This is a genomic window from Candidatus Poriferisodalis sp. (assembly GCF_965214215.1).
GTDB lineage: Bacteria > Actinomycetota > Acidimicrobiia > Acidimicrobiales > Poriferisodalaceae > Poriferisodalis.
In genome coordinates this window covers 2,527,419-2,642,761 of the sequence record NZ_CBDCBD010000003.1, presented here as the reverse complement: position 1 = coordinate 2,642,761, position 115,343 = coordinate 2,527,419, and the positions used below count along the sequence as shown (strand labels likewise).

93 protein-coding genes, 3 tRNA genes and 2 pseudogenes (2 of these 98 cut by a window edge) are annotated in these 115,343 nt (G+C 67.1%); 48 read left to right on the top strand and 50 right to left on the bottom strand.

The window, feature by feature from the left end:
- The 7 genes from tatC to ACOOF5_RS14105 all read left to right on the top strand — a co-directional run.
- Positions 1-656 carry the 3' portion of a twin-arginine translocase subunit TatC gene (tatC, locus tag ACOOF5_RS14135; RefSeq protein WP_420440218.1) on the top strand. Its footprint begins 202 nt before the window's first position, so only the last 656 of its 858 coding nucleotides appear in the window; its start codon lies beyond the left edge, outside the window; its stop codon occupies positions 654-656.
- The gene (locus ACOOF5_RS14130; protein WP_420440216.1) at positions 653-3,067 is read left to right on the top strand and encodes a DEAD/DEAH box helicase; all 2,415 of its coding nucleotides are present in this window, start codon (positions 653-655) and stop codon (positions 3,065-3,067) included. The genes tatC and ACOOF5_RS14130 overlap by 4 nt, the downstream gene beginning before the upstream one ends.
- Positions 3,064-3,693, top strand: coding sequence for a hypothetical protein (locus tag ACOOF5_RS14125; protein ID WP_420440214.1), 630 nt, complete (start codon positions 3,064-3,066; stop codon positions 3,691-3,693). The genes ACOOF5_RS14130 and ACOOF5_RS14125 overlap by 4 nt, the downstream gene beginning before the upstream one ends.
- A gap of 93 nt (positions 3,694-3,786) precedes the next feature.
- Positions 3,787-5,244, top strand: a complete 1,458-nt coding sequence (locus ACOOF5_RS14120) for an FAD-dependent thymidylate synthase (protein WP_420440212.1) — start codon at positions 3,787-3,789, stop codon at positions 5,242-5,244.
- Positions 5,219-5,410 (top strand): hypothetical protein, encoded by a 192-nt coding sequence (locus ACOOF5_RS14115; protein WP_420440210.1) that lies wholly within the window; start codon positions 5,219-5,221, stop codon positions 5,408-5,410. The genes ACOOF5_RS14120 and ACOOF5_RS14115 overlap by 26 nt, the downstream gene beginning before the upstream one ends.
- Positions 5,411-5,438: 28 nt before the next feature.
- The gene (locus ACOOF5_RS14110) at positions 5,439-5,969 is read left to right on the top strand and encodes a GNAT family N-acetyltransferase (protein ID WP_420440208.1); all 531 of its coding nucleotides are present in this window, start codon (positions 5,439-5,441) and stop codon (positions 5,967-5,969) included.
- An 8-nt stretch (positions 5,970-5,977) separates the two neighbouring features.
- A complete protein-coding gene (locus ACOOF5_RS14105) occupies positions 5,978-6,373 on the top strand; it encodes an NUDIX hydrolase (RefSeq protein WP_420440206.1) in 396 nt (131 codons plus the stop codon).
- On the opposite strand, the gene ACOOF5_RS14100 is transcribed toward ACOOF5_RS14105, so the two are convergent.
- Entirely contained in the window at positions 6,326-7,819 is a 1,494-nt protein-coding gene (locus tag ACOOF5_RS14100; RefSeq protein WP_420440204.1) for a hypothetical protein, read from the bottom strand. The two genes, ACOOF5_RS14105 and ACOOF5_RS14100, sit on opposite strands and share 48 nt — an antisense overlap.
- A 223-nt stretch (positions 7,820-8,042) precedes the next feature.
- Between ACOOF5_RS14100 and ACOOF5_RS14095 the strand changes: the two genes are divergently transcribed.
- Both ACOOF5_RS14095 and ACOOF5_RS14090 read left to right on the top strand, forming a co-directional pair.
- On the top strand, positions 8,043-10,490 hold the full coding sequence (locus tag ACOOF5_RS14095; protein ID WP_420440202.1) for a DNA gyrase/topoisomerase IV subunit A: 2,448 nt from the start codon (positions 8,043-8,045) through the stop codon (positions 10,488-10,490).
- The gene (locus tag ACOOF5_RS14090) at positions 10,490-12,631 is read left to right on the top strand and encodes a DNA gyrase/topoisomerase IV subunit B (RefSeq protein ID WP_420440200.1); all 2,142 of its coding nucleotides are present in this window, start codon (positions 10,490-10,492) and stop codon (positions 12,629-12,631) included. The genes ACOOF5_RS14095 and ACOOF5_RS14090 overlap by 1 nt, the downstream gene beginning before the upstream one ends.
- A gap of 351 nt (positions 12,632-12,982) precedes the next feature.
- Here ACOOF5_RS14090 and ACOOF5_RS14085 read toward each other — a convergent pair whose 3' ends face one another.
- Together ACOOF5_RS14085 and ACOOF5_RS14080 are read right to left on the bottom strand one after the other, a co-directional pair.
- Positions 12,983-13,114 (bottom strand): hypothetical protein, encoded by a 132-nt coding sequence (locus tag ACOOF5_RS14085; protein ID WP_420440198.1) that lies wholly within the window; start codon positions 13,112-13,114, stop codon positions 12,983-12,985.
- A 222-nt stretch (positions 13,115-13,336) separates the two neighbouring features.
- Positions 13,337-13,927, bottom strand: coding sequence for a transglycosylase SLT domain-containing protein (locus ACOOF5_RS14080; protein WP_420440196.1), 591 nt, complete (start codon positions 13,925-13,927; stop codon positions 13,337-13,339).
- 455 nt (positions 13,928-14,382) lie between these two features.
- On the opposite strand from ACOOF5_RS14080, the gene ACOOF5_RS14075 reads away from it, so the two are divergent.
- Positions 14,383-16,134: an N-acyl-D-amino-acid deacylase family protein gene (locus tag ACOOF5_RS14075; protein WP_420440194.1), complete on the top strand. Its 1,752-nt coding sequence runs from the start codon at positions 14,383-14,385 to the stop codon at positions 16,132-16,134.
- Positions 16,135-16,247: 113 nt separating this feature from the next.
- On the top strand, positions 16,248-16,964 hold the full coding sequence (locus ACOOF5_RS14070; protein ID WP_420440192.1) for a DsbA family protein: 717 nt from the start codon (positions 16,248-16,250) through the stop codon (positions 16,962-16,964).
- Between the two features lie 48 nt (positions 16,965-17,012).
- Here ACOOF5_RS14070 and ACOOF5_RS14065 read toward each other — a convergent pair whose 3' ends face one another.
- Both ACOOF5_RS14065 and ACOOF5_RS14060 read right to left on the bottom strand, forming a co-directional pair.
- Positions 17,013-17,426, bottom strand: coding sequence for a hypothetical protein (locus ACOOF5_RS14065; protein ID WP_420440190.1), 414 nt, complete (start codon positions 17,424-17,426; stop codon positions 17,013-17,015).
- On the bottom strand, positions 17,423-21,007 hold the full coding sequence (locus ACOOF5_RS14060) for a DEAD/DEAH box helicase (protein ID WP_420440188.1): 3,585 nt from the start codon (positions 21,005-21,007) through the stop codon (positions 17,423-17,425). Before ACOOF5_RS14060 ends, ACOOF5_RS14065 begins: the two co-directional genes overlap by 4 nt.
- Before the next feature lie 298 nt (positions 21,008-21,305).
- On the opposite strand from ACOOF5_RS14060, the gene ACOOF5_RS14055 reads away from it, so the two are divergent.
- The 10 genes from ACOOF5_RS14055 (at position 21,306) to ACOOF5_RS14010 (ending at position 36,657) form a co-directional block, all read left to right on the top strand.
- Entirely contained in the window at positions 21,306-23,018 is a 1,713-nt protein-coding gene (locus ACOOF5_RS14055) for a proline--tRNA ligase (protein WP_420440186.1), read from the top strand.
- Between the two features lie 356 nt (positions 23,019-23,374).
- Positions 23,375-24,097: a corrinoid protein gene (locus ACOOF5_RS14050; protein WP_419839141.1), complete on the top strand. Its 723-nt coding sequence runs from the start codon at positions 23,375-23,377 to the stop codon at positions 24,095-24,097.
- Positions 24,098-24,109: 12 nt separating this feature from the next.
- Positions 24,110-24,979, top strand: a complete 870-nt coding sequence (locus tag ACOOF5_RS14045) for a DUF1638 domain-containing protein (protein WP_420440184.1) — start codon at positions 24,110-24,112, stop codon at positions 24,977-24,979.
- Positions 24,976-25,905 (top strand): dihydropteroate synthase, encoded by a 930-nt coding sequence (locus tag ACOOF5_RS14040; RefSeq protein WP_420440182.1) that lies wholly within the window; start codon positions 24,976-24,978, stop codon positions 25,903-25,905. Before ACOOF5_RS14045 ends, ACOOF5_RS14040 begins: the two co-directional genes overlap by 4 nt.
- 10 nt (positions 25,906-25,915) lie before the next feature.
- Positions 25,916-28,135 (top strand): ASKHA domain-containing protein, encoded by a 2,220-nt coding sequence (locus tag ACOOF5_RS14035; protein ID WP_420440180.1) that lies wholly within the window; start codon positions 25,916-25,918, stop codon positions 28,133-28,135.
- A gap of 67 nt (positions 28,136-28,202) precedes the next feature.
- A complete protein-coding gene (locus ACOOF5_RS14030; protein ID WP_420440179.1) occupies positions 28,203-29,738 on the top strand; it encodes a trimethylamine methyltransferase family protein in 1,536 nt (511 codons plus the stop codon).
- Positions 29,739-30,090: 352 nt separating this feature from the next.
- Complete coding sequence (locus tag ACOOF5_RS14025) at positions 30,091-30,792, top strand: hypothetical protein (protein ID WP_420440178.1); 702 nt, start codon at positions 30,091-30,093, stop codon at positions 30,790-30,792.
- Positions 30,793-31,170: 378 nt separating this feature from the next.
- Entirely contained in the window at positions 31,171-35,187 is a 4,017-nt protein-coding gene (locus ACOOF5_RS14020; RefSeq protein WP_420440176.1) for a hypothetical protein, read from the top strand.
- A gap of 695 nt (positions 35,188-35,882) precedes the next feature.
- Entirely contained in the window at positions 35,883-36,401 is a 519-nt protein-coding gene (locus ACOOF5_RS14015) for a zeta toxin family protein (protein ID WP_420440174.1), read from the top strand.
- Positions 36,394-36,657 carry a hypothetical protein gene (locus tag ACOOF5_RS14010; protein WP_420440173.1) on the top strand — a complete coding sequence of 88 codons (264 nt, stop codon included), beginning with the start codon at positions 36,394-36,396 and terminating at the stop codon, positions 36,655-36,657. Before ACOOF5_RS14015 ends, ACOOF5_RS14010 begins: the two co-directional genes overlap by 8 nt.
- A gap of 12 nt (positions 36,658-36,669) precedes the next feature.
- On the opposite strand, the gene ACOOF5_RS14005 is transcribed toward ACOOF5_RS14010, so the two are convergent.
- From ACOOF5_RS14005 to ACOOF5_RS13985, 5 genes are all read right to left on the bottom strand, one after another.
- On the bottom strand, positions 36,670-37,494 hold the full coding sequence (locus tag ACOOF5_RS14005) for an EamA family transporter (RefSeq protein ID WP_420440171.1): 825 nt from the start codon (positions 37,492-37,494) through the stop codon (positions 36,670-36,672).
- 70 nt (positions 37,495-37,564) lie between these two features.
- Positions 37,565-39,043: an MFS transporter gene (locus tag ACOOF5_RS14000; RefSeq protein WP_420440169.1), complete on the bottom strand. Its 1,479-nt coding sequence runs from the start codon at positions 39,041-39,043 to the stop codon at positions 37,565-37,567.
- Positions 39,044-39,049: 6 nt separating this feature from the next.
- Positions 39,050-39,994 (bottom strand): 2Fe-2S iron-sulfur cluster-binding protein, encoded by a 945-nt coding sequence (locus ACOOF5_RS13995; protein WP_420440167.1) that lies wholly within the window; start codon positions 39,992-39,994, stop codon positions 39,050-39,052.
- 13 nt (positions 39,995-40,007) lie between these two features.
- Entirely contained in the window at positions 40,008-41,792 is a 1,785-nt protein-coding gene (locus ACOOF5_RS13990) for an NADH-ubiquinone oxidoreductase-F iron-sulfur binding region domain-containing protein (RefSeq protein WP_420440165.1), read from the bottom strand.
- Positions 41,785-43,830, bottom strand: a complete 2,046-nt coding sequence (locus ACOOF5_RS13985; RefSeq protein WP_420440164.1) for a molybdopterin oxidoreductase family protein — start codon at positions 43,828-43,830, stop codon at positions 41,785-41,787. The genes ACOOF5_RS13990 and ACOOF5_RS13985 overlap by 8 nt, the downstream gene beginning before the upstream one ends.
- A 218-nt stretch (positions 43,831-44,048) precedes the next feature.
- Between ACOOF5_RS13985 and ACOOF5_RS13980 the strand changes: the two genes are divergently transcribed.
- On the top strand, positions 44,049-44,810 hold the full coding sequence (locus ACOOF5_RS13980) for an IclR family transcriptional regulator (protein WP_420440162.1): 762 nt from the start codon (positions 44,049-44,051) through the stop codon (positions 44,808-44,810).
- Between the two features lie 65 nt (positions 44,811-44,875).
- Here ACOOF5_RS13980 and ACOOF5_RS13975 read toward each other — a convergent pair whose 3' ends face one another.
- The 3 genes from ACOOF5_RS13975 to ACOOF5_RS13965 form a co-directional block, all read right to left on the bottom strand.
- Complete coding sequence (locus ACOOF5_RS13975) at positions 44,876-45,967, bottom strand: electron transfer flavoprotein subunit alpha/FixB family protein (RefSeq protein WP_420440160.1); 1,092 nt, start codon at positions 45,965-45,967, stop codon at positions 44,876-44,878.
- Between the two features lie 118 nt (positions 45,968-46,085).
- Entirely contained in the window at positions 46,086-46,850 is a 765-nt protein-coding gene (locus ACOOF5_RS13970; RefSeq protein WP_420440158.1) for an electron transfer flavoprotein subunit beta/FixA family protein, read from the bottom strand.
- A 28-nt stretch (positions 46,851-46,878) separates the two neighbouring features.
- A complete protein-coding gene (locus ACOOF5_RS13965; RefSeq protein ID WP_420440156.1) occupies positions 46,879-49,401 on the bottom strand; it encodes an FAD-dependent oxidoreductase in 2,523 nt (840 codons plus the stop codon).
- A 219-nt stretch (positions 49,402-49,620) separates the two neighbouring features.
- Between ACOOF5_RS13965 and ACOOF5_RS13960 the strand changes: the two genes are divergently transcribed.
- Positions 49,621-51,330, top strand: coding sequence for a formate--tetrahydrofolate ligase (locus ACOOF5_RS13960; protein WP_420440154.1), 1,710 nt, complete (start codon positions 49,621-49,623; stop codon positions 51,328-51,330).
- Positions 51,331-51,342: 12 nt separating this feature from the next.
- On the top strand, positions 51,343-52,314 hold the full coding sequence (locus ACOOF5_RS13955) for a methylenetetrahydrofolate reductase (RefSeq protein ID WP_420440152.1): 972 nt from the start codon (positions 51,343-51,345) through the stop codon (positions 52,312-52,314).
- A gap of 74 nt (positions 52,315-52,388) precedes the next feature.
- Here ACOOF5_RS13955 and ACOOF5_RS13950 read toward each other — a convergent pair whose 3' ends face one another.
- Positions 52,389-53,603, bottom strand: a complete 1,215-nt coding sequence (locus tag ACOOF5_RS13950) for an NAD(P)-dependent oxidoreductase (RefSeq protein WP_420440150.1) — start codon at positions 53,601-53,603, stop codon at positions 52,389-52,391.
- Between the two features lie 261 nt (positions 53,604-53,864).
- Positions 53,865-54,191: a hypothetical protein gene (locus ACOOF5_RS13945; RefSeq protein WP_420440148.1), complete on the bottom strand. Its 327-nt coding sequence runs from the start codon at positions 54,189-54,191 to the stop codon at positions 53,865-53,867.
- Positions 54,192-54,369: 178 nt separating this feature from the next.
- Here ACOOF5_RS13945 and ACOOF5_RS13940 point away from each other — a divergent pair, with 178 nt between their 5' ends.
- Positions 54,370-55,560, top strand: coding sequence for a CaiB/BaiF CoA transferase family protein (locus tag ACOOF5_RS13940; RefSeq protein ID WP_420440147.1), 1,191 nt, complete (start codon positions 54,370-54,372; stop codon positions 55,558-55,560).
- 7 nt (positions 55,561-55,567) lie between these two features.
- On the opposite strand, the gene ACOOF5_RS13935 is transcribed toward ACOOF5_RS13940, so the two are convergent.
- Positions 55,568-56,869 carry a dihydroorotase gene (locus ACOOF5_RS13935; protein WP_420440145.1) on the bottom strand — a complete coding sequence of 434 codons (1,302 nt, stop codon included), beginning with the start codon at positions 56,867-56,869 and terminating at the stop codon, positions 55,568-55,570.
- A 103-nt stretch (positions 56,870-56,972) separates the two neighbouring features.
- On the opposite strand from ACOOF5_RS13935, the gene ACOOF5_RS13930 reads away from it, so the two are divergent.
- Together ACOOF5_RS13930 and ACOOF5_RS13925 are read left to right on the top strand one after the other, a co-directional pair.
- Positions 56,973-57,869, top strand: coding sequence for a phytanoyl-CoA dioxygenase family protein (locus ACOOF5_RS13930; RefSeq protein WP_420440143.1), 897 nt, complete (start codon positions 56,973-56,975; stop codon positions 57,867-57,869).
- A 45-nt stretch (positions 57,870-57,914) separates the two neighbouring features.
- Positions 57,915-59,510: a phosphotransferase family protein gene (locus tag ACOOF5_RS13925; RefSeq protein WP_420440141.1), complete on the top strand. Its 1,596-nt coding sequence runs from the start codon at positions 57,915-57,917 to the stop codon at positions 59,508-59,510.
- A 66-nt stretch (positions 59,511-59,576) separates the two neighbouring features.
- On the opposite strand, the gene ACOOF5_RS13920 is transcribed toward ACOOF5_RS13925, so the two are convergent.
- The 7 genes and pseudogenes from ACOOF5_RS13920 to ACOOF5_RS13890 all read right to left on the bottom strand — a co-directional run bounded on the left by ACOOF5_RS13920 (position 59,577) and on the right by ACOOF5_RS13890 (position 68,456).
- Entirely contained in the window at positions 59,577-60,758 is a 1,182-nt protein-coding gene (locus ACOOF5_RS13920) for an ABC transporter ATP-binding protein (protein ID WP_420440139.1), read from the bottom strand.
- Positions 60,755-61,402 (bottom strand): annotated as a pseudogene (locus ACOOF5_RS13915) (oligopeptide/dipeptide ABC transporter ATP-binding protein); the annotation flags it as partial. The pseudogene ACOOF5_RS13915 and the gene ACOOF5_RS13920, both read right to left, overlap by 4 nt.
- Before the next feature lie 672 nt (positions 61,403-62,074).
- A pseudogene (locus ACOOF5_RS13910) lies at positions 62,075-62,467 on the bottom strand (ATP-binding cassette domain-containing protein); the annotation flags it as partial.
- A gap of 13 nt (positions 62,468-62,480) precedes the next feature.
- Positions 62,481-63,311 carry an ABC transporter permease gene (locus ACOOF5_RS13905; protein WP_420440137.1) on the bottom strand — a complete coding sequence of 277 codons (831 nt, stop codon included), beginning with the start codon at positions 63,309-63,311 and terminating at the stop codon, positions 62,481-62,483.
- A complete protein-coding gene (locus tag ACOOF5_RS13900) occupies positions 63,304-64,443 on the bottom strand; it encodes an ABC transporter permease (RefSeq protein WP_420440136.1) in 1,140 nt (379 codons plus the stop codon). The genes ACOOF5_RS13905 and ACOOF5_RS13900 overlap by 8 nt, the downstream gene beginning before the upstream one ends.
- Positions 64,444-64,453: 10 nt before the next feature.
- Positions 64,454-66,391 carry an ABC transporter substrate-binding protein gene (locus ACOOF5_RS13895; RefSeq protein ID WP_420440134.1) on the bottom strand — a complete coding sequence of 646 codons (1,938 nt, stop codon included), beginning with the start codon at positions 66,389-66,391 and terminating at the stop codon, positions 64,454-64,456.
- 31 nt (positions 66,392-66,422) lie between these two features.
- Positions 66,423-68,456, bottom strand: coding sequence for an ABC transporter substrate-binding protein (locus ACOOF5_RS13890; RefSeq protein ID WP_420440132.1), 2,034 nt, complete (start codon positions 68,454-68,456; stop codon positions 66,423-66,425).
- Between the two features lie 138 nt (positions 68,457-68,594).
- On the opposite strand from ACOOF5_RS13890, the gene ACOOF5_RS13885 reads away from it, so the two are divergent.
- Positions 68,595-68,667, top strand: a tRNA-Ile gene (locus ACOOF5_RS13885).
- A gap of 96 nt (positions 68,668-68,763) precedes the next feature.
- Positions 68,764-68,836, top strand: a tRNA-Asn gene (locus ACOOF5_RS13880).
- A gap of 5 nt (positions 68,837-68,841) precedes the next feature.
- On the opposite strand, the gene dnaG is transcribed toward ACOOF5_RS13880, so the two are convergent.
- The 3 genes from dnaG to ACOOF5_RS13865 all read right to left on the bottom strand — a co-directional run bounded on the left by dnaG (position 68,842) and on the right by ACOOF5_RS13865 (position 73,887).
- Complete coding sequence (dnaG, locus tag ACOOF5_RS13875) at positions 68,842-70,920, bottom strand: DNA primase (protein WP_420440130.1); 2,079 nt, start codon at positions 70,918-70,920, stop codon at positions 68,842-68,844.
- Positions 70,921-70,999: 79 nt separating this feature from the next.
- Entirely contained in the window at positions 71,000-72,547 is a 1,548-nt protein-coding gene (locus ACOOF5_RS13870) for a putative PEP-binding protein (RefSeq protein ID WP_420440128.1), read from the bottom strand.
- Positions 72,548-72,588: 41 nt separating this feature from the next.
- On the bottom strand, positions 72,589-73,887 hold the full coding sequence (locus tag ACOOF5_RS13865; RefSeq protein WP_420440999.1) for a glycine--tRNA ligase: 1,299 nt from the start codon (positions 73,885-73,887) through the stop codon (positions 72,589-72,591).
- Positions 73,888-74,064: 177 nt separating this feature from the next.
- On the opposite strand from ACOOF5_RS13865, the gene ACOOF5_RS13860 reads away from it, so the two are divergent.
- The gene (locus ACOOF5_RS13860; RefSeq protein ID WP_420440126.1) at positions 74,065-74,499 is read left to right on the top strand and encodes a hypothetical protein; all 435 of its coding nucleotides are present in this window, start codon (positions 74,065-74,067) and stop codon (positions 74,497-74,499) included.
- Positions 74,500-74,701: 202 nt separating this feature from the next.
- Here ACOOF5_RS13860 and recO read toward each other — a convergent pair whose 3' ends face one another.
- On the bottom strand, positions 74,702-75,418 hold the full coding sequence (gene recO, locus ACOOF5_RS13855; RefSeq protein WP_420440124.1) for a DNA repair protein RecO: 717 nt from the start codon (positions 75,416-75,418) through the stop codon (positions 74,702-74,704).
- A 40-nt stretch (positions 75,419-75,458) separates the two neighbouring features.
- A complete protein-coding gene (gene uppS, locus ACOOF5_RS13850; RefSeq protein WP_420440122.1) occupies positions 75,459-76,181 on the bottom strand; it encodes a polyprenyl diphosphate synthase in 723 nt (240 codons plus the stop codon).
- A gap of 124 nt (positions 76,182-76,305) precedes the next feature.
- Between uppS and ACOOF5_RS13845 the strand changes: the two genes are divergently transcribed.
- On the top strand, positions 76,306-78,276 hold the full coding sequence (locus ACOOF5_RS13845) for an ATP-dependent DNA helicase (protein WP_420440120.1): 1,971 nt from the start codon (positions 76,306-76,308) through the stop codon (positions 78,274-78,276).
- 11 nt (positions 78,277-78,287) lie between these two features.
- Here the strand turns inward: ACOOF5_RS13845 and era are convergent, their stop codons facing one another.
- From era to ACOOF5_RS13820, 5 genes are all read right to left on the bottom strand, one after another.
- Positions 78,288-79,169, bottom strand: coding sequence for a GTPase Era (era, locus tag ACOOF5_RS13840; protein ID WP_420440118.1), 882 nt, complete (start codon positions 79,167-79,169; stop codon positions 78,288-78,290).
- Positions 79,170-79,182: 13 nt separating this feature from the next.
- Positions 79,183-80,577, bottom strand: coding sequence for a hemolysin family protein (locus ACOOF5_RS13835; RefSeq protein ID WP_420440116.1), 1,395 nt, complete (start codon positions 80,575-80,577; stop codon positions 79,183-79,185).
- Positions 80,574-81,185, bottom strand: coding sequence for an rRNA maturation RNase YbeY (ybeY, locus tag ACOOF5_RS13830; protein WP_420440114.1), 612 nt, complete (start codon positions 81,183-81,185; stop codon positions 80,574-80,576). Before ybeY ends, ACOOF5_RS13835 begins: the two co-directional genes overlap by 4 nt.
- Positions 81,148-82,110 (bottom strand): PhoH family protein, encoded by a 963-nt coding sequence (locus ACOOF5_RS13825; RefSeq protein WP_420440112.1) that lies wholly within the window; start codon positions 82,108-82,110, stop codon positions 81,148-81,150. Before ACOOF5_RS13825 ends, ybeY begins: the two co-directional genes overlap by 38 nt.
- Positions 82,111-82,267: 157 nt before the next feature.
- The gene (locus ACOOF5_RS13820) at positions 82,268-82,486 is read right to left on the bottom strand and encodes a DUF3039 domain-containing protein (RefSeq protein WP_420440110.1); all 219 of its coding nucleotides are present in this window, start codon (positions 82,484-82,486) and stop codon (positions 82,268-82,270) included.
- A gap of 91 nt (positions 82,487-82,577) precedes the next feature.
- On the opposite strand from ACOOF5_RS13820, the gene hemH reads away from it, so the two are divergent.
- On the top strand, positions 82,578-84,977 hold the full coding sequence (gene hemH, locus ACOOF5_RS13815; RefSeq protein ID WP_420440108.1) for a ferrochelatase: 2,400 nt from the start codon (positions 82,578-82,580) through the stop codon (positions 84,975-84,977).
- Between the two features lie 3 nt (positions 84,978-84,980).
- Here hemH and ACOOF5_RS13810 read toward each other — a convergent pair whose 3' ends face one another.
- Positions 84,981-87,836 (bottom strand): vitamin B12-dependent ribonucleotide reductase, encoded by a 2,856-nt coding sequence (locus ACOOF5_RS13810; protein ID WP_420440106.1) that lies wholly within the window; start codon positions 87,834-87,836, stop codon positions 84,981-84,983.
- Between the two features lie 206 nt (positions 87,837-88,042).
- On the opposite strand from ACOOF5_RS13810, the gene ACOOF5_RS13805 reads away from it, so the two are divergent.
- The 3 genes from ACOOF5_RS13805 to nudC all read left to right on the top strand — a co-directional run bounded on the left by ACOOF5_RS13805 (position 88,043) and on the right by nudC (position 90,755).
- Entirely contained in the window at positions 88,043-88,825 is a 783-nt protein-coding gene (locus ACOOF5_RS13805) for a dihydrofolate reductase family protein (RefSeq protein WP_420440104.1), read from the top strand.
- A gap of 155 nt (positions 88,826-88,980) precedes the next feature.
- Complete coding sequence (lexA, locus tag ACOOF5_RS13800) at positions 88,981-89,637, top strand: transcriptional repressor LexA (protein WP_420440102.1); 657 nt, start codon at positions 88,981-88,983, stop codon at positions 89,635-89,637.
- A 287-nt stretch (positions 89,638-89,924) separates the two neighbouring features.
- A complete protein-coding gene (nudC, locus tag ACOOF5_RS13795; protein ID WP_420440100.1) occupies positions 89,925-90,755 on the top strand; it encodes an NAD(+) diphosphatase in 831 nt (276 codons plus the stop codon).
- 38 nt (positions 90,756-90,793) lie between these two features.
- Here the strand turns inward: nudC and cysS are convergent, their stop codons facing one another.
- Genes cysS through ACOOF5_RS13780 form a run of 3 tightly spaced genes read right to left on the bottom strand, consistent with a single transcriptional unit; the run spans position 90,794 to position 93,416 of the window.
- Positions 90,794-92,233: a cysteine--tRNA ligase gene (cysS, locus tag ACOOF5_RS13790; RefSeq protein ID WP_420440098.1), complete on the bottom strand. Its 1,440-nt coding sequence runs from the start codon at positions 92,231-92,233 to the stop codon at positions 90,794-90,796.
- Between the two features lie 47 nt (positions 92,234-92,280).
- Entirely contained in the window at positions 92,281-93,072 is a 792-nt protein-coding gene (locus ACOOF5_RS13785; RefSeq protein ID WP_420440096.1) for a hypothetical protein, read from the bottom strand.
- Positions 93,069-93,416 carry a helix-turn-helix domain-containing protein gene (locus ACOOF5_RS13780; RefSeq protein WP_420440094.1) on the bottom strand — a complete coding sequence of 116 codons (348 nt, stop codon included), beginning with the start codon at positions 93,414-93,416 and terminating at the stop codon, positions 93,069-93,071. The genes ACOOF5_RS13785 and ACOOF5_RS13780 overlap by 4 nt, the downstream gene beginning before the upstream one ends.
- Positions 93,417-93,654: 238 nt before the next feature.
- On the opposite strand from ACOOF5_RS13780, the gene ACOOF5_RS13775 reads away from it, so the two are divergent.
- From ACOOF5_RS13775 to ACOOF5_RS13735, 9 genes are all read left to right on the top strand, one after another.
- Positions 93,655-94,314 (top strand): SAF domain-containing protein, encoded by a 660-nt coding sequence (locus ACOOF5_RS13775; protein WP_420440092.1) that lies wholly within the window; start codon positions 93,655-93,657, stop codon positions 94,312-94,314.
- The gene (locus tag ACOOF5_RS13770) at positions 94,284-95,603 is read left to right on the top strand and encodes a CpaF family protein (protein WP_420440090.1); all 1,320 of its coding nucleotides are present in this window, start codon (positions 94,284-94,286) and stop codon (positions 95,601-95,603) included. Before ACOOF5_RS13775 ends, ACOOF5_RS13770 begins: the two co-directional genes overlap by 31 nt.
- Entirely contained in the window at positions 95,600-96,457 is an 858-nt protein-coding gene (locus ACOOF5_RS13765; RefSeq protein ID WP_420440088.1) for a type II secretion system F family protein, read from the top strand. The genes ACOOF5_RS13770 and ACOOF5_RS13765 overlap by 4 nt, the downstream gene beginning before the upstream one ends.
- A complete protein-coding gene (locus ACOOF5_RS13760; protein WP_420440087.1) occupies positions 96,454-97,179 on the top strand; it encodes a type II secretion system F family protein in 726 nt (241 codons plus the stop codon). The genes ACOOF5_RS13765 and ACOOF5_RS13760 overlap by 4 nt, the downstream gene beginning before the upstream one ends.
- A 74-nt stretch (positions 97,180-97,253) precedes the next feature.
- A complete protein-coding gene (locus tag ACOOF5_RS13755) occupies positions 97,254-97,574 on the top strand; it encodes a hypothetical protein (RefSeq protein ID WP_420440085.1) in 321 nt (106 codons plus the stop codon).
- Entirely contained in the window at positions 97,571-97,972 is a 402-nt protein-coding gene (locus ACOOF5_RS13750; protein ID WP_420440083.1) for a hypothetical protein, read from the top strand. Before ACOOF5_RS13755 ends, ACOOF5_RS13750 begins: the two co-directional genes overlap by 4 nt.
- A gap of 12 nt (positions 97,973-97,984) precedes the next feature.
- Positions 97,985-98,434 carry a hypothetical protein gene (locus ACOOF5_RS13745; protein ID WP_420440081.1) on the top strand — a complete coding sequence of 150 codons (450 nt, stop codon included), beginning with the start codon at positions 97,985-97,987 and terminating at the stop codon, positions 98,432-98,434.
- Positions 98,424-98,930, top strand: a complete 507-nt coding sequence (locus ACOOF5_RS13740) for a hypothetical protein (RefSeq protein WP_420440079.1) — start codon at positions 98,424-98,426, stop codon at positions 98,928-98,930. Before ACOOF5_RS13745 ends, ACOOF5_RS13740 begins: the two co-directional genes overlap by 11 nt.
- 73 nt (positions 98,931-99,003) lie before the next feature.
- Positions 99,004-100,461, top strand: a complete 1,458-nt coding sequence (locus ACOOF5_RS13735; RefSeq protein ID WP_420440077.1) for a hypothetical protein — start codon at positions 99,004-99,006, stop codon at positions 100,459-100,461.
- Here the strand turns inward: ACOOF5_RS13735 and hemW are convergent.
- From hemW to lepA, 5 genes are all read right to left on the bottom strand, one after another.
- Positions 100,458-101,549 carry a radical SAM family heme chaperone HemW gene (gene hemW / locus ACOOF5_RS13730; protein ID WP_420440075.1) on the bottom strand — a complete coding sequence of 364 codons (1,092 nt, stop codon included), beginning with the start codon at positions 101,547-101,549 and terminating at the stop codon, positions 100,458-100,460. The genes ACOOF5_RS13735 and hemW overlap by 4 nt on opposite strands.
- Positions 101,546-101,836: a helix-turn-helix domain-containing protein gene (locus tag ACOOF5_RS13725; protein WP_420440073.1), complete on the bottom strand. Its 291-nt coding sequence runs from the start codon at positions 101,834-101,836 to the stop codon at positions 101,546-101,548. The genes hemW and ACOOF5_RS13725 overlap by 4 nt, the downstream gene beginning before the upstream one ends.
- 1 nt (position 101,837) lies before the next feature.
- On the bottom strand, positions 101,838-103,001 hold the full coding sequence (gene dnaJ, locus ACOOF5_RS13720; RefSeq protein ID WP_420440071.1) for a molecular chaperone DnaJ: 1,164 nt from the start codon (positions 102,999-103,001) through the stop codon (positions 101,838-101,840).
- 11 nt (positions 103,002-103,012) lie between these two features.
- The gene (gene hrcA, locus ACOOF5_RS13715) at positions 103,013-104,068 is read right to left on the bottom strand and encodes a heat-inducible transcriptional repressor HrcA (RefSeq protein ID WP_420440069.1); all 1,056 of its coding nucleotides are present in this window, start codon (positions 104,066-104,068) and stop codon (positions 103,013-103,015) included.
- A 169-nt stretch (positions 104,069-104,237) separates the two neighbouring features.
- Entirely contained in the window at positions 104,238-106,079 is a 1,842-nt protein-coding gene (gene lepA, locus ACOOF5_RS13710) for a translation elongation factor 4 (protein ID WP_420440067.1), read from the bottom strand.
- A 54-nt stretch (positions 106,080-106,133) separates the two neighbouring features.
- Here lepA and rpsT point away from each other — a divergent pair, with 54 nt between their 5' ends.
- Positions 106,134-106,397: a 30S ribosomal protein S20 gene (rpsT, locus tag ACOOF5_RS13705; protein ID WP_420440065.1), complete on the top strand. Its 264-nt coding sequence runs from the start codon at positions 106,134-106,136 to the stop codon at positions 106,395-106,397.
- Positions 106,398-106,457: 60 nt separating this feature from the next.
- Here the strand turns inward: rpsT and holA are convergent, their stop codons facing one another.
- From holA to ACOOF5_RS13685, 4 genes are read right to left on the bottom strand one after another with little or no spacing between them, the layout of a single operon-like run.
- Entirely contained in the window at positions 106,458-107,429 is a 972-nt protein-coding gene (holA, locus tag ACOOF5_RS13700) for a DNA polymerase III subunit delta (RefSeq protein WP_420440063.1), read from the bottom strand.
- A 46-nt stretch (positions 107,430-107,475) separates the two neighbouring features.
- Positions 107,476-109,341 carry a ComEC/Rec2 family competence protein gene (locus ACOOF5_RS13695; protein ID WP_420440061.1) on the bottom strand — a complete coding sequence of 622 codons (1,866 nt, stop codon included), beginning with the start codon at positions 109,339-109,341 and terminating at the stop codon, positions 107,476-107,478.
- Entirely contained in the window at positions 109,328-109,972 is a 645-nt protein-coding gene (locus ACOOF5_RS13690; RefSeq protein WP_420440059.1) for a ComEA family DNA-binding protein, read from the bottom strand. Before ACOOF5_RS13690 ends, ACOOF5_RS13695 begins: the two co-directional genes overlap by 14 nt.
- A gap of 10 nt (positions 109,973-109,982) precedes the next feature.
- The gene (locus tag ACOOF5_RS13685; protein WP_420440057.1) at positions 109,983-111,140 is read right to left on the bottom strand and encodes an MFS transporter; all 1,158 of its coding nucleotides are present in this window, start codon (positions 111,138-111,140) and stop codon (positions 109,983-109,985) included.
- 140 nt (positions 111,141-111,280) lie between these two features.
- On the opposite strand from ACOOF5_RS13685, the gene ACOOF5_RS13680 reads away from it, so the two are divergent.
- Both ACOOF5_RS13680 and ACOOF5_RS13675 read left to right on the top strand, forming a co-directional pair.
- Positions 111,281-112,327 carry a phosphotransferase family protein gene (locus ACOOF5_RS13680; protein WP_420440055.1) on the top strand — a complete coding sequence of 349 codons (1,047 nt, stop codon included), beginning with the start codon at positions 111,281-111,283 and terminating at the stop codon, positions 112,325-112,327.
- A 93-nt stretch (positions 112,328-112,420) separates the two neighbouring features.
- Complete coding sequence (locus ACOOF5_RS13675; RefSeq protein ID WP_420440053.1) at positions 112,421-113,434, top strand: LLM class F420-dependent oxidoreductase; 1,014 nt, start codon at positions 112,421-112,423, stop codon at positions 113,432-113,434.
- 127 nt (positions 113,435-113,561) lie between these two features.
- Here ACOOF5_RS13675 and ACOOF5_RS13670 read toward each other — a convergent pair whose 3' ends face one another.
- Positions 113,562-113,948 (bottom strand): pyridoxamine 5'-phosphate oxidase family protein, encoded by a 387-nt coding sequence (locus ACOOF5_RS13670; protein ID WP_420440051.1) that lies wholly within the window; start codon positions 113,946-113,948, stop codon positions 113,562-113,564.
- Between the two features lie 89 nt (positions 113,949-114,037).
- On the opposite strand from ACOOF5_RS13670, the gene ACOOF5_RS13665 reads away from it, so the two are divergent.
- Positions 114,038-114,110 (top strand) — tRNA-Ala (locus ACOOF5_RS13665).
- Here the strand turns inward: ACOOF5_RS13665 and ACOOF5_RS13660 are convergent.
- The 3 genes in view from ACOOF5_RS13660 to ACOOF5_RS13650 are tightly spaced (at most 15 nt apart) and all read right to left on the bottom strand, a layout consistent with a single transcriptional unit that may run on beyond the window.
- On the bottom strand, positions 114,092-114,469 hold the full coding sequence (locus tag ACOOF5_RS13660; RefSeq protein ID WP_420440049.1) for a hypothetical protein: 378 nt from the start codon (positions 114,467-114,469) through the stop codon (positions 114,092-114,094). The two genes, ACOOF5_RS13665 and ACOOF5_RS13660, sit on opposite strands and share 19 nt — an antisense overlap.
- Positions 114,466-114,645, bottom strand: a complete 180-nt coding sequence (locus ACOOF5_RS13655; protein ID WP_420440047.1) for a hypothetical protein — start codon at positions 114,643-114,645, stop codon at positions 114,466-114,468. Before ACOOF5_RS13655 ends, ACOOF5_RS13660 begins: the two co-directional genes overlap by 4 nt.
- A 15-nt stretch (positions 114,646-114,660) precedes the next feature.
- A protein-coding gene (locus ACOOF5_RS13650; protein WP_420440045.1) for an FAD-dependent oxidoreductase crosses the window boundary here: on the bottom strand, positions 114,661-115,343 show its final stretch. 1,783 nt of this gene lie beyond the right edge of the window; only the last 683 of its 2,466 coding nucleotides appear in the window; its start codon lies off the right edge, out of view; it ends in the stop codon at positions 114,661-114,663.

Sequence of the window (115,343 nt, the reverse complement as noted above, 5' to 3'; positions counted from 1 at the left end):
CAAGCGTGCTGGGCGACTCATGCAGCCTGATCATCACCTCGCCGCTCGAAGGATTCCGCACGCGCATCAAGGTCTCCGCCTACTTGGGTGTCGTGTTGGCGATGCCGGTACTGCTGTGGCACCTGTGGCGGTTCATCACGCCGGCGCTGGACCGGCGGGAGAAGCGTTGGGCGGTTCCGTTTGTCTTCGCGGGTTGCGTGCTCTTTGTGTCCGGTGCGATGCTCGCGTACTTCACCTTCGAGCGGGCGCTCGAGTTCCTGATCTCAGTCAGCGGCGACGTTGTCGACCCGCTGCTGGGGCCGGGGGCCTACCTGGGACTGGTGACGTTCATGATGCTGGCCTTCGGCATCGGGTTCGAGTTCCCGATTGTGCTGATCTTCGGCCAGCTTGCGGGAATCGTCACGCCCTCCCAGCTCAATCGGGCCCGCCGCTACGCCATCGTCGGCATCGTGGCCGGCGCAGCGATCATCACACCGTCAGGTGATCCAGTAACGCTCGCGGCGCTGTCAGTGCCGCTGTACGTCTTCTATGAGTTGTCGATTCTCGTGGGGTACCTCATCCTGCGGCGTCGCAGCGGGGCGCCGCCGCTGCGCCGGCGGTTCCGCCGGTCGCCCCAGGCGGGCGACGAGCGCCAGGCGGAGGAACCGGCGCCATGAACCCAGCCGCCGGGCCGGCCGCCACCGGCGACGGGCCCCGCACGCCACTGTTGTTCGAGGACCTGCTGGCGTCTCGGGGCATCTCTCCCGACGACTTTCAGACCGAAGCGTTCGCAGCGCTCGATGAGGGCGGCTCAGTGCTGGTAGCTGCACCGACGTCATCGGGCAAGACGCTGGTTGCCGAGTACGCCATCGCTGCGACCCTCGAGGCCGGCAAGCGAACGGCCTACACCACGCCCACCAAGGCGTTGTCGAACCAGAAGCTGCGCGAGCTGCGCGCCTGGCTGGGGGCTGAACGGGTGGGCCTGCTCACCGGCGACAACGTGATCTTCCCTGATGCCGATGTGGTGGTCATGACCACCGAAGTGCTGCGCAACATGATGTACGCGGGCTCGAGCCACGTCTCCGAATTCGGGATGGCTGTGCTGGATGAGGTCCACTTCCTGCAGGACCCCTACCGGGGGGCCGTCTGGGAAGAGGTCATCATCAGCACGCCGCCGCACATGCGGCTGGTGTGCCTGTCGGCCACGGTGAGCAATGCCGACGAGCTTGCAGCATGGATCGAGGCCACCGCCGGCGGCTGCACCGCAGTGGTGTCCGCTCAGCGGCCGGTGCCCCTCGAAGATCGCTACCTGATCTTCGAGCGGCACAGCCGCCGTCTCGTCGACTTGCCGACCTTGCGGGACGGGCGCCCGAACCCCGAGATCGAGCGCTTGGTGGAACAGGCGCGTTCCCAGTCGGGCGGCCAGCGCCGCCAGCGCCGGGGAGGCGTGCGGCCGGCTCGGCCGCGGCGCGCTGAGATCGTCGAGCATCTGGCTGCGAACGCCAGGCTGCCGGTGATCGTCTTCGTGTTCTCCCGCCAGGGCTGCGACGATGCGGCGCAGACGCTCGCCGCTGAGGGAGCGGCGTTTCTCGACGCTGCACAACAGCATCGGGTGCGCCAGATTGCGGCAGCCCACACAGCGGACCTCGACCCCGGTGACCTTGACGCGCTGGGCTACGAGGGATGGCTGAACCGGCTCACCGCCGGCGTCGCCGCGCATCACGCAGGCTTGATTCCCGCGTTCAAGGAAGCCATCGAAGAGTGCTTCTCGGCAGGGCTGCTGGCCGTCGTGTTCGCAACCGAGACACTCGCAGTGGGCGTGAACATGCCTGCCCGATCAGTGGTGATCGAACAGCTCAGCCGGTTCCGGGGGGAAGGTTTCGCACTGCTGACGCCGGGCGAGTACACCCAGCTCACGGGCCGCGCGGGCCGCCGCGGGATCGACGAGGTGGGCTACGCGTACACGCTGTGGCACCCCCAAGCGGCGTTCGGCGAGGCGGCACGGCTGGCGGCGAGCAATGACTTCGAGCTGGAGTCTTCCTTCCGGCCGACATACAACATGGTCGCCAACCTCATCGCCAGCCGGACGCGAGATTCCGCGGTTGAACTGCTGCAGCGATCGTTTGCCCAGTGGCGGGCCGATCGCCGCATCGGCGAATGGACCACAGCGCTGGAAGTCGAGCGCAAGGCGCTGCGCGACGCCCGGGCGCGGTTGAAGTCGATGGGCGGCGGCCGTGGCCGCTCCTCGGGGCACGGGCGAGGTCGCGCTCCGCGCTCGGGGCGACATCGACGTCCCAGGCCCGCAGACCGACGCACCGACCGGGCGCTCATCGACGCAGAGCGGAACGCCGAGCGTGTCGGGGCCCGAGTGAGCCGTCTCAAGGACCGGATCAAGCTCGCCAAGGGAGGCCTGGCCCGCCAGCTCGACGCCACCAACGAGGTGCTGAACATCTTCGGCTGCGCGGACGGCTGGTCGCTCACGGAGACGGGCGACTGCTTGCGGGCTGTCTTTCATGAGTGCGATCTGCTGACAGTGCTATGCCTGCGTGAGGGCGTGTTCGACGGCTTAGAGCCAGCTCGACTGGCGGGGCTGGTGTCGATGCTGACCTACGAGCACCGCAGCAGCCAGCCGCCGCCAGCGCCTCGCTATCCCGACGGCGACACACGCGAGCGGGCGGCGCGCATCGTCGAGCTCGCGGCACAGATCAATCGTGCCGAGCGCCAGCACAGCGTGGTCGTGTCGCGCGCTCCAGATGGGTCATTCTTCGCGGTTGCCTACGCCTGGGCGCAGGGGCGGGCTTACGCCGACCTGTGGCCAGGCGATCCCTGGGGCGACCACGTACCGGCTGCTGGTGATTTCGTGCGCCAGATGCGCCAGCTCATCGACTTGATTGACCGCATCGCGGAAGTCGCCCCTGAGCGCGACACACAGCGCGCCGCCGCAGGCGCCCACACCGCGCTAGATCGCGGGGTGGTCGCCGCGGCAACCCGAGTTTCCGATGGGCGTGTCGGCGGGCCGGTGACGGCCGCTCCAGGAGAGGGTTTCGTCTCGCTGCCCGTGGTGACTCGTACCCGCAGGCTCTCGTGACGGTCCGGCGCAACCAGCCGTGGGGAACCGCAGGCGCCCTGGCTGAGGGAGCGCCGATTGCCACGAGCAATGCCGAACTGCGCGTCGCGGTCGCGCGCCAGCGAACGGGTGATGCGCCGGCGATGCCGATCGGGTTGACCGGCGGTGACCTGTGGCGGGTGGTGGGCGCGCCAGCGGGCGGAACGGACCGCTTGCGTAGTGAACATGCTCGAACAGCGCCGATCGATCTCATCGAGGTGAACGCCGATGGCGAGACGCATTGGGCGTGCATCGGGGCTGTCGCGCGCAACTCATGGTGGCGCGGTCCCGTCGTGGCCGCCATGAGCGCCGAGACCCTCGGGAGGTGGCGCCTGGCACCGGCCGCCCACCCCAACGACGGGCGACTGCACGTGCTCAGCACCGGTGTGGATCAGCCCGCGCTCGGCCCCGCGCAGCGGGTTCTCGCCCGCCGCCGCCTGCGGTTGGGCACTCACGTGCCGCATCCGGCGATCGCCGTGCGGCGGGTGCAGTGCGCGCAGTACCGGTTCGACCGGCCGCTCGGGTTGTGGCTCGACAGCGATCGCGTCGGCCGATGCCGCGAGCTGACCCTGACCATCGCGCCCGACGCTGCGGTGATCGTGTTCTGATCCGGCGGGAAAGGCTGCGTATCCGCGCTTCGGCGAACGGTCCATACCATCATGCAGAAGTGCCGTGTATCGACCTGAACCGCCGGTGAACCGGTGACCCTCTACACCGCCGAGACGTTCACACCTGCCGAGCAGGACATCCTGCGGCGGTACGTCACGAACCTGCGCCAGCCGGTGTTTGCGCTCGTGAACCTGCCCGAGGTCGTGAAGGGAGCGCTGTTCGCCCGCTATTCCCGGACCCACAAGAGCCTGCGGCGGCTGCTGATTGACGAGTTCGTGGACGACCTCGACATCTCCGGCGACGAGACCATCGACGCCACGGTCGGCGTGGCTCGCGCCGAGCAGCTCTACCAGCGAGTGTTCGTGGAGTACGGCGACGATTCGGTGGCCCAGCTCGGGGCGGTGCATCTCGCGTGTGAGCAGGCTTCCAACGTGCTCACCAAGGTGCTGGAACGGGGACGGCTGATGTCGTACCTCGAGCAGTCCACCCGCTACCTCGCCTACGACGAGCGCCTCCACGGGCGTTACCGCTATTACCGGCCGCCCGCGGTCACGAACTCCGCCGCGGGCACGCGCTACGTCGGCGATGTCGACGCCATATTCGATGCGTACGGCGACATGGTTCAGCGCATGACGGCATGGCTCACCGAGCACCACGATGCGGCGCCCAGCGTTGCCGGGGCGGGTGGAGACCTGGCGCGCCGGCGAGCCATCCGGGCGCAGGCCTTCGACGCCGCACGCGGGCTGCTGCCCGCGGCAAGCCTGTCCAACGTGGGCATCTTCGGCAGCGGGCAGGCCTATGAGGCGCTGCTGCTGCGGATGCGTTCGCACCCGCTGCCCGAAGCACGCAGCTATGGCAACCTGATGCTCACCGAGCTGCGCAAGGTCATCCCGTCGTTCCTGCGTCGCGTCGACCGGCCCGACCGGGGGATCGCATGGTCGGACTACCTGGAGACCAATCGCACCGCGATGGAAGAATTCGCGGCCGAGCTCTTCGCCCACGAGACGCCCGAAGCGGTACCCGAGGTGGTCCTCACCGACTGGGATCCCGCGGGCGAAGACAAGATGCTCGCGTCGATGCTGTTCCCCCACACCGATCTTCCGGAGTCGCAGATCGCGACTCGAGTCGCCGACATGACCGAGGCTCAGCGCGTCGATCTCGTGCAGCGCTACGTCGGCGATCGCACAAACCGGCGTCACCGCCCGGGCAGGGCGCTGGAGCGACTCGACTATCGGTTCGATGTGCTCGCCGACTACGGCAGCTTCCGTGATCTGCAGCGACATCGCCTGTTGACGATCGAGTGGCAGCCGCTGACGCCGCGTCACGGGTACACCGTGCCACGCCTCGTCGATGCCGCCGGCGGGGGCGAGGCCTACGACGAGGTCATGGAGCGGTCGGCGAATCTCCACGACGCCGTTGTCGACGCCGCAGGACCGCTCGAGGCTTCCTACGCCGTCTCGATGGCGTACCGGGTGCGCTACGCCATGCAATTCAACGCCCGCGAGGCGATGCACCTGATCGAGCTTGCGGTCCCAGCCACAGGGTCATGAGGACTACCGGCGTGTCGTCACTGCGATGTACCGCCAGATTGCCGAGGTCGCAGGCCACAGCGCAGTGGCAGCGATGATGTCCCACATTGACCTGTCCGAAGGTGTGCTGGGGCGGCTCGGCGCCGAGAAGGCCACCATGGCGCGGCGTTCTGCCGAACCCGCCTGATGGGCCGTGGCCCATGGAGGCTGTGCCCATGGAAGAGGCTGTGCCCATGGAGATAGAGGCGGTACCGGCGAGCGGTGAATACCTTGACGCTCTGGCGGCGATGGCTCAAGAGGCAGTGGCCGAACAGGCTGACGCCCGCGGCGGGTGGGTCTGGTCTCGGCGGGAGGTGCGCGAGAAGCCCTTCAGCGAGAGTCTGCGGGCGGCGCTCGACGATCCCGATCAGGCCGTGTGGGTTGGGCTGATCGACGGCACGCCGGTGGGCTATGCGGCTGCTGCGGTCGAGTCGTTGCAGTCGGGAGACTGGCTGGGACGCGTCACCGACCTGTACGTGACCACCGGGGCCCGCGACGTCGGCGTGGGCGAGGAGCTGATCGGCGAAGTGCTGCGATGGTGTGAGCTGCGCGATTGCGTCGGCGTCGACTCGCTTGCGCTGCCGGGCAACCGCGCCACCAAGAACTTCTTCGAGACGTTCGGATTCACCGCACGGTTGCTGGTGCTGCATCGCAGACTGGGGCCGGCGCCTGGGCCATCGAGCGAGCCCGTCACCTCGCCGCAGTGAGCGCTCCGGTGCCCCAGGTGTGTGTCGGCGGGATCGCCGTGCGGGGTGAATCAGTGCTGCTGGTGCGGCGAGGTCGCCCACCCGCCGTGGGTTTGTGGGCGTTTCCCGGAGGACGTGTCGAACCGGGGGAGAGTCTGAGTGCCGCAGTCGAGCGCGAGCTGGCCGAGGAGACCGGCCTAGTCGTGCAGTGCGCTGAGCTCGTCGGCGTCACCGAGCACATCAGTGACCAGATGCACTTCGTGATCTTGGACTATGCCGTGGAATGTCCGCCCGACGCAGTGCCGCTCGCCGGCGATGACGCCGCCGAGGCCCGCTTCGTGAGCTTTTCCGCGATCGAGGCGGGGGAGTTCGCGCTCTCAGCCGGGATGCGCGAGTTCCTCGACTGCCACGTCCTCGGCGTCTGATTCGGCTGTCGCTTCGTCGGCGTCTGATTCGGCTGTTGCGTCCGCGGCGTCTGATTCGGCTGTCGCTTCGTCGGCGTCTGATTCGGCTGTTGCGTCGTCGGCCTCGGCTTTCGGCTCCGGCTTCGGTCGGCGGCGGGAGCCGCGTCGCGACTGGCCACGAGGGTTCGCTGCTGAGGGCTCCACGCCGAACGCTGCCGCGACTTCAGGCAGCCGGCTCGCAATCTTGTGTACCACCTCGATCAGTTCTTCGGAGGGCTCAGCGGGAACGCTCGGCACCACGACATAGGGCCGAACCGGTGAGAAAGCAACCGCTTCAAGCACGACTGCGATGCGGTGCTGGGAGTTGCCGGTTCCCAACGCGGCATTCGCCTGCGTTGTCAGTTCCTGGGCAACTTCGGGAGGCAGCGGGGCACCGGCCTTGGGGGGCCGGGAGCTGAGGCGCAAAGCTCGTACCACGCGCCCTTCGGCCAGCGTCGTGCGCAGCTCGTCATGCCACTCGCGCTGGCTGGCTTCGACGCGTTCGTTGAGCCCTTCGCGGATCTTGTCGGCCAATTCCCGAGCCTCGGCGCCGCGGGCGAAGTCCTCGGCAGCCACCAGCACGGAGCGGAGATCGCGCAGATCCACCCGTTCGATGCCAGCGAGGGCCGCTTCGGCACGATCGCGCCACTCGGCGATCTGCACCGGTCCGACGAGCGATTCCGCGAGCCGCAGCACGCCTTCGGCTGGCACCTCGGGCGCGCCCTGCGCCGCCGCCTTGCGATTCTGCTCGTCGATGCCCGTGCGAACGGCAGCGAGGCCACCGCGTGCGACCTGTTCGGCCACCACCTGCTGCTCGGCCGGCAGCGAGGCGATGAGTTCGTCCCGGTGCTTGCGGCTCGGTCGGAGCTTGCGCGTCTTGGGGCGAGGGGGGCGATCGGGGGTCTCGGGCTTTGCCTTGGCGGCGGCATCTGGTGACTGTCGCTTGGCACCGCCCTCACGACGGCGGCGGCCGTCGCCCTCGCGCCGCTTACGCCGCTGAGGCTCGCCTTCCGCCGAGTCTGCGGACCGTTCACGTTTGCGGCGGTCGCCCTCTCGCTTGCGCTTGGGACCGCGCGAATCTCGCTCTTGGTCGCCGCCACGCTCTCCCTCGCCACCGCGTTTGCGGCCCCCGCGGCCGCTGTTCACCCGGGCGGTGGTCGTTCGGGCACCACGGTCGGGCGGACCGATCATCTCGATGCGCTCGGCAGGGGGCTTGCCGCTACGGGCCTTGGGCGGGAGCACCCCAGTGACGAAGATGCCGTCGACTTCGAATTCGGCGTCGACGCGCAGAACATCGCCTTCGCCGACGTCAGGCGGAAGCAGGTCGCCGTCGAGCACGCCCTTGGGCTGCTTCGCGCCTGCTGCACGCCACGTCCACGAACCGTCGTCGCGCCGACTGGTCAGCTCGACTTCGAGGCGCCGGCTCACGAGGTCCTCACCAACACTCGCCGCAGGGTAGTCCTTGATGCCGGAATCGACTTAGCCCAGGATCGACCAAGTCCAAATTGACATGGACCGCAAAGGCGAGCGTCGTACTCTCAACTGCAACCGCTGGGATGCGCCAAAGCGAACGGTGCAATCCGGCGTTGAGGGCGCGCATACACACGCTCCTGCTCTGCAACACCTTCCGTCCTGGAGAGGGCCCCAGACGATGGCCGGACCGACCGCACCGACGAGGATCGCCCGAGAAGTCCACGACATCGACGTCGCGGACGAGATGCGCGACTCGTTCATGCCCTACGCGCTGTCGGTGACCACGGCGCGGGCGATTCCCGACGTTCGTGACGGCCTCAAGCCAGTGCAACGCCGGATCCTCTATGTCATGGATGACCTCGGTCTGCGACCAGGCACCCCGTTCAGAAAGTCGGCCGGTGTCGTCGGCGAGGTAATGGGCAAATACCACCCTCACGGCGACAGCGCCATCTACGAGGCCATGGTCCGCATGGGCCAGGACTTCGCCATGTCGGTGCCCCTGGTGGCACCCAAAGGGAATTTCGGCAGCCTCGACGACCCGCCGGCTGCCTACCGCTACACCGAAGCGCGACTCACTGCGGCGGCCCTGACAATGACCGCAGGCATCGACGAGGACACGGTCGATTTCACGGCGAACTTCGACGGCGAGCGGACTGAGCCGACGTGCCTGCCCGCGTTGCTGCCGAACCTGCTCGTGAACGGGGCCAGCGGCATTGCGGTGGGCATGGCCACCAACATGGCGCCGCACAACCTGGCCGAGGTCTCCGAGGCCATCAAGCTGGTACTGCGCCAGCGACGCCCCAAACCAACCACGGCTGAGCTCATGAATCTGATGCCCGGCCCCGACTTCCCTTCGGGCGGCGTGGTCATCGTCGACGATTCACTGGCCGATGCCTACGAGTCGGGGCGTGGCACCGTTCGTGTCAGGGCCAAGACGCACATTGAGCCGTTGACAGCCCGTCGAGACTGCATCGTGGTCACCGAACTGCCCTACATGGTCGGCCCCGAACGGGTACAGGCAAAAGTCCGTGAGCTCGCAGCGAGCGGACGGCTCGACGGCGTTGCCGCCGTGAATGATCTGTCGGATCGCAACTGGGGCCTGCGGCTGGTGATCGAGTGCAAACCCGGCGTGAACGCGCATGGTGTGCTTGCCCAACTGTGGAACCTGACACCGCTCGAAGACACATTCGGCATCAACAACGTGGCACTGGTCGACGGCGTTCCCCGCCAGCTCGGCCTGTACGCACTGTGCGAGCACTACATCGCTCACCGCCTCGATGTCATCGTCCGCCGCACGCAGTTCCGCCTCAACCGTGCGACAGAGCGCGAGCACATCGTGGCGGGTTTGCTCATCGCTCTCGACAACATCGACGCTGTGATCGCGATCATCCGCGGCGCGCCCGATGTCGCCAACGCCCGGGCACAGCTCATGGCCCGCCTGGAGCTGACCGAGATCCAGGCCAATCACATTCTCGACATGCAGTTGCGGCGGCTCACTGCGCTCGAGACACAGCGCCTGCGAGATGAGTTGGCCGAGCTTCGCGACGCGATCGAGGGCTACCGCAAGATCCTCGGCTCGGAGGCTCGGCGCCGGACCATCGTCGGGCGTGAGCTGGACGAGGTAGTCAGCGATCTCGGCGTTCCTCGCCGGAGCGAGATCTGCCATCGCGACGATGTCGTGGCAGCCGCGCGTGGGTTGGGGGAGGGGCCCCGCGACGACACGCTCGACCTCGTACGCGACAGCGAGGGCGGCGAGCGGACCAGCTTGGTGACGCTTTCGGTTTCAGGTCTGCTGGGTCGACGCCACGAAGAAGACCCGCTGAGCGCCAAGCCCGGCCGGCACGACGTGCTGGTCGCCGCAGCGATAGCAGCCGATCTTGATGTCGTGCACTTGGTGACCGACCGGGGTCGGGTCCTTCGTACCGAGGTGCGAGCGATACCCGAGATGCTGCGAGGGAGCCGGGGAGCGCCCGTTCGCGAGATGTTCTCCCTCGCCCGTGGCGAGCAGCCCGTTGCGCTGTTCGGACATGCGGCAGCGCCGGTTGCGCTGGTGACGCGCAGTGGCGTGGCAAAGCGTCTCGACCCCGCCGCGCTGGGATCGGTGCGCAGCGGGAACACGGTGATCTCGCTCACCGACGGCGACCGGGTGGTTGCGGCGTTCGATGCTCCCGATGGATCTGAAGTGGCGCTCATTGCCTCCACCGGCCATGTGCTGCGGTTCGGCGCCGACGCGCTGACCGTGCGTGGCCACGGGGCAGCGGGCGTCGCCGGCATGAAACTGCACGCCGGCGCCACCGTGGTGGCCGCAGGCGCAGTCTCATTCGGCGCGCTGGTAGTGCTGGTGACCGACGAGGGCACGGTGAAGGTCACCGAAATCTCCGATATCCCGTCCCGTGGGCGGGGCACTGCCGGCTCACCCACGGTGCGACTAGCCGGTTTTGAGACGCAGGTCACCTACGGCTGGGTGGGACTTCACCGCCAGCTCGCGGCGGTTGTGGCACCGCACGACGACATCGGGTCGCCCGATCCGGCGCCAGCGCGGCCGGAGCTGTCTGCGACGAAGCGCAACGGGCCGACCCGTACGACCGACCAGCGCATCCTTGTGTTGGGGGAGTACCGCTTCTGATGGCGGTACCGGCAGCATCGACCGCACGCGACGCCCCCGAGGAGCAGATTCGCAACATGGCCGACGGCGGCGATTCCCACCCACACAGCAACGCTGCTGCGAGCGGAGCCGATGGGCCGGCGGGTACCTATGACGCGAGCGCCATCGAGGTGCTCGAAGGTCTCGACGCGGTGCGCAAGCGTCCCGGTATGTACATCGGCGGGACCGGCTCCGGTGGTTTGACGCACCTGCTGTGGGAGATCATCGACAATGCCGTCGACGAGGCGGCTGCCGGACACGGCCGACAGATCGAGATCACCCTCTACGACGACTCCTACGAGGTGGTGGACCGGGGCCGCGGCATCCCCATCGACATCAAGCAGGACGACATCACAGCGGTCGAAGTCGTGTTCACCGAACTGCATGCCGGCGGGAAGTTCGGAAACGGGGCCTATGGCGCCTCGGGTGGCCTCCATGGAGTCGGCGCATCGGTGGTGAACGCTCTCTCGAGCCGTCTCGTCGTGGACGTGAATCGCAACGGCGCGACCCATCGCCTCGAGTTCTCCGACCGAGTCGCTGGGCACACCGATGCTGCTGGCCGTTTCCGACCCGGGCACAAACTCAAGCGAGTCGGCCGGGTATCTGCGGGACGCACCGGGACCCGCGTCCAATTCTGGCCCGACCGGGAGATCTTTGACCCCGCAGCCACTGTCGACTTCGACGAAGTCCGCCAGCGGATCGAACAGGTCTGCTTCCTGGTGCCCAAGGTCAAGATCACCCTCGCCGACCGGCGGACCGATCCGCCCGTCGTCGAAGAAATCGTCTCGAGCGGCGGGCTGGCCGACTTCGTCCAGAAGCTCTGTGGTGACGTCGAGCCGATAACCGGTCTGGTCGGGCTGACTGGATCGGAGGAGTTCACCGAACGCGTCCCGGTGGACGGCAAGCTCACCGATGTCGTGCGCCGGTGCGACGTCGAGGTCGCGATGCGCTGGACGCGCGCTTATGACACGAACATCGTCGGCTTCGTGAACACCATTCCCACGCCCGAGGGAGGCACCCATATCGCCGGCTTCGAGCGGGCACTCACGACGGCGGTCAATACCGCTTTGGCCGAGGCCGACCCGCGCAAGCTGCGACGCCTCAAGGACGAGGCGCGAGCACAGCGCGAGGATGCTCAGGAGGGCCTCGTCGCGGTGGTGCGTGCAACTTTTGCCGAACCGCAGTTCCGGGGTCAGACCAAGCGGGAACTCGGCACGCCGCAGGTCCAGCGCATCGTCGCCAGTGTGGTGAGAGAGGGCTTGCGCGCGTGGTTCGACGGCAGCGCGCCGGGGTCACGAAAGACCCATGTTCGGGCGTTGATCGACAAGCTGGCCGATGCGGTGGTGAATCGCGTGGAGTCGCGGCGAGCGCTCGATCAGCGACGCAAGGCGGCCGCACTCGGCAGCAACGGCATGCCCGACAAGCTGTCCGATTGCCGGCTGCAGCGCGAAGGCGAACTGCTCATCGTGGAAGGCGATTCTGCGGCCGGTCCCGCGAAACGCGCCCGCGACAGCGCCTGGCAAGCGGTGTTGCCGCTGCGGGGGAAAGTGGTGAACGCCGGCAAGGGGACTGCCAAGGCGGTGCTCGACAACGCAGAGGCCACGGCGCTGTTCACGGCGCTGGGGGCCGGTTCGGGAACCGACTTCGACCTCGATGCGTGCCGTTACAGGCGTGTTGTCTTGCTGGCCGATGCTGACGTAGACGGAAGCCACATTCGCTGCCTCGTGCTGACGCTGATCTACCACTACATGCGCCCGCTGCTGAGGGATGGCCGGGTGTTCGCGGCACAGCCGCCCACGCATGCGTTCACCATCGGCACAACCAAGAAGTTCGTGTACTCAGAGGCCGAGCGCGAATCATTGACCGCAGAACTGGAAACAGCGAATCGGCGATACCGGCTCACCCGCTTCAAGGGTCTTGGCGAGATGGACGACGAGGAGCTGTTCGAGACGACCCTGAACCCCGAAACACGAGTGCTCCGCAAGATCGGCCTCGGCGAGGCGCGGGCATCCCAGGAACAGGCCAAGAAGGCCTTTTCGGTGATGATGGGCGCCGCCGTCGAGCCCCGCCGGGAGTTCATCGTGAGACACAGCCGCGACTACGGCCAGGCGCTCGACATCTGAACCGCTGTGCCGAGATCCTCTGCAGAACGCCGATAATAGACATTATGTCAAGTTCAGTGAATCTCGCGGGGTCGGCGCGATTGGCAGCGCGGTTCGTGGCGTGATTGGTCCTGGGGCGGGAAATTCTCGCGTTCGGGACGTGATCGGCCGCGGTCCGGGCGTTCGGCGCTGGTGGTGCGGCGTTGTTGCAGGCGTCGGGATTTCTGTGACGCTGAGCTCGACGTCGCGTCGCGTGTTGGTTCGTCGTCGCGCGTATACTCAAGGCAGCGAGGAACGCGGGATCAACCGACGGCGCGGGCAACCGCGTCACTTGGCAAATGTCGCTAAGTCGGCCCGGTTCCTCGTTCTTCGTTACTGCACCGGTACCCGAGCGGCGAATGACGGCCACCATGGTTCCCCTTGGTGCCATCCGTCGGCCATCGACTTGACGGCGTAGGACTCGAGATCGCGTTTGACCCACACAGCGGGGGCCAGAGCGTTCATGTAAGCAGGCTCGACCCGATACGGCGGGTGCGTCTTGGGGACGACCGCTTGGTGCAGGCATGATTGTCGGGACAAGACGCGGCCGCATCGATCTTGCCCACAATGCGGCACGGAAATGGATCCGCGAGATGCCGCCAGAAGCCCAGTCGTCGTCGTGACCCCTGAAGGTCCCGCAGCACGGAACGCCGAATCTCGCTCCAGCGGGTCCACGGGAAACGCCCACTACTCCTGGGGTGCGGCGGGGGCCTCAAATGCGGCGTGGCAGGCTGGTGTGGACCGGCTGAGTTCGTTGAAGCACCAGGGCTCCCAGCCGCGAACGAGCCAGATTTCATAGGCGGCGCGGAGGTTGATGTCCGGATCCAACCAGGCGTCACAAGGCGAAGCCGGCCGGCGGCCCGTGCGAAATGCTTCTTCTTTGGCATGAAAGCACCACGTCGCCGCCGGCGTCGCGGCGGTGAGACCGTCGCAGCGCAGATCGACCTGCGGGAGGTGGTCGGGCAGTTGTCGCACCCGAGGAAGACCGTCGATGCCCTTTCCCGCCCAACAGGTTGCGTTGAGCTGGAGCAGACCCCAGTCGTTGGTCGGGGAAAGCGCCTGTTCGTTGCAGAGTGATTCTCGCCAGATCAATGCGAGCACAACGTCTGGGTCCCAGTCACCGACGGCCTGAACCTGGGAGCGATAGCGATCGCATGCCAGCGGTACTCCCGGTGCGACTGTTCGCCTGAAGTGCTGTTTCGGTTCTATGAGCGCATCCGCGGTGGCAAGCGGCGAAGCGGGCAGATGTGGATGCTCGACCACCGCGTTGGTCTCCACTCCCCCGGCGCGAGGAGGAGGGAGAGGAGGAGGAGGATGAGGAGACGGGAAAGCTTCGAGAACCAGCGGCGGAGCGGTCAACGGACTCTGTAATCCCCTGGTGTCATCCCCTACCGCAGGGTCGGTGGGCCCTTGGGTGTAGGGATGGACCGATGGGCGCGTCTGGGCGGTCTCGGGGGAGTGGGCAGCGCCTAGGGTCAACGGCAGGAACACGCCCACGAAGACAATGGCCGCTGCGACGGTGGCGACACGTTGGAGATGTTCAGACGGAGGAGACATTGCCTTGAGGGGTCGGCAAACGAGGCCCGAGCCTATGGCGCTGTGCCTGCGCCGGCGCATCACTGTCCCGGCATGCGCCGAAGCGGACGGGTAGCGTGAAAGGGCCGGTCGCAGGTACGCCCGTCGTGTCGTGGCGGCCGTTGCAGTCAGATCGCTGAGCGCTGCGGGGGCATGCCATGAGCACCGAATCCACGAACACGGAATTCGACATCCACATCCAGAACGGCACGGTGGTGGACGGCACACGGGTGCCGCGCTACAGGGGCGACGTCTGGATCAAAGACGGCAAGGTGGCCCAGCTCGGGGGACGTCCCCGCGGCACCGCGCAACGCGTCATCGACGCCGCCGGCAAGATCGTGGCCCCTGGCTTTGTCGACCTGCACACCCACTACGACGCCCAGATTCGCTGGGATCCGTGGTGCACCATCTCGGGATACCACGGGGTGACGTCGGTGGTCCTCGGCAACTGCGGTTTCGGCTTCGCGCCGGTCAAGCCGGAATTCCGCGACCGCTCGATGCTCACGATGACCCGTACCGAGGCAATCCCCTATGAGTCGATGCGACTGGGCATGGACTGGGACTGGGAGACGATCCCGGAGTACCTCGACTCCCTCGATCGGGCCCCCAAGGGCGTGAACGTCATCCAGTACATGCCCACGGCGTCGCTGATGACCTACGTCATGGGTCTCGAGAAGGCCAAGGCCGGCGTGCCCGCCACCGAGGCCGAGCGCAAGGAAATGGCCCGGCTATTGCACGAGGGGATGGACGCCGGCCTGTGCGGCTTCTCCATCCAGCGTCTTGGCCCCGACAGCGTGCAGGCCGACTACGACGGCTCCCCCATGGTCACTGACATCATGTGTGACGAGGACATCTTGAACCTCGCAAGCGTGCTGGCCGAACGCGACGAGGGCTTCATCCAGATCACCCAGGGCACCGGTGACATCCGGGCCGACATCAAGTTCCTCGAGGTACTCGCAGCGACGGCCCAGCGGCCGATCCTGCACAACGTGGTGGCGCCCTCTCGAAAGGACCCCGAGGTACACCGCCGGCCCCTTCGCTGGATCGACAAGTGCTGGAACCAGGAACTGCCGATCTATGCACAATGCGGGACGGGGCGGGCGGGCTTCGCCTTCACGCTGGAGCACTGGAACCTCTACGACGCCTCCCCCGCTTGGCGTGCGGTCACCACGGGCACCAAGGACGAGAAGATTGCCAAGATGTCCGATCCCGAGCTCCGCAATGCGCTCGTGGCAGAGGCTGCCGAGGCCGATCGGCGGCTGCAGGTCATCCAAGCCGGCGTCGGCGGCAATCCCAAGAGTCTCGTGGTCCAGGGGGTCAACCGGCAGGCCGACATGCAGCAATACGTCGGGCGCTCCGTCGGCGACTTGGCAACCGAACAGGGCAAACATCCCATCGAGGTGATGCTGGACCTGTCGCTGCAAGGCGATCTCAACGTCGAGTTCCTCGGCCCCGACAAGGGATCCAACGCCGAGTTCATGGGCGAGATGATGCAGTCGCCGTATGCCATTCCCGGTGTGTCCGATGGCGGTGCACACACCAAGTTCTTCAGCGGTGGCTCTTACACCACCGATTTCTTGACGTGGCTTGTGCGCGACGAGGGCGTGGTGACGCTGGAAGAGGCCCACTACCGCCTCTCCGCGCTGGCGGCCCATGCGGCAGGGTTCAAGGACCGGGGCACGCTGCGCGAGGGGGCCGCCGCCGACGTCGTGGTCTACGACATGGAGGAGCTCGAGATCGATCCGCCCTGGATCGGCAACGTGGAGCACGACCTGCCCGGCGGCGAGTGGCGCCGGGTCCAGCGGGCCAAGGGCTACGACCAGATCATCGTCAACGGCGAGGTCACCTTCGAATCCGGCGAGTGCACGGGGGCGACCCCAGGTCGCCTGCTGCGACACGGCCGCGGCTGAGCGGCCCATCGGACACGGCCGCTGTTAAGCGGCCCATCGAACACCGAGCGGCTGAGTGGCCCATCGAACTCAGCGCTGCTGAGCGGCCCGCAATCAGAGGAGAGATACAAGAGATGAGCGCAAGCAACGGCACCAAGTACACCGGCCCGACCGAGGTCGATTTCCACTTCGACGTGATGTGCCCGTGGGCATACCAGACCTCCCTATGGATGCGGGACGTGCGCGATCAACTGGATCTGCAGGTCAATTGGAAGTTCTTCAGTCTCGAAGAGGTGAACCTGCGCGAGGGCAAGAAGCATCCGTGGGAGCGTGACTGGAGCTACGGCTGGTCGATGATGCGCATCGGCGCGATCCTGCGGCGCGATTCGATGGAACTGCTCGACAAGTGGTACGCGGTGTCGGGCAGGGCTCTACATGTCGACGGCAACCGCCCCCACAATCCCGATGTAGCCCGGCACCTGCTGACCGAAATCGGCGCTGATCCGGCGATTGTCGACGTCTCCATCGAGGACGAGACCACCCACGACGAGATCAAGGCCGAGCACCAGCGGGTCATCGATTCGGGCGGCTTCGGGGTGCCGACCCTGTATTTCGGCGACACGGCGATATTTGGACCGGTCTTGCTCGATCCGCCGACCGGCGAAGCTGCGCTGCGCATGTGGGATCTAGTCCTCGGCTGGCTGGAATTCCCGCACCTGTACGAGATCCAGCACATGCCTCGCGATGAGAAGAAGATTTTCGACACCTTCCGGCCATATCTCGAAGCACGCGACTGGGTCAGCATCAATCGCGGCAAAGAAGTCGGCATGGAACCTCAGGCAGCCGATTGACCTGAGCCCCGCATCGCTGGGCAAGTATTGCGAGCCTGGCTTGTGCGGTCAGGACTCCGCGGGCTTGTCGCCGTCGGCCCCGAGCAGGCCCCCGGCTGCAGCAAGTGCCCCGGCCATGGCCACGGCGCGCTGGTACACAGCTTCGAAATAGTGCTCCGCGACCGTCTCGCGACCCGCGAGTGGCGGCTTGCCCAGCGAGCGCACGGTCGACGTCGGATCTGTCGTGACCGAGATCGGACGGGTCTCGGTGAGGATGACCGGCGGCGTCGCCGGCACGACGTTGGCGATGGTCGTCGCCGACGCGGCTGAACCCCCAACGGCATCTGCATGTTCCGACGGTGCCGCCGAGACGGCCGTGCCATGCCAGAACGCTCCGCTCGCCTCAGCGGCCTGGCGCTGCTGGGCCTCGGCCCCGTCGATGCGGCGAGTGCGCGAGGTCTTGCGCCGGCGCCGATTGCTCATGATCCGCCCCCTCCGGCGAGTGCCAGGCCCGCCGGCGCCGGTGCGCCGGAGTCGATTCCTTCGGAGTCGTCGGCAAGGAGTGCATCAGAATCGATGCCCAGAGCGTGCCGCAGTTCCTCGGCGTTGAGGTCGCCGATGGAGCTCGACTTCGGCAGCACCATGTCCGCGATGCGCCGCTTGCCTGCCACGACTTCTTCCACCCGTTCGTCGACGGTGCCCGGACAGACGAGGCGATGGCAGATGACGGTGCGTGTCTGGCCGATGCGCCAAGCCCGGTCACGGGCCTGGTCTTCGACTGCAGGGTTCCACCAACGGTCGTAGAGCACTACATGGCTCGCGGCAGTCAGGTTCAGACCCGTGCCTCCCGCCTTGAGCGACAGCACCATCGCCCCAGGTCCATCCTCGGTCTGGAAACGGTGCACCATCCGATCACGCGCAGAGCGGCCCAGTCCGCCGTGATAACAGTCGATCTGGTAGCCGGTCTCTCGGGTGAGATGGGTGGCCAGTCGCTCACCCCAGGTGGCAAAGTGCGTGAACACCAGCGCCCGCTCCCCCGCCGCGAACACCGCCTCGAGGATCTCGTGCAGCCGGTCGAGTTTGCCGCTTCGCCCTTCGATCTCGTCGTCGATGTCGTCGGGGCGGTAGTTGAGCGGGTGATTGCAGATCTGCTTGAGGGCAGTGATCGCTGCGAGGACAGCGCCCTTGCGCCTCTCACCCGCTTGCTCGCTCTGTGCGGTGTCCACGATGAGCTGGTCGAGCACGGCCTGGTACAGGCCGATCTGCTCGGGCGTCATGGCGCAGTGCGCGATCTCGTCGATGCGGTCGGGCAGCTCGGCGGCAATCTGCGGCTCAGCCTTGGTGCGGCGGAACACCAGCACGCCGTTGAGCGCATGAAGGGCCGATTCGGCGGCGCCGCGTGCATCGCCGGGACGTTGCAGCTGCGCGATGAACGGCGCGCGCGCGCCCACCAGGTCGGGATTGCAGAAGTCCATGATCGCCCACAGGTCGCCGAGCCCGTTCTCGATCGGGGTGCCGGTCAGTGCGACCCGGATCCGGGCAGACAGCCGGCGAAGCTGCTTGGCGGTCTCACTGGTGTGGTTCTTAATGACCTGCGCCTCGTCGACCACGATCCGGTCCCAGGTCACCTCGGACAGTGCTTCGATGTCGCGCACGGCAGTGCCATAGGTGGTGATCACCACGTCGATCTGCCCGTCGGCGTCTGCACCAGTGCCCTCACGCAGTGCCCGCACGAGCTCTGCGGGTTCGCGCCGGGAAGGACCGTGGTGGATGATGGCCGACAGTCCCGGTGTGAAACGCGCCGTCTCGGACGCCCAATTGCCCACCACGGCCGGCGGCGCGATCACCAGGGCGGGGGCTTGGCGCCGATCTGCGACGATGCGGGCGAGCACCGTGGGGGTTTTCCCCAAGCCCATGTCCAAGGCGAGGCAGCCGCCGAGTCCCGCTCCGTCGAGGAACTCCAGCCATGCCACGGCGTCGGCCTGGTAGTTGCGCAGCTCGCCGACGAAACCAGCTGGCGCCGAACGCGGCGCAGCGGAGATGTCCGAGGCAGAGCGGAGTAGGTCGGCCGCCCAACCGCTGCCCGAGATGGTGATGCCGCCGCGCACCGATGGACCCTCGAGCCCCAGCACCTGGCGCAGCATCTGCGAACCAGTGAGCTTGGTGACCTCTTCGCGTTCGGCAAGTGCTGCGGCCGCTTCAGCGAGGTCTGCGTGATCCAGCGCAATCCACTGACCCCGGTCGCGCACGAGCGGCCGGGCTTGTGAAGCCAGCTCCTGGATCTCCTCCGCGGTGAGCTCCACATCGCCGAAGACCGCTGTCCAGCTCACCGCGGTGAGCTGCTGAGCGCCAAGTGCACTGTCGTCATCCTCGATCGCAGTGAGCCGCAGCGAGGGGGCCGGGCGATCCCGGGAGAGGTTCGGCACCTCGACCTTGAAGCCCGCCGATTGCAGCGCCGGGCCAATGACCGACATCAGCTCCCATGCTTCGTCTTGGCTCAGCACCACCTCGCCGCGCCGCTTGCCGCCGGGGCGCATCAGCACCGGCAGCAGTCGCTCGAGGCGAGTGAGCTGATCACGCACCTCGGTGCGATGCGAGCTCACGCCGCTCACCATCGCCACCTCGACGGGCTCGGTCACGCCTTCGGGGTTGAGCGCGAGCACCTCCATGTGCCAGGCCCCGGCATCGTCGGGCTCGTCGAGCCGCACCACCAGCGACTGACGGGCGGCGGTAGTCACCGGCCGCGCCCACAGCTCGATGCGACGAGCCAGATCCGAGCCCTGGGTCGCCGACCCGACGAAACGGGTGCCGTCGAGGTACGCGAGGAAGGCCTCTGCCATTTCTGCCCGGCTCCGGGGCTCGGGCGAGGCGGCAGGCACGTCGAGCCGCTTCGCGGCGCTGGTCACGATGGCGTCGACCATTCCCGACAGGGCAGACTGCACCGTCGTGCGAGATTCTGCTTTGGGTTCGGGTGCCGCCACCGCACCGGGCAGGCATTCAGTGAGGCCAGCCAGCCGGTCGGCGGGAGGTGAGGCCGGCTGCCACTGGACCGAGAACTCCGCCGTGTCAGGCCGCTTGCGATTGCGACGCTTGCGAACGCGGTGCAGGCGCGGCACGGTACGACCCCCTGCCACGAGCTCCACCGCCGTGCGCGCTGCAGTTCGCAGCCACAGCGCGCTGATGCCGAGCAGGCGCTCGTCGTTAGCGCCTCCCGCGGCGCTGTCGAGTTGCTCGTTGCCGTGCAACGACTCGTCGTCCATCGGCTCGCCGTTACCGGCAGCGATGTCCGCAGACGTCGGGGCTGCATCGGCCGTTTCGCCCGCCTCGCCCGATGCGGACGGGTGGCCTGCGACAGGCCCATCGAGGCCGACCAGCCATCCCAAGACGTCGCCGACGTCAGCCACGAGCGCTTCCGCGCTCATGCCACCGGGCAGCTTGATGTTCGGGTGAGGGCGCCAGACGCTGTCGGGTGCGCCGGTGGCTACGAGGCGGTCCATGACTCGATCAGTGGGGTCGGGTTCGGCACCAGCCCCTGCAGCCCAGGCAATGATCCGTCCTGGCTGCCATGACAGCTGCAGTGCAGCGGGTTCTCGAACCGACCCAGCGACGGAGGCATCGGCGGTCTCGGGAGCCGATGCCGGATCCTCCGGCGACTCGCTCGGGTCGAGGCCGGTCAGGCGTTCATAGGCCGCGGCGAGTTCGGACAAATCGGTCTCAAAATCTCGCACCACCTGGCGCCGGACTGGCCGCGGCAGTCGGCGAGCTTCTGACACAGAGGCTTCGGTCTGGTCGAGCAAGTCCAGTAGGACTCGTTCCCATCGCAGCGAATCCGAGGAGAGGGTGGCGATCTCGTCCTGGGCCGCTGTGCCTTGTGCCTCCGCCCAGACGAGACGGGCGATCTGGGACCAGCGCATCGACGCAAGCGCAGATCGCGCGTGGCCGTTGGACGGCTCTGCAGATCTGTTGACGTCACCGTTGGAGGAGACACCGTGCGCAGGCGCGAGGTCCTCAAGCGCTGGCGCGCCGTGGTGCCGAACCGGAGAAGGTAAGTCGTTGTCGCTCATCGAGTCATGAGGGGGCCGGCAGGTGCGCTGCGGCGCCCGCTCGGGCTGCGCGAGGGGCATGACCCGAACCGTCGATGCAGGACCCGCTGCGGACACAGCCACCAAGTGCGGCGCTGTGACCCCGGTCCGCCGCCGAGCCTGCACGTCCACGACACGGTCGCCGGTGTGCAGTCATCGGTTACGCCGGCTGAGGGTACTGGCGTGGCAGCACATCGCAACGCAGGTGCCGGTACCGCGCTGGAGCGGCCTCGGGGGCAGGTCGCACCATGTGATCGGCTGCCCGCTTACCCTGCGTCGAATGCGATGGTCTGATTCGTTCATCCCGACGCTGCGCGACGCACCTGCGGACGCCACTGCAGCCAGCCACCAACTGCTCGTGCGCGCCGGATTCATCCGCCAGCTGCACTCGGGGCACTACAGCTTGTTGCCGCTCGGTCTGCGGGTGCACAACAAGGTCGCCGACATCGTGCGCGCAGAGATGGACGCCATCGGTGCGCAGGAATTTCTGCTGCCTGCCATGCACCCCGGCGATCTGTGGCGCCGCAGCGGGCGCTGGGGTGTCATGGGATCGGAGATGTTCCGCTTGCGTGATCGCAACGACGCCGACGTCGTGCTGGGAATGACGCACGAGGAGGTCTTTGCGACGCTTGCCGCGGAGATGAGCTCGTATCGAGAACTGCCTCAGACCTGGTACCAGATCCAGACGAAGTTCCGTGACGAGCCGCGCCCGCGCAGCGGCCTGCTACGCGTGCGCGAGTTCATGATGAAGGACTCGTACAGCTTCGACATGAACGAAGCCGGTCTCGACGATTCATTCGAGGCGCACCGTGAGGCGTACCACAAGGTCTTCAAGCGACTCGGCCTCGAGGTCATGGCCGTGCAGGCCTCCTCGGGCGCCATGGGCGGCGATGCCAGCGTCGAGTTCATGGTGGCGTCGCCTGCCGGCGAGGACGATGTGGCTCGATGCAGCCACTGCGGTTACCGAGCCAACATCGAGCGCGCCCGCGCAGCAGTGCTGTCCCTCGACGACCCGCCCGCCGGCGGCGTGCCTGAGCGTTTCGCGACGCCGGGTATCCGCACCATCGAGGCGCTGGCCTCCTTCGAGGGGGGTGCGCCGGCCGACCGGCAGATCAAGACCATGGTGATGGTCCTCGACGATCAACTCACGCTCGTGGTCCTGCGGGGCGATCACCAGCTCAATCTGCAGAAACTGGCCGACTGCAGCGGCGCGATCGACGTGCGCCCCGCCACTGCCACCGACACACTTGCAGAGCTCGGCGCCAACCCGGGCAGTCTCGGCGCAGTCGGCATCGACCACCTGCCGATCTACGCGGATGAGGCCTTACGAGGCCGCCGATCTATGACAACCGGCGCCAATGTCGACGACTGGCACCTGCGTGGTGTGGATGTGGAACGCGACCTCGTCGACCCTCGCTGGGCCGACCTGCGCGAGGTCGCTGCGGGCGAAGCCTGCGTCGATTGCGGCAACCCGCTGGAGATCGTGCGGTGCATCGAAGCAGGCCACATCTTCAAGCTGGGCCGCAAATACTGCGAGGCAATGGGGGTTTCCGTGCTCGATGACCACGGTGTCGCTCAGACCCCGATCATGGGAAGTTACGGCATCGGCATCGGACGAGCCATGGCAGCCGTGGCCGAGACCCATCACGACGAGCGAGGCTTGTGCTGGCCTGTCGCTGTCGCTCCGTTCGAAGTGGTGATCACCGTTCTGGATGCTTCAGATGAGGCGCAGTCGGCAGCCGGCGACGAGCTCCGGAGCGGGCTGGCAGCTCTCGGCGTCGACTGCCTGTACGACGATCGGCCGCTGCGGCCGGGGGTGAAGCTTGCCGACGCGGAGCTCGTGGGCGTCCCCTACCGGGTCACGGTCGGTGCTCGCAGCCTGGCGCAAGGCAACGTGGAACTCATGCAGCGCTCGACCCGCGAGACACGCCTGGTCTCGGTGAACGAGGCGGCGGCCGTGACAGCCGCAGAGGTCAACGCCTTTCGCGACTGAGAGACGGAGCCGTGGCTTGAGCGGCCCGTGAGCGCAGCGAACAAGTGCGCGAAGCTACTCGTGTGACAACGGCAAGGTTCGGCTGCCCGCTCGGGCTCAGCTACCTGGCGGCGGACCACCGCATTCTGCGTCGAATTCGCGCCCTCGCATGTTCGCGTTCCCACAAGGACCGTGGTACCGTGCTGCTGTACCGTTCTGCGGCACAGTTCCACTATGCGGAACAGCAACTAGGCAATTTGACTCAGCAAAACAACTGAGTGGAACGGCTCAGCCGCAGGACGCGACGCTGAATCTTGGACAGCCGACCGGGACGGGGGTGCCCGGCAAACGTCATGACAATGGCGAGGGGGCAACCCATGGCCGATGCGGCAACCGTCGACAGCGCCGATGCTGAAGAGGAGATCGACCTCTCAGCCCTCGACGATGACGACCTCATCGCCCAGATGCACGACGATCTCTACGACGGGCTCGGACCCGAGATCGTCGAAGGCACTGAGCTGTTGCTCGGACGCGGCTGGGGCGCCGACAAGGTCCTCAATGAGGCGTTGGTCGAAGCTATGCGCATTGTCGGCATCGATTTTCGCGACGGGATCCTGTTCGTTCCCGAAGTGCTGCTGGCGGCCAATGCCATGAAAGCCGGCATGGCGATTCTGCGTCCCCTGCTGGCGGAAACCGGGGCCGAACCGATCGGCAAGATCGTGATCGGCACCGTGAAAGGCGACATCCACGACATCGGCAAGAACCTGGTGGGGATGATGCTCGAAGGCGCCGGCTTCGAGGTCGTGGATCTGGGGATCAACACCGACGTCGACGAGTTCCTCGGTGCGCTAGCCGAGCACCGGCCGGACATCTTGGGCATGTCGGCGTTGCTGACGACCACCATGCCCTACATGAAGGTTGTCGTGGACACGCTCATCGAACAGGGCCTGCGGGAGGACTATCTGGTCATCGTCGGCGGGGCCCCGCTGAACCAGGAATTCGGCGAGGCCGTCGGTGCCGACGCGTACTGCCGCGATGCTGCGGTCGCGGCCGAGACAGCAACTGACCTCATCAAGGCCCGGCGTGCCGCCGCAGCGTGAGAGGAGCGTGAGATGACATCCACCTCGGAAACGGCATCGAGCGTTGACTCGAGCACTCCCCGGCGCCGGGGCTCACGTGCCCGCCGGGTTGCCGAGGCAGCGCGCGCCCAAGCGTCGGCGCGGCCCGTGAGCCGCCCGAATGCGAGCCTTGGCGCGGCTGGCCCGTCGCGCGCTGTGCTGGTGCTGGGCTGCGGCGCCTTGGCCAATGAGCTGAAGGCACTGGTGAAGGACGCCAGCGACAGCGACAGCGAAGGCCGCGGCATCGACGTCGAGTGCCTTCCCGCCAAGCTCCACAATCGGCCGGCGTACATCGCGGGTGAGGTTCGCGCCCGGCTGGACCGGCTCGCCCAGCAAGGTCGCACCTACGAGCGGATCCTGCTCGGCTACGGCGATTGCGGCAGCGCTGGCGCAATCGACGCCTTGTGCGCTGAATTCGAGCGGGCCCACGCAGCAGGCAACGGTCCGGCCATGACCCGCGTACCCGGCGCGCACTGTTATGAGTTCTTCGCCGGGGCGGCCGACTTCGCCCGGCTCAGCGACGACGAGCCAGCCACGTTCTACCTGACCGACTATCTGGCCCGTCACTTCGACCTGCTGGTGTGGAACGGCCTCGGCATCGCCGACCATCCCGAGCTGGCCGAGATGTACTTCGGCAACTACCGGCGTGTCGTGCTGTTGACCCAGACCTGCGACGACGCCGAACGCGCCCGGGTGGAAGCCTGTGCCCGAGCCGGGGCCGAGCGGCTGGGTCTGCCGCTGGAGGTCGTGCGCACCGGCTACGGCGAGCTGGCCGATGCAGTCACCTCGGTGAGACTCGACCCGCCGGCTCGCCAGTCGGCGGCGCCGGCCGGCGGCAGTGCGATGGCGCAGACCGCGTCGTGACCGACACCGTCATCAGCTCCGCCACACGCGAGGCCGTCATCGGCTTCGACCGTCCGTTCGTCATGATCGGCGAGCGCATCAATCCGACTGGCCGCAAGATGCTCGCAGAGGAGATGCGCTCGGGCGATTTCAGCCGGGTGGAGGCCGATGCGCTCGCCCAGGTCGCCGCCGGTGCGCACATGCTCGATGTGAATGCTGGCGTGCCGCTCGCCGACGAACCGGCCATGCTCGCGACGGCAATCAAGCTCGTCCAGTCGGTCACCGACGTCCCGCTCAGCATCGACTCCTCGGTGATCGAAGCGCTGGAGGCCGGCGTCGACGCCTACGTCGGCAAGCCGCTCATCAATTCCGTCACCGGCGAGCTCGAAGTCATGGAACGGGTGCTGCCCCTAGTCGCCCGTGCCGGTGCCGCCGTTGTTGCGATCTCCAACGACGAGACGGGCATCAGCGAAGACCCCGACGTGCGCTTCGAGGTGGCACGACGCATCGTCAACACAGCGGCCGAATACGGGATCCCCCGTCACGACGTGGTGGTGGATCCCCTCGTGATGCCGATCGGAGCCATGGCGACCGCCGGACGACAGGTTTTCCAGCTTGTGCGGCGACTGCGTGACGAGCTCGACGTGAACACCACCTGCGGCGCCTCGAACGTGAGTTTTGGCCTGCCCAACCGCAACGTGATCACCGGCACGTTCCTGGCGATGGCGATCGGCGCAGGCTTGACCTCCGCCATCATGAACCCACTCCACGCCGACGTGAAGGCAGCCGTCATGGCGGGCGACGTCTTGGCGGGCAACGACCAGAACTGTGCCGCGTGGATCTCTGAACACCGCGACCGCGCCAGCGTGGGCGCGAACGGTGCCGCCGGCGGAGCGGCGGGCGATCGGCCCCGGCGGCGGGGCGGACGACGCGCTCGCACCGGCTGACGGAGCCCCGATGCCGCCGGGCCCGCCCCCGCCCGCCGATACCGCTTCGGCCTCAGTGATGGATATCGAGGGGATCGGCGCGCCCAGCGCAGAGGACGGCGACGAGCCCCCAGCCGGCCCGCCTGCGTGCACGGTGGTGTTCACTCCGACGGGGCGCACGGGCATCGTGAGCGAGGGCATCACGGTGCTCGACGCTGCTCGTGAACTCGGCGTTGATCTCGACAGCGTCTGCGGCGGGCGCGGCATCTGCGGCCGATGCCAGGTTGTCCCGTCGGTGGGTTCGTTCCCCAAATGGGCCATCACCGCCGGCCCCGAGGCGCTCAGCCCCACAGGTGCAACCGAAGCGGCGTACGGCGGCCACCGTCCGCTTGGCCCGCAGTCACGGCTGGGCTGTCAGGCGCTCGTGCAGGCAGACGTCGTCGTCGACGTGCCGCCCGACAGCCAGCTGCACGGCCCCGTGGTGCGCAAGACCGTCGACGTCGGCGACATCGCATTGGACCCGCTGTCAACCCTGCATGTGGTCACCGTGCCGCCACCGACGCTGGATGAGCGCCGCGGCCTGGCCCAAACGGTGATCGACTGCGTCGCCGACGAATGGGATGTCCGCCTGGCCGGGATACTGCCTGGGGCACTCGGAGCACTTCACGCATCGGTCGCCGCCGGCGCCCCCGATGGCGACGGCGGCCGCCTGGTCACGGTCGCCGTGCGCTGGAGCGGGCCCGAGCGAGGCGGGCGCACCGGCATGATCTCGGCGGTGTGGCCCGATGTGGTGACGGCCGCGCTCGGCATCGCCATCGACATCGGCTCGACCACCCTCGCGGGGCACCTGACCGATCTGCACAGCGGCGAGATTCTTGCCTCGGCAGGCCGGATGAACCCTCAGATTCGCCTCGGCGAAGACCTGATGAGCCGGGTCTCGTACGTGATGATGAATCCGGGCGGGGCGGCCGAGCTCACCTCGCTCGTCCGCGACGCGCTGGCGTTGCTGACCAACGAGCTCTGTGACGCGGCCGGTACAGATCCGTCCGGCGTACTCGAGGTGGTGCTCGTCGGCAACCCGATCATGATCCACATCGCCCTCGGCATCGATCCGACCCCCCTCGGACAGGCGCCGTTCACCTTGGCCACCGACGCTGCCGTCGAGCTCGAAGGACCTCAGATGGGCCTGCCGTGCCCGGCGGCTCGGGTGTATGTGGGCCCCGCCATCGCCGGCCATGTCGGCGCGGACACCTCGGCGGCAGTGCTTGCTGGGGGCCCGCACCGCGACGAGGCCATCACCCTGCTGGTGGACGTCGGCACAAACGCTGAGATCGTGCTGGGCAGCTCGCAGGGACTCTGGGCAGCCTCCAGCCCGACGGGCCCGGCGTTTGAGGGCGCCCAGATCAGCCATGGGCAGCGGGCGACGCCGGGTGCGATCGAACGGGTGCGCATCGATCCGGCGACGTGGGCTCCCCGAATTCGTGTCATCGGCTGCGATCTCTGGTCCGACGAGCCCGGCTTCGCTGAGGCAATCGAGCAGCGGGTCGCAGCCGGTTCTCGCAGTGCAGCCGCAGGCGTCACGGGCATATGTGGCTCCGGGATCATCGAGGTCGTCGCCGAGATGTACCTCGCGGGGATGCTGTCGTCCGATGGGGTCATCGCCGCAGCACCGACGGAGGGCGAGCGGGCATCACGTGTGATCTCAGATGGCCGGACCTCGTCGTTCGTGCTGTACGAACCACCCGAGGGGTCTGGCGGCCCGACCATCACCGTCACTCAGAACGATGTCCGGGCGATCCAGCTCGCTAAGGCAGCGCTGCGCGCCGGCATCGATCTGTTGTGCGAACGCGCGAGCATCGTTGCCCCAGATCGCGTGCAGCTCGCGGGGGCCTTCGGAGCACACATCGACCCCACCAGGGCGATGGTGCTCGGTCTCATCGGCGACTGCGACCCCGGTGCTGTGCGATCGGTGGGCAACGCCGCGGGCACAGGTGCGTTACGCGCACTGCTATCGGGTGCTCAGCGTGCAGAGATGGAACGAGTCGTCCGCAGCATCCGAAAAATCGAGACCGCCACCGAGCCCCGCTTTCAGGAACTCTTCGTGGCCGCCATGGCACTCCCCCACGCAACTGCACCCTCGCCGAAGCTCTCGACGGCGATTGCGCTGCCGCCGCGAGCGAGTCCCGATGCCCCCGACGCAGTGCGCGGTGAACGGTCCTCACGCCGTTCGCGGCAGCGACGGCGACGATGACGCACGCTCTTGGTATCCAGGAGATCGATCTGCACCGGAAGGCAGCAAGCAACGATGACAGGCAACCATGACTGAGCGAACACGACGTCGAGGAGGCGGCCGCGCAGCCCGCCAGGCTCAGCGCACTGCGGCAGATACGACCTTCAACACCCACCTGCAGCGATCGCTGACCCCAGTGAGCGTGCTGGATGAGGCCGGCTTGGCACAGATCGAGGAGAACGCCGAGACGATCCTGTCCGAGGTCGGCGTGGCTTTCCAGGACTTCCCCCGGGCACTGGAGCTGTGGCGCGACGCCGGTGCAGACGTCGAGGGCGAACTGGTTCGCTTTCCTCGCGGTCTGTGCCGCGACATCGTGCAGACCACAGCACCGAGCACCTACGTCCAGCACGCCCGCAACCCGGCCCGCTCAGTGCCCATCGGCGGCGATGCCACGGTGTTCGTCCCCAACTACGGCTCGCCGTTCGTGAGTGACCTCGATGACGGCCGGCGCTACGCCACGCTGAAGGACTTCGAACAGGTGGTCAAGCTGGTCTGGATGCTGCCCCATCTGCACCACAGCGGAGGCACCGTCTGCGAGCCCACCGACGTGCCGGTGAACAAGCGCCACCTCGACATGGTGTATGCGCACCTGCGCTACAGCGACAAGCCGCTGATGGGCTCGGTCACTGCCGCCCAGCGTGCGGCTGATTCCGTCGAGATGTGCCGTATCGCCTTCGGCGGCGACCTCGCCGACCGCACGGTGCTGACGAGCCTGATCAACGCCTCGTCGCCGCTGCGCTGGGATGCAACCATGCTCGGCGCGGCGGAGGTATACGCCCAGCACAACCAAGCGTGCGTGATCTCGCCGTTCATCCTGGCCGGTGCCATGTCGCCGGTGACCGTGGCTGCGCTGTCGGCCCAGGCGCTCGCTGAAGCGCTGTCGGGTATGGCGTTCTGCCAGCTCGTGCGTCCCGGGTCTCCGGTGGTCTTCGGAACGTTCGCATCATCGATGTCCATGGCGACTGGGGCGCCGACGTTCGGCACGCCCGAAGCAGGCCTGGCCATCTACGTCATGGCCGAGCTGGCGCGGCGCGTGGGCGTGCCGTTTCGTTCGGGAGGCCAATTCACCTCGTCGAAGGCGCCTGACGCGCAGGCGGCCTACGAGTCGGCCTCAACGCTGCTGCCCACGATGTCTGCAGGAGTGAACTTTGTGCTCCATGCCGCAGGATGGCTCGAAGGCGGCCTGACGCTGAGCTACGAGAAGCTCATCATGGACGCCGACCAACTGGGGATGATGGAGGTCTATGCAAGAGGCGTCGACATGACGCCCAATGGGCAGGCCGTCGAGGCGTTCGTCACCAACCCCCATGGCGACCATTTCCTGGGGCACTCCCACACGCTGGCCAACTTCGAGACCGCCTTTTGTCAGTCGACCATCGCCGACAACAACAGCTTCGAGCAGTGGTCCGACGAAGGATCCTTGGATGCCGCACAGCGGGCCAACCGTCAGATGCGCCAGATGCTGGCCGATTACGAAGCGCCGCCGATCGACGACGCCATCGACGCCGAACTCCGCGATTACATCGCCCGGCGCAAAGCCTCCGAACCCGACGCCATCGTCTAGTGCCGTGTCAGGGGCCTGTCGGAACTGCAGCATGCAGCACAGCCAGTTCCTGATCCAGATGAACTGCTCACTACCGGGCGGAGGCACATGAGCATGGAATGTGATGAAACTCACTTTGATGTAGCCGAATCGCCGAATACGGTGCGCAGCCTGAAGCCGGTGCCCGCCGGGGCACTCGCGGCATCGGCGGCGTCCAACTCGACTTGGCTCACCCGCCAAGCGGCCGATGAAGGGACGGTCGAGAACCGCAGTGCGGATGCACCCGAGCCACGAAAAGGCGTAACCCCGGCCGTTTGCCGAAGCAGTGACGGTTCCGGGGTCTTCGATGACGATTCTAGGGCCCAGGAAGCGAATGTCAATCATCAACTTCCAAGAGGTCGCCGTCCGATTGACGGCGTCACGCCTTGAGTCCTACTTGCAAGCAGCTGACGGCGAGATAGAGGCAGCTGTTCGCCTGTACGACTGGAACGCCAATACAGCCGGCGCTCTTCATGAAGATCTCGGCCGTCTGGAAGTCATCTTCCGCAACACAGTCGACAACGCGCTCTCGGCGTACGGAATGGCCGCAGGGTGGCCAGACGTGTGGTACCGCCAAACGCGGCTCTTCCCGGGCCGACACGCTCGGCGGGCCAGAGAAGACATCGCAGCCGCCCGACAGCGCGCAACCCGTGGAGGCAGGCGCGCAGAAGTGCACGGCCGGGTCATCGCTGAGTTGAACTTCGGATTCTGGCGCTACCTGTGCGAACCCCCGTACTTGACGTCTTTGTGGGTGCCCGCGGTCGCGTCGGCATTCCCGCTGCACCCCTCGGCGCGCCACCCCGAACAAGTCCGAGTCGACGTGGCCGATCGGATGCAACGCCTTCATTTCCTCCGGAATCGGATTGCCCACCATGAGCCGATCCATCGGCGCGACCTGTCCCGAGACCATGGGCAACTGCTGGAACTGGTCGGTTGGATGTGCTCCGAATCTCGCTACTGGGTCGCTGCAACCAGCCGGACGCCAGAAGTGATCGCCTCCCGCCCCGAAGTGGCCATCGGCGAGGAAGGCCGCTAAGCCTCGGCCCGAGCGGTGGTTCTGAGCACGCTCAGTTCGAAGGGCTGGATGCGGGTCGGCAATCGCACTCGCCTACCCGCCGAACTCGACCGACACATACAAGAACGTCGCAGCTTCGCCTTCGAGACCACGCTGTCAGGACGGGGCTACCTGCGCAAGATCCGTCGCTGGCGTGCGGACGGCCATCGCGTCTCGCTGAGCCCGGCGCAAAGCCGAAGAGCCAGACGCGATCGTCTAGCCGACAGCGCATCCTTGGTAGAGGAGGTGTGGCGCAGAGCGCGAGCGAACTGGCCGTAGAGCCGCCGGTGGTTATACCCGCCAGGTAACACGCTCGTGTGTGCAAATGTACCCTGACCCGCTCGCGAGAAGGGAGCCGCCATGTACCGAAAGCTGCTTGCTGCCGCGGTCGTGCTGCTACTCATGGCCCCGTTGGTCTTGCCTGCTGCCGTGTCGGCGCAGACGTCGGGCGCGTATGTCGTCGGCGCTGAGCCCTGGATCGCGTCGGATTGCGCCGGCGACACCCCCATCGTGGTGGGCGGCGACGCCAAAGCGCAGTCGGACATCTACAGCGCAGTCACCCTCGCCGGGGTCATCGACACTGATTGTGTGATCGTCGCGGGTCCCCGGAACGGGGGCATGACAGCCGCCCAGCAGGCACGCCTCGAAGCCGCGGCGCCGGGCGGGTACGTCGTGGGCGGCACCGCCGCAGTGCCCGAAACCAAGATCGCCGGTCGCGACATGACACGCCTCGGCGGTGCGACCCGCTGGGCCACCGCGCAGCAGGTCGGCAGCGAGGCGAGCGCGCTCGCCGCTGGCACCGAACCTGAGACGGCGGCTGTTACTGACACAACGCAGACAGCACCCGCCGACGTGACGGTGCCGGGCCTGTATCTCGACGGCGCTGAGCCGTGGATCGCGTCGGATTGCGCCGGTGACACGCCCATCGTGGTGGGCGGTGACGCCAAAGCGCAGTCGGATATCTACAGCGCAGTCACCCTCGCCGGTGCCGTGGACACTGATTGCGTGATCGTCGCGGGTCCCCGAGATGGCGCGATGCCCGCCAGCCAGCGGGCACGCCTCGAAGCCGCGGGGCCAGGCGGGTACGTGCTCGGCGGCATCGCTGCGGTACCCACCGCGAAGATCGCCGGTCGCGATATGACACGCCTCGGCGGCGTCACTCGCTGGGCCACCGCGGAACTAGTCGGGCGACGCGGCAGCGGCGACACCGCCGCAGGCACGAGCACCGCAACTGAAGCCACTGCCACCGACGACCAAGCCGCTGCGGGGCCATGGCAATTCACCGCAGTGTCCGCCGGCGGGACGGAGTCGTGCGGAGTGCGCACGAACGGCACCGTGACCTGCTGGGGCCTCAACAGCCACGCGCTGGGCGATGCGCGGTCGACTTCGTTCACGTCGGTGTCCGCCGGAGACTTCTATGCGTGCGGAGTGCGCACGAACGGCACCGTGACCTGCTGGGGCCTCAACAGCAACGGCCAGAGCGATGCGCCGTCGGGCTCGTTCACATCGGTTTCCGCCGCCAACAGCCATTCGTGCGGGGTGCGCACGAACGGCACCGTGACCTGCTGGGGCCTCAACAACCACGGGCGGAACGATGCGCCGTCGGGCCCGTTCACATCGGTCTCAGCCGGGGACTTGCATTCGTGCGGGGTGCGCACGAACGGCACCGTGACCTGCTGGGGCAGCACCGGCTACGGGCGGAGTGATGCGCCATCGGGCTCGTTCAGATCAGTTTCCGCCGGCGGCGGGCATTCGTGCGGGCTGCGCACAAACGGGACCGTCACCTGCTGGGGCAACAACAGCGACGGGCAGAGCGATGCGCCATCAGGTCCGTTCACATCGATGTCCGCCGGCGAGGAGCATTCGTGCGGGCTGCGCACGAACGGCACCGTGACCTGCTGGGGCAACAACAGCGACGGGCAGAGCGATGCGCCATCAGGTCCGTTCACGTCAGTGTCCGCCGGAGAGGAGCATTCGTGCGGGCTGCGCACGAACGGCACCGTGACTTGTTGGGGCAGCAACCACTATGGGCAGAGCGCTGCGCCGACGGGTCCGTTCACATCGGTGTCCGCCGGAGACGGCCATTCGTGCGGGCTGCGCAGCGACAGCACCGTGACCTGCTGGGGCAGTTTCGTCAGCAGGCAGGGCGATGCTCCGTCGGGTCCATTCTCATCAGTTTCCGCCGGGCACTCACATTCGTGCGGGCTGCGCACAAGCGGGACCGCGACCTGCTGGGGTGCCAATACCAACGGGCAGAGCGTTGCGCCGTCGGGTCGGTTTGTGTCGGTGTCCGCCGGGGACTGGCATTCGTGCGGGGTGCGCACGAACGGCACCGCGACCTGCTGGGGCGATACCCTCATCGATAAGAGCGATGCGCCGTCGGGCGTGTTCACGTCGGTGTCCGCCGGCAAAAGCCATTCGTGCGGGCTGCGCAGCGACGCCACCGTGACCTGCTGGGGCCTCAACCACGACGGGCGGAGTGATACGCCGCCGGGTCGGTTTGTGTCGGTGTCCGCCGGCTGGGGGCATTCGTGCGGGCTGCGCACGAACGGCACCGCGACCTGCTGGGGCGCCAATACCAACGGGCAGAGCATTGCGCCGTCGGGTCGGTTTGTGTCGGTGTCCGCCGGGCAGGGGCATTCGTGCGGGGTGCGCACGAACGGCACCGCAGCCTGCTGGGGCCTCAACGACCACGGGCAGAGCGTTGCGCCGTCGGGCTCGTTCACGTCGGTGTCCGCCGGGCAGGGGCATTCGTGCGGGCTGCGCACGAACGGCACCGCAGCCTGCTGGGGCCTCAACGACCACGGGCAGAGCGTTGCGCCGTCGGGCTCGTTCACGTCGGTGTCCGCCGGCGAGTGGCATTCGTGCGGGGTGCGCAGCGACACTACCGCAGCCTGCTGGGGCGACAACGACTACGGCCGGAGCGTCGCGCCAACGGGTTCGCTCATGTCGGTGTCCGCCGGGCAGTGGCATTCGTGCGGGGTGCGCACGAACGGTACCCTGACCTGCTGGCACAATAACGACGACGGGCAGAGCGTCGCGCCGTCGGGCTCGTTCGCGACGGTGTCCGCCGGGCAGTGGCATTCGTGCGGGGTACGCACAAACGGCACCGCAGCCTGCTGGGGCAAGAACAGCTACGGGCAGAGCGATGCGCTGTCGGGCTCGTTCATGTCGGTGTCCGCCGGCGGTAGCCATTCGTGCGGGGTGCGCAGCGACACTACCGTCACCTGCTGGGGCAAGAACGGCTTCGGGCAAAGCGATGCGCCATCAGGCTCGTTCATGTCGGTGTCCGCCGGGCAGTGGCATTCGTGCGGGGTGCGCACGAACGGCACCGTGACCTGCTGGGGCCGCAACGACGACGGTCCGAGCGCTGCACCGTCGGGCTCGTTCACGTCGGTGTCCGCCGGGCAGTGGCATTCGTGCGGGGTGCGCACGAACGGCGCCGTGACCTGCTGGCGCAACTACGACGACAGGCAGAGCGCTGCGCCATCGGGCTCGTTCACGTCGGTATCCGCCGGCGAGTTGCATTCGTGCGGAGTACGCACGAACGGCACCGTGACCTGCTGGCGCAACGACGACGGGCAGAGCGCTGCACCGTCGGGCTCGTTCACGTCGGTATCCGCCGGGAGGTTGCATTCGTGCGGAGTGCGCACGAATGGCACTGCGGTCTGCTGGGGCTACGACGGCGGCGACGGTCCGAGCGCTGCGCCATCGGACTCGTTCACGTCGGTATCCGCCGGCGAGTGGCATTCGTGCGGGGTGCGCACGAACGGCACCGTGACCTGCTGGCGCAACTACGACGACGGGCAGAGCGATACGCCATCGGGCTCGTTCACGTCGGTATCCGCCGGCGAGTTGCATTCGTGCGGGGTACGCACGAACGGCACCGTGACCTGCTGGGGCAACAACAGCAAAGGGCAGAGCAATGCGCCATCGGGCTCGTTCACGTCGGTGTCCGCCGGGCAGTGGCATTCGTGCGGAGTACGCACGAACGGCACCGTGACCTGCTGGGGCAACAACCACTATGGGCAGAGTGCTGCGCCGACGGGCTCGTTCACGTCGGTATCCGCCGGCGAGGACCATTCGTGCGGGCTGCGCACGAACGGCACCGCGGCCTGCTGGGGCCGCAACAGCCTCGGGCAGAGCGATGCGCCGACGGGTTCGCTCATATCGGTATCCGCCGGCGTGTTGCATTCGTGCGGGGTACGCACGAACGGCACCGTGACCTGCTGGGGCAGCAACCACTTTGGGCAGAGCGCTGCGCCGACGGGCTCGTTCACGTCGGTATCCGCCGGCGGGGAGCGTTCGTGTGGGGTGCGCACGAACGGCACTGCTGTCTGCTGGGGCAACGGTTCCCGCATTCTGCCGGGTCGCTAGACGGCTCGCGGGTTTCGCTGCCCCATATCGGCGGTGTCGAGGAAGCTCGAGAACGAGACGTGATCCTGCACTGCATAAAACCCCGGGCAAACATCATGGACAAGATGCCCAGGCCGGTCGAGGAGATTGAGGCAAGGGTTGACGAACTCGCAGAATGGTTCGAGAACATTGATCCCGACGCAGTTGCCGAGATATCCGCGAAAAAAAATCTGCTTGAGTGTGCCGCGCGAGATCGATCACAATGCGAGCAAGCGGCTACCGACGCGGTGCGTGACGCCTTCGCTAGCGGCACTTCTGGGCCGCGCGTCCGCGAGAATCTCGGCATGGGCGCCACAGATGCCCGGGCCAGGTACGGCGCCGGAATGCAAACGGCCGTCGTCGGCCACTTGGCTCAGCCTGTTTCACCTTGGGACGTTCCTATAGGTGTCATGTGCGGGTGTTGAGGGTGGCGAGGTCGCTCGAAGGGTGCGGTAGATCTTTCGGGCGATGTAGCGTCTGAGGCAGCGGGTGGCTTGTCTTCTTTCCCTTCGCTCACGAGGTGGTCGAGGCAACTGCGGGTTCGTTCGCAGTAGCGGAGCCAGACGATGACGATCATGTGCAGTGCCCGGTTGGCGGCGAAGTTGAGCCGGTGCAGGGGAATCAGAAATGGGCGCATGTCCCGGCTCATCGACTTAGTACTGTGACCGACCGAGGCCGTGAAGGAGATTCTGATCATCGCCGGGCCGAACGGTGACGGCAAGACGACGTTCGCATTTCGCTACCTCAGGCTGGAACAACGCGGTATCCCGTTCGTGAACGCCGACCTCATTGGCTCCGGGCTCGATCCGACAGAGCCCGGCCACGCTGATATTCAGGCGGGGCGCTTGATGCTCGCCGAGCTCGACCGGCACGCAGACGAAGGTCGCAGCTTCGCCTTCGAGACCACGCTGTCAGGGCGGGGCTACCTGCGCAAGATCCGTCGCTGGCGGGCGGATGGCTATGGTGTCTCGCTGATCTTCCTGTCGCTGCCATCGGCGGAGGATGCGGTCCGGCGAGTCGCTCAGCGGGTGTCGCGCGGCGGGCATCACGTGCCGCCTGATGTGGTCCGGCGACGCTTCGCTGCCGGCCTGCGCAATCTGCGCGAGCTGTACTCGCATGAGGTCGACAGCTGGGTACTGTATGACAACATTGAGGAACCAGCCATCGAACTGGAGCGAAGCCCCGACCATGACTGAGCGACACCCGGAGCAGCCTCTGGCTTTCAGCAACGGTGAAGCCTTCATCGACAATTGGATTGCAGGCGTCAGTGAAGCACTGCGTCTGGCCGCCAAAGACGCTCACCTGCTTGCCTACCAAGCAGGTACCGGCGTGGTCTACAGACGTGACGGAGTAGTCGATATCTACCCGCCAGATCCGGCCATGTACGAAGATCTCATTCCCCCGCCATTCCAAGAAGGCCAAGAACTGCCCGAGCCTTCGCTCCCTTACTGAGTCGGCCTCCGCTCAGGAGGCGACGACGGCGGTGACGCCTGCTACGGCCGCAGCTATGCCGATGTACTGGCGGGTGTTGATGGTGTCGTTGTACGCGGCCCGGCCCACGAGGATGCTCATCACTGGGAACATCGATGCACCGACGACAGTTGCCGGTGCATCGAACCAGATGCCGACGATGTAGAAGATGGTCGCCCCAGCGCTGGCCACACCCGTCAGCAAGGCGTAGCCCATTACCTCAGGTGGCGGTAGCGCCGGCAGGCGACGGATCGCAACCAGAGCGGCCATGGCTGCAACTGACGTGAGACGCTGCCCGAACCCCGGCCAGGCGCCGGAACTCTCGGAGAGATCGACGAGAACTCCGAGTCCGACGCCGTAGGCAATGCCCGACAGCGTCGCCCACGCAGTTCCTTCCCAGATGTGGGCGCCCCGGGTCCCGCCGGCCGTCACCAGGCCCAATCCGCCGAATGCTGCCATGGCGCCGATGATCGCGAGGAGGGGCGGATCGTGGCCGCGCAGTGTCGTGTAGGCGAAAGGGATGATCGCCGACAGCGTGGCGACGATAGGCGCGGCAACCGCCGAGCCGGCCCGGTCCAGCGAGGTGTAGTAGCAGGCAAGGCCGGTACCCAAGCCAAGCCCCGAAACGAGGCCCCGAGCGAAGTCGGCGCTCTCGAACGAGCCGGGAACGAGGGGCACGATGGCCAGCGCGATTACGGCTGCGCTTCCCTGAAAGATGACCATTGCCGAGAGCACATGGCAGCGCATCACGACGCGGCGGCCGAACAAGTCGCTGGTACCGATGCTCATCGAGGTGAGCAGGCCGAACAGCGCCCCCATCAGAGCGCCCGCGTCGGCGAGGCGAAGCGCTGTGACGACATCACGGCCCGAGAGGAATAGAGCAGGGGTCTCACCGACGTCGCCTCAGCAACGCAGCCACCGCGGCGGAGGCACGAGCCGGGATCGGGTGGAAAGTGCCCTGCTGAGACACGGCCGGCCCCGCGACCAGCAGCATGCGCGCAGTGACGAAGACAGCGACCGCAACGTGGGAAGCGGCCATGACGAAGTAGAACGCGTTGAGCGTGACGGACATCCCGATTGCGGCACAGATCGGACCCACCGTGGCACCGACCCCGTTCATGCGCACCAGCACGGCACTGGCGCCCGTCCGTTGTGAATCTCGCAGCCAGTCATTCGTCTGCGCCACGGCCAGGGAGTAGATCGGGTAGGCGAATGCGCCCATCACGCCCATCACGGCAATGCCAGCGATGCCGCGCTCGTCGAGTGCCAGCATGGCCAGGCACGCCGCAGCGGCGACGGATGCGGCCAAGACCATGACGAGGCGTCGAGGCACACGGTCTGACAGCCGGCCGAGGGGGATCTGCCCGAACAGGCTGCCGATCATGGGGGCTGCCACGAAGGCCGCTACCTGAATCGGCGATAAGCCTCGCGCTGCTGCGTACACAGCTCCGATGCCTGATATCGAGCCCAGCGCCGCACCCACGAGGAAGGTGACCACCACACCGGTCGGCGCGGTCGCCAGCAGCGTCCGGAACCCGACGCGTTCGGGCACCACGACGGGAGGATTGGCAGAAGCCGAGAGCGACATCGGCACGAGTGCAAGCGAAACCAGCACCGACACCACGGCGAACAGCGTGAAGCCGTTGGTGTCGGCGATGGCCACCATGAATTGGCCCGTGGCAATGGCACCCATCGTGATGACCATGTAGCGGGCCAGCATCCGACCGCGGTTCTCATTAGTCGCCAGCTCGTTCAGCCACGTCTCGGCCACAACGATCAACGCGGCGAAACACATGCCCCACAGGAACCGTCCCGCACCCCAGACCAGCGGGTGCACCCATACCGCCTGCACGAGCACCACGCTGCTTCCAGCCGAAGCCAGAGCAGCGAAGACACGCACATGACCGACTTGGCGCAGGAAATGGGGAGCGACAGCGGACCCCGCCAGGAATCCGACGAAGTTCATCGCCATGACGAGGCCCGCAACCGTCGAGCCAAAGCCCTCGGATTCGGCCCGGACACCGAGCAAGGTGTTCTGCAGGCCGTTGCCCGCCATGAGCAGAGCGATGCCCACGAACAGGGCGGTGCTGCGGGCCACAGGTGACGCGAGCGCCGGCCCGCCGATGTGCGGCTTGGCGACGGCGGAACGCGCGATCTGAGGTACCAGCTCTGCTGCCATCGCGCGTGCGCGCTCGAGCGCCCGTTCGCGGCGGGTCTTGCGTACCGAGTCGTACGCACCGCCTTCGGCAGCTGTGCTGGTCGCTCCGCCTTCGGCCGAGGTGCTGGTCGCTGCGCCCTCGGCGAGGGGGCCGGAAGTCTCGCCTTCTGGGGTGGGCTTCGGTTCAGGGTTTGGCGGCTCCGCCGGCACCAGTGGTTAGCGCTCCGCTGTGTCAGTCGCAGGCGGCTCGAACGCCGGCGCGTGAACGTACTCCCAGCCGAATCGGCCCTTGATGCACAGGTGGCCGCTCGTCACCGAGTGGTCGGCCGGCGACGTGACCTTGACAATGCGTTCGTCTTGGACATGCAGCTCGAGATTGCAGCCCACGCCGCAGTACGAGCACACCGTGCGGGTGACGCTCTGGTCGTGCGGACGCCACTCCCCCACTGCGCGCAAGTCGAACTCCGTGCGGAACTGCAATGCCCCGGTGGGACACACAGCGACGCAGTTGCCGCAGTACACGCACGCGCTCTGCGGAAGTTCGGTGTCGTACTCGGTGCGGATCCGGGCATCGAATCCACGACCTGCCACGGCGATGGCAAAAGTGTGCTGAGCATCGTCGCCGCAGGCCTCGACGCACTTGTAGCAGAGCACGCACCGGTCATAGGCACGGATGTACAGATCGTCCTGGATGCGGACCGGTTCGTCGACGCGTTCGGGTTCGAGCCTGATCTCGCCATCGGCTGTGGCGCCAGACGAGCCTTCGTCGATGCCTTGCGCTTCGTACCGAGCGGGGTCGGCGCCATAGTGCTGGGACCACTCGGCGATCTCGGGTGCCTGTGAGAGATCGTTCGCCGAACCGAGGAACTCCAGCACCATGCGACGGCTGTGGCGGACACGCTCGGAATCGGTGCTGATCTGCATGCCGGCTTCTGCCGGCCGCGAACAGGCGGGCACGAGCGTGCGAGAACCCTCGACCTCGACGACGCAGACACGGCAGACGTTGACCGGAGTGAGATTGGGTGCCCAGCAGATCGTCGGTGTCTCGACGCCCGCAGCCGTGCAGGCAGCGAGGATTGTCTGCCCTTGGGGCACCGTCACATCTCGCCCGTCGACGCTCAGCGTCACCGCTGTGTGGGTGTTCGGCTCTGGCGGGTTCATGATCGGGAACCTCTCACGATGCTGAGTCTCCCAGCAGACCGAGCCGCATGGCGGACATCACCGCAGAGGCCGCGGTGTGCCCGAGCCCGCAGATGGAAGCGTCGCCCATAGCGTCTGCGATGTCGCCGAGCAGCTCACGTTGTGGCGCCGTGGGCCCGCCCGCACGGCGAATGCTCGTCACCAGCTCGTGCTGGCGGACGGTGCCGACACGGCATGGAACGCACTGGCCGCACGACTCGTCACGGAAGAACTTGGCCAGCCGCTCGATCACGCCACTCATGTCGGCAGTGTCGTTGAAGACCATCACCGGACCGGACCCGAGCGTCGTACCTGCGGCACGCGTGTCCTCCAAAGAGAGCGGCAGCGCAAGCGCATCTGGCCCGACGAAGCTGCCTGCCGCACCGCCCAGCAGTACTGCGGCCAGCGTGCCTTGCACACCTCCGGCCAACTCCAGCAGCTCGCCCAGCGGTGTCCCGAAGGGAGCTTCGTACAGCCCTGGTCTTCCCACGTGGCCAGACAGGCAGAACAGCTTCGTTCCCGGCGAGCCCTCGGTTCCCACGCTGCGGTACGCCTGGGGCCCGACACGCAGGATCTCGTTCACGTTCAGCAGCGTTTCGGGGTTGTTCACCACGGTGGGCTGCCCGAACAGCCCGTGGGTGGTGGGGAACGGCGGCTTATTGCGGGGTTCCCCTCGGAAACCCTCGAGCGAGTTGAACAGCGCAGTTTCCTCGCCGCAGATGTATGCGCCGGCACCCCGACGCAGCTCGATGTCGAAATGCTGGCCCGATCCTGCCGCGTCGTCGCCGAGCCAACCTGCGCTGCGTGCCTGCGCGATGGCATCGTGAAGACGTCGAGTTGCCAGCGGGTATTCGCCACGAATGTAAATCCAGCCCTGTTCCGCCCCGACCACCAGGCCGGCAACGGCCATGGACTCGATGATCGCCAGGGGTTCGAGTTCGCAGAGCAGCCGGTCCTTGAACGTTCCGGGCTCGGACTCGTCGATGTTGGCGACGACATGGCAGGGGCCGTCCCCGTCGGCTACCGCGCGCCACTTGATGCCGGTGGGGAACGCCGCTCCGCCTCGCCCGGACAGTCCCGCAGCGCTCACCTGGGCGATGACATCGTCAGGCCCGAGGCGCAGTACTTCATCGAGCGCTGCTCCCCCGCCGCGCTGGCGGTAGGCCTCCATCGAGGTGCTCTCGCCGACCTCGGAGTTGCGTCCGATCATCTCGCGCAGCAAGCTGGGCGCTGCGGGGGTGGATGCCGTGACGCTCACGAGCAGCGAATCAGGTCCGCTGTCGTCAGCGGGCACCCGGTCAGGCTCACGACGTCCTTGGATGAAGACCGCCGGCGCCCGTTCGCACTGTCCGAGGCATGGACCTTCGTGCACGGCGTGACCCTGGGAGCGAAGGTGTTCCGCCAGCGGAGCGGCGCCCGCGAGCGCGCAGATGGGATCGACACAGACGTGGCGAACGCTCAGCTCGTGCGCCGGGGCATCCGTGCGGAACATCTCATAAAAGGTGGCGACGCCGTAGGCCTCGGCCGGGGGCACGCCGAGCGTGCGACCGACGAAGTTGAGACCGCCCGGCGAGATCCAACCCGCTTCGCGCTGAAGAGCGTGCAAGGCGGGCAGCAGCAGGTGCCGCAACCGCTTGCGGCGCTGCGTCCCTCCCCGGACGACACGCGGATGATCGATGACGACCGCACTGTCGCTCACGCCGCCGACGCTGAGCGCAGCCAGAACCGCTTGCCGTTCCGATGCGGTGGGTTCCGCATCAGAGAAGTGCAGGTCAGCCACCGGCGCCACCTGCCGCCACTGCCTGACGTGATGCCCCGCCGGCGGCGACTGTGCCTGATGCTCCGCCGGCGGCGACCGTGCCTGTTGCCCCGCCTGCGGCGGACGAACCATTGCGCAACGGGTCGATGCGCACGGCGGCGGCCTTGAACTCGGCCGTCCCGCTGCGCACATCCCAAGCGTCGTTGGTGAGCAGGTTTGCATCCACCAGCTCGGGGAAATGGAATGTTGTGAACACCAGACCCGCGGGCAGGCGGTCGGTGATGTGGACCTCCATGTCCACTGTGCCTCTGGGCGAGCTCACGTGCACCAGGTCGCCTTCGGCAATTCCGAGTTCTGCGGCATCGGTGGGGCTCACCTCGATCGCGTCGCCCGATCGAATCGGTGAGGAATAGCCGGCGGACTGCGCACCGGTGTTGTAGGAGTCCAGGACGCGACCGGTGGTGAGGCGCAGCGGGAACAGCTCGCTGAGCGCCTCCGCGGGAGGCAGGTGGGTGACGGTCGAAAAGGGTGCCGGCGCATGGCTGCCCAGGTCCGATTCCCAGAGCCATCCATGCAGGAACTCGGTGCCGGGATGGTCCTCGTCGGGGCAGGGCCATTGGAGCCCGCCGCTCGCTTCGAGCCGATCCCAGCTCATGCCGCTGTGCAGCGGTGACAGCGACCGCAGCTCGTCCCACAGCTCTTGAGGAGATGCGGCACCCCATGGCGCGCCCATGCGTGCTGCAAGCTCGCAGATGATGTGCACATCGTCGCGTGCGTCGCCCTGCGGCGGCACTGCTGCGCGCACCCTCTGAACTCGACGCTCCGAGGACGTCACCGTTCCCTCGCTGGAGGCCCAGCCTGCGGCTGCGGGCAGCACGACGTCGGCCATGCGGGCGGTGCGGGTCAGCGAGATGTCCTGCACGACGAGCAGATCCAGCCCTTCGAGCAGCTTGCGTGCGTGCCCCACGTTGGCTTCGGAGTCGGCGGGGTTCTCGCCGATGACATACAGGGCTCGAAGCTCGCCCTCTTCCATTGCATCGAACATCGCAGTGAGGTGCTTGCCGGGCACCGGGTTCAGCTCACAGTCCCAGGTGCGCTCGAAGCGAGCCCTGCCGGAGGGATCGGTGAGCAGCTGGAATCCGGGAAGTCGGTCGGGCAATGCGCCCATATCGCCGCCGCCCTGCACATTGTTCTGTCCCCGCAGCGGCACCAAGCCCGAGCCTCGCCTGCCGACGTGTCCAGTGAGCAGCGCGAGGTTGCACAGCGACAGCACGTTCTCGACAGCGGTGTGGTGCTCGGTGATGCCCAGCGTCCACAGGATCTGTGCCCGAGGGGCCGTGGCGTATGCGTGTGCCATCTCCGCGATGGCCTCAGCGGGTACCCCGGTCAGCCGCTCGCCCTCATCGAGCGTGAACGCCTCGACCGACGCCGCGTAGTCATCGAAGCCCGTGGTGGCATGCTCGATGAAGGACCGGTTGTGCAGCCCGTGGGCGATGATCTCGCGGGCCACGGTGTTCGCCAACGCGATGTCTGTGCCGACATCGAGGCCGAGCCACACATCCGCGAACTCAGCCGAAGATGTGCGGCGGGGATCCACCGCGTACATGGCGGCACCGTTGTCGATGCCTCGCAGCAGATGGTGAAAAAAGATGGGGTGCGCTTCGCGTGCGTTCGATCCCCACAACAGGATCACATCGGTCTCGGTGATCTCCTGATAGGAACTCGTTCCGCCTCCGAGCCCGAACACTGTCGCCAGACCGACGACCGAGGGAGCGTGTCAGGTGCGATTGCAGGAATCGATGTTGTTCGACTTGAGCACCGTCCGCATGAACTTCTGGGCTGCGTAGTTCATCTCGTTCGTGCTCTTCGAGCACGAGAACATGCCGACGCCGCCCGCACCGTGCTGCTGAGTCGCAGCCCGCAGCCCAGATGCGGCGCGGTCGAGGGCGTCATCCCAGCTCGCGGGTCGCAGTACACCGCCGTCTCGCACGAGCGGTGTGTCGAGTCGCGCAAGGGCGCCATGACGTCCCCCCGCTCGTGCACTTCTCCCCCGCGGCATCGTCCCTCCTCGATTCGCACCTTCGTCGAATGCCGTGACCCCGAATTCTACGTTGCATCGGGTGTCTTTCCTGTGATTACAACAGTTTCACCCTGGCTACAACTTGTCTGCCGTACTCTGACAAGACTGTGTTCCGCACAGCAGAACAGTTCCACAATACGGCACAAGACGGTGCTCACACGACAGTTCAGCGCCTCCTGCGGGGTACCGTGGGGCCGGTGCAGTCGATCTCTCGAGCGTTCGCCGTCCTGCGGGCATTGGCCGTGGGACCGCAGGGCGTCACCGATGTCGCCGATCACGTGGAGCTGCCCAAGAGCACGGTGGCTCGGCTGCTGACATCGCTTGAAGCCGTCGATGCGGTGGTCCAGGACGATGTCGGGGGCGACTACCGGCTCGGCCAAGGGCTCATCGACATCATCGGAGCGGCCGGCACGGACCGAAGCCTGCAGGCGGCGGCGCGTCCGCACCTGCACAGCTTGGTCAACCAGATCGGCGAGACAGCCGGAGTGGGCGTTCGCGCCGACCGGACCGTCTACTACCTCGATCAAGTCGAACCCGAGTCCGAGGTTCAGGTGCGCTCGTGGACCGGCGAGTACTGCCCCATGCATCTGGTGCCCTCGGGACTGGTGCATCTGGCGCACCTCCCTTCTGAAGCGCTCGACGAGTACATCGCCGTGGGCTTGGAGGCGACAACCCCCAACAGTGTGATCGACCCCGAAGCACTGCGGACCCGGCTGGCCCAAGTCGCCAGCGCCGGCTACGTCTGGGTGTACGAGGAGTTCGCCGTCGGTATCAACTCCGTGGCTGCGCCGGTTCTGAGCGAACAGGGCGCCGTGGTGGCTGCGCTGCACGTGCACGGCCCGGCGTACCGCTTCCCGGATCCGAATCGCACCCACGACGTCGGCCTTCTGCTGATCGAAGCTGCCTCAAACTTGGCCGACCATCTGGCCGGACGGGCCCCGCTGCCGGTTGAGTCGTGATCATGCACGACGGTGCCCCGGACTGTGTCTACCGACTGAGTACCGCCCATTCGTGAGAAAGAGGATCAGATCCTCGCAGAGCTATCGCGTCGTCGGCGGATCTCGTCGGAGATTGCGGGGACAACCTCGTGCAGGTCGGCGATTACGGCGTATCCCGCTTTGGTGACCATGTTGGCCTCGGGATCGATGTTGATCGCCAGAATGTTCTTCGAACCCATGGCGCCGACCCAATGCTGGATCGCGCCGGATATGCCGCACGCGATGTAGATCTCTGGGGCGATGCGGGTGCCGGTCTGGCCGACTTGATCCGAATGCGAGCGCCAGCCGTTGTTGGTGACCGCACGCGAACAGCCGACACGACCGCCGAGCAGCTCGGCGAGTTCCTCGAGCTGGGCGAAACCTTCCGCTGAGCCGACGCCTCGGCCGCCAGACACCACGACCGGCGAGGTGGACAGCGTGATGCCCTCGGTGAGCGTCACCCGGTCACGCACCAACGTCCGGGCCACCTCTGGTCCCAACTCGGGCTCGAAGACCACCACATCGGCCTCGGCAGCAATCTCAGCCGCCGAGCAGTCGGTTGCAGATTCTGCCTGATCCCCGCCGACCGGCACAGCCTCGGCCGAATGCGGGGCGATGGTCAGCAACGGCAGCGCAGAACCGAGCGTCACGTCTTCGAGCAGCGAACCGCCCCACTGGATGCGGGTGATCTGCCACGGATCGCCGTCGTCGGGCGCTCTCGCTTCGCCGGCACCCTCCGAACCGCTTGTTGACACGCGCACGCAATTGGCCACCAGCGGCAGGTCGAGGCGGGCTGCCAGCTGTGCCATCGCTTCCGCGCCGCGGTCGGTGCCTGATGCCACCACAGCGGACGGTGCTGCCGCATCGATGAACGACACCAGTGCCGCGCCCCAGGCATCGGGGCCGTAGTCGGCCAGCAGTTCGTGTCGGCCCTGGTAAACGACAACGGCGCCGTACTGGACGCAGAGCGCGGTCAGATCGTCTCCGTACGAGTCGAACAAGGCATCGTCGCCCAGCAGGATCGCCACTGTGCCCACGCCGAGATCGGCGGCAAGCCCGCGTGCGACGGTCAGCGCCTCCAAAGCGCCGCTGGAGGGGACACCCCGGTCGTGATCCACCAGCACCGCTACCACGCCCATGACGCCCTCTCGGCCGCACCGACCGCGCAGACGCGCGCTAGTTCCAAGCGTTGCGAGCAAGGGTCCGGCACAATCTCGTAAGCGAGGCGGCTTGCGCTGGCTGAGCAGACCCTGGTCATCACAGCACACCTAGCTCGTCGAGCAGGTCCACCACGGCGGGTGCTGCTGCGGCACTGTCGCCCAGCGTCACCGTGGTGCTGGCACGCTCGGGCGGCCGGTGCAGCCGAACCCGGGATTGACCGCCCGCTGCCGCGTCCTGTGCACACTCGAGCATCTGGATCTGGGCCTTGCGCGAAGCGAGCCGCCCTTTCATGGTGGGATAGCGAGGCAGGTTGATGCCCTCCTTGACGCCGAGAGCACAGGGGGCGTCGAGCTCGTACACCTCGTAGCCGGCATCGGTCTCGCGACGTGCCGTGAAGCCCCGTTCACCCACGTCGATGCCCTTGATGCCGTTCACGATCGGGCGCCCAAGCGCGTGCGCCACCCGGATGCCGACCTGGAAGTTGCCCCCGTCGGCCGACTCGTTGCCGAACAGGATCAGGTCGAACTGCCCATCAGCGGCTTCGAGCTCCCGCACGGCGGATGTGATGGCCACAGCAGTTCGCTGGGGATCCCAGTCGAGGCCGCCCTCCGCGACAACCAGTGCGAACTCGGTGCCGCCGACGCTCGCCGCGTAGCGCAGCTGCTCGGTGGACTCGGAGGGGCCGAGCGTGAGCACCACAACGGCATGATCGCCGCCGTCGAGCTGCTCGACAATCCTGGCAGCTTCCTCCACAGCACATTCCTCGTGGGGGCTGGTGGTGAAGCCCAGGTGCGCCGTGTCGACCTGCTGCCCGCCGTCTGTCACGTTGATGCGCGATCCAACGGCGGGGACCCGCTTCACGCAGACCAAGATGCGCACGTGGGTGCCCTCAAGCCTTCATGCGGCTGTCGTGCGGATCGAACAGCGCAAGGTTCGAACCGGTTGCCGCGACCGTGACCGGATACCGCTCGTTCTGGTACATCACCGACAGCTCGGTGCCGACACTTGCTAGTTCGGTCGGCAGGTACGCCATCGCCAGGTAGGCGCCGAGCGACGGGGCATTCCCCGCCGTGGTCACGCGGCTGACCCTGCCGTGGGAGTCGGTGATTCGCTCCCCCGCAGCAGTCAGCACCGGCTCGTTGCCGGCGCCCATGGGGAAGCGGTCGTAGCCCTCGGTACAGCGCAGGCTCTCGAAGCGCAGCATCACCAGCTGGGCGGCCAACTCTGCCTCGCGAGCTGCCAGGTAAGCCTCCTTGCCGATGAAATCGGCAGCTTTCACTCGCGGTCGAGCCAGCCCGGCCTCAGTCGGGTTGTACTCGTTCTCAAGCTCAGCACCCATGAGCCGGTAGCCCTTCTCAAGACGTCCCGTCGTGCCGTATACGCCTGCCCCCACAGGCCGCAGATTGAAGTCCCGCCCGGCCTGCGAGATTGCGTCCCACAGCGCCAAGCCGGCACTGGTGGCGCAATAGATCTCGAAGCCGGCGTCGCCCACGTAGGAGATGCGGAACATCTGCGTCGGGATCCCGGCCAGCAGCGCGTCGCGCACCTGGCCGTATCCGAACGACTCCTGGGCCAGGTCTGTCTCGGTCAGCGTCGCCAACAGCTCGACAGCGTTGGGACCCCACACGCCGAAAGTGGCGAGCGCCTCAGTGCGGTTCTCGAACGTCACACCACTGGCGGGCAGGTTGTGACGGAACCAGTACTCGTCGCGGCCGCCGTCGAATGCGCCGGTCGCGATGCGGAAACGATCCTCGGTCAGGCGCACGATGGTCAGGTCCGAGCGGAACCCGCCGTCATGTGTGAGCACGGGGGTGTAGATCGAGCGCCCGACGGGCAGATCGCACTTGTTGACCACCATCTTCTCGATGTAAGGCACGACATCGGGGCCCGACACTTCGAACACCTGGAACGGCGACACATCCACCAGACCGCAGTGCTCGCGCAGGTGGAGATGCTCTGCATCGGTGATGGGGCTCCACCAGCGGGCATCCCATTCGTGAGTGCGGTCTTCGATGCCGTAGAGCTCGACGAGATCGGCGTTCGACTCATACCAGTGCGGCCGCTCCCAGCCGCCCGCTTCGAAATAGAAGGCACCCAGATCGTCGGTGCGGGCCTTCGCAGGGCCGCAGGTCACATTGCGACGCGTTGCCCACTGTTCTCGTGGGTGCACAATCCCGTAGGTCTTGTTGAAGTGCTCGTCGGCGCGGGTCTCGATGTGGATGACATTGCGGTCCTGGGGGTAGAAGCGCGTGACGTCGGAGCCGTGAGGGTCGGTGAGGCGGGGGTAGCCGTGTGTCATCCATTCGGCCATCAACCGGCCGACGCCAGGGCCTTCCTTCACCCACACTGCGGCAACCGACCACAGGTTCTCTACTTCGACGGTGGGGCCCAGAACCGGCGCGGCGTCGGGGGTCAGCGAGAGCAGCCCGTTGATGGCGTACTTGATCTCGCCGTCGCCCAGGAACTCCATCAGCTCGATGGCTTCCTCGAATTGCTGGTCGAAGTCGTCGGGGGTGAAGGGCATCTCGGTCGGGCTGAGCGCCGCCTCGTCATTGGAAGGGATGTCCTCGACGCGGTGCAGGATCGGCCGGTGGGCGTAGCTGCCCACCTCCATCGAGCCCGCCGATTGGCGCTCGTAGCAGAAGGTGTCCATGTCGCGCACGATCGGGTAGGCCAGCTCCTGGTTCGTCTCGACGAGCACGTCGAACGGCCCGACGTCGACCATCTGGTGGACAGCGGGCGTGAGCGGGATGGTGGCCCCGGCCATCTGGGCCAGTTTGGGACTCCACACGCCGCAGGCGATCGCGACCGTGTCGCATTCGATGCGGCCCCGGTCGGTCACCACGGCCGAGATGCGCGGGCGATTCGGCCCGGCAACGGTCTCAATGTCGAGGACTTCGGTGTTGGCAAAGGTCTGCAAATGGCCGGCCTCGGTGGCCCGGCGGCGCATCTGCGTGCCCGTCTCCAGCGAATCAACCGCTGAGACGCTCGGTGTGTAGAAGCCGCCCAGGATGACGTCGGGGTCGATGAAGGGCACCAGTTCGACGACTTCGTCGACCGTGAGGAGCTGAGCCTCGATGCCCCAGCATGTGGCCGACGTCATGCGGCGACGGAACTCCTCGAGGCGCTCTTCGCTGCGCGCCACCTCGATGCCGCCGCACGTGTTCTGCAAGCCCAGCGCCTCGTACTGAAGTTGGCTGTCGACGGTGAGATCGACGATCTCCTTGGAGTGGTCGACGGGGAAGATGAAGTTCGAGGCGTGCCCGGTGGACCCGCCTGGGTTCGGCAGAGGCCCTTTGTCGAGCAGGACGATGTCGGTCCAGCCGAGATCGCTGAGATGGCCCACCAGACAATTGCCCACGATCCCAGCGCCGATGACGACACAACTTGCCCGCGCCGGAAAGTCGCTCATTGCTCACATCCCCTGCCGTTGCCGGTCAACAGCATGCCGCAGCCCTGCTGCTGTGTGTTGTTGCTGTTCTGTATGATGGAACAGTTCCGCTCAGCGGAACAGCAACTCGGGGAACAGTAGCCGAGCGGCCCGCCATTTGGCGACATCGAAGCGGTGGTGCAGGGGCACCACAGGTGCTTGCAGGGCGAAAAAGCCTCAATTCGTGTGGGGGTACACGGCATGACGACAACGGGCGGATTTCCCAGCGATCTCGAGATTGCATCGGCTGCACAGATCCGGCCGCTCACCGAGATAGCGAACGAGGCGGGCATCCCGCCGGAGTATCTGGAGCTGTACGGCACCGGCGTGGCCAAGGTCAAGCTCGAAGCCGTCGAGGCGATGGCCGACCGGCCCCGCGGGCGCTACGTGGTGGTGACTGCGATCACGCCGACACCGCTTGGCGAGGGCAAGACAACCACGACGGTCGGACTCGGGCAGGCATTCGGCCACATCGGCCGTACCGCCACCATTGCTATCCGCCAGCCGTCCATGGGCCCCACGTTCGGTATCAAGGGCGGCGCAGCCGGCGGCGGCTACAGCCAGGTCGTTCCGATGGACTTGTTCAACCTGCACCTCACCGGCGACATGCATGCGGTGACTGCTGCCCACAACCTCTGCGCCGCCATGGTTGATGCGCACCTGTATCACGGGAACGAGGCCGGGTTCGACATCCACAACATCACGTGGCGGCGGGTGCTCGACGTGAACGACCGGGCCTTGCGCAACATCACCATCGGATTGGGCGGTCGCCTCGACGGCATCCCCCGAGAATCAGGCTTTGACATCACGGCCGCATCCGAGGTGATGGCGACGCTCGCGCTGTGCACGTCCATGTCGGACTTGCGGGCCCGGCTCGGGCGCATCGTGCTCGGCTACACCGGCGGCGGCGAGCCGGTGACCGCGGAAGACATCGGTGCTGCGGGCTCGATGGCGGTGCTTCTGCGCGAGGCCATCAAGCCCAACCTCATGCAGACTCTGGAGGGCTCCCCGGCACTCGTGCACACCGGTCCCTTCGGCAACATTGCGACCGGCAATTCCTCGATCGTTGCCGATCAGATCGGCATCGGAACCTCAGAATTCCTGCTGACCGAGGCCGGTTTCGGTGCCGACATGGGAGCTGAGCGCTTCTTCAACATCAAGTGCCGGTATTCGGGCGTGTCGCCTGACGCTGCGGTGATCGTGGCGACCGTGCGGGGCCTCAAGGCGCACTCGGGCAAGCATCGGATCGTGGCCGGACGGCCGCTTCCCCCGGCATTGCTCGAGGCGAATCCCGATGAGGTGCACGCCGGCGGCGACAACCTGCGCAAACAGCTCGAGAACGTGCGGATGCACGGTGTCTCTCCGGTGGTGGCGATCAACCAGTTCCCCGGCGATCACGAAGCCGACCTCGCAGCAATCGCCGAGATCGCCGCCGAGTACGGCGCCCGCTCCGCTCGATGCACGCACTTCGCCGACGGCGGCGCCGGTGCAGCCGAGCTTGCAGAAGCCGTGGCAGAAGCTGCCGAAGAGCCGACGGACTTCTCGGTGCTGTACCCCGATGACATCTCGCTGCGCGACAAGATCCATGCTGTCGCGACCAATGTGTACGGCGCGATCGATGTGAGCTATACCGCTCGGGCGAATCGGGAGCTCGACGGCTACGAGCGCAACGGCTTCGGGAACCTGCCGGTGTGCATCGCCAAGACGCACCTGTCCATCTCGTCTGACGCCTCTCTCAAGGGTGCTCCGACGGGCTGGACTCTGCCGGTGCGCGAGGTGCGCGCATCGGTCGGCGCCGGGTTCGTGTATCCCATCTGCGGCGACATGCGCACGATGCCAGGGCTGGGACGTGATCCCGCGGCGCGCCACATCGATCTCGATGCCGACGGCGACATCGTCGGCCTGAGCTGAACGGAGCGGATCGTGTTCACATTTCTGACCTCGGACCGGACGCCGAGTTGGCTGAACGCATGGCGCACTCTCCCGGCGAAGTCATCAGCCGGCCGGCGTATGTCGAGCCGTCGCCGTCCGCTCGCCAAGAGGGATGGTGCCGAGCGCCGTCGCTTGCTGGACCACGCGCAGTGGGAGCTCATCCCGCTGCGCAGCTTGGCCGAGCAACTGCCGCACCTGCCTGCGTCTTCTGCGGTGTCAGTGACGGCATCGGCCTCCAAGACGCTTGAGGACACACTGGATCTGACCGCCGAGCTGTGTGCGTTGGGTCACCGCCCCGTGCCCCACGTAGCGGCTCGCATGGTCGCGAGCCGTGATCACCTCGAAGAGCTGCTGGGCCGCATCGAGTCAATGGGCCTCAACGAGATCTTTCTCGTCGGCGGCGACGTCACGTCGCCGGCCGGCCCATTCGACAGCGCCGTCGGGCTGCTGGAGGCGCTGCGCGAGGTCAGCCACTCGCTCCTTCACATCGGCGTCACTTCCTATCCCGAGGGTCATGCGCTGATCACCGATGCCGTTCTGCACGAGGCATTGCATGTCAAGCAGGTGCTGTTGGCCGAGGCGGGCATCGAGGGCCATGCAGCCACCCAGATGTGTTTTCACCCCAAGGCCATCGTTCAGTGGCTAGCGGCTGAGCGTGACAGCGGGCTCACCCTTCCGGTCCACCTCGGCATTCCCGGAGCGGTTGATCCGGCACGACTGCTGCGGATCGGCAGCCGCCTGGGCGTCGGAGCATCCCTGCGCTACCTGCGCAAGAACACCGGGGCGGTTACACGCCTGCTACGCCCCGGCGGCTATGACCCGAGCGAGTTGGTCGACCAAGTTGCGCCCCATGCAGAGCGGCTCGACATCGCCGGTCTGCACGTATTCACCTTCAACGCGATCGCCGACACGGTCGCCTGGCGCGATGGGGCCTTGGCAGGGGGTTCGGGGCACAGCTCCTGATCGAGAGGTATCCGACACTGCTAGCGGGACCGCTGAGCCGCTCCAGCCGAGCAGGTCGATGGAAGCCCGAGGGCTCAGCCTGAGTTGATGAGACGGACGCCGTAAACGGCTTCCATCTCGGCGAGCTCGTCGAGCACCTTGCGCGACGGGCGGCGAGACACCCGGATCGTCGCCACTGCTGCGTGGTGCTTCGGTCCGGCCAGGATCTCGTTGCGCATCTGCTGCACGTTGATGCCGCTGGCGCGCAACGCCATGAGAATGCCCGCCAGCACGCCCACTTGATCACGGTGGCGGACGACGATCGTGCTGCGACCCAGCGGTCGCTCCGCCCGGTTGACGCAATTTACGACGTCACCTGCAGTGAAGGCCTCGAGCACTTCGACGACGCCGTCAGCAATGTCCTCGGAGGCTTGCACCGTGGATGCACCGATGTGATGCGTGCCGGTGACGCGCGGGTGGGACGCAAGCGGCGAGCGCCAGTCCGGATCGGTACCGGGCGGTTCCTCGCAGAACACGTCGAGCCCTGCGCGCATGGCTCGCTCGTCGAGCGCTCGCAGCAGCGCCGATTCGTCCACGATCTCGCCGCGGGAGGTGTTGAGCAGGATGGCACCGTCAGGCATCTTCGCCAGGAACTCTGCATCGACAAGGCCACATGTCTCGGGCGTGGCAGGCAGGTGCACCGACACGATGTCGGCACTGGCCAGCAGGCTGTCCCAGTCGGGATGGATCTGGATCTCGAGCTGCTTCATCTCGGCCAGCAGGGCACGAGAGCGATCCGAGCGGTAGAGCGCCGAGAGCCCGATGCCGAAGGCCGCTGCGCGGCGAGCCACCTCGATGCCGATGGCGCCCATGCCCACGATCGCCATCTGGCGCCCCTTCAGACCCGTGGCACCCATGTAGGAGGCCTTGTTCCAGCGGCCTTCGTGCAGATCTGAGGTGGCATCAGGAATCTGCCGATCGACCGCCAGCAGCAAGCCCATGGTCAACTCGGCAACCGCCACAGCATTTCGGCCAGGCACATTGCAGACATAGATTCCGAACTTGGCAGCCCCGTCGCAGTCGATCGTGTCGGTGCCGGCACCGGCGCGCAGCACCATGGCGAGCCGGTTCGCGGCCTTAAACACCGTGCGCTTCACCTCGGTGCTTCGCACAACGAGGACCTCGACATCTTCGATATGGGAGGCGAGATCGTCAGCGGTCAACTCGGGCTTCACGATGCACACGTGCCCCGCAGCCTCGAGACGGCCCAGACGACCGGGATCGATCTTGTCGGCAAACAGAATGCGCATCGGCGTCACCGCGAGGACAGGGTTGGCGGTCACAGCGCCGCCGCAGCAGCCGCCAGGACATGTACCCGCATGTCTAGCCAGTGTGCCAAACGCGCGACCCTGAGCGGTGACACGTGCGCACCGGCCCAGCGCAACCTGGTGCGCCCGTCCGCACGTGCTCTCAGCGCGCGGCGAGATCGTCTTCGATACAGACGCGGATAATCGCCTCGCAGCTCCGGTCGGGTTCGAGACCCAGCGCCGGTGCCCGCTGGGCGTCGAGTGCTACAGGAGCTCTCCCACGTCCAGGATCAGCAGGATCACCAGCAACACGATGATCCCCACGTTGAGCACGCTCACCGGCCACTTCCAACGGTGATCGGAGTGCCAGTGCCGTTTGATGCTGGCGACGTTGGCCCAGAGCGCGACCAGCGCAATGGGTATGCCGACTGCGGGCCCGACCCCGGGTGCCAGCCCGACGAACGGGGCCACGAACGGCAACAGCACATAGGTCAGCGTGCAGCGGATGGCAGAGATGAGAATCGAGAACCGCAGCGTGCGCGCAGATGCCTCGTCTAGCTCCGAAGCTGTTGCGGCTGCGGTCCCGGTCACGGCGTTCCATTCTCGCAGCCGCAGCCTGTATTGGCGCACTGCAAACGGGCAGTCATTCATGTCGAACGGGTGGCGGGCGGGTGGCTGGCGGGCGGGCGGCTGACGGACAGGTGGGTCACCGACTGCTCAGTACCATCTTCACCAGTTGCCAACAAACCACCGCGACAAAGGGGAAACCATGGCCGGCGCACTCGATGGCGTACGCATTCTGGATCTGTCCACGCTGGTACAAGGGCCGCAAGCCGGCGCCATGCTGCACGGACTGGGCGCCGAGGTCATCAAGATCGAATTGCCCCAGATCGGCGACGTCGGTCGCCACGTCGACATCCTGGAGGACTACGGCCACTCCTCGGTGTACATCGCGTGCAATCGAGGCAAGCGCTCGGTCACGCTCGACCTGCGTGTCGACGCAGGCCGCGAGGCGTTCCTGAAGCTCGTGGAGAACGCCGATGTGGTCCTGTCGAACTTCAAGCCGGGCACGCTCGACGAATGGGGCTTGGGATACGACGACCTCGCCTCAGTGAACCCGGGCATCATCTGGGCTGCCGGCAGCTTCTTGGGTCCGTACGGCCCTGAGGCGGACCGTGAAGGTGCTGACATCGCAGGGCAGGCTTCCGGCGGCGTGATCGCCTCCAGCGGCTTCGACGGCGGGCCGCTGTCGACGTATGGAGCACTCGTGGCCGACCATTGCGGGGCGCAGAACCTGCAAACCGGAATTCTCGCAGCGTTGTACGCCCGCGAACGCACGGGTCGGGGGCAGCGGGTCGATGTCAGCCTGCTCGGCGGGCAGATCTGGCTGCAAGCAGTGGAGTACACACATTTGCTGCTGACCGGTGAGGAAGCAGGCCGATCCAACGGCGGCCACCCGTTGGTGCACGCGTTGTACGGCGTATTTCCCACCTCTGACGGCGCCATTGCCATGGCTGGCTGCCCTGAGCATCTGTGGCCAGGCATGTGCCGGGTCATCGAGCGCCCCGACCTCGAAGACCATCCCACGTGGAATGCCTATTTCGTGCCACGGGAGGTGGCACTTGAGCTGCGAGCGTTCTTCGCAGAGGTATTCGCCACACGTTCCACCGAGGAATGGTCGAAGCGACTCGAAGCCGAAGCACAGCGGTTCTGCGCCGTCCGCAGCCATTCGGAGGTGGTGGCAAACGAGCAGCCGTACGCCAACGATTACCTGGTGAAGGCTGACCATGACGAGTGGGGCACCCAGACTTGGGTGGGCTGCCCCATTGCTATGTCGGACACACCCACGCGGCTCGGCATCGATGTGGCCGAACTCGGCCAGCACACCGAGGAAGTACTGCTCGAAGCGGGCGTCGAATGGGAAGATCTCGAACGCTGGCGCGAGGCGGGCGCCTGGTAAGCGCCACTCAGCCGCTCAGCTCAGACCCCACGACGACCGGGCGGCCCGCCAGCACGGTGTGACGCACACGTCCGGTCAGCGTGCGGCCCGCCCAGGGCGAGTTGAGACTTCGCGACTGCAGCGTCTCGGCCTGGACGGTCCACCTCTCGGCCGCATCGAACACCGTCACATTCGCCCGCGAACCGGCCGTAATGGGCTGGCCATGGTCGGCGATGCCAGCGATCTTGGCGGGCGCTGTCGAGACGACCTCAACGAACCGACCCGGCGACATCTGTCCAGAGGCCACGAGCTCCGACCACACCACCGATGCCATCGTCTCCACCCCGATCATGCCTGGCGGGGCGTCGGCGAGCGGCCGATCCTTCAACGCCGGATGATGCGGTGCGTGATCGGTCGCAACAGCGTCCAGGGAACCGTCGACTATGGCTCGACGCAGTGCGGTGACGTCGCTTGCCAGTCGCAAGGGCGGATTCATCTTGGCGGTCGTGCCGAGCCGCTCGACATCGTCTTCGGTGAGTACCAAGTGTTGCGGTGTCACCTCGGCGGTCACCGCGACCCCGTCTCTCTTTGCCTCTGCGACCAACTGCATGGCTGCGGCCGTGGAGATGTGCAGGACGTGGTATCGACCGCCCGTTCGCCGGGCTAGCTCGATGTCACGGTGGACCACGGACACTTCTGCGTGTGCGGGGCGCCCTCGCACACCCAGTCGCTCGGCGACACCGCCGGCGTTGATGACTCCCCCAGCAACTATCGCGGGATCTTCCGCATGCTGGCTGATCACTGCTCCGGGCAGTTCGGTGGTCGCCTCCAGAGCGGCCTCCATCAGCGCGTCATCGGCCACGCAATCACCGTCGTCGGTGAACACGCGCACACCCACGCGATAGAGCGCCGGAAGGTCGGCGAGCCGCTCCCCCGCCCGTCCCGCGCTAATGGCGGCCGACGTGCGAACATCGCACGGCGCACCGGCGGCCAGCGCGAGCACGTCGCGAACCATGTCGGGCGTATCGATGGGCGGAGTCGTGTTGGGCATCATCACGCAGGCTGTGACGCCGCCCATCGCCGCACCGGCGGCACCGGACGCAATGTCTTCGCTGTCGGTGCCGCCCGGCGTGCGGAAGTGCACCTGGATGTCAACAAACCCGGGCATGACCCAAGCATCTGACGCGTCCAGCGTCCGCTGCGCCTGCGGAGCCTCCCCGCACGGAACGACCGCAGCGATGCGGCCATCAGTGACCACTACATCGACCGGTTCATCGGTACCGACCCGACCAACCAGCCGACCACCAGAAATCACCAGATCCGCAGCCACCGACTCACCCTAAGCAACCGGCCGCCTCGGCGAGCGATCCATTGCAGCGGCGTTGGCTTCTGCACACAGAATCGAGACTTCATCGCCCGGTACGGTTTGAGCCATGACACTTGCCGATGTTGCCGCGCCTTCCGTCGATTCCATCTCAGACAGCCAGCGTGCCGACTACGAGAGGAACGGCTATCTGTGCCTGCCGAACTTCGTCGGACCGGATTGGCTCGGCGAGCTTCGCAGCGTGACCGCAGAATTCATCGAGGCCAGCCGCTCGCAGACTGCCTCGGGCAAGGTGTTCGACCTTGAGCCCACCCACACGCCAGAAGCGCCCCGGCTCCGGCGCCTCATCTCACCGGTCGACCAGCACCCGAGCTATGCACGATTCACCTTCGAAGGTCCGCCTGCACAGCTCGCCTCGGCCTTGCTCGGCGGGCCGGTGCGCTACCACCACTCCAAGCTGAACTTCAAGTGGTCTGGCGGCGGCGAGGAAGTGAAATGGCACCAGGACATCCAGTTCTGGCCCCATACAGACTTCACGCCGCTCACTATTGGCGTTTACCTCGAAGACGTCGACGCGGAGATGTCCCCGATGGGTGTGCTTCCTGGCAGCCATCGCGGACCGCTGTTCGACCAGTACGCACCGGACGGGAACTGGGCGGGTTCCATGGCTGACGCCGATGTCGCGACGCTTGACCTCGACCAGATGGTGTACCTGGGTGGACCGGCGGGCTCGATCACCGTCCACAACTGCTGCATGATTCACGGATCGCTGCCGAACAACTCGCCCCGGCCCCGGCCCCTGCTGCTGCAGACCTACTCGGCCATCGACTCCTACCCGATCAGCCATATCGGGGCGAACGGCGTTCTGGGCTCGAGCGGAGGCCGCATCTGCGGTGGCGAGGCCTCCCAGATGCTCACTGTCGACGGCCGTCAGATGCACGGCGCGCCCGACTGGTCTGCCAAGGGCCCGCCCACCATCTTCGGCTCCCAGCAGGAAGACGGCTGAACCGCTGAATCCCCGGAAGGCCGGTCGCCGACCAGCAGGCACATCGTGAACGGCGACCGTTCGCACCCCGTGCCCGAGTTCTTCGAAGCGCTCGATGCGGTACTGCGTCGCGAGATAGCTGACTGCGCCCGCTTAGAGGATGCCGAGCGACTCAGCGGTGGGGCGAGCATGGAGACGTACCGGCTGCGCTGCCGGCGTGCTGCTGATCCCCAGGCGTCCTTCGAAATCTGCCTTCGTCGAGGTCCCGACGGCGAGGACCGCGAGGGCGACAACGTCACCGGCGTGGCTGCCGAGGCGCTGTGCATGAGCACAGCACGCTCGGCAGGGGTGCCTGAGCCCGAGGTGCTCTACGTGCTCGAGCCTGCCGACGGCGTCGGCGCCGGCTTTCTCATGGAGTGGCTGGATGGAGTGACGCTCGGGGCTCGCATTGCCCGGTCACCCGATCTCGATGAGGCACGCAAACAGCTTGCATTCCAGTGCGGCCAGGAGATGGCACGCATCCACAGCGTCGACGTGGATGCTACGGGCCTGAGGTCGGTGCTGCGGCAATTCGAGCCGGCCGACTACTTGACCGAGACGTGGGACCGCTACAAGGAGTTGCCGACCCCGCAGCCCATGATTGATTACGCCGCTCGCTGGCTGAGCGAGCAGTTGTCCGGGCGCGGACCGGTCCAATTGACGCTGGTGCACAACGACTTCCGCAACGGCAACATCATGGTGGACGCCGATATAGGCCTGAACGCGGTGCTCGACTGGGAGACCGCTCACATCGGCGACCCGATGCGTGACCTGGGCTGGATGTGCACCAACTCATGGCGCTTCGGGCAGCGGCACCTGCCTGTCGGCGGCTTTGGTCACTACGAGGACCTCTTCGCCGGCTACGAGAACGTCGCAGGTCACGCCGTCGATCGGGATCGCGTGCAGTACTGGGAGGTGTTCGGATCGTTCTGGTGGGCAGTCGGGTGCCTGGGCATGGCCGACCGCTACCGGACGGGCTCCGACGCCACGGTGGAACGTCCGGGAATCGGACGCCGTAGTTCGGAGTGCCAGCTCGACTGCGTGAACCTGATCATGCCGGGGCCGGTGGATTTCCAGCCCGCGGTCGCAGGACTCGGCCTGCTCGAAGCCGACTTCGGACGCGGGGCGAGCGGGCCGTCATCACTCGGCGGCAGCCACACGAGCGCTGACGCGCACGCAGCAGCGGGCGACATGCCTCGCGTGGACGAGTTGCTGGAGAGCGTCCGCGACTTCCTCCACGGCGAGGTCCGCCAAGCCACCGACGGTCGCACGAACTTCTTGGCGCTGGTAGCCGGCAACTCCATCGACATCGCCCTGCGGGAACGCCTCATCGGCCCCCAGATGCATCGATACGAACGCGAGCAGCTCACTGGACTGGTCGGTGCCGGCACTGCGGCAGCCGACGGACACCCGGTTGGAGACGCAGGTGTCGCCGAGCAGGTCACGGCGCTGCGGTGGCGCCTCGTTCACGCCCTGCGAGACGGCTCGATACCACTCGACACGCCGGGTCTTGCGGACTACCTGCGCACCTCAGTCGCTCACCAGGTGGCGATCGACCAGCCCAAATACTCAGCGTTCCGCCACATCGCGACCCAGCAGTTCAGTCAGGACTCGAACAAATAGGCACAGATGCCAGAGCCAGGGAGGCGGCAGGAGGCTCGACGACGTGGTGACCTGCCGGTCGGCAAATCAGGTGGAATGGATCACGACGCCAGCTTCGCTGACCCTGCCAGACGCGACGTTGCGCTCGAGTGCCTCAGCCGCCTCGGGCGTGCCGACCGGGTAGAAGCAGCGATAGAGGTGGGCGCCCGCTGGCGCACCGCCGTCGTTGTCGTCGTCCAGGTCGTCGTCCCGCCACGTCTCTCGTCGACTGGCGTTCCCGCCTTTGTTGTCGGCCGCTGCCGGCACCTCAATCAGGGCCGGCTCCTCGGCGACGCACAGTTCTTGGGCGTACTTGCAGCGAGGGGCGAACTTGCAGCCCGCTGGCAGGTCGGTCATCCGGGGCGGCTGCCCTCCGATGATCTCCAGCCGGGCATGGCTGTCGTCGGTGACCTTGGGGATCGACCGGAACAATGCCTCGGTGTAGGGCATCCTCATGTCGCCGAAGAGTGTCGCCGTAGGGGCGCGCTCGACGATGCGCCCCGCGTACATCACGATGATCTCGTCGGTACGGCCTGCCACGATCCCCAGATCGTGGGTGATGAGCACCAGCGACATGTCCCGCTCGGCCCGCTGGGTCTCCAGCAGATCCAGGATCTGTGCTTGCACCGTGACGTCCAGCGCCGTAGTGGGCTCATCCGCGATAAGCAGGCGCGGGCTGCACGCCAAGGCGATGGCAATGACGATGCGCTGTCGCATGCCGCCCGACAACTGGTGCGGGTATTCGTCTACACGACGTTGAGGCTCAGGAATACCCACCTCTTCGAGCAGGTCGAGCGCAGCGCTGCGTGCGGCGCGCGCTGAGAGAGCCCGATGCACCCGCAGGCCCTCGCCCACCTGCTTGCCGATCTTCATCACCGGGTTCAGCGATCCCAGCGGATCCTGGAACACCATGGAGAGCTGCGGCCCCCACATCTCGAGCAATTCCCGGCGGCCGAGGGACATCAAGTCGATGCCGTCGAAAGTCACGCTGCCCGTCGAGCTCACCCGGGATTTCGGCAGCAGGCGCATGATCGAACGCGACATCACAGACTTACCGGAGCCGGATTCCCCCACGACTCCCAGACGAGCGCCCCGGCGCAGCGACCACTCGACCCCGTCCACTGCAACCAGCGGGCCCACAGGGGTGTGAAACGTGGTCCTCAGATCGCTGACGTCGAGCAGCGGCGCGTGGTCAGCCAGCGAGACATCCGGTGTCGCTGTCTCGGTCATGACACACCTGGGGCCGCGTGGCCCATATCGACGCGGGCCGGCGCCGGCTCGCCGATCAGCGGCGTGTGGCACGCGACGAAGCGACCGGGTGCGACCTCTCGCATCTCAGGCTCCTCGGCAGCGCAGCGCTGCGCCGCGAGCGGGCAGCGCGTGCGGAAACGGCAGCCCGAAGGCGGATCCATCGGCGACGGGAGCTCGCCGCCGATTCGTTCCGTGCTCAGCTCAGCTTCGGGATCGGGATGAGGGATCGCGGCGAGCAGCATCTCGGTGTACGGATGCGCCGGCAGGGAGAACATGGCATCGGGCTCGCTGACCTCGCACAGCTTGCCCAGATACATCACTGCCACGCGATCGCTCACGTTTTTGACTACTGCCAGATCGTGAGCGATGAACACCAGCGTGAGGCCCATGAGGTTCTTGAGATCTTCGAGCAGGTTCAGAATCTGCGCCTGCACCGAAACGTCCAGCGAGGAAACCGGCTCGTCGCAGATGATCACCTGCGGCACGCTGACCAGAGCCCGGGCGATGGAAAGCCGCTGTGCCTGGCCGCCGGAGAACTCCCACGGTCGGCGGTCCAAGGCATCGTCGGGGTTGATGCCGACGTAGGAGAGCACCTCGCGCACACGCGGTTCGGCTCTATCGCGTTCGACCTGGCGGTTCGCCCGATAGCGCCTCAGCACCCACCACGCCAGCACAGTGTCGACCACTGCCGAGCCGACCAGCACGATCAGCTTGATCCCGTCGTCGAGGCCGGCGATATAGAAGACCTGCAGCACCAGCATCGCGCTCAGCGTCGTCGCCACTGCGCTGGCACCGGCGCGCTCGGGCTTGACCACCGACGCCACCAGCCATACCACGAGCACAGCAGTGAGCAGGCCGAGTCCTCCCGAGTTGAGCCACTTGGCCCAGCCGCCGAAACTCGACCACGTCCGTCCCAACAGGAATGCGCTCGCGGCCGTCGTGGCGATCACACCGGCAAGTCCCACGCTCGGCGACACGTCGCCGAACTGGCGCGACATCAAGCTGAATGGCAGCATCACGGCCAACAGCAGCCAGGTCAAGCCCAGCACCAGCGCCACCGCGGCAGCTGTCAGGATCAGCGCCAGCGTCGGGAAGCCGATGACTGCAGCAGGGATTTCGGTCCAGCCCAGCCACGATTCGGCGGCGCGTTCCTCGACTGCCTCGGACAGAATCCACAACGCGAATGCCACCGAGGCCAACCAGGCGAGGACGCGCATCGGCGCTTCCCATCGCCCCAGCATGCGTTGGAGCAGCTCACCGATGCGGTCCTGCCACACTGCCATCGCGGTTCTTCGCGACACGTTCTCGATGGCGATGAACAGAGGCTCGGCCACGATGTCTCGCACGCGGCGCCTGGGGTTCAACGACGAGATCGGGTCCTGGTAGATCATTTGCAGGCGGGGGCGCACCTCGCGTATGGCATCTTCGTCGAGGCCGACCAGCTGCTGGCCGGCGAGCTGCACCGTGCCCGAGGTCGGCGGCGGCAACTGCAGAATTGCGCGGCCCGTGGAGCTCTTGCCGCAGCCTGATTCGCCGACCAGACCGAGCGTCTCACCCTCCACCAAGTCGATCGACACTCCCGACACTGCGTGCACTGTGCGTCCGCCTGCCGCGGGGAACTCCACGACGAGGCCACGTGCGCTCAGGAGCGCATCGGGGCGCAGGTGAGCGTCGCCGCCGCCGGCCATTATGTGTCCGCCTTCACAGCACCGACTCGCGCGGCTCGAAGCGCTGCTGCAGCTTGTCGCCGACGAAGTTGAGCGCCAGCACGGTCAAGAACATGACGACGGCGGGCATCAGGCTGATGTGCGCCGCGATGTCGAGATTCGTTCGTCCCTTGTTGATCATGTCGCCCCAGGTGGGCGTGGGCGGCGGCACGCTCAAGCCCAGAAACGCCACCGACCCTTCCACCACGATCAGTCCCGCCATGATGATCAGCGAATAGCTGACCAGCGAGGGCGCCACGTTCGGCAGCACCTCGCGGAACAGGATCCGGCCGTCGCGGGCGCCGAGCGTCCGGGCGGCGAGCACGAAGTCCTGACCGGCCCAGCTGAGCGTCGCGGAGCGCACCACTCGGGCGATGGGCGCGATCGACAGCAGCACGAAGGTGAAGACCAGGATGAAGATGCGGCGCTGGGCCTCTGCATCCAAGAACAGCACCAACGCCAAGAACAAGATCAGCGACGGGATCACCAGCGTGGCGTTCAGCGCAGCCGTCAGCCAGCGGTCCACCCGGCCGCCGTAATAGCCCGAGACCATGCCCAGCAGACCGCCGATGACCAGCGCCAGCACGGTGCCGACCGTCGAGATCACCAAGCTCACCTGCGCGCCGTAGATGACGCGGCTGAAGACGTCACGGCCCACGCCGTCGTTGCCGAACCAGTGCGACAGGCTGGGCCCCTGCTTGGACGTCCCCGCGAAGGTCTCCGTGGGGTCCTTGATGGGCAGGATGTCGGCGAAGATGGCGGCGAACGCGAGAATGACCAGGTAGGCCGCCGCACACCAGAAGAAGAACCCCAGCCGTCTACGCACGGGCGCCGACCTCCCTGCCGCGCAGCCTCGGATCCAAGGCCAGATACAGGAAGTCGGACATGGTGAGCACGACGATGTAGAGCGTCGAGATCACCAGTACCCCGCCCTGCACGGCGATGAAGTCGCGCTGGCTCACTCCCAGAAAGATGTACGCCCCGACCCCTGGGATGGTGAAGATGAATTCGACGATCAAGGCGCCGCCGATGAGCAGCCCGACCGTCAGCCCTACCACGGTCAACAGCGTGAAGCTCGACGGCCGCAGCGCGTGACGCCACAGGATGCGCCGGGTCGGCAGCCCCTTGCTGCGGGCCAGATCGATGAACGGCAACCGCAAGGTGCCGATCATGTCCGACCGCAGCAAGCGCATGAACACGGCGGCCTGGCCCATGGCCAGCGACAGCGCCGGCAGCAGCAGATGCTTGAAGTGCAGCACGACGTCTTCGCCCAGCGGCACGTAGCGCGCGGCGGGCAGCGCGTGGAAGCCGATTTCGTTTCCGGCCACGCTGAGACCGCCGATCGCCAGGAACAGCACCAGCAGCACCGCTAGGACGTAGTTGGGCGTGGCCAGGAATCCCAGCATCATCTGGTTGATGGACCGGTCCGTCGTGGTCCCCTGCCGGTAGCCCGCCCAGATGCCCAACGGCACCGAGATCGCCAATGCCAGCACCACCGAGTACGCCATGATCTGCAGCGTGGGAGTCATGGAACGCGAGATGCCGTCGGCGACCTCCTCACGCAGCACGATGGAGTTTCCCAAGTCGCCCTGCAGCACGCCGCCGAGCCAGTTGCCGTAGCGGTTGAAGAACGGCTCGTCGAGGCCGAGTTCTGTTCGGACAATCGCGATCTGATCCGCCGTGGCGGCAGGCCCAAGGATGTTGATGGCCGGGTCGCCGGGCAGGCTCGCCATCAGCGCGAACACCACGAACGAGACCCCGATCAGAATCGGGATCACCCCCGCGATGCGGCGAAACGCGTATCGCCCGTCGGAGATGACCGCACCGGTGGTGCCGATCGCCACCAGCACCCCGAATGTCCAGCTGAACGGCGGCCGCCAGAACCACGCCCACAGAACCGTGACCGCCAACGCGGCGCCGACGACGCGGCCGAGATTGTCGCGCAGTCGCTGGGTCATCGGATCGTGCTCATCGTTGACAATCGCCGTCAGTACACCAAATCTGAGCGACGTGGTGTGCCCCTGCGATCACCGGGAATGCTCCCACGTCGCTGCCGGGGATCGAAAGATCGGTGATGTTGCGCACCCGCGGGTCGGCAACGACGCCCCACAGCGTCCAATGCGTCCACAGATTCCAGACATTGCGTCCGAAGGCCCGATTCACTTCCTCCGCCGCCTGCTGGCGGGCCGCTGGCTCTGGGTTGTGGCGGATGACGTAGTAGGCCGCGTCGATGTCGCCATCTTGAAAGCGACCCATGTTCCAAGCAAGCTCGGGCACGGTGGGATCGACGGGAAGGGCAGTGGCCGAGTTCCACCACAGCCATTGCTCGATCGGATCCACGCCGCCGTGGAGGCGCAGGGCCAGCATCTCGAACAGACCCGCCAGAGCCAGACCGAAGTACTGGCCCTGTTCGATGGGCTGAATCGTTACCTCCAGATCGTCACCGAAGGCTTGCCGCCACATCGAGATGATCAGCTCGTTCGATTCGACGTTGAACGCGTCGTTGGTGGTGTTGAACGAGAACGTCACCGGGTTCTGGCCACTGTCGGTCTTGCACTGCTCCAACTCGGCCCGAGCAGCGTCGACGTCGAACGACGGGTAACCGGAGTCTTCCAAGTGCCCCACGCTGCCTGGCGGGAAGGGGCCGTTGGCCACTTTGACCAGGCCCTGGTGCCGCTCGTTGACGAACCGCTCGCCGTCGAATGCATGCGCCAGCGCCTTGCGGCAGCTCAGATGCACCAGCGGGTTGGCAGCGTTGAGCCCCAAGGGATCCATTTCGAGCGGCCCGTCAAGGCCGCGCAGGGCTGCGAGCGTCCGATTCTGCCCTGACGCGACGTTCATGAGGCTGTAGTTGACCTCGCCGAAGTGGTTGGCCTGCAAGAGCACGAACTCGTCGTCGCCTTCGTACTTGGCGATTTCGTCGGCGTTCGAGGTGTGGATGATGTCGAACTGGCCCGCCCTGAGACCATTCGAGCGACCCCCGATGTCCACCGCCACCACGAACTCGATCTCGTCAAGGTACGGCAGGTCCTCGCCCGTGATCCCGTCGGGGCCGCGCCAGTAGTCCGGATTGCGCTCCGCGATGAAGCTGTTGCCGTTGCCCGGCGTGTAGTCGACGAATCGGAACGCCCCCAGACCTACCGGCGCCGCCGGGTCGCCGTCGGCGGCGGCGAGGCCTTCGGCCTTCTCCGTCTGGGTCAGGGGCGAACTCGGCGAGGTGTACAAGGGATTGTTGGGCAGCGTCTCCAACCATGCCGGCGAGAACATGAAGCCGCAGCCCTGCTCTCTTGATGCGGGGCCCGGCCCGGTCGCGAACGGGATGGACGTCTCGTAGTAGACGTTCTGACCCTCACCCCAGACGTTGTCGATGCCCAGATAACCCGGCCCGGTCTGCTGGCTGTAGCGGCACAGGTTGATGTTGTACGCAACGGCCTCGCCATCGAGCGGCGTCCCGTCGTGGAAGGTGATGCCTTCGCGGATGGTCAGCGTCCATTCGGTGAAGTCGTCGTTGGGGGTCTCGCTCTCCGCCAAGTACGGCACGATCTCGCCATTGGCATCGGTGACGTACAGCGATTCGGTGATCGCACGCATGATCATGAGACAACTGATCACGCACAGCGCTGCGTGCGGGGCGAACGGGTTCGCTGTATCGGCTTCGATGCCGTACACCAGCCGACCGCCGTGATCGGGACCGATCGAGACCTCGCGAATGTCCTCGCCGGTGGCCTCGCCCGCTTCGCGGTCCTCGACCACATCGGCCTGCTGGGGCGCAAGCGTGGTCACGGTGCCGGCCGCATCTGTGGCATCAGGCTCGCTGCCCGCGCCCGGGGCGTTGTCGCCACCGGCGCAGGCGACGGCAATCAACGCGAACGTCGCTGCTGCTGCCAGCAAACGCGTCCGCGCCAATTGCCCTCTCCTGTTCGGTGCCGCGTGGCGCTCAGCCCTGGCAATTTCCGTCAGTGCACCAGATCTGGCCCAGATGGTGCTTGCCGGAGATCACCGGGAAGGTGTTCTCGGGGTTGTCGGGAATGGGCAGATCGGTGATGTTCTGCACGCGCGGATTGGCGACGATGCCCCACAGTGTCCAATACGTCCACAGATTCCAGACATTCGCAGCGAACGCTCGATTGACCGCCTCTGCTGCTGCACGCCGCGCCTCGGGGTCAGGGACGTGGCGGATGACGTTCAGCGCGTCGGCGATCGCCGGGTCCATGAAGCGCCCGAAGTTCAGCGCCAGCTCGGGCACGGAGGGATCGATCGGGCTCGCGGTGAACGGGCTCCACCAGTACCACTGCTCGGCGGGGTCCACGCCCCCGTGGTTGCGCCAGCCCTGCATCTGGAAGACGCCCGCCAGCGCCAAGCCGATGTACTGCCCCTGCTCGACGGGTGCGATCGACACCGCAACCTCGTCTGCGAACGCTTCGGTCCACATCGACGCAATCAGCTCGTTCGACTCGACATTGAACGCGTCGTTGGTGGTGTTGAACGAGAACGTCACCGGGTTCTGGCCGCTGTCGGTCTTGCACTGCTCGAACTCGGCTCGGGCGGCGTCAAGATCAAACGACGGGTAGCCGGAGTCTTCGAGATATCCCATGCTGCCCGGAGGGAACGGGCCATTGGCGACTTTGACCAAGCCTTGGTGCCGCTCGTTGGCGAACCGCTCGCCGTCGAATGCATGCGCCAGCGCCTTGCGGCAGCTCAGATGCAGCAGCGGGTTGGCCGCATTGAGCCCCAAGGGATCCATGGGGATCGGCTCGGCTGCCTGGCGCACTGCTTGGAGCCAGGGGTTCACGCCCGACGCCACGTTGATCAGATTGTGGCTGGTCTCGCCATAGTCGTTGGCTTGCAGGAGCACGAAGTCGGTATCGCCCTCGTACTTGGAGATCTCGTCCGCGTTCGCGGTGTGGATGACGTCGAACTGTCCGGCCTTGAGACCATTGGAACGGCCCTGGATGTCAACGGACACCACGAACTCGATCTCGTCGAGATATGGGAGGTCCTCACCCGTGATCCCGTTGGGGCCGCGCCAGTAGTCGGGGTTGCGCTCGGCGACGAAGCTATTGCCGTTGCCCGGTGTGTAGCTCACGAATTTGAAGGCGCCCAGCCCCACCGGTGCGGAGGGATCGCCGGTGGCGTTCTCGAGTGCGGCTTCGCGCGCTGTCTCAGGCAGTGGCGACGACGGCGAGACGTACAGCGGGTTATTCGGCAGTGTCTCCATCCATGCAGGGGAGAACATCTGCCCGCAGACCTCCGCACGCGCCGAAGGTCCGATGCCGACTGCCAGCGGCTGGCCCGGGCTGGCCGTGACAGTGACCGTCTGCCCGTCGCCGACCACGCTGTCCACGCCGAGCCATGCAGGCCCGGTCAGCTGGCTGAGTCGGCACAGGTTGATGTTGTAGGCCACGGCCGCGCCATCCAACGGGGTTCCGTCATGGAAGGTGATGCCGTCGCGGATCGTGAGCGTCCACTCCATGAAGTCCGCGCTGGGCGTTTCGGACTCCACCAGATAGGGCACGATCTCGCCGTCGCTGTCGGTGATGTAGAGCGGATCGGTGATGGCCCGGAAGATCATGCGGCAGCTGATCGCGCACGACGTCGCGTAGTGCACGAACGGATTGGCCGAGTCGGCTTCGATGCCGTAAACGAGCTTGCCGCCGTGAACCGGACCGGACTGGACCTCTCTGGTGTCCTCGCCTGTGGCCTCGCCTGCTTCGCGGTCTTCGACCACTTCTTCCTCTTCAACCGACAGCGCAGTCGTGGTCTGCGGGCTGTCCGTCGCGGCCTCCGTGGTGTCGGGCTCAGGTGCCGCGCCGCCGTCGGACTCGTCGTCACCGCTGCCGCACGCAACGGCAATCAGCGCAAACGCTGCGACGATGACCGCGACTCGCCAGCGGAACGGCCGCCGTGATTGCGAACGTGATCGCCCGTTCGTGACATTTTCGGCATTGCGCCGCGTTCGGCCTGTTTGCATCGTGGACTTTCCTCCCCCGCTGCGCCGCTGCGGCGCCTTGGGCGCAACCTACTAGCCATGCCGGTGCACGCTTGACCGCTTTGGCGAGGCCCTGCCTCTTCGCGACCGTTGAACCGCACGGGCCGATACGGTGCTGCTGGGCCGGTAGCTCAGTGGTCAGAGCAGGCGACTCATAATCGCTGGGTCGTGGGTTCGATCCCCACCCGGCCCACACGCCGCCGGCAGTGCCGGTCGAATGCGCCGCCATCGGCGCACGACGACTCAGTATGGTTGCGCCGCACGTTCGGGTCCGACGCGGCCCGTTCGGTCCGGGGTAGCTCAGTTGGCAGAGCAGCGGACTGTTAATCCGTTTGTCGTGGGTTCGAGCCCCACCCCCGGAGCACCCTCACTCCACCGCAGCCGCCTCTTCTTCGCCGGCCGCAACTGCGTCGGCGGGCTCCGACCCGGTCAGTCCTGATCCGGCAGGCGGCTGCGCGCTGCGGAGGGAATGCACCCAGCTCACGACGGACTGTGCAGCGCCGACACGCACCGAGGCATCGAGCAGTTCGGACTCCCGGTCGTGCAGCCATCTCAGCAATTGCTCGGTGTTCGGATTGCTGCGATCGAGCTCGATATGAGGCCCATGCACGCTCCCGCCCACGCTGCGACGCGTTGCCCACACGAAGTGACGCAACGCCAACGTCGCCCGGTCGACGGCCTCCGCTGTACTCACCATCGCACCTTGTTTCTCACCGGCAGCAAGCAACTCGGCGGCAGAGTCGCCGGGGTCGTCGCCAACATGGGCACCGGCACAGACACGGTCGAATGCCTCCGCTCCTGCTGGTGTGGCGAAGAGCTCACGCACCAGCAGGTCCGCCGCATTGCCTTGTGGGGCAAGCGCTGCCGCCAGCAGGCGGACGTCGTCGGTAGCACGCTGCTGCGGGTTCTTGGCGCGCACCGCACCAGCGCCTCGCCCGCGCCGGTGAGGCTGCGATTCGGCGAAGCTCGCCACTCCCGCTTCGCCTGGGTAGCCGCTGTCGTAGGCACCGCCGTCGTATGCGTCGTGATAGTCCTCACCGCGATCAGGCGGGGGCGGGGCGTCTGCGTACGGGTCGGACGCTGCGGATGGCGGGCGATCCTCCAGACCTCGCCGAGCCGCGTCGACGCGTTCGCGGAAGCTGCCGACGTCCATCGGAATACCGCCCGCGATCGGCTCGAGATCGCTGTCCAGCAAGACCTCCCCCGGATACACGGCGAAGACCTGGGCCGCTTCGTCGGCTGCGCGGTCGCGCCCGGCAGGGCTGTCGAGATCGGCCCGCTCCAGGATCCGTTCGGCCCGGAACGTGTGCAGCGGCTGGGCCTTGTCCAGAGCTGCGCGCAGAGCCGGCGGGTTGGACGCTGCCAAGTCGCCGGGGTCGGCACCAGCAGGCAGCTTCGCCACGAATGCGTCGAGCCCGTACGCGCGCTCCCATTGATGCACGCGCTCAGCGGCAGTCTGGCCTGCGGCGTCAGCATCGAAGGCCAGCACGATGCGCTTGGCCGAGCGCGAGAGCAATTCAGCGTGCTGCGCAGTCAGGGCAGTGCCGCATGTGGCGACCGCCTCGGAGATGCCTGCCAGGTCGCAGCCGATGACATCGGTATGGCCCTCGCACACCACGATGCGTTCAGTGGTGCGCGCCGCCTGCTTTGCCAGATGCAGCCCGTACAGCACCTTGCTCTTGTCATAGACCGCTGTGCCGGCGGTGTTCTTGTACTTGGGCCCCTTCGGCGGTGGCTCATCGGGGCGAGGCAGGACCCGCCCGGCAAAGCTGACCACCCGGCCGCTGGCATCACAGATGGGGAACATGACACGGTCCCGGAAAAAGTCCGACGCCTGGTCCCCATCCCCGTCACTGTCCTCGCCGTCCGCGGCTCGGCTGGCTCGCCGCGACTCGCTGTAGGCCAGACCGGCTGCTGCCAGCAGCGGCGCTGCAGCATCGAGGTGTCTGCACAGCGCATCCCACAGCGGTGGTGCGTACCCAAGCCGCCACTTGACGACGGTGTCGCGGTCATAACCGCGCCGGCGCAGGTACGCACGTGCTTCGCCGGCGTCGGCGCTGGTCATCAGACGCTCGTGGTAATAGCAGGCCGCTCTTTCGAGCAGGTCGAGCAGTTCCTTGCGACGCTGGTTGGCGCGCTGCGCGCCCGGTGCGTCGTAGGTGAGCGTGATGTTTGCGGACGCCGCCAACTGCTCGACGGCGTCGGTGAAATCCAGTTGCTCGGTCTCGCGCAGGAACGTGATGGCGTCGCCCGACGCCTTGCAGCCGAAGCAGTGATAGAAGCCGTCGGTGCCGCTCACGCTGAACGACGGCGTCTTCTCGGAATGGAACGGGCACAGTCCCACATGGCGGCTGCCAACACGTTTCAAGCTGACCCGACGGCCGATGAGCGCGACGAGATCGGTCGCCTCGCGCACACGCTGCACGTCGGAATCCCGAATACTCATGTTCACTGCGACGCTAACGATTCGCCAACGCCTGAGTGGTCTGGCTCATTGCCCGCACCTCGTTCTGCTGGCGACTCCGCTACCGCTCTGGTCCGGAAGCGAGCTGGGCTTGGGCGGCGGAGAGGCGGGCTATGGGTACTCGGTAGGGCGAGCATGACACGTAGTCGAGCCCGGCTCGCAGAGCGAACTCGATGCTGGCCGGGTCCCCGCCGTGCTCGCCGCAGATGCCGGCGCGCATGCCTGGGGAGGCGGTGCGTCCTCCCACCAGCGCACTCTTGACGAGCTCGCCGACGCCGTCACAGTCCAGCGAGGCAAATGGGTCAACGCTGAGCAGGCCGTCGGCGAGGTAGGGCGCGATGACGCGGGTGGCGGTGTCGTCACGGCTGAAGCCGAACACCATCTGGGTGAGATCGTTGGTGCCGAAGCTCACAAAATCCACGGCGGGTGCGAGCTGGCCGGCTATCAGGCACGCCCGAGGCGTTTCGATCATGGTGCCGATCGGCGGCGCCGGACCCGCCTGCGCCTCCTCCCACGACCTGCGCACGACACGGACGGCGGCAGCGAGTTCTTCGGTCGTCGAGACCAGCGGGATCATGATCTCGGCATGCGGGTCACCGCCCGACGAGCGCTGATCGGCGACCGCACCGGCGAGTGCCCGGACCTGGGCCTCATACAGCTCAGGTCGCAGGAGCCCCAGCCGCACGCCCCGCACACCCAGCATCGGATTGTGCTCGTGCCAGGGCGCGGCGGCTTCGGGGTCTGCGCCCGCCAGGAACTCGTGCATAGGCGCGTCGAGCAGCCTCACGGTGACAGCCAAGCCGTCCATGGCGGCGAGCAGTTCACCGAAGTCGGTCTGCTGGGCTGCCACGAGGTCGTCGAGATGATCGTCGTGGCCGCTCAAGATGACGTCCTGGACAATCTCCAGCCGGTCGGGCTGCAAGAACATGTGCTCGGTGCGGCACAGCCCGATGCCTTGCGCTCCGAGCGCCCGCGCCATCGTGGCATCCGGCGCGACGTCTGCATTCGCGAGCACAGCGAACCGGCCGGCCATGAGGCGGTCTGCCCAGCCGAGCACTTCGGTGATCTCCGCTGGCAGGCCCGAAACAGGCCCAGAGCCTGCGACCGCCGATCCGTCCACCTCACGTCCTCCCAGGGTCACCTCGCCGGTTGACCCGTCAATCGAGATCGCCGTGCCGTTGCCGATGCGGAGATCGCCCACGGTGAAGCTGTCGGATTCCACCGTGATCTCCCGTGCATCGCACACCGCAGGAATGCCCCACCCGCGCGCGACGACAGCAGCGTGGCTGGCCATCCCGCCGCGGGCGGTGAGGATGCCTGCCGACAGGCCCATGGCGGCGACATCGGCGGGCGTTGTCTCGGTGGCAACCAGGATCACCGTGTGATTTTGAGCGGCGAGATCGAGCGCCGCCTGCGAGCCGACGGCCACGAGCCCGGAGGCTGCGCCGGGCGATGCCCCCATTCCGGTGGTCAGCGCAGTGATCTCGCCGGCACCCGATGAGCTGGCGGACTCGAAGGAGGGATGGAGTGCGTCGAGCACTGCGTCAACGCTGAGTTCGGCAATGGCCTGCCGCTGGCGAGTGCTCAGCCCCGCATTGACGTCTGCCATGCCAACCCCCGCGCGCGCCAGCTCGTTTCCGTGTCGTCCCGCTAGAGATCCAAGCGGCTTGCGAGATGGTCTACTAGCGACGGGATCGGCACCCGGTCCTGGGCCATCGTGTCGCGGTCACGCACGGTCACGCAGCGATCGTCGATGGACTCGAAGTCGACCGTGACGCACAGCGGCGTGCCGATCTCGTCCTGGCGGCGGTAGCGGCGCCCGATGGCCTGGGTCTCGTCGTAGTCGCACATCCAGTGCGGTTGGCACATCGCCAGAACCTCGCCGGCCAGCTCCCCCAACGGCTCCTTGCGCGACAGCGGCAGCACCGCCACCTTGTAGGGCGCAAGCCGGGGGTGGAGTCCCAGCACCGTGCGCAGGTCGTTATTGACGGTTTCTTCCCGGTATGCGGCGAGCAGAAACGCCATGAGTGCCCTGGTTGCTCCAGCCGCGGGTTCGATCACGTGCGGTACATATCGATCGCCGCTGGCCTGGTCGAAGTACTCCAGCTTCTGGCCCGAATGGGCGGCGTGCTGGCGCAGGTCGAAATCGCCGCGGTTGGCCACGCCCTCGAGCTCGCCCCAGCCCCACGGGAACAAGAACTCCACATCGCTCGTACCGCTGGAGTAGTGACTGAGCTCGTCGGCATCGTGAGGCCGCAGCCGCAGGTGAGTCGCAGGGATGCCCAAGTCGACGTACCACTGATACCGATCGGCCAGCCAGAACTCGTACCACTGCTGCGCCTCAGCGGGCGGGACAAAGAACTCCAGCTCCATCTGCTCGAACTCGCGAGTCCGGAACACGAAATTGCCCGGCGTGATCTCGTTGCGGAACGACTTGCCTACCTGCGCGATGCCGAAGGGCGGTCGCTTGCGGCTGGTTTCCAGGATGTTCTTGAAGTTCACGAACATGCCCTGGGCGGTCTCGGGCCGTAGGTACACCTCCGCGCCGGCGCCCTCGACCGGGCCGGCCTGGGTGCGGAACATGAGATTGAAGGCGCGGGCCTCAGTGAAGGTGCCACGCTCGTCGCAGTTGGGGCACTGGTCGGGGTCGTCGAGCTGGTCTTCGCGGTGGCGCGTCTTGCAGCTTGTGCAATCCACCAGCGGGTCGCTGAAGTTCGTCAGGTGGCCCGAGGCCTCCCACACCTGGGGCGGGCCCAAAATGGACGCATCGAGGCCCACCACGTCGCTGCGCATCTGAACCATCGAGCGCCACCAGGCGTCTTTCACGTTGCGCAGCAGCTGCGCACCGATCGGGCCATAGTCGTATGCGCTGCGAAAGCCGCCGTAAATTTCCGCTGAGCCGAAGACGATTCCCCGTCGCTTGCAGAGGTTCACGATCTTGTCAAACAGCGCGGCATCGGCCGCGGGCTCGCAATCGGTGTTGGGCGCTGGCTCAGCGCTGGTGGGCGAAGTCACGGGCGGCAAGGGTACTGAGGGTCTCCCGGGCCACCGGGATGAATTTCGCCCCGATGGGCCGGCCGGACCGCGTGCCCCGGCGAAAGACCCGCGCTCATTAGCATTGACAGCATGCGGCTGCGTGACACCACCGTGGTCTTCCTGTGCGCTTTCTTGGGCGTCGCGGTCTTGCTGGTGCCGATGCCCGTCTTTGGCGGCCCCTACGAGGACATTCGGGAGGGCGAAGTCGACTGGACGTGCGCGATACCGCCGTTGAGCCTGGTCCCGCCCGACGTGGATCTCGATGAGCTGCGAGATGCCATCTCGACCGCTCATGTCACGGCTCGCACCACCGGCACCAGCTACGAGCCGCCACAGAGCCGCCACCCGCTGTGCCGCGGGCTGGCTCGCACCCAGGTAGTGCTGGGGCTGCTGGCGTTGGCCGGGGCGTTGTGGCGCGGCCGCAGGTGGTGGCGCTCGACGGCCGATACGCGTGCGGAAAAGCGCTTCAAGCGACTTCATGGGGCCGCCGAGAACCCACAGGGACGCTCCAGGATGTTCCGCTAGACGAGTGCGCCCGCGGAGGAGGCGGCAGAACCCTCTGCTCCGGCGATCCAGCAAGCGAGAGATGCGCACCTAACCGCAGTTCTTGCCGACATCATCGGCTCATCACGTTGCGCCCGATCGGGAACCGGTCGCAACGTCGCAGAGTCTCCTGCCGCCTCCTCCGCTATGGCATCTGTGCCTTCTAGCGCATGTCCTCGGCGCCTCAGCCGAGCAAATCTGCACTGCGAAGTCGCTTTTCCATGTGGTACTCCCACATGCGGGTGACGACCGCTGCGGCCTCATGCGTGTCGGAGGAGGGCTCGAGGTCAAGCACGGCATTCACCCGGCCTTCCATGATCAAGCGCAGCATCTCGAGCGCCCCTGCTGAGAGCTGGCGTCCCCGCCGGTGGACTTCGCAGGTCACGCCGCCCTGTGCAGGGTCGAATGCCACGATGGGCGCTTCCTCGCAGCCGCTGCCCACCACGCAGCCCTCGAGCATCGGCGCAGTCCCCTCGTGGGCCAGCAGTCGCAGCAGGAATGCCGGCAGCAGCATCTTGGCGTGGGACTGGTCCAACCGGCGCAATGCTCCGGTGAGCATCTGGTAGGGCACGGGGTCGTCCCCACGATCGTGCACCGACTGGTCCACGGCCTCCGCCAGCGTCATGGCGGTACCCAGCCGATCAAGGTCGCAACGCAATGTCGGCCAGCGGTCGAGCGTCACCGCCCCCGTGACGATGTCGAGCTCGCCCCGTCCCCGATAGAGCTGCAGATCGACATGGCGCAGCGGTTCGATGTGGCCGGCCAGCTTGCTGCGCGTCCTCCGGGATCCCTTCGCCACCGCACGCACCTTGCCGTGCTCGGAGGTGATGATCGTGATGATCCGATCAGCCTCGCCGAGCTTGAAGGTGCGCAGCACCACTCCCCGGTCCCGGTATTGCATCTGTGGGGGTATCCCCTTTGCGCTCAGCCTCTTGGTGGGGTCAACGATTCAGGCCGCCGAATCGGCGGTCGCGGGCCTGGTAGGTGCAGACGGCGTCGAACAGGTCGCCACGTCGAAAGTCGGGCCAGAGCGTGTCGGTGAACACCAATTCGCTGTACGCCATCTGCCACAGCAGGAAGTTCGACAAGCGGTTCTCGCCCGATGTCCGGATCATGAGGTCGACCTCGGGCATCTCAGGGTCGTAGAGGTGCTTCACAAGCGCGGCCTCGTCGACCTCAGCCGCGGGCACGCCGGAGCGCACCAGCCCGGCAGCTGCATCGACGATTTCGGCTCGGCCGCCGTAGTTGAACGCCACCGTGAAGGTGAGGCCCGAATTTGCCGCGGTGAGCTCGACTGCCTCGTCGATGCGTGCCCGTACTCGCCGCGGGATTCGGGAGTCCGGCCGCCCGACAAAGCGGATCCGGACGTTCTGCTCGTGCAGCTCATGGCTACGCCGCACCAGCAACGACTCGTTGAAGCCCATCAGGAAGCGGACCTCTGACGGCGGGCGCCGCCAGTTCTCCGTGCTGAACGCATACACGGTGAGCCATTGCAGACCGATGTCGGCCGCGCCCTCCACGGTGTCGATGAGGGCCTCCTCGCCGGCGGCGTGGCCTTCGGTGCGCGGCAGCCCGCGCGCTTGGGCCCAACGTCCGTTGCCGTCCATCACACAGGCCACGTGGGTCGGCAGGCGCGACAGGTCGATTCCCGCACCCGAATTCACACTGCGCAGGGTAGAACCCCTGCCGCCGCGGGCGAGTGCGCCCGATGTCACAAAACGCACACGATTGCCGGCGGTTCGTCTCCTACGGTTGGATCAGCCGGCAACCCCGACCGTCAGGAGGCAGATGTCCGACGACCCCACTGCCGAGCCGTGGGACCTTTCCCCAAGTCCCGATTCGCCTGCGGCGCGGATCGCCGACGCCGCTGCGGCGCTCGACGAGGTCATCGCCGAACTCCCTGGCGGCGGCGAGCAGCGAACCGGTCAGGCCGAGATGGCAGCCGCCGCACACGAAGCAATCTGCGACGGGGGCACGCTGCTGTGCCAAGCGGGCACCGGCGTCGGCAAATCGCTCGCCTATTTGGTGCCCGCTGCGCTCGCTGCAGCAGCGGGCAAGCGCGTCGTCATCGCCACTGCGACCTTGGCATTACAGGATCAGCTGGTCAGCAAGGATCTCCCGCTCGTGGCCGCCGGCATGGCCGGGCGGTTTGGGCGCCCGGTGCGGTGGGAAGTCCTCAAGGGCCGCAACAACTACCTCTGCCGGCACCGCTTCGGCGAGCACGCGCAGGAGCAATTCGACCTCACGGACGGTCCCGCATCCCCCACAGAACGGGCGCGCCAGCGTCAGCTCGCCGACATCGAGCAGTGGGCGCCCCGAACGCGTACCGGCGATCGTTCCGAGCTGACCGTCGCGCCTGACGCGCGGGTGTGGTCGTCGGTGTCGGTGAGCAGTACCGAGTGCATCGGCGCCGAGCGTTGCCCCCAGGGCCACCACTGCTTCGCCGAGGAGGCTCGTGCCCGCTCGGCGCGGGCCGGAATCGTCGTGACCAACCAGCACCTGTACTGCATCGACCTGTTCGGCGACGGCTACCTGTTCGGACCCCACGACGCCGTGGTATTCGATGAAGCTCACCAACTCGAACCCGTGGTGACCCAGGTGGCGGGCATTGAACTCACCCCCGCAGGCTTCGTACGGCTCGCCGCCGAGGCTCGGGCCGTCGGCGCCGGCGGCACCGCGGCCGATGCCGTCGCCGATGTGGCGGCACGCCTCGCCAGCGAACTCGAGCCGCTGCGCGACACCCGTCTGGGCGCGATCACCGGCGACTTGGCCAGCCTGCTCGAAGCAGCCGATGGGCGAGTCGAGCAGCTCGCGTTGGAACTGCGCCGCCCCGACGGCGACGATTCGCCAGACCTGGAACGGCTGCGCGTCAGCCGGCTAGCGGCCGAGTCGCTCACTGCGCTGCGAATGGCTGCAAGCCCGCCCGCCGGGACCGTCATCTTGGTTGAGGGGCGGGGACAGCTCCGCCTCGCACCGCTTGACGTGGGCGATCTGCTGGCCAGCCGTCTGTGGGGCCGTCAGGCATGCGTGCTCACCAGCGCGACGCTCGGCCCGCATTTTGTCGAGCGACTCGGTGTGCCCGCGGCTGATCACACCTATCTCTCGGTGGACAGCCCGTTCGACTACCCCTCCCATGCGCTGCTGTACTGCGCCCGCCACCTGCCGGCGCCGACTCAAGAGGCGTACCGCGCCGCAGCGACCGAAGAGTTGGCGGCACTGGTCTCGGCGGTAGGAGGCCGCACGCTCGCGCTCTTCACGAGCTGGCGCGCCCTGCATGACACCGCAGACGCGCTCTGCGAACAGCTCGGAGGCATCCAGGTGCTCCGTCAGGGGCGCGACCTGTCCAACACTGCACTCCTCGAGGCGCTGGGCGACGACCCGGCGACCGTCGTCTGCGCAACGATGAGCTTCTGGCAGGGCGTAGACGTCGCCGGCCCGGCACTGTCCCTGCTGGCCATCGACCGGCTGCCGTTCGCCCGTCCGAATGAACCGCTGGCCGCGGCACGGCGCGAGGCGGCCGGCGACGGCGCCTTCATGACCGTCGATGTGCCCAAAGCCGCAGACCTGCTGGCCCAAGGCGTGGGCCGGCTGATACGCACCACCACCGATCGGGGGGTGGTGGCGGTGCTCGACTCACGGCTCGCTACCGCCCGATACCGGTCTCGCCTGCTCGACCCGCTCCCGCCCATGCGCCGCAGCGTGGACCAGGCCGAGGCAATCGAGTTTCTCGTTTCCATCCGGGAGCGGAACGTTGGTTGAGCCTGCTGACCTCAGCCGTGCGGACCCGAGGGTGCTTCGGGCGCGAGCATCCGCGAGACGGCATCAGGGGTGCGCTGCCAGTCCGGCTCGACGCGAACTCGCAGCTCGAGGTACACGCCGTCGAGACCGAGCTCGCGGCGCGCGGCCGTGCCGACATCGCGGAGCATCCGTCCTCCCCGACCGATGACGATCCCTTTCTGGGAGGGCCGCTCCACGGCAATGTCGCAGCGGATGCGATCCGGCTCCCACTCGGTGACTCGCACCGCAATGCTGTAGGGCAGCTCGTCGTCGAGCCGCGCCAGCAGCTGCTCGCGCACTGCCTCGGATATCCGCCACGCGTCGGGCAAGTCGGTGATGCTCTCCGGCGGGAAATAGGCCGGGCCTTGCGCGAGGCCGGCCGCTAGGTGGGTGACCAGCGCATCAGTGCCGTCGCCGGTGGTCCCCGAGACCGGAAAGTACGCGCCGGCATCGAATTCCGCTGCGGCAGCGAGCTGGCCCACCACCTGGGCTCTCGACGCCCGATCGCACTTCGTTACCGCAACGACGGTGGACGCATCCGCTGGCAGTGACTCCCAGATCAGTCGGTCGCCACGGCCCAGCGGGGCGGTTGCGTCGAGGACCATGCAGATCACGTCCACCGGCTCGAGGTCGGCGATGGCCGTGCGTGCGGTCTCGTTGAGCTGTTCGCCCAAGGAGGTGACCGGTTTGGCGATGCCAGGCGTGTCGACGAAGACGATCTGCGCGTCCTGCAGGTGTCGCACACCCATGACACGCAGACGTGTGGTCTGCGGCTTGTCGGAGGCGATGCTGACCTTGGCCCCGACAAGGCAATTCAATAGCGTGGACTTGCCCGCGTTGGGGCGCCCGACAAGGGTGACAAAGCCTGAGCGCATCGCTCGCCCGCAGCTACCCGGCCCCCGGCGGGCCCGAGCCGCCGGATCCCCCACTGTGTGAGCCAGCACTGTCTGGGCCAGCACTGTCTGGGCCAGCACTGTCTGAGCCGGCACTGGGCCGGGCGCCGACGAGGTTGATGCGTCGGCCGGCCACCTCGAGCGCAGACAGGCACCAGCCGTCGAGTTCGGTGCTCTCTCCCGTCTCGGGCACGTGCCCCATACGGTCGAGCACCAGGCCGCCGACCGTGTCCCAGTCGCCGTCCGGCAACCGCAGTTCGAGCACCTCGGCTAGCCGTGACGCCGGCAGCCGGCCAGAGAACAGGAACGCATCGTCGCCGACGACCTGTATGAGCGCCTCGTCGGCGTCGTACTCGTCAGCGATCTCACCGACGAGCTCTTCGATGATGTCCTCCAACGTGACCAATCCGGCGACGCCGCCGTACTCGTCGACAGCGATGGCGAGGTGAGATTTGGACTCCTGCATCTCGCGCATCAGGTCGCTGACCCGTTTCGTCTCGGGCACGAAGGTGGCCGGCCGCAGCACCTGCGCGCACGTGACCGACCCATCGGGAGGCGTGCCGTGCAGGTAGGCGGCGACGAGATCTTTCGCCAGCACGATTCCCCGCAGGTCGTCGACACTGGCGGCGGTCACCGGCAAGCGGGTGAAGCCAGACGCGATGACCTGCTCCAGCGCATCGGCGACGCTGTCATCGAGACCGACGGTGACCATGTCGGGGCGGGGCACCATCACCTCGCGCACGATCGTGTCCCCGAGCTCCATGATCTGCCCGATCAGCTCGGCCTCGCTGTCCTCGATCAGGCTGGCTTGCGCCGCAGCCGAGGCGAGTGCCACCAACTCGTCCTCGGTAACTTCGCCGCTGTCGCCCTGCGTTGGGGCGGGTCCGACCGCCCGCGCCGGGAACGCGAGCAGGCGCGCAACCCACGCGAGCGGCCCCGTGCGGGCGAGCACCCGAGCGACCGGCGCGAGCACCCGAGCCATCCGGTCGTTGGCCTCGACTCCCCAGCGCCGCGGCATCGCCTCGGTCACGCCGAACAGCACGATCGCCGTCACGGCCATCGCGACGATGATGCCCGCCGGGCCCGTGCGGTTTGCGGCGATCCAGGTGACGCCGCCCACCAGCGTCACCTGGGCCAGGACCCGCAGCAGCGAAACGGGACCCAGCACGATCTCACGGTCTGCAACGAGCTGCTCCAGCGAGGCTCTCGGCGGCGTGCTCGCATGGCCGTTGTCGCGGTCGCCGTTGTGCCGTTCACTGCTCCCGTTGGACTCGTCCAGACCCGAGGCGCGGGCCCGACCGAGCCGCACGAACGTCGCCTCGATCAATCGAAGGAACATGGCCGTCGCCAGCAGGATTGCTGCCGCGACCGCACCCAGCACCCAGTTCATGGACGGCTCCACAAGCTGTGCAAGTGTTCAGACTCGCGGGCGCGCATGGCCGCAGCCTCGTCGGGCTCCGCGTGGTCCATGCCGAGCAAGTGCAGCACGCCGTGCACGACCAGCAGATCGATTTCAGCGGTGATGCTGCCGTCGTGGCCCGGGCGCGATCCCGCTCCTGTTGAGGCGTTCGACGCCGCGACGGCTGGGCACACGACGACGTCACCGGCCATGACGGGGCCGGCCCGCCGATCGCCGGGCGACTGCGCGCCTGACACGAGGTCCAGCGGGAACGCAAGCACATCGGTTGGCCCGTCGTGGCCCATGTGGGTCTCGTTCAGCCGTGCCATCTCGTCGGCGCCAACGAACGTGACGGCGGCTTGGCTGCCCGTTAGCACCCCCTCCGCTTCCAGTACCTGGCATACGAGCACGCGATAGCGCTCGGAATCGATCTGCACATCGCTCTGGCGGTCAGCGATCAGCACGCTGTGCTCGCCGATGCCGGCACCCTCGCGGCTGAGGTGCGCACTGACATCGGCCGTCGCGGGACAGCTGGCTTCCGAGCGCCGCCGCGGAGCCGGTTCACTCGCCGCCGTTGCGCTGCGCGTCACGCCGGTCATATGCCGCCACGATGTCGCCGACGATGCGGTGGCGTGTGATATCCCGCCGGCCGAGACGAGCGAAGGCCAGCCCCTCGATCCCGTCCAGCGCCTGTTCAACGTCGAGCAGGCCGCTCTTGCCGCCGGGCACGTCGATCTGGGTGCGGTCGCCGGTGACGACCACCTTGGAGCCGAACCCGATACGGGTCAGGAACATCTTCATCTGCTCGGGTGTGGTGTTCTGCGCCTCGTCCAAAATGATGAAGCTGTCGTTGAGGGTGCGACCGCGCATGAACGCCAGCGGCGCCACATCGATGGTCTTGCGTTCGAGCAGCTTGCCGGCAGTGTCCACATCGAGCATGTCGTACAGCGAGTCATACAGCGGAGCGAGGTACGGGTCGATCTTCGCCATCAGGTCCCCCGGCAAAAACCCGAGCCGTTCGCCCGCTTCGACTGCGGGGCGGGTGAGCACGATGCGCCGCACAGCCTTCGACATCAGCGCGTCGACAGCCAGCGCCACCGCGAGCCAGGTCTTGCCAGTGCCCGCAGGCCCGACTGCGAACGTCACGGTGTTCGAGCGCACGAGCTCCACGTAGCGCTTCTGGCCGGCGCTCTTGGCACGCACCACCCTGCCATTGGGAGCGCGCAAGATCGGGGCGGACAGCACGTCGCTGGGGCTCTCGTCGGCTTCAACCATGTCGATGACGCGGTCGAGCACTTCGGGCTCGATGCGCTGGCCGGCCTCGAGGACCTGCACCATCTCCTCAAAGACCTGACCGACGAGCGCCGCGTTGGGGCCGGCGACGGTGATCTCGTTGCCGCGCACATGTATGTCGGCATCGGCGAAATGGTCTGCGACGAGCCGCAGGTGCTCATCGCGCTGACCGAGCACGCCGATCATGAGATGATTGCCCGGAACGTGAATCCGCACCTGGGTGTCCGCCATAGGGCTTAGGCGCCTGCGCTCGACGGCTCGGCGCTCTTGGCGGTGCTCACTGAGGTGGAGCTCCAAGGCGGGACTCGGGGGTGCCGACGGATGGTGCGGTCACGATGCAGCCAAGGCTAGCCCGCGAGCGGGAAGGCGTATCAGCCAATTTCGCGGATCAGCTCCGCAGCCGGGCATAGATCTCCTTGCAGGCCGGGCATACCGGGTAGCGCTCGCCGTCGTGGGTGGGCACCCACTTCTTTCCGCACAGCGCCACGACCGCTTCGCCACTGACCGCTGAGCGGGTCAGCGCAGTCTTGTCGACATAGTGCGAGAACCGATCGTGGTCGCCATCGGTCGTGCGGGTGTCGGGGCGCTCGATGACCTCAGTCTCCATACGGCCTTCACCGTACGGCAGTAATGTGCCCGTTCGCGTCGTAACCGCAGCGGCGGTGCGTTCGTGCGTCGAGGGGCAGCCCACACCCAGTATGGCCACGTCGTCTTCCCAGCCCGCAGATGGCCCGACGTCCGGCACGGCCGGCAGCCCCGGGCTGGATTCTGCCGCCGGGTGGGGAGTCGCTCTCTCTGCGTCACTTGCCACCTTCGCCGTCTTCGGCGTCCAGTACAGCTTCGGCGTGGTACTCGCCTCGATCCGGGCCGAATTCGGCATCGGCACTGGCGTCACCTCGCTGCTCTTCGCTGTCTCAACGTTCATCTACTTCGTGCTCGGGGTGTTCACCGGGCGCCTCGGCGATCGTTACGGGCCACGGCGAGTCCTGGTGGCAGGCGCCGTCGCCCTGGGAGCGGGACTGTGGGCGACCAGCGTGGCTCAGCAGCTATGGCTGGCAACGGTCACCTACGTGATCGGTGTGGGAATCGGCGTGGCGTGCGCGTATGTCCCGATGGTCTCGGTTGTCGGCGGGTGGTTCGAGCGGCACCGCACAGCGGCGCTCGGCGTGGCAGTCGCGGGCATCGGACTGGGTCAGCTCGTCGGGGCCCTGACGGCGGAATGGCTGGTCGAGCTCTCCGGCTGGCGAGACACCTTTCAAGTGCTGGCTGTCGCAGCGACGGCTTTGCTGCTGCTGGCCGCGATCGGCGCTCGGCGACCCCCCAATGCGGCACCGCAGAGCGATATGCCGTCGCTGCGCGGGCTCGCGCGCAACCGGAGCTTCGCGCTGCTGTACCTGTCCATGCTCCTGCTCAGCGCCAGCCTGTTCATCCCCATCATCTTCATCAACGACTACCTGGAGGACCTCGGCAAACCGGGAGGTCAGTGGCTGATCGGCAACATCGGTCTGGCCTCGCTGCTCGGCCGGCTGGTGCTCGGCGCGCTCGGCACGATGCTGCCGCTCATGCGGCTGTACCAGTTCTCGTTCGCGATCATGGGGCTCAGCTACCTGATCTGGCTCTTCGCCGGCGACAACTACGCCGTCCTGGTGATCTTCACATTCGTGATGGGCGGCAGTTACGGCGGGTTCATCGCGCTGTCTCCGGCCGTGGCTGCAGAACTCTTCGGGCTTGCTGGACTCGGCGGAGTCCTGGGCGCGCTGTACACCGCCGCCGGAGTCGGCGGACTCGCCGGACCCCCGCTCGCCGGCTTGCTGATCGACGGGGCCGGCTACCGGGCCACGATCGTGGCAGCGATGTTGGTCGCCCTGTGTTCGGTTCCCCTGCTCATCGCAGCCGGGCGCGCGCGTGCTGTTGCGCTTGCGACGGTCGGTGGTGGTGAGACCGCGGGTCGGGCGGCGGCGGCAGCGCGCGAACACGCCGAGCCCGTGCTCGTGACCCAGCCGAGCGATGTGGCTCGAGCTGCGAACGCCGGGCACACCAGACCTGCGACGGTGCTGCACTTCCGAACTGCCCCACGGGAGCGGACTCTGGGGCCTGCAGCCATCGATTCGGTGCTGCTGCTGTCGTTCGGGGGACCTGAGGGTCCCAGCGACGTCATGCCCTTTCTGCACAACGTGACCCGGGGGCGCGACGTTCCGCCAGAGCGGCTCGCCCAGGTTGAGGCGCAGTATCTGCGTCACGGCGGCGTGAGCCCGATCAATGAGCAGAATCGCGCCTTGCTGTCGGCGGTTTCTGGCGAGCTTGCTCGCCGGGGCACGCCGTTGGCGTGCTACTGGGGAAATCGAAATTGGCATCCGTACCTGCGAGACACGGTCGGCCACATGGTCGGCGAGGTTCGCCGACACGCCGCTGTAATCGTGACCTCCGCGTTCAGCTCGTATTCGGGCTGCCGCCAGTACCACGAGGATCTCGCACGGGCAGCAGGCGAGGTGCCCGGAGCACCGCAGCTCTCGCGGGTGCGCGTCTACGGCAATCACCCCGGATTCGCCGGGGCTGTCGCCGAGCGCATCAGTGAGGCGCTTGAGGGCGCGCACCTTCGCAGCGACGTGCACACCCTGTTCACCGCACACAGCCTGCCCAGCCGGATGGCTGCAACGTGCGACTACGAGGCGCAGCTCGCAGACGCCGCGGCGACCGTCGCGGACGTGGCGGGCCTTTCCGGCGAGATCGAGGTCGTGTACCAGTCTCGCAGCGGTCCGCCGCAGGTGCCGTGGCTGGGACCTGACGTCAACGACCGTCTCGCCCAGCTCGGCTCGCAAAGCTGCCGTGCCGTCCTCGTCGTCCCGCTGGGCTTCGTCTCGGACCACATGGAAGTGCTGGTCGACCTCGACACCACCGCTCGTGCGACTGCGGCCCGCTCAGGCATCACCATGGTCCGTGCCCGCTCGGTCGGCACCCACCCGCTGTTCGTTGAGGCACTCGCTGATCTCGTCGAGGAGACGGCTGGCTTGCGTTCTGATCGTCCGACCGTCGGCTGCCTCGGACCGCGCCCGGACGCATGCGCACCTGGGTGCTGCACGACGGAACGGGTTGTCTGAGCTTCAGCCGCAGCCGCTGGTTGCGCCGCACGAGCGGCACGCAAAGCACGAACCCGCGCGCACCATGCGGTCGCCGCAGGTCATGCACAACGGCGCATCGGCGTACCCGTGCGTTTCCGTCCGGAACGACGGGGGGTCCGGAGCCGGCTCGGCCCCGATCGCGGTTTCGACTGATGCGCCCTCGAGTCCTGGCAGCGGCGGATCGGTGCGCTCGTCAACGCTGAGCACGCCGAGCTCGCTGCGCTGCGCGAACGGCAGGTACTCGAGCGCCAATCGGCGGAAGATGTAGTCGACGATGCTGGTGGCAATGCGCAGCTCGGGGTCGTCGGTGAGCCCCGCCGGCTCGAAACGCATATTGGTGAAGGCTTCAACGTAGGACCGCAGCGGAACCCCGTACTGCAAGCCGTGGCTGACTGAGATGGCGAAGGCGTCCATGATCCCCGCCAGCGTGGAGCCCTGTTTTGCCACGGTGAGGAAGATCTCTCCGGGCCGCCCGTCGTCGTACTCGCCCACGGTCATATAGCCGTGGCAGTCGGTGACACGGAAGGAGAACGTGCGCGATTGACGGCTGCGCGGCAACCGGCTGCGCGGCGGCATAGGCGCTCCCCGCAGCGCAGCGGTCGCAGACGCAGTGGCCCCATCGGCCGATGCCAGAGTGGCCGATGCTGCGGGCCCGACCGACAGCGGCTGGCTCACTTTGCAGTTGTCGCGATAGATCGCCACCGCTTTGAGACCGAGCCGCCACGACTCGACAATGAGGTCTTCGATGTCGCCCGCTGTTGCAGACTCGGGAAGGTTGACGGTCTTGGAGATGGCACCCGAGACAAATGGCTGGCAGGCCGCCATCATTGCGATGTGACCCTGCGGTGAGATGGCATCGTCGCCGATCGAGCAGGCGAACACCGCTCGGTGGGCATCCAACAGGTGCGGGGCACCGGCAATGTGGCCCGTCTGCAGAATGTGCCCTTCGATGTCGGCGATCTCCCCGACGGAATAGCCGAGCCGGCCGAGGGCCGTCGGCACCGTTGAATTCACGATGCGCAGGTCGCCGCCGCCGACCAGCTTCTTGTGCTTCACGAGGCCCAGATCGGGCTCGATCCCGGTGGTGTCGCAGTCCATCATGAACGAGATCGTCCCGGTGGGGGCGATCACGGTGGCTTGCGAGTTCCGGACTCCATGTGCATCGCAGCCGCTCATGGCGCGGTCCCACCGTGAGCGCGCAGCGACGCGCAGATCCTCTGCCATCACCGCCAGACCTATCGCCCCAGACTCCCCAGGTACGGCGCTGTCGGAGCTCACGACGTGGCCCGGCGACTCGATGCCGCCGAGCGCGTCGCGGTGCCTGCGGAGCACGCCGCACATTGCCTCGGCGTTCGCCTCGAAACCGTCGAAGGGCTCGAGCCGCTCAGCCATGTCTGCTGAGGTCGCATACGCCTCGCTGCACATGAGCGCAGTCAGCGATGCCGCGAATGCCCGTGCGTGGGGCGAGTCGTAGGGCACACCGGCTGCCATCAGCAGCGCTCCCAAATTCGTGAAGCCAAGGCCGAGCTGACGAAAGCTCCGGGACGTCTCGCCGATCAGCTCGGTTGGGTAGTCGGCATGGCTCACCAGCACGTCTTGCGCGATGAACGTGATCCGCACCGCTTGTCGGAAGCCCTCGATGTCAAAATGGCAGCCGCCCGCATCTGCACTGTCGGAGAAGAAAGGCAGCAGATTGAGACTGGCCAGGTTGCAGGCGGAGTTGTCGAGGTGGACGTATTCGCTGCACGGGTTGCTGGCGCTGATGGGTCCGTGGGCCGGCGCGGTGTGCCAGTCGTTGATGGTGGTCGAGAACTGCACACCGGGATCGGCGCATTCCCATGCGGCCTGAGCGATCTGGCCGAGCAGATCCCTTGCGCGCATAGCGGCGGTGACCTCGCCACTCGTGCGTGCACGCAGCTCCCACGGACCGTCTGCGTCGACCGCCTCCATGAACCCGTCGGGCAGGCGGATCGAGTTGTTGGCGTTCTGGTACTGCACCGAGAACGAGTCGACACCGTCGAGATCCATGTCGAAACCTGCGGCGGCAAGTGCGCGCGCCTTGCGCTCCTCGCGCGCCTTGCACCACACGAATGCCTCGATGTCGGGGTGATCGGCATCGAGGAGCACCATCTTCGCGGCGCGCCGAGTCTTGCCGCCGCTGCGGATCGTGCCCGCCGAGGCGTCGGCACCGCGCATGAAGCTGACCGGGCCGCTCGCCGTCCCGCCGCCCGACAGCGGCTCGCACGAAGCCCGCAACGCCGACAGGTTCACACCGGCCCCCGAGCCGCCCTTGAAGATGCGACCCTCGGTGACATACCAGTCCAGGATGGATTCCATCTCGTCATCGACGGCGAGAATGAAGCACGCCGATGCCTGCTGGGGCACGCCCTGCACGCCGATGTTGAACCACACCGGGCTGTTGAAGGCCACCCGCTGGTGTACCAGCAGCCATGACAGCTCTGCTTCGAATGTCTCCGCCTCGCGGGGCGATTCGAAGTAGCCGTCGCTGTGCGCCCAACGGGTGATCGTGCCCGCGACGCGATCGATGACCTGGCGCAGCGAGTGCTCTCGTTCTGGCGTGCCGAGGGTGCCGCGGAAGTACTTCTGGGCAACGATGTTGACCGCCGTGGGGCTCCAGTCGGCGGGAAACTCGACGTCGGGCTGCGAGAACGCGACCGATCCGTCGACCGCATTCGTAATGGAGGCGTCGAAACGTTCCCAACGCACGGTGTCGTACGGATGTGTGCCCGCAGCAGTGAAATGCCGACGCAGACCGAGCGGCTCGCCGCCAGACCGACGCTCGGGGCTCTCGCCCTGTACCCGCTGCGACTCGGTCATCGTCACCTGCCGCCTACCTCCTGCACCAGTGTCGCTGACCGCACTCGACACGCGCGTACGCGCATGCCGGTCTTGTGGTCGCCAATGACAGACGCACGCTACGACGGCCCGCCTGTGGACGGGAAGTAGTGAACATCGGGGCTTTCATGGGGAAATTCCTGTGCACAACTGCAAAGTGTTGTGGACAGGTTCTCCACAGCCTGTGGATGACTGCTCCCACCCCGAACGCCCGCTCGGCCCAACGGTGGCAGACTCGCCGCGTGGAGCGGCTGTACCCATCGCCTGCGGGGACGATCGACGCAGCACAGGCCGCCGGCTCGAAGCGTGCGTCGCGCGCTGAGCGTCCCTGGGTGATGCTCAACATGGTGGCGAGCATCGATGGCGCCGCTGCCATCGACGGACTGTCGGGCGGGCTATCGAGCGAGCCAGACAGGACGATGTTCGGGGCCCTGCGCGCGCAGGCCGACATCATCTTGGTCGGCGCGGGCACCGCAAATGCCGAGCGGTACCGCCCTGCGCGGCGATCTGGGGCCCGCATCGCGGTGGTCAGCGGTTCACTGAGCGTCAACCCGGAACTGCCGTTGTTCAGCCCGTCATCGGATCCGACGGTGACACCGCTGCCCCTGGTGGTGACCACAGCGGAAGCGGACCCCGCAGCCGCGGCCCGGCTGGCAGGCCGTGCCGAACTCGTACGCACCGGCGGGGAGTCTGTAGATCTCGCGGAGTCGCTGCGGCACTTGGGCTCGCTCGGGGCACGCGTCGTGTTGTGCGAGGGCGGCCCGGCGCTGAACGCCAGCTTGCTGGCGGCTGACCTAGTGGACGAGGTGAACCTCACCCACGCACCTTTGACAGTGGGAGCTGACGCTCCACGCATCGCCGATGCGGCTCGGGCCCACGTGCCGCCGGCAGCGCCGCGCGCGTACTCATTAGCGCAGGTCGTCACCCACGATGGCGTGCTCTTCGTGCGCTGGAATCGCTCCAGGCACTGAGCACCCGAACAATTGCGCGCCATCTCGAACACTTGTTGCTAATGTAGTGATCTAGAACGACGGTTCCGAATCACTACAGGCATCGTAAAGGCAAGTCGGGCATACGAGGTCGGACGAAGGTCCGGTATCGCGGGGTCCGAGACGAAAGGTTGGCAATGAAGAACATCAGCGCAGCGGATCAGCGGGTCGCGCATCTCGGCGAGCGTCAACGCGCCATGCTCGAGTTCATCGACGAGATGCAGCGCGAGCGCGGCTACCCGCCATCGGTCCGCGAGATCGGCGAGCAAGTCAATCTCAGTTCTCCTGCAACAGTGCACCGCCACCTGCGATCGCTCGAGGCCGACGGATGGATCCGGCGGGATCCGTCACGGCCCAGGGCGCTCATCGTCAACTTCGACTGGCAGACCGGCGTGAAGGGAGAGAGGCGACCCACCCGTCACGTACCACTCATCGGCGATGTCGCGGCGGGCACCGACGTGCTGGCCCAGCAGAACGTCGAAGAGCTACTGCCGCTCCCCGCAGACTTCACCGGCAGTGGCGAGCTCTTCATGCTGCGGGTGCGAGGCGATTCGATGATCGATGCCGGCATCTGTGATCGCGACTACGTCGTGGCGCGTCACCAGCCCGAGGCAGAACCGGGCGACATTGTTGTTGCCGGAATCGACGGCGAGGAAGCCACCGTCAAGCGCTACCGGCGCTCCGACGGCCAGGTCATTCTCGAACCCGCCAACGCCGATCATCGCCCGATTATCCGCCCCGCCAACGAAGTCACCATCTTCGGCAAGGTAGTGACGGTGGTCCGCCGCCTGTAGCGGCGGACCATCAAACACGGCGGCGGCTCTAGCCGCCGGAGCATCAGACACGGCGCCGCCTGTAGCCACCAGTGCATCAAACACGGCGCCGCCTGCAGGACATGAGCCAGAAGGCACAGATGTCATAGCGGAGGAGGCGGCAGGAGACTCTTCGACGTTGCGACCTGCTGGATCGCGGGAGCAGAGGGTCCGGCCGCCTCCGCAGCGGGCGCACCGACCCGCGCGGCCCGCGAGACGGCAGCACCTCTGAAACTGCGCTCGCGTGCGCGGTGTGCTCAACTTGGCTCGTGTTCACGGTCCTGAACCAACCGCCTGAAGACCTCGACGAGAGCTCTGCGGTGTGGGTGCCGATCCGCTCGGGCACGGTGTTCACCGAGCCTGGCGGCGGATTGTGTGCCAGCCCAGCGGCACCGGTCGGTAACGCTTCGCACCCTGCAGCATTCCTGGGAGTGCTCGACGGCAAAGGTGTCTGGGCGGTCGACATGGATCCCGCAGATGAACCACCGCTGGACGAAGGCGACCTCGAACCGGTGCCGCTGCGCAAGCTCTACGGGCGCATCCCCGACGAGCACTGGCAGATCGCCGGACGTGCCGCACAGATAGTCGAATTCGAACGAACCCATCGCTACTGCGGGCGCTGCGCGAGCCCGACCAGCACCAATGCCTCCGACAGGGCAAAGGTCTGCGGCGAGTGCGGACACATGGCGTTCCCGAGGCTCAGTCCCGCCATGATCGTGTTGGTTGAACGCGGGCCCGAAGTGCTGCTCGCATGGGGCCGGCAGTTTCCCGGCCGCTTCTACAGCGCGCTCGCAGGGTTCGTCGAGCCCGGCGAGAGCCTCGAGGACGCCGTGGTGCGTGAGGTGTACGAGGAAGTCCAGCTCACCGTCAGCAACGTCCGCTACTTCGGAAGCCAGCCGTGGCCGTTCCCGCACTCGCTGATGTGCGGCTTCGTCTGCGACTGGCAGGACGGCGAGATCGAGATCGATCCTGAAGAGATCGTCGAAGCCGGTTGGTACACCGCCGACAACCTGCCCCCATGCCCGCGAGGCGGCATGTCGATCGCCGGCTGGCTCATCGACGACTGGCTGCAGCGAACCGCCGCCGTTTCGTCGCGCTGAGACGCGCGTCCGCGGCGGAGGCGGCAGAACCCTCAGCTTCAGGCGCGGTGCCAGGTGGCTCCGGCGGAGCCGTCGGAGACGACGATGCCTGCTGCCGCCAGATCGTCGCGGATACGGTCGGCGGTGTCGAAGTCGCGGGCTGATCGCGCCGCTGATCGTTGTGCCATCAACGCGTCCACCTCGGCATCGGACAGCCCGCCGTCGAGGCGGGTCTCGCTTCCGCCATCACCGCACGTGAGCCCCAGGACGCTGAGCAAGTGCAGCGCCGTTCGTGTCGAGCGGGAAGCCTCGCCAGACGATGCAGCGTCGAGGGAGGTGTTCGCACGGCGCACGAGCCGGAAGATCACATCGAGTGCTGTGGGCGTGGAGAAATCGTCGTCCATGGCCGCTGCGAACGCCGCCACGGCTTCGGTGTCCAGATCGGAAACGGTCCCGCCTTCGATGTCTGGCCGTCGCACAGCAGCTGCCGCGGCGGTCGAGATGCCGGCACCTGCGACCCGGCGATGGAATGCATCGAGCCGGCCTACGGCGCTGCGGGCGGCTTCGAGCGCCTCGGGACCCATCTCCATCGCCCGCCGGTAGTGGGTCTGCAACACCAGCAACCGCACAGCGCGGGCACCCGCGGCGACGATCGCGTCGGCAAGCTGGGTGTAGTTCCCCAGCGATTTGGCCATCTTCTGGCTGCCGACGTTCACCATGGCGCTGTGCACCCAGTAGCGGGCGAACGGCTTCCCGGCGGCGGTCACCTGGGCCCATTCGTTCTGGTGATGAGGGAAGACCAGGTCATCTCCCCCGCCGTGAATGTCGAAACCGGGCCCGAGCGCGCTGAGCGACATCGCCACGCACTCGGTGTGCCATCCGGGCCGGCCCTCTCCCCACGGCGTGGGCCAACGCGGCTCGCCGGGTTGCGCGGCCTTCCATAGGGCAAAATCGATCGGCGACCGCTTGTCGGGGTCGACGTCGACGCGCGCTCCGGCGTCGGAGTTGAGCTGTTCGAGCGTTCGGCCCGCCAACTGGCCGTACCCAGGCACAGAATCGACGGCGAAGTACACGCCCTTGCCCCCGACGTCGTAGGCCGCCCCGATCGACCGCAGCTCGGAGATCACGTCAATCATCTGGGAGATGAAGTGCGTCGCGTGCGGCCGGGTGTGGGGCCGCAGCACGCCGAGCCGATCCATCTGCTCGTCGTATGCCGCAGTGAATTCTTCTGCCACATCAGACTCGGCGCGACCCTCCCGCAGGGCTCGCTCGACGATCTTGTCATCGATGTCGGTGACATTGGACGCCACCGTCACCTCAAAGCCCGACCACTCCAAGTACCGCCGGATCATGTCGTAGGTCAACGCCGTGCGGCCATGGCCCAGGTGTGGCACGTCATAGACCGTCGGCCCGCAGACGTACATCGAGATCTCGTCCGGCGATCGCGGGACGAAGGCGGTCTTGCGCCGCGTCATCGTGTCAAAGATCTGCAAGCTCACTGGTGCCGGAATCCCGATCGGGCGCCAAGGGTACCGACGAGCCCGATCTAGCTGAGGGCGCTGCTCACGCTCCAGACCAAGAAGTTGTGCAAGGCATGCAGCGCCAGTCCGGCCCACCACCCGTAGCGCACTCGGGCGATGGTGAACGTGAGCCCGACCCACAATTGCGGGCCGACGACGAGCGGTGCCACCACGATCGATGCCAGATGCAGGCGCACGTCGAAGTTGTTGACGTGCACGAGGCCGAACACCCCGATCGAGCCCCAGATGATCCATCGGGGGTGAGCCGACCACCATCGTCCGACGCGCTCAGACCAAAGTTGGTGCGTGGGCTCGCGAGCGTCGATCGCATCGATCCGCCCGGTGCCAGCAATCATCGACTGGGCCCACAGCACGAGCGCTGCGACAGCGATCACGGCGAAGAGCGCCGCCACGATCTGAGTGAGCACGCCGCTGAACGCGAAGTACACGAACCCGGCCGCACCCGACAGCGCGAGCGCGCCCAATCTCGGCCGGGCGGTGAGAACCAAGCGGAATGCAGTCTCCTCGAACAAGGGCGCAACCACAGCAACGAGGATCAACTGGGTAAGCAGCGGCTCGGCGAGCAGTTGATCTTCCAAGGTCGACTCGTAACCGGTCTGCGCTGCTGCCAGCGAGACGAAGAGCAAGGCGATCGAGCCGCCAAGGCCGATGACGAACAACAGGGCCAGGCCCCCGGGCCAGGACTTCCGATTCGCGGCGACCCGCCAATCGGGGCGAGCGCAAAAGAACGGGCTGATCGTGCCCCACACGCCCCCTGGCGCACCAGCGTCAGCGGGTGGCAGTTCCTCGCCGCTCAATCGTCGTCGACCGTCTCAAGATCGTCATCGAGTTCGGTCAGGCGAGCCTCGGGATAGAGGTGCTCAAGACTTCCGGGCTCGACTTTGCACTGCTCCACGAACCTGTCCACGTCGCTGAGCCGCAGCCGGATGACACGCCCGAACCGGTACGCAGGCAGGTCTCCCCGGTCGATGAAGCGGTACAGCGTCCGTGTGGTGATGCCCATGCGGTTCGCCGCCTTCAGGGTAGACAACCAGATGATTTCCTCGTAGGCAGCCTGGGGTTCATCCTCGCTCGTCGCGCCGTCGTCGCCCGCCTCAGTCGGCACCTCGGGCATCATCGCTCCTCGCAGTCGCTCGGCCATTGACGTTCCAGGGAGTCTGCTGATCCCTTGCGAGCAACGCTAGTGCGCCGGTGCCCCGCCGCAGCGCATTTCAACATCAATCTTCAATATTACGCGCTATATCGCCGTATTTGTGAAACACATTGAAGCTCATTGCTGGATTTTCAATAATTATTTTGAACTTTCATATAAACATGGTTAAGTCCCTGGCGTGCCCCCCGACCCGCCGTTGTCACCTGATGGCCGACCCATGCCGCCGGTGTCGGCCACAGCCCGTCAACCTGGCGCTGCACGTACATCACTGCACCCGCGAGTCATCGCCGGCGTCCTGCTGTGCAGCATCGCAGCGCTCGGGCTGTGGTGGGCATTTGAGCAGGCAGCGGCTGAGCCCGAGACCCGCTTCGCGGTCGCGCGGTCACGGCTCGCTCCGGGCAGGGTGATCAAAGCGGCCGACGTCGCCATGGTGTCGATTCGCCTGCCGACCGAGGTGGAAGCCACCGTCTTCGCTGCTGGTGAAGATGTTGTCGGCAGTCTCGTGGTCGAGGCCGTACATGCCGGCGAATTGCTGACTCGTGGCGACATCGGCTCGCCGCAGTCAATCTCCGGTCGCCATGCGGGCTATGCCATCTCCGTCGAGCTCGATCGTCCCCGTGCCCTCAACGGCCTGGTGGCCGTCGGCGAGCGAGTCGACCTCGTCGTGTCGGGGCACCCGTCCCCACACAGCGCAACGGTCGTGGCCACCGACGCCGTCGTGCTTGATGTCGACGACCCCTCAAGCGTCGACCATGTCGCAGACACGATGACCGTCACCCTGCAGGTGCCCGACCGAGCCGGCGCCGTCTCGGTGGCCGCAGCGGCGAATGCCGGCGCCATCACCTTGATCCGGGCGTGGGGAACATCGCCACCGGTCACGTCATGATCGACTCGGCGCCACTTGCGGAGATCGAGCGCTCGGTTTCTGAACGCGCACGTCGCAGCGGATTGGACCCGCGCACCCCCGGCGCAGACCGTGCGATCACCGCACTCGCCCACGAGGAGATCCGGCGTTGGAACCTCGGCTTCAAGGGCGGCACGCACCGCCACGCGGTGACTGACGCTGACGCCGTTGCCGACCGGATCCGGCGCGACCTGCTCGGCTACGGACCTCTCGAAACGCTGCTGGCCGACGCCGACGTGTGGGAGATCATGGTCAACGCCCCTGACGAGATTTTCGTCAAGCGGCACCATGGCCAGTGCACTGACCATGACGAGTCGTTCCACGACGACGAGCACGTCCGGCGCACGCTGACGAGAATCATCGACGACGCGACAGCCTCCCATCGCAAGCTGGACCCCAGTGAAGGACTCCAGGACGCCCAGCTCGACAACGGCGCCCGCCTGCACATCGTCCATCCCGACATCGGCCGCGGCGGGCATCTGGTCTTCAACATCCGCAAGTTCACCGGCATCGCGTTCTCGAGCTTGAGTGATCTCGCAGCAGTCGGGACGCTGACCCGCGAGATCCGCGATTTTCTGCGTGCCGCAGTACGCGCCCGGCTCTCGATCCTGTTCGCCGGCGCTCCAGGCAGCGGCAAGACCACGCTGCTGGGATGCTGCGCAGCAGAGCTCGAACCGCACCTGCGAGTCGTGACCGCAGAGGAAGTGTTCGAACTCGACATCCCGCTGCCCAACGTTGCCGCCATGCAGACTCGACCGGGTCGCACCGAGCGAGCGCCCGTCGACTTGCGGCGCCTGGTGGCTGGCTTCTTGCGGATGGCACCCGACGTGGCCATCGTGGGCGAAGTGCGAGACCGCGAGGCGGTCCCCCTGCTGCTGACGCTGTCGAGCGGCGTCACCGGCTTCGCGACGATTCACGCGGGTTCCGCGCGCCAAGCGCTCGGCCGGTTGCGGCTCATCTGCCAGCTCGCGCCTGAAATTCGCGAGATGCCCATCGCGGCGATCACCCAGCTCGTGGCCGAATCGATCGACATCGTCGTGCATCTGCGGCGAGGTCCCGACGGGGTGCGCGTCACCGAGGTGGTGGCCGTCGAGGAGCTGGCCGGCATTGGCCACCACGCTGCGTTCGAAACGACGACGCTGTTCGCACCCACCCCTGGGAGCGAGTCTCCGGTGCGGACGCAGAGTGTCTCTGCGCGCGTTGCCTCACGGATGTCCTACGCCGGCGTCGCGACACCGGACCTCGCCGCCCGACCGGTCACGCCGACATGACCGGTGTGCTGTTCATCGGCGCGGGCGCGCTGGGCGTCTGGCTGCTCGCGACGCCCGACGGCGATGCCTCGAAGACGCTCAGGCGGCTGGTGTCGTCGAAGCCCCCCGCACCGCTGACAGCGCCACGGCCAACCTCACGCGTGGTCGCCAGCACGCTGGCTGGCGCTGTCGCGGCGGCTGCGGGCGGGGCAGGCGCCTGGACGCTCTTCGGCGGCATCGCCGCGCCGGCCCTGGTCGCACTGTTCAGTGCGGCGATCCCGCCCTGTGCTGCATCACAGCGGCGCCGCCAGCGCACCGCGAACTCCTGGCAGGCATGGCCCCGACTGCTCGCGGAGATCCGTGTCGGGGTTGCTCACCGGGGCCAGTCGATCCCCGCCGCGCTCTTTGCAGCCGGCGCCCACGCACCACCGGAGATGCGCCTGGCGTTCTCCGAAGCGGCCCGCACGTGGTCGTTGAGCACCGACTTCGAAGCGTCGCTGCGCGTCCTCAAGGCATCGCTCGCGGACCCGACCGCGGACGCAGTATGTGAGACGCTGCTTGCTGCGCACCAGATCGGCGGCGTGCGCGTCGATGTTCGCCTGCGCGCCCTGGCCGAAGCGGCTCAGGCCGAGGCCGCAGCGCGTTCGGACGCTCGGGCCAAGCAGGCCGGCGCCCGATTCGCGCGCAGCTTCGTCGCGTTGGTCCCGGCATTCATGAGCGTCATCGGCCTGAGCATCGGAAGCGGCAGGCAGGCCTACGCCTCACCTGACGGTCAGCTTCTGGTAATGCTCAGCGTGCTCGCTGTGGCCGGCTGCTGGTTGTGGGCGGGTCGGATCATGGCGGTCCCGCTGCGGCAGCGGGTGTTCGTGCAGTGACCGCCTCCGGGGTATTCGCTCAGCGCATCGCCGCACTCGCCAACGCCGATGCCGACCTTGCAGCCCGGCTGAGGCGAGCCGGCAGCTCGCGATCCCCGTCCGAATTCCGCGCACGGCAGGTGGGCGGCGCAGCAGCAGGGCTCGTCGCCGCCGGCGGAGTGCTCAGTGTCGCGGGCATGGGCCTGCCGCTCGTGTTCGCCGGCGCGCTGGCCGCAGCCGTCGCCGTATCCGGCGCAACCGAGCACAGCCTCGAGAGGCAGATTGCTGGGCGGCGCACCCAGATCACCGAGGAGCTGCCGATCGTTGCCGAGCAGATCGGCATGCTGCTCGCGAGCGGCATGTCGCTGAGCGGCGCGCTTGATGCCGCTTCGCGTCGCGGCCTGGGGATCTGCGCCGAGGGATTGGCGCGCGTCGGCGCCCGGGTCGCCGGCGGCACCACCGTCGAGGTGGCGCTGGCCGAATGGGCCGACGACGCCGGATCGGCGGAAATCCGCAGATTCGTCGGCGTGCTGACCTTGCACGAGGACACGACAGACATCGCCGCATTGGTCTCCGACGAGGCCCGCTCCTCCCGTATGGAAGCCCACCGGCGCCTCATCGCCCACATCGAGCGCCGCAACGAGCAGGTGTGGATACCTGTCACCGTCGCTGCGCTCGTGCCTGGGAGCGTCCTTCTGGCCATCCCGTTCAGCGATGCGCTCAGCGGATACGTGGCGCTGTGAGCCGCCCATCCGTCGGCGCCGGGCTCAACGACACTTCCCCTCCCACGATCTGTATTCACCGAAAGGACAACCCCATGGACATCGCATCCCTCTCAACAGTTCTTGCCGTCCTCGGCACCGTTGGGGCCGCCGCGCTCGAGATCTCCGTCGCCGCACTCAGCGCAGTCACAGCCAGCGGCGGCGTCGCGACACTGGCCCGATGGCGGTCCCCCACCATCGGGCGAGCGCTGCGGCACGGCGCGAGACGCAACGAGCGAGGCGAAGGAGTCATCTCCGCGGCCATAGCCGTGCTGATCATCGCATCGCTCGGCGCCCTCATGTGGGTCGGCTTCAAGGCGCTCTGGGAGAACGCGGAGGAGACCACCAATTCCGAGATCGCAAAGATCGGCAAGTGAAGTTGCGCCGCGATCAGAGCGGCGCCGGTCTCGTCGCGCTGCCGTGGGGAATCCTGGCGTTCCTGACGTTCCTGATGCTCGCAGTCCAGGTCGCCATGCACTTCTACAGCGCTTCGCTCGTGACTGCGGTGGGCCATGACGCCACCCGGCGCGCAGCGTTCGGGGGCGGCGGCTCTGCAGCGATCGTCGATGCCGAACGCTGGCTGCGGTCGCGCATCGGGCCCGCAGTCAGCATCGAACGGCTCAACTGGAGTTCGAATCGCGAGATCGTGGCCTTGGAGCTCTCGGCGCGGCCGCCGACGCTGCTCATAGATGCCTCATCGCTCATCGGACGGCGCAGTATCGAGCGCCGCTTCGAGGTGCGGCGCGAGCTGGCGCGCTTCGCCAGTCTCCCGTGAACCGAGAACGCCGTGAGATGCCCTCAGCGTGACTCCGCCGGCGTGGTCGGGGCCGAGGTTCTGCCGTTTATCGTGCTCGTCTTTGTCGGAGGGACGCTGTTGTTCGCGCAGGCATGGGCAGCGCTGGACGCCAAAATCGCTGCGGTCGCCGGTGTCCGGGAGGCCGCACGGTCCTTTGTCGAATATGGCGGGCAGCGCTCCGCGGATGCCACCGATGCCGCGATCGCGGCAGGCACGCAGGCCATGTCCGGATACTGGCTCGGGGGCGAGGCGCTTGTGCAACCGGTCGGTTCGACCCGGCTGCGGCGCTGTGAACGGGTGACCTTTGAGGCGACTCAGGAGGTCCCGCGCCTGGCGTTGCTGCGAGGCGGCTGGTCGCCGCTGACGGTCCGTGCACGCGCCAGCGAGATCGTCGATCCATTCCGGCACGGACTCAGCGGGAGTGCTCCCTGTGCGCGCTAGGCCGGCGCCACCCGCAATCGCTGCGCCCTCCGGGTCGCAGACGACCCAAGCCGGTGACGTCGAGCGAGGCTCAGCGCTGCTGCTCGTGCCGGTCGGTGTGCTGATCGTGGTCCTGCTGGCTGGCATCACCGTTGACAGCGCGGCCGTGTTTCTGGCCCAGCGCGAAGCAACTGCAGCAGCGTCCTCGCTCGCCAACGACCTGGTCTCGCTCGCGCTCGATGAAGCCGCTCTTCGTCACCATGGGATCTACCGTGTGGATGCCTCCCGACTGCGCCAGCTCACTGCGGGGAGCCAGCGAATGACGCAGGAGCGGCTGTCTGCCATATTCGAGCCTGGATCGGTCTCGGTGGCGATCACCGCAGCGGGTCCGTCGGCTGTGCGGGTCTCGGTCTCAGGTTCGGCCCGACGGGTCATCGGCTTGATCGGGAACGTCAATGGGCGTTCAAGCCGTCCCGTGTCTGCTGAGGCCGTCGGGCGCGCCCGGCTCTCTGGTTGAGGGCGCGACGGTACCACTGCGCACGTGTTCATATTGTTTAGCTATTTGTCAGTATGTTCTATACCTTTTGATGATGCTCAGAAGTCCGACTGTCCGCGAAGACCCCTCCGGAAGTGCAGTGCTGATCAAGCACGCCGACGGAGCCGAGCGGCAGCGTTTGCGTCATGAGGCTCAGGTGATCGCCGCAGCGCACATGGCGGGGGTCGTCGATTTCATCGGTCTCGACGAGTTCGACGATCGCTGCGAAATGCGACTGCGCTACCTCGAAGCCCCGACGCTCGCCGAATTGCCGCCGCTCAGCCCCCGGGACACGCTCGCATTGCTCATCGAGCTCGGCACGACGCTGGAAGAGCTGCATGCTCGCGGCATCCGCCATGGCGCACTGCGCGGCGATCACGTGCTGGTGGCCCCATCGCATCGGCCAGTTCTCTGCGGCTTCGGAGAGGCGACGGGCCCAGCCGACGACCTGCAGCATCTGCCAGGCTCGGATCTCGCGGCCCTCGCGGCCCTTGCCGCCTCGGAGCTCACACGGGCAGAACGCACGGCAACCGAGGCCGGCGAGCGCCACTGGATCACAGAAGCGCTCCGCGCCTGCGAGAGCCTCACCTCCGCAGCGACGATCGCTCCACGCGACGGCAAGCCGCTGTCGACGTGGCTCGCCCGCCTGCAACACCTGCGCGACACCGCGGGACGCACCCACCCCGAGGCCATCGACGGAGTCGGACTCGCTCGAGGGTTCGGCGTGATCGCTGCGCACGACACCCACGGCCTTCGCGAGCGGCTGCGTGCACAAGCACCCGGTCCCGAGCCGTCAGACGGCGCCGGTCCCGCATCATCGCAAGCGTCACGCGCGCTCGCATCGACGCCAGACCGGCGCCGGATCGCCTCGGGCGCAGTGCTGGCGGTGACGCTGACCGTCGCTGCGATCGCCGGTTGGCGCGCACTGGCAGGCGGCGGCCCGGAGACCGAATCGACCAGCCGGCTGCCGCACTTGGTCGCAACGACCAGCGCCGCTGCGGGCGCATCGTCGCCCAGCATCGCTCCCGTCGGGCCCGATGACTCGACGGTCCATGGCGCTGATCTCCCCGACCCGTCAGCACCTCTCGACGCCTCCGACGCACTGTTGACGCCAGTGACCGAGGGCGCAACGCTGCTCTACAGCACCGCAGCAGTGCCTCTTCCCGACGCTGAGGCAATGGTTGGATCTTCCGGTGACCTGGTGGCCACCGGCGACTGGGACTGCGACGGCCATTCGACATTGGCGGTCGTGAGCTCAACCACAGGAGAGGTCGAGTTCTACGGCACAGAGTCCGGCACCGACGGCCCGGTCGTGCCTGTGCGAGTCGCCCACGTGCCGCGCGCAGCCAGTTCAGTGTCTAGGGCCAGACCCGAACCAGACGCCGCCGGGGGCGAGGCGCTGCAGTTCCCCTGCGACGCGCTGGTCATCCACTACGGCGAACTGAACGTGACACTGCCGCCGCACCGGCCGGCGCCCGCGAGCGCGCAGCCGCCCGACACCGCCCAGCGCTAGCACGCTGACGGCAGCCCCAGCCGGACGGCCACCTCGTTGGCGAGCAGACGCCCACGAGCGGTCAGCTTGAGCCGGCCTTCCCCAGCGGGTTCGAGCAGGTGTCCCACGTCGTGGGGCAGCGCGCCGGCGGGGACACCGTCGGAGGTGCGCAGCGCGAGCTGCAACGCTTCGAGGCGACGCTCGTCGGGGCCCAGCTCCTCGCTGCCGGCAACGGGGGACGTCCCGCTCGAGATTGCCGCTATGAACCGCTCGGGGGTGCGAACACTCCAGTAACGGCGACCGTCACGGTGACTGTGCGCGGCACACCCGACGCCTGCATAGGAGCCCTGCCGCCAATACAGCTGGTTGTGCCGGCATTGCGCTCCCGGGCGAGACCAGTTGGAAATCTCGTAGGCCTCGTAGCCCGCGCGTCCCAGCAGCACATCGGTGAGCAGGTACTTGTCGGCCATGTCGTCGTCGTCGGGATGGCGGGACGGATCATCTCCGAGCGCGGTGCCAGCCTCTGGGGTCAACCCGTACACGCTCAGATGATCAGGCTCGAAGTCGATGGCGCGCACCAGCGTGTGCTCCCAATCGGATGCCGATTCGGCGCGCGAGCCATAGATCAAATCCAGGTTGAGCTGACCGATGCCCGCCCGCCGGACCGCATCAACCGATGCAGCCACCATCTCAGGGTCGTGTCTACGGCCCAGCGCGTCCAGCACGCCAGAATGCATCGATTGCACGCCCAGGCTGATGCGGCTCACACCCAGCGCCCGATAGGACTGCATCTGTTCGGCAGTGACGAGGTCTGGATTGCATTCCACCGTGATCTCGGCTCCGGCCGCCAGCGGGAGCTCCGCCAGCACCTCTCCCAGCAGCTCGGGCGCCACCAGATTCGGCGTGCCGCCGCCGAAGAACACCGACGTCACCGCCGGAAGCTCCGCCGCCAGCTCGCGAGCCTGACGGCGGCAGCTGGCCATGTAGTCGCCGATGAGGTGCTCGCGATCCGTCCAGGTTGCAAACGCGCAGTAATCGCACCGATGCGTGCAGAACGGGATATGGCAATAGACGCCGAAGAAGGGCGAGGCGCCGCCGGTGTCGGTCACAGCACTGAATTGGGCGGGTAGCGCTGCGATGCCGGTTGGCTCTGGCTGCCGTCCCGGCCGCCGCTCGGCAGCAGTTCGGCGGGCGGCACGCCGTACAGCTCCGCCAATCGCAACAGACGCTTCACGGCCACGCTCCGCTCGCCGCGCTCGTAGGCCCCCAGCACTGACGTGCGGAACTCGCCGCGTGACACCACCTCGACCTCGCCGAGCGTCATGCGCCGCTGTTTTCGCACCGCCCGCAGCCGTTCGCCGACAAGCGCATCGACGGTCCGCCGGTCGTCGGGCATCTCACTGCCTCTGGCGCCGTTTCCGACGACGCTGCGGCGACTCCTGACCGTCGAGGTCATCGCGACTCCCCTCAGCGCGGTTGGGGGCGGTGCCGCCTTCCACCTGCTCGCCTCGTTCGCTCGCGACTTCCCGAAGCTTTGCCGCTTCGGATTTCGAGAGCTTCTTGGGTATGTCCACGCGCACCACAACGTGCAAGTCGCCGCGACCGCGCCCGTTGGCTCGTGGCACGCCGAGCCCGCTCAAGCGAATCGTGTCGTTCGGTTGGGTGCCCGCCTTCACCACGAGTTCCTGCAGTCCGTCCAACGTATTGAACGGCACGCTCGCGCCGAGGGCTGCTTGCAGCATCGTCACTGGCAGCTCCGCCACCAGGCTGTCGCCTTGGCGGACGAAGACGTCGGATTCGGCGACACGCAAGTGGACGTACAGGTCGCCCGCAGGCCCGCCGCGCGGCCCCGCCGATCCACGGCCGCCCAGCCGGAGCGTGGCGCCCGAATCGACGCCGGGCGGCACCCGCACAACCAGCGACACCTGCTCGGGCTGGCGACCTTCGCCCCGGCACGACCGGCACGGGTCGGCGATCTCCTCGCCGATCCCGCGGCAGCGGGCGCATGGCGCAGCGGTGACCATCTGGCCCAGGAGGCTCTGACGCACCTGGCGGACTTGTCCCAATCCCTCGCACGCGCTGCATATCGTCGGCGATGTGCCCTCGGCCGCGCCTGAGCCATCGCAATCGGCGCACGACACCAGTACTCGTACCTCGATCGGCCGGTCGACCCCGAAGACCGCCTCGTCAAAATCGAGGTCGACGACGGTCTCGTGGTCGTCGCCCCGCGGCGGTCCCGACCGGCGGCGGGAGCGGCCACCGCCGAACGGATTGCCGCCGAAGAATGACTCGAAGATGTCGCTGAGGTCGAAGTCGAACGCCGGGCCGCCCATCCCGCCGCGCAGGCCCTCATGGCCGAAGCGGTCGTACCTGGCTCGTGCCTCCGGGTCGGCCAGCACGGCATAGGCCTCGCTGATCTCCTTGAAACGAGCCTCAGCGCCGGCGTCACCGGGGTTCGCATCTGGGTGGTGCTCACGGGCTTTGCGCCGGTACGCACGCTTGAGATCGTTCTCGGTGACGTCGCTGCTCACGCCGAGCAGCTCGTAATAGTCGGCGGGCATCGGTGTCGGGTCTACTGCGGGGTCGATCGCGACATGCCGGCCAGAACGTGCGCGCCGTCACCGTCTCCGAGCGAGGCTGACAGTCGCCGACTCACTGCGTGCACTGCCGCGAGCGCCTTGGAGTAGTCCATCCGCGTCGGGCCCAGCAATCCGACGCTGCCGACCGTGCGGCCGTCGACTTCGTAGGGTGCGACGACTACCGAGCATTCCGCGAGTGGTTTCATCCCGGTCTCGGACCCGATGGCCACGCTCAGCCCACGATCCACGAGGCTGCGCAGCAGCGTGACGACCATCAGCTGTTCTTCCAGAACCGACAGGACCGAACGGAGCGATGACACCGCTTCGAACTGCTCGGTCATCTTGGCCGTCCCGCCCACGTAGAGCTCGCTGGGGTGCGGCTGGTCGTCGGCCAGCGCCCCGAGTGCCGCGGCCACGAGTGCATCGGTTGCGGCATCGCCGGTCTCAGGCACCGGCGGCGGCTGTGACCGGGTGCGCCCCACGAGCGCCTCGGCCAGGATCGCGGAGGCCGCCCCTGCGGCGGGCCCCTGGGCCGCATCTGCGAGTTCGCGGTTGTTGTACACGTCGACGTAGGTGCGCTCCACGACGCCCGACGACATCACCAGTACCACCAGCAGCCGACCGCCTCCGAGGTCCACCAGCTGGGCCGATCGGATGCTGTCCCGATCGTGCCGGGGGGCGACGACCATGGCCGCGTACTCGGTCAGGTCCGACAGCAGCCGGCTGGTGTCGGACAGCAGTTCCTCGAGCTGCCCTTGGGCATGGGCGAAGAACGCCCGCACCTGTCGGACCCCCGTGTTATCCAGCGAACCCGGTCCGAGGCCGTCCACGAAGTAGCGGTAGCCCGCTTCAGTCGGCACACGTCCGGCGCTGGTGTGCGGCTGCATCAGGTAGCCGCCTGCCTCGAGCGCTGCGAGATCATTGCGGACGGTCGCAGGCGACACATCGAGGCGGGTCATGTCGAGCACCGCGGCCGATCCGACTGGCTGCGCGCTCTCAATGAAGTTCTCGACTACCGCCTGCAGCACTGTGGCTCTGCGCTCGTCCATCGCTCCCTTGCCGCTCCTCCGAAGGCCGTACCCGCAATAGCCCGATGCTACCGACGACCCCGTCGTCAAACAGGGGGAAGAGCAGCGGAGGCGGCAGGGAACTCTGCGACGTTGCGACCTGCTGGATCGCGGGAGCAGAGGGCCCTGCCGCCTCCGCAGCGGGCGTAACTCACTGGTCGAGGCGCAGTGCCGAGACGAAGGCCTCGTTGGGCACCTCGACGCGCCCGATGGCCTTCATCCGCTTCTTGCCTTCCTTCTGGCGCTCAAGCAGCTTGCGCTTGCGGGTGATGTCGCCGCCATAGCACTTGGACAGCACGTCCTTGCGCTTGGCCTTGACCGTCTCACGGGCGATGATGCGCCCACCGATGGCGGCCTGGATCGGCACGTCGAAGAGCTGGCGCGGGATGAGTTCGGCCAGTTTCGCCGTGATGGCCTTGCCGTAGGGGTACGCGCTGTCGCGATGACGGATCGCCGAGAACGCATCGACGGATTCGCCGTTGAGCAATATGTCGACGCGCACCAGGCGCTCAGCGCGATAGCCCGCATGGTCGTAGTCGAGACTCGCGTATCCCTGCGTGCGGCTCTTGAGCTGGTCGAAGAAATCGGTCACCACCTCGGCCAGCGGCACCTCATAGCGCAGTTCGACGCGTTCAGGCGACAGGTAGTCCATGGAGGTCATCGAGCCTCGGCGCGACTGGCACAGATCCATGACGGCACCGGTGTAGGCGCTCGGCGTCAGCACGGACACATTGAGCATCGGTTCCGCAATCTCGCCGATCTGGCCGGCAGGCGGCAGGTCTGACGGGTTGTCGACCTCGACCTCCTGATCGTCGTCGGTCCGTACCCGGTAGGCCACCGACGGCGCCGTCGCGATGAGCGAGAGCCCGAACTCGCGCTCGAGCCGTTCACGCACGATCTCCATGTGCAACAGGCCCAAGAAACCGCACCGGAACCCGAAGCCCAACGCACCGGAGGTCTCGGGCTCGAAGGTCACCGATGCGTCGTTGAGCCTCAGCTTCGCCAGCGCGTCGCGCAGGTCGGGGTACTCGTCGCCGTCAACGGGATACAGACCGCAAAAGACCATCGGCTTGGGGTCGTCGTAGCCGGCCAGCGGTACATCCGCCGGTGCCGCAGCGGAGGTCACTGTCTCGCCTGAGCGCGCCCGTGCCACGTCCTTGATGCCCGCGATGAGGTAGCCGACCTCGCCGGGACCCAGCTCGTCGGTCGGCGTCACAGCGGGCAGGCGCAGCCCGACCTCCTCGGACAGATGTTGGCCGCCGGCATGCATGAAGCGCAGCCGGTCTCCTGCACACAACCGACCGTTCATGACGCGGATCGACGACACGACGCCCCGGTATTGGTCGAAGTGGGAATCGAAGATCAGCGCCTGCAGCGGGGCATCGGGGTCGCCGTTCGGCGGGGGGACCCGTTCGGTGATTGCATCGAGCAGCGCCTCCACGCCCTCGCCGGTCTTGGCGGAGATCGCCAGGACCTCCCCCGCGTCGATGCCCAAAACGCGTTCGATCTCCGATGCATACAGGTCCGGATCGGCGGCGGGGAGATCGATCTTGTTGAGCACTGGCACGATGGTGAGATCCGACTCCAGGGCCAGATAGCAGTTGGCCAGCGTCTGCGCCTCGATTCCCTGTGCTGCATCGACGAGCAACACCACGCCTTCGCAGGCCGCAAGCGACCGGCTGACCTCGTAGCCAAAGTCAACGTGTCCCGGTGTGTCGATGAGATGGAGCGTGTGGCCCCGCCAGCTCACGCGGACGTTCTGGGCCTTGATGGTGATGCCTCGCTCGCGCTCGAGTTCCATCGAGTCGAGGTACTGGGCGCGCATCGAACGCTCCTCGACGGCGCCCGTCAACTCCAGGATCCGATCCGACAGCGTCGATTTCCCGTGGTCGATGTGGGCGATGATCGAGAAGTTCCGAATGGAAGCAGCGCTGGTCGATCCGGTTCTGGCACCGCCGTTGGGGATCTCAGCCGCAGGGGGCACTTGGGGCATCGCAGGCCGCACGGTACCCTCCGGAGCCGGTTTCGAGACGGAGAGCACGCTTTCGTGGCAAACATCAAGAGCCAGATCAAGCGCAATCGCCAGAACGAGGTACGCCGAGTCCGTAACCGCGCGATTCGCTCAGAGCTGCGAACCCGCGAGAAGGCGGTCCAGGCTGCTGCGCTGGCGGGCGAGCCCACCGATGAGCTGATCCGTGCTGTGCAAAAGCGCCTCGACAAGGCCGCCGCCAAGGGCGTCATCCACCGCAACGAGGCAGGCCGGCGCAAGTCCCGACTCATCTCCCGCTCGATGCAGGCCAGCGGCGCCTAGCGCCTGATCGGCCGGGTCTGGGCTGCTGGGGGGTTTGGGCTGCTGGCTCTGGGCCAGCAATCAGCGGGCGCTGGCGGCGAGCCGAGCGCAGAGGATCTCAGCGACACACCGGGCGTCGAGTCCGGATCTGCCGCGCATGTCCACGTCTGCCGCGGCGAGCTGCTCGATGGCTCGCGCAATGCCGTCGCTGCCGCGCCGTCGGCAGGCGTCGAGCGCCTTGCGGGCCGGAAAGGTGGAACCCCGCAGGCCGAGAACCGCAGCGGCTTCCTTCTCGTTCGCCGCATTAGCGCCGTCGAGGCGAGCCATGCGGGTGATGTGGTTCGAGACCGTCGCCGTGACCACCAAGGGATGCCGGCCTGCGCCCCACATGCGCTGAAGCACGGCGAGGGTCGCACCGACGTTGCCACGGTCGATCGCATCGGTCAGCTCCCACGGAGGGACATCGCCCTCGGCACCGAGATATGGCAGCGCGTCGTCCGCATCAAGCCGGGCGCCTTTGCCGAAGACGGCCTCCAGCGTCTCGAGCACTGCTCCGAGCCGGCCCAGTTCGTTGCCGAGATGCTCCGAGATGGCCGCGCGGGCTCGAACGTCGAGCTGCACTGGTGCCTCCGCTAAACGCTCTTCGAGCCATGTCCGGCGATTGCGTGCCCCGCCGGGCACATCTGAGGCGACCCGTTGGCCCCCCGTGGCCTCGACGGCTTCGACGAGCGGGCGCGGCACGCGGCCTGAGTCCCACTCGAGCACGAGGTCGGTCGTGGGGCAGGGATCATCCAACCAGGCGATCAGCGGGACGAGCTCGGCTGCGCCAAAGCGGCTGAGCCCCCGGGCCACGACCACCCGGTGGGTGGCCAGCATCGGCGGCGTCGATGCAGCGATGGCCACATCGTTGAGGGTGTACTCATCGCCTGAGTACTCGTCGACCACGTCGGCCCGCGCGGCATCGCCGACGAAGCCAGCGACGGCACTTCTCACGGCTTCGGCCGAGAGAATCTCGTCGCTGCCGCTGATGAGCCTCACGGTTCCGCCGGCCATCAGCGCCGTGCTCCCGCAGCGGCGGCCGGCCTGTATTCCACCGGGCTCACGGTTCTTGCCGCCACCCGTCCGACGCTAGTTCCACCGAGACAGCCAGGCGCCCCGCAGCGGGCTCGACCGTGAGCCCCGCGACGGCGACAGGCTCGGTCACACTCTCATAGGGGATGGCGCCTCCGAGGCCCGCGGGTGCGAGGACGTGCGCTATGTCGTGGCGGGTGTCGAGAGCCCGCACGGCCTCACGCCCGGCACGACTGGCTGAGCGTGCTACGAGCACGTCGATGCGATCGATTCCCGCGGCGGCGAGCTGGCCCAGCGCCCGGGCCGGATCCGGACGATCCACGACCACGACGACGGGATCGCTGCTGTGCACCGAGATCTGGGGTCCCCCCGGCAGCGGCGGGCGGTGCGTGCCGGCCACCAGCCAGATCCCGAAGGCGGCTGCGGTGACGGCCAAGCCACGAGACGCGACCGGAAGATTGCGCAGCACGAATGCACCGGCCGCGCACATTCCGACAACTGCTATCGCCGGGCCGACTTCAGCCGCCTCGATGTGAGGCCAACCCGCCGACGCCCCCCATTGCGCCACACCCGCGACCCAGCCCATCATCAGCTTTGTCGGCAGATGCAACATCGATGCCACGGCGTCGCCGGAGACGCCGCCCGCCAATCCGGCGACGAGGCCCCAGACCATGGCCGGGCCTGCGACCGGTCCCGCAAGGACGTTGGCGGGGATGCTCACGAGCGGCAGCGAGCCGAACACAGCAAGCTGCACCGGCAGCACTCCTACCTGAGCGCTCAGCGTCGCCGCAAGCGCCAGGCGCAGCCAAGGCGGACCCCACAGCAGGCTGGCGAGGGGGCGGGCGCCGATCACGATGGCAGCAGTCGCGGCGACAGACAGCTGGAAGCCGACGGATCGGACCAGCAGAGGATCGACGAGCAGCAGCACGATGACCGCGAGCGCGAGCAGCCGCGGCGCCGAGGCGCGCCGGCCCACGGCGTGCGCGCCGACGGCGAGCGTGGCGAGCACGCATGCCCGCAGCACCGAGGGCTCGCCCCTGGTCAGGACGGCGAACTGGGCGAGCAGTACAGCGACGGCGCCGAGCCGGGCGCCGAGGCGCAGCCGGGCCAGCAACGGCGCGAACAACAGCAGCACGAACGCCACGTTCGAACCGGACACAGCGAGCAGGTGAGTGAGCGACGTCGCCCGGAAGTCGTGCACCACTTCGGGCAGCTGCCCCCGATCGTCGCCGTACACGAAGCCAGCGAGCAGCGCCGCGTCCCGCGGCGACAGCGATTTGCCCGACGTCTCGACGAGGTTCCGCAGCGAATTGGCGACACGGAACGGCACCGCACCGCCAGCGAGACGGTGCGCCGTGTGGATCTGGGCCGTCCCGACGAGATGTCTGGGCCACAGGAAGGGCCGCTCGCCCGGCTCAGCTCGCTCCGCCGTCACGTTCAGGCGCCAGCGCTCCCCCATGGCAGCGTCTTCCAGCTTCCATGCGGCGGGTCCCCGAGCCCAACCCTCCCAGCGATGCTCGGAGCCATCGAGCGCTGCACGGAACGGCACGACCAGGGCACCGGAACGCCACCGCGCATCGCCGACCACGAGTACCTCGCCGTCGAAGCTCCCTCCGGTAGCCGCGTTCAACTCCGTGAGCTGGGCTCCCATGGCAGCGGCTGCAAGCACCAGCAGGCCGGCCGGAATGAGTGCCCGCGCACGGCTCGCAATCCCGACGGTTCCCGCCACGATGCCCCACCACCACGCCACCGGGGGCGCCCACAGCGCGCCGGCTGCGGCGGCGACGGCCCCCGCAATGATCCACCGGTCGGCCACGGTGCTGAGACCCCGATAACGGCGGGGTGCAGCACACGGCGGCGAACGGGTCGCACCGAGCGGCTCAGACTGTCGCATGGGACCGCAGCTGGGACAGTTTGGATGGCCCGATCCCGGGCACCTGCTCGAGTGCGTCGAGCGTCGCAAACGGCCCATGCTCGGACCTGAAGGCGACGATCGCCGCCGCCAAGGACGGGCCGATGCCCGGAAGCTCGGTGAGTTGCGCCGCCGTCGCCGTGTTGACGTCGATCTGGCCGCCCCCGAGCGCGCCCGGGGTCGGGCCGGCGGGTTGCTCGCCCACCACCGGCACATAGATCTGCTGCCCGTCACGCAGCCGTTCAGCGAGGTTGACTGCGGCGCGGTCTGCGCCGGCCCCTAGGCCGCCGGCAGCGTCGATGAGGTCACCGACGCGATAGCTGGCGGCGACCTGGTACAGCCCTGGCTGGCGGACGGCGCCGGCGAGGTGTACCTGCAAGAGCGACGGCTCGGTGGTTGCGACCGGCGGCGGCGCCTCGCCCGCCGCGAACGGCAGCTCGATGGGCGCAGGCGTGCCGTGGCGGACCCCCGCAAGGAACCCTGCGGAAACAAGCGCTCCGACGACGCCGAGCAGCACGAGGACGGGCACTGCGCCGACGCGCCGCGCGAAACCGGCTGCCTCCGTGGCTACCGAACGCCAGTCTGTTGAGCGCTCAGCGTCCGGCGCCCGCATGTCTGCGAACTTAGTGCGCCAGTGTCGTTCCCTTTGGGGGAATTTTCGCTGCTTTCAATCTCAATGCCGCTGCGCCAGCGAGCGCGAAGCAGACCAGACCCCAGCCGCCGAAGAGCCACCGCGAGCCGATCTGGCCGTACAGCGGCGGGCCGGCGAGTGCGGCCGCACCTGCGACTGCCAGCCCGATTGCCTCGAGCACTCCGCCTCCGATCGCGGCCCGTTCGACGCCGGTGGCCTCGAGCACCAGCACCTGGGCGCCCATCACGCTGTAGGACTCGCCGACGGCTTCCATCACTCCGATCACAATGAAGCTCGCCAGGCCGCCTATCCATCCGTACAGCACCACCGCAGGCGCGAACAGCAGGAGCGCGGGAACAGCGACCCGCCCACCTCCAAGGCGCTCTGCGAGCGCTCCCGTATACGGCGGCAGCAATATGAGCGGGACTCCGATAATGAGCAGGCCGATCGCCAACTGGTTCGACGAGAGCCCGACATCGGTCAGGTACCTGTCCACGGTTGCGTCGAAGACTCCGATCAGCCCCCAGACACCTACGTGCACGAAGATGGCCGCCTGCACCCGTGGGCGCCGGAGCAAGTCTCCGAGATCGGAGTAGTCCACGGGCACCGCAGCGATCGACGATCTCGCGATCAGCACCGCTGCGAAGGGGCCCAGCACCGCCATCAGCGCTCCGGTGAGCAGGAACGGGGCTTCGAAGGAGATCCCGCTCAGCGCAGCGCCGATCGCAGGACCGCTGATGAACCCTGCCACCGCACACGACAGCAAACCGCCCACCTTGGTGCCGCTGCCAGTGATGTCACGCCCGATCAGGGCCTTTCGGGCGACCAGCCCGAATAACCCGAAACTGACGCCTGCCAGCGCCCGGCTCGCGGTCAGCGACCATGCGGCGGTTGCGAACACGAATCCGAACGAGCCCGCCACCGCGGACAGCACTGAGATCCATGCGACGGCGCGATGGTGGCCACGGTCCACCAGGGGCGAAAGCAGCAATTGCGACGCCAACCCGGCCGCGAATCCGGCAGCGGCGACGATGCCGAGTTCTAGGTGGCTGAGGCCGTAACGGTCCTGGAGGTCCGCCAGATAGGCGAAGACGACGCCGAGCGAGGCTGTGACGAAGAACTGCGTTGCGTAGATCGTCACATACAGCACCGGCGCAGCGTATTGGTGCTGCCATCTCGCTGGGTCTCCGGCATGGCGCGACGACGATCGCTCTGTTCGCTCTCGGGCACCGCTGCACGGCTGCGGCCATGATGGTGCCCCGCAGGGCTCGACCCCAGAAGGGAGCAACGTTGTCTGATGCAGTTTCTGAAGCGGGCGTCCCGGTTGCCGGCATTGATCCTGGGCCGGTCACCGCGTGGATGGACGAGCGCGTCGAGCTGAACCCGCCGCTGCGGTTCGAGATCATCGCAGGCGGGCACTCGAACCTCACCTACCGCGTCACCGATGCTGCCGACAGCCGCTGGGTTCTGCGCCGCCCGCCGCTGGCCCACCTGCTCGCAGGGGCACACGACATGGTGCGCGAGCACCGAATCCTGGCTGCGCTGGAACCCACCCCGGTCCCCACGCCGCCGGTCGTGGGCCTGTGTACCGATCCCGACGTGAACGGCGCCGACTTCTATGTGACTGGGTTTGTGGAGGGCACCGTGCTGCGGTCATTGGCCGACGCCGAGATGCTGTCGCCCGAAGCTCGGGGAGCGCTCAGCCGTCAGCTGGTGGAGGTGCACGCCGCCATCCACAGCACCGACTTGGAGGCCACCGGCCTGGACACGCTGGGCCGCCCCAACGACTATGTCGCCAGACAGCTGCACGTATGGCGACGCCAATTCAACGCCATGACGTCGCGGGATCTGCCGATCATCGAACGGGTCCACGATGTGCTCGTGGCGTCGATCCCGCCTCAGATCGAGGCCACGCTGGTGCACGGCGACTACCGCTTGGACAACTGCCTGTCGGGGGCGGATGGCGAACTGGCGGCTGTACTGGATTGGGAGATCTCAACTCTCGGCGATCCGTTGGCCGATTTCGGGTTCTCGCTGGCCTACTGGGTGGAGGCCAACGACGGATTCAACCCGCTGGGCCACGACGCCACCGCAGCAGCGGGATTTTGGACACGCGAGCAATTGACGAACGCATATGGCGAACTCACCGGCCGGGATGTCGGCGATATGAATTGGTTCTTCGCATTCGGCAGCTGGCGTCTGGCTTGCATTCTCGAAGGAGTCCATGCGCGCTACGTGGGCGGCGCCATCCCCGATATCCCCCCGCAGGTGCACGAGTTTCCCCGCAGCATCGTGGCGCTGGCCGAGCGCGCCGAAGCTGCGCTGAGGTGCCTTTGAGCGGGCCGCACCACCGCAACGCGCCCCAAGCGGGGCCGTTCGCCGAAATCGTCTCCTGAGACACCGCAATCGCAGACCACTAGCGTCGGGGCCATGAAGGTAGACGGCGGCCTCGGAGTCACTAGCGGATTCGATGGGATCATCGAGTCGAGTCAAGAGCAAGAAGCGTTGGGTTACGACGGATTGTGGGTGCCAGAGACCAGCCACGACCCGTTCACCATGCTTCCCCTCATGGCTCATGCCACCTCGACGGTGGAGCTGGGCACCAGCATCGTGGTGGGCTTCGCCCGCAACCCGATGTCGCTGGCCTACAGCGCAAACGACATCCAGCTGCTGTCGCAGGGCAGGTTCATCTTGGGCCTCGGCAGCCAGATTCGTCCGCACATCACCCGGCGTTTCTCAATGGAGTGGTCCAAGCCCGCCGCTCGCATGCGCGAGATGATCCTGGCGATCAAGGCCATCTGGGCCTGCTGGAACGACGGCGAGAAGCTGAACTTCCGTGGCGACTTCTACGAGCACACCTTGATGACGCCGTTCTTCGACCCTGGCGCGAACCCCTACGGCGCTCCCCGACTGGCGCTGGCCGGCGTCGGCCCGCTGATGACCGAGGTGGCCGGCGAGACCTGCGATGTCTTCCTCTGCCACGGCTTCACCACCGAAAAGTACCTGCGTGAGGAGACCATCCCGGCGATCGAACGGGGTGCTGCGCGCGCAGGCCGTGATCCCAGCGAGATCACGATCTCGGGCCCGTCGTTCATCGTGACCGGCAACACCGAAGAGGACATGGCCAAGGCCAGGGATGCCACTAAGCAGCAGGTCGCGTTCTACGGTTCCACGCCGGCGTACCGGCCCGTGCTGGAGTGCCACGGCTGGGGCGACATGCAGACCGAGCTGAACGCCATGTCCAAGGAAGGCCGCTGGGTCGAGATGGCGAACCTGGTCGACGATGACATTCTCGATGCGTTCGCCGTGGTGGCCGAGCCCGAGCAAGTTGCCACCGAGCTGAAACGCCGCTTCTCCGACGTAGTGGACCGGGTCAGCTTCTACGCCCCCTACAAGGGCGACCGCTCCCGCTGGGAGACGATCTTCAACGACCTGAAGAGCTAGCGCCAGCTAGCTCGAACGTCGTTGAAGCATCACACACAGCAACGACCTGAAGAGCTAGCGCCAGCTAGCTCGAACGTCGTTGAAGCATCACACACAGCAACGACCTGAAGAGCTAGCGCCAGTTGGCTCAGGCGCCGAGCGGGGCGCAGTCCGACGCGCAGTTGGGATTGGTCGCCGGGGTGGCGGGTGTCGCGGGCCGATGCAGGACGCCTGAGGTCGGGCGCAGCTCCAGCTCGAGACCTTCGGCACCGTCGACGGTGCGGGCTGCGGCATCCACGATCATCGAATAGCCGCCAGGTTCATACGGCGGCCACAGCACCGAAATGCTTGGCCGCTGCACAACATTGGCCGCGGCCGATCGGCTGGCGCCGCAGCGCAGCACGTCGCCGTCGAGTCGCATGTCCAGGTGGGCGATGTGAGGGGTTGTGTCGTCACGCACCGTCAGCACGTACGCCACCGTGCCGAACTGCTCCATCTGCTTGCCGATGTCACCGGGCGCCACAGGGATGCTCATGGGGCCGACGTTACGCCTGCGGCGGCGTCGCGCACACCTCACCGTCACTTTCAGGTTTCAGCGGCGCGCTGGTATCGTCGTGGAGCCTCGGGGCTATAGCTCAGTTGGTAGAGCGCTTCCATGGCATGGAAGAGGTCAGGGGTTCAATTCCCCTTAGCTCCACCCGAGCGACTTGCCAGATAACCGGGCAGCTGGCCGTGGGTGTTCACGGTGAGCGCCCCGTGTTTGCGCAACAAGACCATTCCCGCAACCGCGGTGACCTCGCACGGGACCAGCGTGAGTGCTTGGCCGCCGGGCCGGGCGTGGACGAGCCGCGTGACCGCTTCCTCCGAGAGTGTCGGACCCAGCTCGGAGCGAATGACCGCGTCCTGGCCGAGCACCTTGATCAGGGCATCGGCGATGACCTCCCGACGCGAGGGGTTCTCGACCTCGAGGCTCCTTTCCGGGGTGATCCACTCGCCGTCGATGAAGCAGCCGGCGAGACCGTCGGTCGGCAAGGTGATGGGCAAGAGGTTGGTCATGCGGATTCTCCTGAACGGATGGTGAGGTAGAGGGCGGAGTAGTCGAGATCGCCGTTGCCGGCGTCGGCGAACGCGCCTCGGGCGCTCTCGACGGTGTCCGTGGCCACGAGATTGACTCCCGTGTCGAGCGGCGTGGACGCCATCGCGAGACCCTTCGTGCCGAGTCCGAACTGCACGACGCGCACTGTGTCCTACCCCCGTGGCCGTTCGTGGTCGGGGTCGTAGACCCCGTGTTCATGGCGGACGGCGCGCAGGTGGGCGCCGAAGCCGTCGATCGTGAACCCGTCGATGGTGTGGGCGTGACGGCCTTCGACGTAGCCGAGACAGATCCGCTCGCCGGTGCGGAAACCCATCGACGCCGAGGTTACGAAACCGACCGCCTCGCCGGCGACCCGGATCGGGGCCGAAGGCTGCGGGTTGCCCTCGGGGGCGGGCATCGTGGATGTGTCGACGGTCCACACGCCGTAGCTCCAGTCGATCGGCCGCTTGGCCATCGCTTGGACTGATTCGCAGCCGATGAAGTCGGGCTTGTCCAGATCGAGGAAGCGGTCGAGGCCGGCATCGAAGGGCGTGTACTCCACGCCGAACTCACTCCCCCACCCGTGATAGCCCTTCTCGACGCGCATGGCGTTGAGGGCGTACGAGCCGAAGTCGCGCAGCCCGAGATCGGCGCCTTCAGCATGGAGGGCTTGATAGAGCTTGACGAGGTCGGCGTCGTCGACGTGGAGTTCCCAGCCGAGCTCACCGACGAAACTGACCCGCAGGGCGGTGGCGATTACGCCGGCGATCTCGATCTCGCGCAGCGACATCCACGGCGCCGCTGCCTTCGAGAGGTCGGCGTCGGTCAGCCGGGACAAAAGCTCACGAGAGTTCG

What these genes read in the sequence shown, in the direction of transcription:
- ACOOF5_RS14130 (WP_420440216.1), top strand. Translation starts at nt 653, where the DNA reads ATGAACCCAGCCGCCGGGCCGGCCGCCACCGGCGACGGGCCCCGCACG.
- ACOOF5_RS14110 (WP_420440208.1), top strand. Translation starts at nt 5,439, where the DNA reads ATGGAAGAGGCTGTGCCCATGGAGATAGAGGCGGTACCGGCGAGCGGT.
- ACOOF5_RS14095 (WP_420440202.1), top strand. Translation starts at nt 8,043, where the DNA reads ATGGCCGGACCGACCGCACCGACGAGGATCGCCCGAGAAGTCCACGAC.
- ACOOF5_RS14090 (WP_420440200.1), top strand. Translation starts at nt 10,490, where the DNA reads ATGGCGGTACCGGCAGCATCGACCGCACGCGACGCCCCCGAGGAGCAG.
- ACOOF5_RS14085 (WP_420440198.1), bottom strand. Translation starts at nt 13,114, where the DNA reads ATGAACGCTCTGGCCCCCGCTGTGTGGGTCAAACGCGATCTCGAGTCC.
- ACOOF5_RS14075 (WP_420440194.1), top strand. Translation starts at nt 14,383, where the DNA reads ATGAGCACCGAATCCACGAACACGGAATTCGACATCCACATCCAGAAC.
- ACOOF5_RS14070 (WP_420440192.1), top strand. Translation starts at nt 16,248, where the DNA reads ATGAGCGCAAGCAACGGCACCAAGTACACCGGCCCGACCGAGGTCGAT.
- ACOOF5_RS14065 (WP_420440190.1), bottom strand. Translation starts at nt 17,426, where the DNA reads ATGAGCAATCGGCGCCGGCGCAAGACCTCGCGCACTCGCCGCATCGAC.
- ACOOF5_RS14060 (WP_420440188.1), bottom strand. Translation starts at nt 21,007, where the DNA reads ATGAGCGACAACGACTTACCTTCTCCGGTTCGGCACCACGGCGCGCCA.
- ACOOF5_RS14055 (WP_420440186.1), top strand. Translation starts at nt 21,306, where the DNA reads ATGCGATGGTCTGATTCGTTCATCCCGACGCTGCGCGACGCACCTGCG.
- ACOOF5_RS14050 (WP_419839141.1), top strand. Translation starts at nt 23,375, where the DNA reads ATGGCCGATGCGGCAACCGTCGACAGCGCCGATGCTGAAGAGGAGATC.
- ACOOF5_RS14045 (WP_420440184.1), top strand. Translation starts at nt 24,110, where the DNA reads ATGACATCCACCTCGGAAACGGCATCGAGCGTTGACTCGAGCACTCCC.
- ACOOF5_RS14035 (WP_420440180.1), top strand. Translation starts at nt 25,916, where the DNA reads ATGCCGCCGGGCCCGCCCCCGCCCGCCGATACCGCTTCGGCCTCAGTG.
- ACOOF5_RS14030 (WP_420440179.1), top strand. Translation starts at nt 28,203, where the DNA reads ATGACTGAGCGAACACGACGTCGAGGAGGCGGCCGCGCAGCCCGCCAG.
- ACOOF5_RS14025 (WP_420440178.1), top strand. Translation starts at nt 30,091, where the DNA reads ATGTCAATCATCAACTTCCAAGAGGTCGCCGTCCGATTGACGGCGTCA.
- ACOOF5_RS14020 (WP_420440176.1), top strand. Translation starts at nt 31,171, where the DNA reads ATGTACCGAAAGCTGCTTGCTGCCGCGGTCGTGCTGCTACTCATGGCC.
- ACOOF5_RS14010 (WP_420440173.1), top strand. Translation starts at nt 36,394, where the DNA reads ATGACTGAGCGACACCCGGAGCAGCCTCTGGCTTTCAGCAACGGTGAA.
- ACOOF5_RS14005 (WP_420440171.1), bottom strand. Translation starts at nt 37,494, where the DNA reads ATGGGGGCGCTGTTCGGCCTGCTCACCTCGATGAGCATCGGTACCAGC.
- ACOOF5_RS13995 (WP_420440167.1), bottom strand. Translation starts at nt 39,994, where the DNA reads ATGAACCCGCCAGAGCCGAACACCCACACAGCGGTGACGCTGAGCGTC.
- ACOOF5_RS13975 (WP_420440160.1), bottom strand. Translation starts at nt 45,967, where the DNA reads ATGGGCGTGGTAGCGGTGCTGGTGGATCACGACCGGGGTGTCCCCTCC.
- ACOOF5_RS13965 (WP_420440156.1), bottom strand. Translation starts at nt 49,401, where the DNA reads ATGAGCGACTTTCCGGCGCGGGCAAGTTGTGTCGTCATCGGCGCTGGG.
- ACOOF5_RS13960 (WP_420440154.1), top strand. Translation starts at nt 49,621, where the DNA reads ATGACGACAACGGGCGGATTTCCCAGCGATCTCGAGATTGCATCGGCT.
- ACOOF5_RS13950 (WP_420440150.1), bottom strand. Translation starts at nt 53,603, where the DNA reads ATGCGCATTCTGTTTGCCGACAAGATCGATCCCGGTCGTCTGGGCCGT.
- ACOOF5_RS13940 (WP_420440147.1), top strand. Translation starts at nt 54,370, where the DNA reads ATGGCCGGCGCACTCGATGGCGTACGCATTCTGGATCTGTCCACGCTG.
- ACOOF5_RS13930 (WP_420440143.1), top strand. Translation starts at nt 56,973, where the DNA reads ATGACACTTGCCGATGTTGCCGCGCCTTCCGTCGATTCCATCTCAGAC.
- ACOOF5_RS13920 (WP_420440139.1), bottom strand. Translation starts at nt 60,758, where the DNA reads ATGACCGAGACAGCGACACCGGATGTCTCGCTGGCTGACCACGCGCCG.
- ACOOF5_RS13900 (WP_420440136.1), bottom strand. Translation starts at nt 64,443, where the DNA reads ATGACCCAGCGACTGCGCGACAATCTCGGCCGCGTCGTCGGCGCCGCG.
- ACOOF5_RS13890 (WP_420440132.1), bottom strand. Translation starts at nt 68,456, where the DNA reads ATGCAAACAGGCCGAACGCGGCGCAATGCCGAAAATGTCACGAACGGG.
- dnaG (WP_420440130.1), bottom strand. Translation starts at nt 70,920, where the DNA reads ATGAGTATTCGGGATTCCGACGTGCAGCGTGTGCGCGAGGCGACCGAT.
- ACOOF5_RS13870 (WP_420440128.1), bottom strand. Translation starts at nt 72,547, where the DNA reads ATGGCAGACGTCAATGCGGGGCTGAGCACTCGCCAGCGGCAGGCCATT.
- ACOOF5_RS13860 (WP_420440126.1), top strand. Translation starts at nt 74,065, where the DNA reads ATGCGGCTGCGTGACACCACCGTGGTCTTCCTGTGCGCTTTCTTGGGC.
- recO (WP_420440124.1), bottom strand. Translation starts at nt 75,418, where the DNA reads ATGCAATACCGGGACCGGGGAGTGGTGCTGCGCACCTTCAAGCTCGGC.
- ACOOF5_RS13845 (WP_420440120.1), top strand. Translation starts at nt 76,306, where the DNA reads ATGTCCGACGACCCCACTGCCGAGCCGTGGGACCTTTCCCCAAGTCCC.
- era (WP_420440118.1), bottom strand. Translation starts at nt 79,169, where the DNA reads ATGCGCTCAGGCTTTGTCACCCTTGTCGGGCGCCCCAACGCGGGCAAG.
- ACOOF5_RS13835 (WP_420440116.1), bottom strand. Translation starts at nt 80,577, where the DNA reads ATGAACTGGGTGCTGGGTGCGGTCGCGGCAGCAATCCTGCTGGCGACG.
- ybeY (WP_420440114.1), bottom strand. Translation starts at nt 81,185, where the DNA reads ATGACCGGCGTGACGCGCAGCGCAACGGCGGCGAGTGAACCGGCTCCG.
- ACOOF5_RS13825 (WP_420440112.1), bottom strand. Translation starts at nt 82,110, where the DNA reads ATGGCGGACACCCAGGTGCGGATTCACGTTCCGGGCAATCATCTCATG.
- ACOOF5_RS13820 (WP_420440110.1), bottom strand. Translation starts at nt 82,486, where the DNA reads ATGGAGACTGAGGTCATCGAGCGCCCCGACACCCGCACGACCGATGGC.
- hemH (WP_420440108.1), top strand. Translation starts at nt 82,578, where the DNA reads ATGGCCACGTCGTCTTCCCAGCCCGCAGATGGCCCGACGTCCGGCACG.
- ACOOF5_RS13810 (WP_420440106.1), bottom strand. Translation starts at nt 87,836, where the DNA reads ATGACCGAGTCGCAGCGGGTACAGGGCGAGAGCCCCGAGCGTCGGTCT.
- ACOOF5_RS13805 (WP_420440104.1), top strand. Translation starts at nt 88,043, where the DNA reads ATGACTGCTCCCACCCCGAACGCCCGCTCGGCCCAACGGTGGCAGACT.
- lexA (WP_420440102.1), top strand. Translation starts at nt 88,981, where the DNA reads ATGAAGAACATCAGCGCAGCGGATCAGCGGGTCGCGCATCTCGGCGAG.
- ACOOF5_RS13780 (WP_420440094.1), bottom strand. Translation starts at nt 93,416, where the DNA reads ATGGCCGAGCGACTGCGAGGAGCGATGATGCCCGAGGTGCCGACTGAG.
- ACOOF5_RS13765 (WP_420440088.1), top strand. Translation starts at nt 95,600, where the DNA reads ATGACCGGTGTGCTGTTCATCGGCGCGGGCGCGCTGGGCGTCTGGCTG.
- ACOOF5_RS13755 (WP_420440085.1), top strand. Translation starts at nt 97,254, where the DNA reads ATGGACATCGCATCCCTCTCAACAGTTCTTGCCGTCCTCGGCACCGTT.
- ACOOF5_RS13735 (WP_420440077.1), top strand. Translation starts at nt 99,004, where the DNA reads ATGCTCAGAAGTCCGACTGTCCGCGAAGACCCCTCCGGAAGTGCAGTG.
- ACOOF5_RS13725 (WP_420440073.1), bottom strand. Translation starts at nt 101,836, where the DNA reads ATGCCCGACGACCGGCGGACCGTCGATGCGCTTGTCGGCGAACGGCTG.
- dnaJ (WP_420440071.1), bottom strand. Translation starts at nt 103,001, where the DNA reads ATGCCCGCCGACTATTACGAGCTGCTCGGCGTGAGCAGCGACGTCACC.
- hrcA (WP_420440069.1), bottom strand. Translation starts at nt 104,068, where the DNA reads ATGGACGAGCGCAGAGCCACAGTGCTGCAGGCGGTAGTCGAGAACTTC.
- lepA (WP_420440067.1), bottom strand. Translation starts at nt 106,079, where the DNA reads ATGCCCCAAGTGCCCCCTGCGGCTGAGATCCCCAACGGCGGTGCCAGA.
- holA (WP_420440063.1), bottom strand. Translation starts at nt 107,429, where the DNA reads ATGGCCGGCGGAACCGTGAGGCTCATCAGCGGCAGCGACGAGATTCTC.
- ACOOF5_RS13695 (WP_420440061.1), bottom strand. Translation starts at nt 109,341, where the DNA reads ATGCGACAGTCTGAGCCGCTCGGTGCGACCCGTTCGCCGCCGTGTGCT.
- ACOOF5_RS13690 (WP_420440059.1), bottom strand. Translation starts at nt 109,972, where the DNA reads ATGCGGGCGCCGGACGCTGAGCGCTCAACAGACTGGCGTTCGGTAGCC.
- ACOOF5_RS13675 (WP_420440053.1), top strand. Translation starts at nt 112,421, where the DNA reads ATGAAGGTAGACGGCGGCCTCGGAGTCACTAGCGGATTCGATGGGATC.
- ACOOF5_RS13670 (WP_420440051.1), bottom strand. Translation starts at nt 113,948, where the DNA reads ATGAGCATCCCTGTGGCGCCCGGTGACATCGGCAAGCAGATGGAGCAG.
- ACOOF5_RS13660 (WP_420440049.1), bottom strand. Translation starts at nt 114,469, where the DNA reads ATGACCAACCTCTTGCCCATCACCTTGCCGACCGACGGTCTCGCCGGC.